This window comes from Pseudomonas sp. NUPR-001, from assembly GCF_052147955.1.
GTDB lineage: Bacteria > Pseudomonadota > Gammaproteobacteria > Pseudomonadales > Pseudomonadaceae > Aquipseudomonas.
On record NZ_CP197353.1, the window covers coordinates 1,868,383 to 1,980,005 of the forward strand.

Here is a 111,623-nt window from a genome sequence, read left to right on the forward strand (position 1 = left end):
TGCAAGAGGTGACGCCGCTGCAGTTCCCGGTGCCTGCCGGTTTTGACTGGCCCAAAGCCGGCAATCGCCGCGAGTACCTGCGAGCACGTCTGGAGCAGGGCAGTGCGCTGATCTACAAGAACCAGAGTTCGGGTGTGTTGCGCAGTGCTGCCTGGGCCGAGGGCTTGGTGGAGGTGCGCGAAGGCACGACACCCGCCAGGGGTGACACGGTCCAGTTCATTCCCTTGAGTGAATTACTCGGCTGAGCGGCCGAGCAAGTTGTTGTCGTTGAATTGGCCCAGCAGGGGCGCGCGTTGGCTCAGGCGCGCATGCACGCTTTCCAGCTGGGCGGTGGCAATGCTCCAGTCGTGGCGGTCGTTGACGAACTGGCGTGCATTCTCCGATAACTGGCACATGCGCCAAGGCTGGTTGAGTAACTGAGTGATCATCAGCGCCAGTTGATCAGCGTCATCGCTGCCCAGGTAGTGTTCGCCATGGGTTAGTTGCAGCCCGGACGCGCCTTTGAGCGTGGTCACCACCGGCAGCCCGGCAGCCATTGCCTCGAGGATTTTGATTTTCGAGCCGCCACCATAGCGCAGCGGCGCGAAAAAAATTGCCGAATGGCGCTGCAGCTCGCGCAAGTCCGGCAGGTAGCCGACCCATTCGATACGCGGGTCGCTCCAGCGTGATTTCCAGCTTTGTGGCAAGGCATGCCCGACCACCGCCAGGCGCACCGCCGGGTTGCTCTGCCAGACTTGCGGAAGAATGTCTTCCAGGGCCCATTCAATGGCTTCGAGGCTGGCGCTGTACTCGAAATTGCCGACGAACAACAGGCGCTGGCTGCGCGGTGACGGGTGGATATCCTGGTAGTGCGCGCAGTCCACGCCATTGACCACCAGTGAGGCGGGGTAGCCAGTCAGGCGGCTGATGTGCTCGACATCTCTGGGGCTGACCGCCACTACCTCCTCGGCCTGGCTCAGCACGCGGTTTTCCCAGCGCCGGTAGCGCCAGCGGTCAAACGCATTGAACGGCCGCAGCCACAGCGGCAGGCGATCATGGCAGGCGGCGCCAGACACCGATTCGATGGTGTGTTCACTGAGTAGAAACGGCAGGCGCCGGGCCTGCAAGGCCTTCTCGAACGGCTGAAAGCTATAGCTGTGCTCGATCTGGATGACATCCCAGTGTTCTTCCAGCAGTTGCTCGAAGCAATGGCGCAAATGCGGTGCCAGGCCGTTCACGCTGGCGCGCATCGGGTAGCCGGCGTATACCGCGGCGAGCAGGTTCAAGGGGCTGTGCAGGGGGCGCCTGGGCAGCACGATCAGGCGTTCGAGCAGGGGCTCGAGCGCCTGACGTGCCGCCTCGCTGGGCGGAACTTTCGATTGCACCAGCAAGGTGATGCGATGACCCCGCTGCGCCAGATTGCGCAGCAGGTGGTATTGCCGGGTTTTGCCGCCGCTGGTGGTTGGCCAGGGCAGGTAAGGCAGTGTCCAGAGTACGCGCATGACCCCTTTCCTCTATATACCAGGCGGGTAACGGCATGCCGATATGAATGGACGCGCCAGGATGTCAGTTGCTCGCTGGCTCCGGGGCGCGTCCATAGATATCAGTAAAGCGCACGATGTCGTCCTCGCCCATATATTCGCCACTTTGTACTTCGATCATGACCAGGTCGATCACCCCGGGGTTGGTCAGGCGGTGTACTCGCCCCGGTTTGATAAAGGTCGATTCGTTGGTGTCGAGCAAAAACTCGTCTTCGCCGTTGGTCACACAGGCCATGCCGCTGACCACGATCCAGTGTTCGCTGCGGTGATGATGCATCTGCAATGACAACGAGGCCTGCGGGCGTACCACGATGCGCTTGATTTTGAAGCGCGGGCCTTCCTCCAGCACGGTGTACATGCCCCACGGGCGATTCACGGTACGGTGCAGGCGATAGGCGTCGTGGCCCTGGTGCTTGAGTTGTTGGGCAATCACCTTGACCTCCTGGCTGCGCGCGGCATCGGCGATCAGCAAGGCATCAGGGGTGTCGATGATGATCAGGTTGTCCAGGCCCACGGCACCGACCAGGCGGCGTGGCGAGTCGATGTAGCAGTTGGACACGTCGTGCAACACCGTCTCACCATTGCAGTGGTTGCCGTTGTGGTCGGCTTCTTTCAAGCCGCGGACCGCTTCCCAGCAACCGATGTCGCTCCAGCCCAGGTCGGCGGGCAGCACGGCGACCTGGCTGGAGGTTTCCATGACGGCGTAATCGATGGAAATGTCGGGCACCCGGTCGAAGGTCTGTGGGTCGAGTTCCAGTTGCAATTCGCATTCGCCCTGTTTGCGCGCGCTTTGTTGCAGACAATGCTGGACGCTGGCGAGCAAATCAGGAACGTGGCGGTCCAGTTCAGCCAGAATGGCGTCCACGCGCATGCAGAACATGCCGGCATTCCACAGGTGTTGGCCGCCGTCCAGGTAGCGTTGGGCGGTGATGGCGTCGGGCTTTTCGACGAAACACTGCACTTTGTAGCCCTGGGCGTTCAGTGCGTCGCCCTTTTCGATGTAGCCAAAACCGGTTTCGGCGTGGCTGGGTACGAGGCCGAAGGTGGTCAGCCAGCCTTCATCTGCCAGGTTGCGGGCTTGCTCGACTGCACGCTCAAAGGCTGGCAAATCGCTGATCAGGTGGTCGGCAGGCAACACCAGCAACTGAGCATTGTCACCGTACAGGCTGGCACAGTGCAGGGCCGCAGCGGCAATCGCCGGAGCGGTGTTGCGCCCGAAGGGCTCGAGGATGAAGTCCAGCGCCAGATTGGCACTGTTCACCTGGCGATATTCATCTTGCGTGCGGAAGTACACTTCACGGTTGGTCACCGTGACCACGCGCTCGACCCCGGGCAGTGTGCTAGCGCGTGAGAAGGTCTTCTGCAGCAGGCTCTGGCCATCGGGCAGGCGCATGAAGGGTTTAGGCATGGTTTCGCGAGAAACCGGCCAAAGGCGAGTGCCGGCACCGCCGGCGATGATGCAGGGGATCAGAACGCTCATTTCACAGCCTTGAGTCAGGGCACTGAGACTACAGTGCAGTAAAGGGAAATCGAAACCTGGCAGGCGTTTGCGTAATGAGTCAATAAAATGACTTTTACCATCGGCATCCTCCTTGAAGGCCAAATATTTGTCGAATGATGCACCCGGGCGGGCGCTCTTTCAATGATATTTGTGTGAATAGTCGGCATTTTTCTTTTTCAGCCAGCCATCGGGCAGGGAGCAAACACCCGCCTGCAGTGGTCCAGATGCTCGTTGATCAGTGTGTGGGGGAGACGACATGACGCAGCAGAAAGCCCTGGTGATCCTGCATGGCAAGCAGGCCATGAACGAACAAGTGCGCGCGGCCGTCGGTGCTCAACGCGAGCGTGGCTGGCAACTGGACGTACGCCTGACCTGGGAGGCTGGCGATGCGGCGCGCCTGGTAACCGAGGCGTTGGCGGCTGGGTACACGCATGTGGTGGCCGGTGGCGGCGATGGCACGCTGCGTGATGTTGCAGAAGCCATGGCGCAGGCGGGTACTGAGGCAAGTCTGGTGCTCCTGCCGTTAGGTACGGCCAATGATTTTGCCCGCGCCGCTGGCGTGCCGCTGGAGCCTGAGCAAGCGCTGGCGCTGCTGCAGAGTCCGGCCCGGGCCATTGATCTGGGACGGGTAGGGGATCAGGTGTTTCTCAATATGGCCACCGGCGGGTTTGGCAGCCAAGTGACTGCCAATACCTCCGAAGACCTGAAAAAAGTGCTGGGCGCGGCGGCCTACCTGTTCACGGGGCTGTCGCGCTTCAGCGAACTGAGCGCCGCCTCTGTTGACCTGCACGGTCCGGATTTTCATTGGCAAGGCGACTTGCTGGCGCTGGGGATCGGCAACGGTCGGCAGGCGGGAGGTGGGCATGTGTTGTGTCCGCAGGCGCAGGTTGATGACGGGTTGCTGGAAGTCAGCATCCTGCCAGCGCCGCAGGAAGTTGTAGGCACTTTACGTAGCCTGCTCAGCGATGGTCTGGGTCTAGAAAACCTGTTCGTACGGGCGCGCCTGCCCTGGGTCGAAATCAAGAGTTCGCAAGGACTGGACATCAACCTCGATGGTGAGCCGCTGCAAGGCGACAGCTTGCGTTTTGAAGTGTTGCCTTCAGCTTTGAACGTGCATTTGCCGTCGGATTCACCGCTGCTCAGTCGTCAAGGCTGATGATTTGCTCGCGCACGGCAAACAGCACAAGGCCGGCAACGTCGAAGATCTGCAGGCGCTTCATGATCTGCGAGCGATGGGTTTCGACGGTCTTAATACTTAAGCCGAGCCCGTGGGCAATCTCGCGGGTGGATTTGCCACGTACGATCAAGCGCAGGATTTCCAGCTGGCGGGCCGTCAAGTTGTGGGTTTGCGCTGGCGCTGGTTTGACGCTTTGAGTCCGCACCAGGGCCTGGTTGATCACCGTGTGGGCAATGGCCGGGCTCAGGTAGCGCTCATCGCCACACAACGCTGCCAGCGCCTGTTCCAGTTCGGTGGCGGTGGTGTCCTTGAGCAGGTAGCCGTGGGCGCCGCTTTCCAGAGCCTGCATGATCAGCTCGGGGTCGGTGTGCATCGACAAGATCAGCACTTTGCTGCGGCAGCCACTGGCGCGCAGCCCGGTCAGTGCCTCAAGTCCGCTGGTCGAGCGCATCGAAATATCCAGCAGGACAATGTCTGGGTCCAACTGCTGCACCAGTTCAGCTAACTGGCTGCCGTCATTGCCTTCGCCCACCACGGTATAACCGGGAATATCTGAAACCAGGGCGCGAACGCCGGCGCGAATCAGTGAGTGGTCATCTACCAGCAGCAATTTACAGGTCATGGGCGTTACTTGTGTGAGCGCGTTCAAGGGTGCGTGGTGGCCAAGGGAACAGCGCACTGATTCGCGTGCCCTTGCCGGGTTGGCTGCTGACTGACAGCGTGCCATCAAGCAGTGTGACGCGTTCAAGCATGCCGGCCATGCCGCGTTGTCCTTGATCCGCCGGGTTGCTGGCCGGCAGGAAGCCTTTGCCGTCATCACTGATGGACAGGGCCAGGCCTGCCGGTTGGCGCTCTATCGCCACGACCAGATTGTGGGCGTCGGCATGGCGAAGCATGTTGGTGACCGCCTCTTGGGTGATACGGAACGCGGCGATGGCCATTTCTTCTGAAATCCCGCCCAAGCGCTGGCGGCACTCGAGGCTCCAGTGCACGTTGGTGTTTTCCAAGGTACGCAGCAGGTGGGCGCGCAAACTGGCTTCCAGGCCCAGGCTCGCCAGTTGGCGCGGGTTGAGAATGGCGGAGACATCGCGAACGCTGGTCAGGGTATCGTCCAGGGTGCTGCGCAGGGTGCTGCAGTGTTCCTGCAGCTCTTGCGGCACGCGGCGTTGCAGCCAGTCGGCCTGGAGCTTGGCTGCCGTCAGCAATTGACCAATATCGTCGTGCAACTCGCGGCTCAAACGTTGGCGCTCATTTTCCTGAACCTTGAGCAGGCGATCGGCAAGTTCTGCCGGGCGCATGGCAATCGAGCGCGCCCAGCGGCACAAGTGCCAGGCGATGCTCAGCATCGCCACGACATGCAGTATCAGTACCGCGCCTGGCATTGGTAGCGCGTAGAGGTAAAGCACCAGGTTGGCGATGATCGAGGCCAGGCACAGGATTGCGGTCAGCCCGCGTAATAGAGCGGCTCCGGGGCGCCAAAGCTTGAATCTGATAAGGCCTGAGAGCATAAGAAATGAAGCCACTGAAATATCGCTGAAGAAAGCCTTGAAAAGGTCAAACTAGAGGCGTTGCTGTATTACCTTCACTCTTATTTAAATGTGAGGGTAGACGGCTGACGAATACTTGCATCAAGAGAAAAAGTCCTTGGCGGTATGACCGGTCGAGGTTCGATTCCCCGTTAATTGCGCGCATGGTATCACTTCAGATCGCGGGCGGGGCGAACTCTTATAACTGTCTGAAATGCCGGGTTTTACAGGCCAATACCGAAAGCGTTGTGCGTAAAAATGTAGCACTTTGCCATCGCTGTATTAACGGTAAAGCTTCCACAAATTGAATTAAATCTGCAGTTGTGCAAACGACTGCAGACATGATTGGCGAGTGAGGGAAGTTGGCTGTTAGTGCAGAGCGTAGAGTGCTCTGATTGCCGTGGGCTGGCTCTTTGTCTATTACCCTTTAGTTGCCTGCGTCAAAGCGTCCAGTTGCTTTGTGCGGCGTGTGCTGTGGGTGTTCGCAGAGCATCATGCTCGTGCTGCAAGAGGCGCAGGGTGACGCCGGGTTCAGGGCTGCTGCCAGCTTATCCAGCAGTGCGGCCTGTTCATCTGTATCCAGCCCCAGGCGACCGGTGCTGGGATCCACCAGTTCCAACTGCCAGGCCAATAGCGTCAGGCACTCTTCGAGTGCAGGCAGCGCGCTGCCAGGCAAGTGTGACGGCTGCTGGGCGGTGTCCAGCAAGCGTTGCAATTGGTTGCTGTAATTGGCTACCTCAACGAGCCCCAAAGTCTCGGCGCGAGTCACCAGGGTTGCCAGGGTGTCATTGAGGCAATGGCAGGCATCTGGATCATTGTCGATCAGTTCCAGGTGCTGCAGGCACTCTTCGGCCTGGGTCAGCAAGACCTGGGCATCCACCAGAAAGTCCTGGACCAGGCTGCTGTTCAGTGATTCGTTAGCCATCATTTGGCTCCAGCGCAAAGGGCTGGAGCAGGTGCTGGCCATAATGAGGCGATGACTGACAAAAGCCTGACTCCGTTCATGCAATGAGAATGGCGTCACATTAATGGCTAATGGATATCGCGAACATCAGGTCTCGCCCGATTGCTGCTAAGGGTTTCCCTGATGGGATGGGCGGTTTGCGACGCTTTGCGGGCAAAAGCGACAGAAGGGGACTAGGTGCAGTTAACCATGATGTTAAAATGACATCAATGACTGCTTGAGCATTTTCTTCAGGGGTCAAGCTGCGCCTGATCTGGCCGATACAAGGCCATTGGATTCATTTCTTGGAACAAGCCTGGGGGTTCTTTAGATGGCTGGCATTCTCGACACGGTAGACCAAAGAACGCAGCTGGTGGGTGAGAACCGCCTGGAAATCCTGATGTTCCGCCTGGCTGGCCGGCAGTTGTTCGCGATCAACGTGTTCAAGGTTCAAGAAGTGCTGCAGATGCCCAAGCTGACCCTGATGCCGCAGCGTCATGCTTTTGTCTGTGGGGTGGTCAATTTGCGCGGGCAGACCTTGCCAGTGATCGACCTGTCCCAGGCGATCGGTATGCGGCCACTGACGCCTGGTCCTGGTAGCACCATTATTGTTACCGAATATAACAGGTCGGTGCAGGCGTTTCTTGTCGGCGGGGTCGATCGCATTGTCAATATGAACTGGGAGGCCATTATGCCGCCGCCCAGCAGTGCTGGGCGCCAGCATTACCTGACGGCCATCAGCAAGGTCGATGAGCAGTTGGTGGAAATCATCGACGTTGAGAAGGTGCTGGCTGAGATCGTGCCGTACAGCGCCAAAGTCTCGCGTGACAAGCTTGACGACCCGGTGCTGGCGCGTGCCCGTGGCCGTGAGGTGCTGTTGGTGGACGACTCCACCGTGGCCTTGGCGCAACTGCGCGATACCTTGTCGCAGTTGGGGGTAAAAATGCATGTCGCCAGCGATGGTCTCAAGGCGTTGCGCATGCTCAAAGCCTGGGCCGACGCCGGGGAAGACATGTGTGAGAAGTTGCTGATGATTTTCACCGACGCTGAAATGCCAGAGATGGACGGTTATCGCCTGACCACGGAAATTCGTAACGATGCGCGCTTGCGAGCGTTGCACGTTGTGCTGCACACCTCGCTGTCCGGCAGTTTCAACGAGTCGATGGTGAAAAAGGTGGGCTGTGACAACTTCCTGTCCAAGTTCCAGCCCGACAAGTTGGTCGATGTCGTGCGTCAGCGCTTGATGCTGGATGAAGCGACAGTCTGAGTCGGTATAAGCTAGGGCTTTGAACCGACGTAGGGAAGGTCACCCATGCAACTGAGTGCGTTGTACCGATATCCGCTCAAATCTGCGCGCGGCCAGGCGTTGCAGGCTTCTTCGTTGGGTCTGTTGGGGTTGGAAGGCGATCGCCGCTGGATGCTGGTAGAGCGCGACAACGGTCGTTTCCTGACCCAGCGCGCCTATCCGCAGATGAGCCAGTTGACCGCATTGCATGGACCTGATGGCGAGCTGACCTTGCAGGCGCCCGGGCGCCCTGCGTTGCGTGTTGCCGTACCGCCGCCAGACCAAGACCTGCGTGGCGTGACCATCTGGCGCGATACCTTCCGTGTGCCTGATGCGGGTGAGGCTGCGGCGCAGTGGCTCAGCGAATTTATCGGCAAGGAGGTGCGCCTGGTGCATGTGCCGGAGCAGCGTACGCGATTCTTGCCTGGTGGCTATGGTCAGAACAGTGACCGCGTGGCGTTCGCCGACGGCTTTCCTTTGCTGCTGATCGGCCAGGCATCGCTGGATGACCTGGTGCAACGTGTCGGGCGTCCGCTGGAGATGCTGCGGTTCCGGCCCAATCTGGTAATCGAAGGTGCGGCGCCGTTTGCCGAGGATGGCTGGAAGCGAATCCGCATCGGTGACATGGAGTTTCGTGTGCTCAAGCCGTGTGAGCGCTGCATTCTCACCACCATCGACCCGCAGACCGGTGAGCGCAGTGCCGACCGAGAGCCGCTGACCACCCTCAAGACCTATCGGCAGAAGGAAGGGGATGTGCTGTTCGGGCAGAACCTGGTGGCCGATGGCGGTGGCGTGCTTGAGGTGGGGATGCCGGTGACGGTGTTGGAATAATCGCTAATTGCGGGTGGGAGCTGGCTTGCCCTGCGATTGCGGTGTGCCAGTCACATCGCTTCGCGGGGCAAGCCCGCTCCCACAGGCCCGCGATCAGGTACGGTCAATCATTGATCATCAAAGTAGCGCTCGTGCCAGTCGACCAGCGGCTGTGGCGAGTTGAGCTTTTGCCCGTAGATCACCGAGTAAGACAGCACGTTCTGCACGTACTGACGGGTTTCATCAAACGGAATCGACTCCACCCAGACATCGAAGCTCAAGTGATCGGCGCCACGTAGCCATTGCCGTACACGGCCGGGGCCTGCGTTGTAGGCTGCCGATGCCAGCACGCGGTTGCCGTTGAACTGGCTGTGCACCTGGCTCAGGTACGCCGCACCGAGCTGGATGTTCTTGTCCGGATTGAACACCTGGGCCGGGGAGGCCAGCGGGATGCTGAACTTGCGCGCGGTTTCCTTGGCGGTGGCTGGCATCAGTTGCATCAGGCCACTGGCGCCCACGCTGGAGCGGGCATCTTCCATGAAGGCACTTTCCTGACGGGTAATGGCGAACACCCAGCTTGAGTGCAGGCCACGCACCTTGGCTTCGCGCACCAGGGTGTCGCGGTGAGCCATCGGGAAGCGGATATCCAGGTCGTCCCAGTACTGGGCCTGACTGATGGTGCGGATAGCCGGGAAGTACCAGCGCATGTCGTAGGCCAGGCGCGCCTGGGCCACCATTTCGTCACGGCTGAAGTGACGGCTGACGTGGTACCACTCGCGGCGGCCATCGACGATCTGGCCGCGGGCGTGGAATTCCAGGGCGCGGCGGATGCCTGGGGTGTTGCGCACCTTGTTCATCATCGCCTGGCTCAATACCAGTGGCTTGTTGTTCAACTGGTAGGGGGTTTTCGCCCGGTCGGCCGCAAGGAAGCCATAGAAGTCACGCTCGCGGGCAACGGTTTTATACAGCAGTGGAATCTGTGGGTTCTTTGGCTGGGCCAGCTCGAGGCTGCGGGCTTGCCAGTAGCGCCAGCGGTTGCTGCTGGCCAGATCCTGCGGCAGGCGTTTGGTCAGCTCGTAGGCATCTTCCCAGCGCCCCAGGCGCAGGAGTAGGCGCAGGCGCCATTCGGTTACGGTGTTGTCGCGAAGCTCAGGGTCGTAACGGGTCATCAGGTCAAGCGCGCGTGGGTCATAGCGGCGCGCGAGGGTCAGGCCGATCTCCCGGGCGATCGCGACCTTTTCGTCACGCGAAAAATGCATGCGGTTGGCATAGTCGTCGAGCAGGCTCATGGCCCGCTCCGGGTCCTGGCGTGCCAGGCGGCGCAGGCCCAGGCTGACAACGTCGGACATCGCCTCATTGACTGGCACGAAGCGCCCTGGCTGATTGAGCAACTGCGGCTTTTGCGCCACTTCAACCAGCAGCCGCCCTTGTGGTGCCAGGGTGGTCAGGGATTTGCTCAGGCTGGTGGCCAGTCCATAGTTGCGCGCCTGGGCAGCGAGCTTGGTGCGCTCCCAGCGTTTTTGCTCGGTGAGCTGGCCTTCGGCTGCCCAGCGATCGAACAAGGCATCACAGGCTGCTGGCTGCGACTTGCCCACCAGCCACAGTTTTTCCGCCGAGGCATAGCCTTCGGCGCGTTGGCCCTGGATCAACTGACGCTGGCCATTGAGGCAGTCCAGCTCGGTGAAGTTCAGTTTCGGATCGTAGTAGCGGCTGAAGGTTTCCCACTCGCCGCGTTCGGCCAGCCAGCGCAACCAGCGCAGCTTCATCCAGTTGGCCTGGGGCAAGTCGCCGTGCGCGGCGAGAAACTTCTCGATTTCGGCGTTACTGGCGGTTTTCAGGCGTGCGGTCAGCTCGTCGTAGGCCAGGTAGGGTGTCAGCGGGTAGTCGCTCAGTGCCTGGGCGTAGCGCAGGTACGGACCTTTGTCGCCTTTCGCGAGGGCGCGCTTGGCCTCGTCGTAGTACTGGCGCTGCACAGTGATGTCGGTGGCCTGCGCAACGTTGGCCGCAGAGGCCGAGAGAAGCAGGCAGGAAATAATATTGAACAGGCGGCTGCGCATGAGACTTCCGGGCAGTTTGACCATGAAAAGTGACGGCGAAGCCAGCACTGTTGAGGTTACGAGGCTTAAGCTTAGCCGTTTGCCGTAGGCGGATGAAAGCATTGTGCTTGTATCGAGTTGTAATCGGACGGCCTGTCGTCGGATCTAACCATAAGCGTGCCAGCTTAATGTGAAGAAGGCCCAAGTCGGGTAGAATGCGCGCCCGGTTTTTGGAGAAGATCATGACCCTGCTCAAATTAAGCGATGTGTCCCTTGCGTTCGGCGCCATGCCGTTGTTGGACAAGGTGTCCTGGCAGATCGCCCGTGGCGAGCGGGTATGCATTATCGGCCGTAACGGTACGGGCAAATCGAGCATGCTGCGCCTGGTCAAAGGTGACCAGAAGCCCGACGACGGCGATGTCTGGCGTGCACCCGGGCTGAAAATCGGCGAGCTGCCGCAAGAGCTGCCGGTGGCCGATGGGCGCACGGTGTTCGACGTGGTTGCCGAAGGCCTCGATGGTGTCGGTGCCTTGCTGGCCGAATACCACCACCTGAGCCAGAACATCCACAGCGATGCCGACCTGGAAAAGCTGATGCACGTCCAGCACGACCTGGAAGCGCGCGATGGCTGGCGTTTGCAGCAACTGGTCGACAGCACCCTCAGCCGTCTGCAACTGCCGGCCGACAAGACCCTGGCCGAACTTTCCGGTGGCTGGCGCCGTCGTGTGCTGCTGGCCCAGGCCCTGGTGTCCGAGCCAGACCTGCTGCTGCTCGACGAGCCAACCAACCACCTGGACATCGGTGCCATTGCCTGGCTCGAAGAGGCTCTCAGCGGCTTTGGCGGCGCTGTGCTGTTCATTACCCACGACCGGTCGTTCCTGCAAAACCTGGCCACGCGCATCCTGGAGCTGGACCGTGGCGGCCTGATCGACTGGAACGGCGACTACGCCAGCTTTCTGGTACACAAGGAAGCCATGCTGGCGGCCGAAGAAACCGCTAACGCGCTGTTCGACAAGAAGCTGGCGCAGGAAGAAGTGTGGATTCGTCAGGGCATCAAGGCCCGCCGCACCCGTAACGAAGGCCGTGTTCGTGCACTCAAGGCCTTGCGCGTAGAGCGTAGTGAGCGCCGTGAACGTCAGGGCAAGGCGAACATTCAGCTTGATGTTGCTGAAAAATCCGGCAAGCAGGTCATGGTGCTGGAGAATGTCAGCTTCAACCACCCCGGTGGCCCGCAGCTGGTCAAAGATTTTTCCATGGTCCTGCAGCGTGAAGACCGCATCGGTCTGCTCGGCGCCAACGGTACTGGCAAGACCACCCTGCTCAAACTGATGCTTGGCGATCTGGAGCCTACCAGCGGTAAGGTCGAGTCCGGCACGCGTCTGGAAGTGGCCTATTTCGACCAGTTGCGCCATCAGCTGGACCTGGAAAAGACCGTTATCGATAACCTTTCCGAAGGTCGCGACTTCATCGAAATCGACGGGCAGAACCGTCACGTCCTCAGCTACCTGGGCGACTTCCTGTTCAGCCCGCAGCGGGCCCGGACACCAGTCAAGGCGCTGTCGGGAGGGGAGCGTGCGCGCTTGCTGCTGGCCAAACTGTTCAGCAAGCCGGCAAACCTGCTGGTACTCGACGAACCTACCAACGACCTCGACGTCGAGACCCTGGAACTGCTCGAAGAGGTGCTGTCGGCGTTCAAGGGCACCGTGCTGATGGTCAGCCACGACCGGGCCTTCCTCGACAACGTGGTAACCAGCACCCTGGTCTTTGAAGGCGAGGGCAAGGTCCGCGAATACGTCGGTGGTTATCAGGACTGGATTCGTCAGGGCGGTTCGCCGAAGTTGCTCGGTGTCACCGAAAGCAAATCGGGCAAGTCGGAACTCAATACCGCAGTGGTTGAAGCCGTTGCCCCTGCGCCGGTCGCAGCCCCTGCTGCGGTCGCCGAGGCACCGAAGAAAAAGCTCAGCTACAAACTGCAGCGTGAGCTGGAAGCGTTGCCGGGCCAGATCGATGCGCTGGAACAGCAGATGGCCGCGGTGCAGGAAGAGATTTCCGATCCGGCGTTCTACCAGCGTCCAATCGACCAGACCTCCGCCGTGCTGGCGCGCCTGGAGCAGATGCAGGCTGAGCTGGATGTGCTGGTGGAGCGCTGGGCTGAACTCGACAGCTAAGGTGGGACCTGTGGGAGCGGGCTTGCCCCGCGATTGCGGTGTGCCAGCCACATCGCTTCGCGGGGCAAGCCCGCTCCCACAGTCGTTCGGCTTACGGGGTTTTCAGCAGGCGTACGGCCAGCACATCGCACGGTGCGCCGTGCAGTACGTCGTTAGCGGTGGAGCCCAGTAGCAGTGCCAGACCGTGGCGGCCATGGCTGCCGACCACGATCAGGTCGCAGTTCTGATCCTTGGCCAGTTGATGGATCTCCTGGCGTGGCTGGCCGTAGGTCAGGTGTGAATCGCCACGGTGGATCTCAGGGTACTTGTTGAACAGGCGGTCCATGCGCTCTTTGGCCTGGTCGAACTGTTGCTGTTGCAGCTGTGACAGATCCATCGGTACGTCACCACCAAAGGCCATGGCCATGGGTTCAACGATGTGTACCAGCGACACCTTGGTCTGTGTCGGCGCGGCCAGTGTCATGGCGCGTTTGATGACCGGGTCGCATTCTTCGGTCAGGTCGACGGCAACCAGAATGTGTTCGTAGGGCATGAGAGGCTCTCCTGACAGTCGCGATAGTTCAAGTATGGTCGGTTTCGGGCTGATCGCTGGGAACCTCGGCTAACCAGCTCATTTAAAACGCTTTATGGGAATAACAGATATGACGGTCTGGGTGGTGGTGTCAATCCTTGCGCTGATTCTCAGTCCCCTGGCCTGGTTGCGACCTTCGCGCAATCAGAGTGGTCGGATGGCGCTGCGTATGGAAGCCCGGCGCATGGGTTTGACCATGCAACTGGCGCCACAGCAGTGGCCACACTGGTTGCCGAAGGAGCCGCCAAGCCCCTGTGCCCAGTACGTGCGGCCGCGCCGTCAGGGCAGGGCAGACACCTGGAGTTACTGGCAAACCACGCCGGGTACCTGGCTTAACCAATGGCGCGAACCTTGCGCCGATCCTGTGCACGCTGAGCAACTCGCACGTTTGCCAGAAAGTGTTTACAAGGTCGAAGCGGGCCCACAGATGGTCGCGCTGTATTGGGGGGAGCGTGGCGAGCCGGCTGTATTGCAGGATATTGCCGCAGTATTGAAAACCCTGGCCTGATCTCGGGCAATCCGCCTCAAACATTTTGTGTAGGAGCGGGCTTGCCCCGCGATTGAGGGCTGTCAGCCACACAGCATCGCGAGGCAGCAATAAAAAGCCCGATATACGCATCGGGCAGGCGGGCCAGGCAGGCCGGTTCAAGTCTTGATCTCCTCCCAGTGTAGCGGGCTCACCGCTGCTTGCGATTTTTCGTGTCTTTTTATTTACACCTGCCTGGCGTTGATCGGGCGTTTGAGCGTGTAAGTCTTTAACCACTATCGTTGCTATGAATACGGCTCAATCACCGATGCCCGTGTTTGCCCGTGCTCGACAGAAAGTGACCGCAAAGTCGCGTTTTCAGGCCGCTTTCGGGTATTTGACAACGGCGACCTTTTCGTTGAATGTGTGCATACCCAAATCAAACGGGCGTATGAATTGAGCGTTTGTATTGTCAGAATGCTCTTACAGAATCCCGACTATCGCGCTGACGGGTGTGCCTGGCGCAAGGTTCGGCAACACATGGCTAACGGCCAGCCGGGTCTTTCACCAGCGATTGGCGTGTACAGTTCAGCTTCCATATCGTGGAGATCAGTTGATGATTTACGAAGGTAAAGCCATCACGGTTAAGGCTCTTGAAAGCGGCATCGTCGAACTGAAGTTCGACCTCAAGGGTGAGTCCGTTAACAAGTTCAACCGTCTTACCCTGAACGAATTGCGTCAGGCTGTAGACACCATCAAGGCCGACGCATCGATCAAAGGCGTGATTGTCAGCAGTGGCAAGGACGTCTTCATCGTCGGCGCGGATATCACCGAGTTTGTCGACAACTTCAAGCTGCCCGAGGCCGAACTGGTCGCCGGCAACCTGGAAGCCAACCGGATTTTCAGTGACTTCGAAGACCTGGCCGTTCCGACTGTCGCCGCGATCAATGGCATCGCCTTGGGCGGTGGTCTGGAGATGTGCCTGGCTGCCGACTACCGGGTGATGTCCAGCAACGCCAAGATCGGTCTGCCGGAAGTCAAGCTGGGTATCTACCCGGGCTTCGGCGGTACTGTGCGTCTGCCGCGTATCATCGGTGCCGACAACGCCATCGAGTGGATTGCCGCCGGTAAGGAAAACCGCGCTGAAGATGCCCTGAAAGTCGGTGCAGTCGACGCTGTGGTCGCCCCAGAACTGCTGCAGGCCGCTGCCCTGGACCTGATCAAGCGCGCCATCAGTGGCGAGTTCGATCACAAGGCCAAGCGTCAGCCCAAGCTTGAGAAACTCAAGCTCAATGCCATCGAGCAGATGATGTCGTTCGAAACCGCCAAAGGTTTCGTTGCCGGTCAAGCGGGCCCGAACTACCCGGCGCCGGTTGAAGCGATCAAGAGCATCCAGAAAGCGGCCAACTTCGGCCGTGACAAGGCGCTGGAAGTCGAAGCTGCTGGCTTCGTCAAGCTGGCCAAGACTTCGGTTGCCGAGAGCCTGATCGGTCTGTTCCTCAACGACCAGGAGCTCAAGCGCAAGGCCAAAGCCCACGACGAAATCGCGCATGACGTGAAGCAGGCGGCGGTGCTCGGTGCGGGCATCATGGGTGGCGGTATCGCCTACCAGTCGGCGGTCAAAGGTACCCCGATCCTGATGAAGGACATCAACGAAGGCGCCATCCAGCTGGGCTTGAACGAAGCCTCCAAGCTGCTCGGCAAACGCGTTGAAAAAGGCCGTCTGACCCCGGCGAAAATGGCTGAAGCGCTCAACGCGATTCGCCCGACCTTGTCCTATGGCGACTTCGCCAATGTCGACATCGTCGTTGAAGCAGTGGTCGAGAACCCGAAGGTCAAACAAGCCGTGCTGGCTGAAGTGGAAGGCCAGGTGAAGGAAGACGCCATTCTGGCTTCCAACACCTCGACCATCTCCATCAACCTGCTGGCCAAGGCGCTCAAACGCCCGGAAAACTTTGTCGGCATGCACTTCTTCAACCCGGTGCACATGATGCCGCTGGTAGAAGTTATCCGTGGCGAGAAGTCCAGCGATGTGGCGGTTGCCACCACCGTTGCCTACGCCAAGAAAATGGGCAAGAACCCGATCGTGGTCAACGACTGCCCGGGCTTTTTGGTCAACCGCGTGCTGTTCCCGTACTTTGGCGGTTTCGCCAAGCTGGTCAGTGCCGGTGTCGACTTCGTGCGCATCGACAAGGTCATGGAAAAATTCGGTTGGCCGATGGGCCCGGCCTACCTGATGGACGTGGTCGGTATCGACACCGGTCACCACGGTCGTGACGTCATGGCTGAAGGCTTCCCGGATCGCATGAAAGACGACCGCCGTTCGGCTGTCGATGCGCTGTATGAAGCCAATCGCCTGGGTCAGAAGAATGGCAAAGGCTTCTACGCCTACGAAACCGACAAGCGCGGCAAGCCGAAGAAAGTCGCTGACGCTGCAGTGCTTGAAGTGCTCAAGCCAGTTGTCTACGAACAGCGTGAAGTCACTGACGAAGACATCATCAACTGGATGATGGTGCCGCTGTGCCTGGAAACCGTTCGTTGCCTGGAAGACGGCATCGTTGAAACCGCCGCAGAAGCCGATATGGGCCTGGTCTACGGCATTGGTTTCCCTCCGTTCCGTGGCGGCGCACTGCGCTACATCGATTCGATCGGCGTAGCCGAATTCGTTGCCCTGGCAGACAAATACGCCGATCTGGGTCCGCTGTATCACCCCACCGCGAAGCTGCGTGAAATGGCCAAAAACGGTCAGAGCTTCTTCGGTTAAGCGCCCAACGATAAAGAGCGAGAGAATATATGAGCCTGAATCCAAGAGACGTGGTGATTGTCGACTTCGGTCGCACGCCAATGGGCCGCTCCAAGGGTGGCATGCACCGCAACACCCGTGCCGAAGACATGTCCGCGCACCTGATCAGCAAGGTGCTGGAGCGCAACACCAAGGTCGATCCAAACGAAGTTGAAGACGTCATCTGGGGCTGCGTAAACCAGACCCTGGAGCAGGGCTGGAACATCGCCCGTATGGCATCGCTGATGACTCAGATCCCGCACACGGCGGCCGGCCAGACCGTCAGCCGTCTGTGTGGCTCGTCCATGAGCGCCCTGCACACTGCGGCACAAGCCATCATGACCGGTAACGGTGATGTCTTCGTCGTTGGCGGTGTAGAGCACATGGGCCACGTCAGCATGATGCACGGCGTCGATCCGAACCCGCACATGTCGCTGTACGCCGCCAAGGCGTCGGGCATGATGGGCCTGACCGCCGAAATGCTCGGCAAGATGCATGGCATCAGCCGTGAGCAGCAAGACCTGTTCGGCTTGCGTTCGCATCAGCTCGCCCACAAGGCGACTGTCGAAGGCAAGTTCAAGGATGAGATCATCCCGATGCAGGGTTACGACGAGAACGGCTTCCTCAAGGTCTTCGACTACGATGAAACCATTCGCCCGGACACCACCCTGGAAAGCCTGGCGGCGTTGAAGCCAGCGTTCAACCCGAAAGGGGGTACGGTAACAGCCGGTACGTCTTCACAGATCACTGACGGTGCTTCGTGCATGATCGTGATGTCGGCCCAGCGCGCCCAGGACCTGGGTATCCAGCCGCTGGCCGTGATCCGTTCCATGGCTGTGGCGGGTGTCGACCCGGCAATCATGGGTTATGGTCCGGTGCCTGCGACCCAGAAAGCGCTCAAGCGTGCAGGCCTGACCATCGCCGATATCGACTTCTTCGAGCTCAACGAAGCCTTCGCTGCACAGGCCCTGCCAGTGCTCAAGGATCTGAAAGTGCTCGACAAGATGGATGAGAAGGTTAACCTGCACGGCGGCGCCATCGCTTTGGGTCACCCATTCGGTTGCTCGGGCGCACGGATTTCCGGCACCCTGCTCAACGTCATGAAGCAGAATGGCGGGACCTTCGGCGTTTCGACCATGTGCGTCGGCCTGGGCCAAGGTATTACCACCGTCTTCGAACGCGTTTAAGCGTTTTGCGGATGGAAACCGGGGCCTGGTGCCCCGGTTTTTGTTTTTGTAGAAATTTTTTTCAAGAGGGTGAGCAACATGCAGATACAGCCAGGCATATACCGGCATTACAAGGGGCCTGAGTATCGTGTGTTCGGTACGGCGCGCCATTCTGAAACCGAGGAATGGATGGTGGTTTACCAGACGCTTTATGGCGATTTCAGCTGCTGGTTGCGTCCGTTGACGATGTTTACCGAGACGGTTGAGGTTGACGGGAAGTGCGTACCGCGCTTTGCTTTGATCACGCCTGAGGCCGAGCAGTTTCCTCCTCCGGCGCCTGAGCAGCTATTGCGTCAAGCTTGACCTCACTCTGTTGCCACTATATATAGCGGTGCCGCGTCAGGTACCTGCCGTGTTTTTATTTTCAGTATTCAGGAATTTTCCGATCCATGGGCAAATCGCTGGTCATTGTGGAATCCCCGGCTAAGGCCAAGACCATCAACAAGTACCTGGGCAGCCAGTACGTGGTGAAGTCGAGTATCGGCCATATCCGCGACCTGCCCACCAGCGGTTCGGCCAGCGCCAATAAGGAGCCTGCTGCCAAGCGTGGCAAGGCCGCTGCGGGCGAGGCGCCAGCTTTGTCGCCAAAAGAAAAGGCCCGCAAGCAACTGGTTGCGCGCATGGGGGTTGATCCGGACCACGGCTGGAAAGCCAAGTACGAGATCCTTCCAGGCAAGGAAAAGGTCATCGAAGAACTGCGTCGTCTGGCCAAAGACGCCGACACCATCTATCTCGCAACCGACTTGGATCGCGAGGGGGAAGCCATTGCCTGGCACCTGCGCGAAGCCATTGGTGGTGACGACAGCCGCTACAAGCGTGTGGTGTTCAACGAAATTACCAAGAAGGCCATTCAGGAAGCCTTCTCGCAGCCGGGCGAGCTGGACATCGACCGGGTCAATGCCCAGCAGGCCCGTCGCTTCCTCGACCGTGTCGTGGGCTACATGGTTTCGCCACTGTTGTGGGCCAAGATCGCCCGTGGCCTGTCTGCCGGTCGCGTACAGTCGGTCGCGGTGAAGCTGGTGGTCGAGCGTGAGCGTGAAATTCGCGCGTTCATCCCGGAAGAGTACTGGGAAGTGCATGCTGACCTGGGCACCGCCAAGGACGCCAAAGTGCGCTTCGAAGTGGCCCGTGAGAAGGGTGAGGCGTTCAAGCCGCTCAACGAAGCCCAGGCCATGGCGGCGCTGGAGAAGCTCAAGTCTTCCAGCTACACCGTTGCCAAGCGTGAAGACCGCCCGACCAGCAGCAAGCCGTCGGCGCCGTTCATTACCTCGACCTTGCAGCAGGCCGCGAGCAACCGCCTGGGCTTCGGGGTAAAGAAAACCATGATGATGGCTCAGCGCTTGTACGAAGCGGGCTACATCACCTATATGCGTACCGACTCGACCAACCTCTCGACCGATGCAGTGGAAATGGCCCGCAGCTACATCGAGAGCGAGTTCGGCAAGAAATACCTGCCTGAAGCGCCGATTGTCTACGGCAGCAAAGAGGGGGCTCAGGAAGCGCACGAAGCCATTCGTCCATCTGACGTCAACACGCACCCGACCAAGCTCAGTGGTATGGAGCGCGATGCCGAGCGTCTGTACGAGCTGATCTGGCGCCAGTTCCTCGCCTGCCAGATGCCACCGGCGCAGTACTTGTCGACCACCGTCAGTGTCACTGCCGGCGACTTCGAGCTGCGTGCCAAGGGCCGTATCCTCAAGTTCGACGGTTACACCCGCGTGCTGCCACAGCAGAGCAAGCCAGGTGATGACGACGTATTGCCGGAAATGAACCAGGGCGAAGTGCTCAAGCTGATTCAGCTTGATCCGAGCCAGCATTTCACCAAGCCGCCTGCACGTTACTCCGAGGCCAGCCTGGTCAAGGAAATGGAAAAGCGCGGTATCGGCCGTCCTTCCACTTATGCAGCGATCATTTCGACGATCCAGGATCGCGGCTATGTGACCCTGCACAACCGTCGTTTCTATTCGGAAAAGATGGGCGATATCGTCACCGAGCGCCTGTCTGAGAGCTTCTCCAATCTGATGGACTACGGCTTCACCGCCGGCATGGAAGAGAATCTCGATGACGTTGCCCAGGGCGAGCGCGACTGGAAAAACGTTCTGGATGAGTTCTATGGTGACTTCAGCACCAAGCTCAAGCTGGCTGAAGATGGCGAGAAAGGCATGCGTGCCAACCAGCCGACCCTGACCAACATCGCGTGCAAGGATTGCGGGCGGCCAATGATGATCCGTACCGCGTCCACCGGTGTGTTCCTCGGTTGTTCGGGTTACAGCCTGCCGCCCAAAGAGCGTTGCAAGGCCACGGTCAACCTGGTGCCGGGTGATGAAATTGCCGCTGATGACGAGGGTGAATCGGAATCGCGTGTGCTGCTCAACAAGCACCGTTGCCCGATCTGCTCCACGGCAATGGACGCGTACCTGCTCGATGAAAAGCACAAGTTGCACATCTGCGGTAACAACCCGGATTGCACCGGCTATGAAATCGAAGAGGGTAGCTACCGCATCAAGGGGTACGAAGGGCCGAGCCTGGAGTGCGACAAGTGCGGCAGTGAAATGCAGCTCAAAACCGGTCGCTTCGGCAAGTTCTTCGGTTGCACCAATGCCGAATGCAAGAACACCCGCAAGCTGCTCAAGAGCGGCGAAGCGGCACCGCCGAAGATGGATGCGGTGAAGATGCCGGAACTCAAGTGCGAAAAGGTCAACGACACCTATGTGCTGCGTGACGGTGCTTCGGGGTTGTTCCTGGCGGCCAGCCAGTTCCCGAAAAACCGTGAGACCCGTGCGCCGTTGGTGATCGAGATCATTCCGCACAAGGACGAAATCGATCCGAAGTACCACTTCCTCTGCGAAGCGCCGAAAAAAGACCCGGACGGTCGCCCGGCGGTGATTCGCTACAGCCGTAAAACCAAGGAGCAGTACGTGCAGACCGAGGTTGACGGCAAGCCGACTGGCTGGCGCGCCTTCTACGACGGTAATGCCTGGAAGGTTGAAGACAAGCGCTGACCGAGTTGCGGGGCAAGCCCGCTCCTACAGGGCACCAATAACCTGTAGGAGCGGGCTTGCCCCGCGATGAAGTAGTGTAGATTGATAGACCGCCTTGCAGCCTTTCGGAGGGCATCCAGATGGCCCAGGAACTCTATACCCGCACCAACCAGAAGATTTACTTCGCAGGCCTGGCGCTCGACGCCATGGGCAAGGCGCAAGAGAGCCGGGCGATGAATGCCCAGGCGCTGATTCAGGCCGAGCGTGAGTCGGCGCTGTTCCACCTCTACGGTGCCTTACTGGGGCTTTGTCACGAGATTGCCGGTTTTTACCGCTTGCCACAGGCGGTAGCGCCGCGTGCAGAACTGCTGTTGACCCGTGATGTGCTCGACGCAGTGGCCATTCCAGAAATGGCCGAGTTGGTTGAGTTGGCCGAACAACGTGAGACCTGGCTGGCGCAGCTGCTGGTGGCTTATGCCGATTTGTTCCGACCGCCGGTCGCGAAAAAAGCACCGAAAAGCGATGTTACCCAGCCGCTGATTCAGGCGGTGAGCCTTGATGAGCCTGAAGCGCAGCCGCTTTCACGGGAAGAATTGGAAAGCTGGCGGCAAAACCTCAAGGGCCTGACTGTTCGTTTTCGCGAAGGCCTGAGTGAGTGCTGATTGAGGCACTCGCTGGTACAATAACCGCCTTTCGTGGAGAACAGCCCCTTATGCCAACGTCCTTTTTAGAAATTGTCGAGTTACCTGATGGCCGGATCGAGCTGCGCCGTGCCGAGGACGAAGGCTCCCTGGTAACCCTGGATTTCTCCGAGGACGCCAAGGCCTTCCTGCAGGGGCAGCACGTCGAAGTGGCCAAGGCCATGCTCAGTGTTGGCGTGCAGATGGCCGGCAAGCTGGTGGAAGGCGAAATCGAGCGAGACGACGGACCACGCGTCCTGCATTGATCGCGCTGCATGGCTTCCTCGTCCTGAGGAAGCCTGGCTAAACCAATCAATAGTGCTCCTGAATATCAGCCCAGGCGGATGTTCAGGCTTTGCGCATCTCCTGCGCGTGCGGCGTTGCTCAATTGCTGGCGGGTGCTGCTGTTGACGGTGTTCAACCAGCTGACCACGGTATGGCTGCGGCCCAGGCGCAAGGCTTCGCAGGCCAGTTGCAAAGCGCTCTGGTTGCCGCGTGGCTGCAGCAGCAGGATGCGTTCGCGGTTAAGGCCCGCCTCACGTAACCATGCCTGGGTCAGGCTGGCGGGTGGGGCGATCAGGGTGAGCCAGCGCTCGTCCTGTTCTTCGCTCAATTCACTCAGTTCACGCAGCATGGGAGCCAGCAGGCTCTGGCAGCTGCCCAGCGCGCCACGCAAGGACAGTTCGCTGAAAACCTGAGCGGCGCCAGGGTGGGGCGCAGGCTTGGCGGTTTTCAGTCCGGGCAGCACTGGCTGGGCCAGGAACGCTTCGAACAGGGGCAATTGTGCTTGCTGTGGTGCGTGGGGGAACTGCATGACGCCTCCTTTTATCGGCGAATAACGCCGACACTCAAGCCCTCGATCACCAGCTCCTGCTCTTTCAGGTTGACTTCGATGGGGGCGAACTCGGGGTTTTCAGCAATCAGCCAGACCTTGCTGCCTTCTCGCTTGAAGCGCTTGACCGTTACCTCGTCGCCCAGGCGGGCGACCACGATTTGGCCATTACGGGCTTCGCGGCAGGTGTGCACGGCAAGCAAGTCGCCATCGACAATACCGACGTCTTTCATGCTCATGCCGTTTACGCGCAACAGATAGTCGGCCCTGGGGTGGAAGAAGGCCGGGTTGATGTTGCAGGACTCTTCGATGTGCTGCTGGGCGAGGATGGGGGCGCCGGCTGCAACCCGGCCGATAATCGGCAGGCCGCTATCTTCGGTTTTGGCCTCGACGCCAGGGATGCGAATGCCGCGCGAGGCGCCTGGGGTCATCTCGATTGCGCCCTTGCGTGCCAGGGCCTTGAGGTGCTCTTCGGCGGCGTTAGGCGACTTGAAACCCAGCTCTTGGGCGATTTCCGCACGGGTAGGCGGGAAGCCGTTGTCTTCCAGGCAGCGCTTGATGAAAGCCAGAATCTCAGCTTGGCGTGGCGTCAGTTTTAGCATATTGATCGCTCTGTCTTTTTATACAGTGACTGTAATTATATACAGTAAGCGTTGAGCTGCAAGCGCCATGCTTGAAGAAAAACCGGGGTGGGGCGTCAAGCGCTTGCAGCACGCGGCCTGCAGCTGTGATTTAATAGCTGACCGTATAGCCGCAAAACGCCTGCACAGACTTGACAAATCACCGCTTTGAAACGTATGTTTCAAACAAGTGTTTGTCAGGCGGAGTAGTCATGGCCCAGTCGGAAACCGTTGAACGCATTCTCGATGCTGCCGAGCAGTTGTTCGCGGAAAAAGGTTTTGCCGAAACCTCATTACGGCTGATCACCAGCAAGGCCGGCGTCAACCTGGCAGCGGTGAATTACCATTTCGGTTCGAAGAAGGCGCTGATCCAGGCGGTCTTCTCGCGCTTTCTCGGCCCTTTCTGCACCAGTCTCGAGCGCGAGCTGGAACGCCGTCAGGCGCGCCCCGAACACAAACCCAGTCTTGAAGAGCTGCTGGAGATCCTGGTTGAGCAGGCGCTGGTCGTGCAGCCGCGCAGCGGTAACGATCTGTCGATCTTCATGCGCCTGCTGGGCCTGGCGTTCAGTCAGAGCCAGGGGCATTTGCGCCGTTACCTCGAAGACATGTACGGCAAGGTGTTCCGTCGCTACATGTTGCTGGTCAATGAGGCCGCGCCGCGTATCCCACCGATCGAGCTGTTCTGGCGTGTGCACTTCATGCTCGGCGCGGCGGCATTCAGCATGTCCGGGATTAAAGCCTTGCGCGCCATTGCCGAGACCGATTTTGGCGTCAACACCTCGATCGAGCAGGTCATGCGCCTGATGGTGCCGTTCCTGGCTGCTGGCATGCGTGCCGACAGCGGTGTCACCGATGAAGCCATGGCCGCTGCGCAACTGCGCCCGCGCAGTAAATCGTCGAGCACGACAGCCACCGCCAAGGCCTAGCATGGCTGGGCGCGGCGGGCCGCATCGGCTAAGCTAGCGCTCATGCCCAGTCTGGATTTACTGCACATATCCCTTGCCGATCAATGCCTCTATGGGTTTTCCCAGGGGCAGTTGTGCCTGCGCTTGCCGGTGTCCACTGCCGTGAAGGGGGCGGGTGAGCGCAACGGTTCCGGGTGTACGCCACGCGGCCTGCACCAGGTGCGGGCGAAGATCGGTGCCGGCTTACCGCAAGGTGCAGTGCTGCGCGGGCGGCGCTGGACCGGCGAGATATGGACACCTTCTCTGCACATGCAACATCCCGGTCGCGACTGGATCCTCAGCCGTATCCTCTGGCTCAGTGGTTGCGAGCCAGGGTTGAATCGCATGGGCGAAGTCGACACGTTCCGTCGTTACATTTATCTGCATGGCACGCCCGACTGCGAACCTTTGGGTGTGCCGTTGTCCCATGGCTGCGTACGCCTGCGCAATGCTGACCTGTTGCACCTGTTTGAGCGGGTGCCGGTGCATTGCCGGGTGCTGATCGCACAAGCCGCATGCCCTCAATGGGCCAATATGCCCCTGAACTGAAGGATCAAATATGAGTGCCAGCCTGCAAGGCTCCCTGATGGTAGATATCGCCGGTACCTGGCTGACTGCAGAAGATCGTCAGTTGCTGCGCCAACCCGAAGTGGCCGGCCTGATCATCTTCGCACGCAACATCGAAAGCCCACGTCAGGTGCGTGAACTGACCGCCTCGATTCGCGCCATTCGCCCGGACCTGATCCTGGCGGTGGATCAAGAGGGCGGTCGGGTGCAGCGTCTGCGTCAGGGCTTTGTGCGTTTGCCGGCGATGCGCGCGATTGCCGATAACGACAACGCCGAGTACCTGGCCGAGCAGTGCGGTTGGTTGATGGCCACTGAAGTGTTGGCCGTGGGTCTGGACCTGAGTTTCGCCCCGGTTCTGGACCTGGATCACCAGCGCAGCGCGGTGGTCGGTAGCCGTGCGTTCGAGGGTGATCCGCAGCGCGCTACTGCGCTGGCAGGTGCGTTCATTCGCGGCATGAGCGCTGCTGGCATGGCGGCATGCGGCAAGCACTTCCCCGGGCACGGTTGGGCTGAAGCTGATTCCCACGTTGCCATCCCGACCGACGAGCGCAGCCTGGAGCAGATCCGCGCCGTTGATCTGGTGCCCTTTGCGCGCCTGAGCGGTCAGTTGGCAGCGGTGATGCCAGCCCATGTGATCTATCCGCAGGTCGACAATCAACCTGCAGGCTTCTCGCGGCGTTGGCTGCAAGACATTCTGCGCGGTGAGTTGGGCTTTGACGGGGTTATCTTCAGTGATGACCTGTCGATGGCCGGTGCCCATGTAGTAGGTGATGCCGCCAGCCGCATTGAGGCGGCGTTGAGCGCCGGTTGTGACATGGGGTTGGTGTGCAATGACCGGGCCGCAGCGGAGCTGGCGTTGAGCGCGGCGCAGCGCCTGAAGGTCAAGCCTTCGCCGCGTATTGCGCACATGCGCGGGCAGGGTTTTGCACGTACCGATTACCGCCAGCAGCCGCGTTGGCTGGAGGCGCTGGGGGCGTTGAAAGAGGCTCAGTTGGTTGATTGAAATCGCGGGGCAAGCCCGCTCCTGCCGCGGTCGGTGGGAGCGGGCTTGCCCCGCGATACAATCACCCTGTTTTCGACGCTTTACGCTTGCCCGGCAGCGGCGCAAACAACGCATCAATATCTTCTGCCGCCAAACGCCAATCCCCAGCCTGCCTACCATCCAGCACCCCGGCCGCCAGCGCTGACTTCTCCTGCTGCAACTGCTGGATTTTCTCTTCCACCGTGCCGCGGGTAATCAGCTTGTACACGAACACCGGTTTTTCCTGGCCGATGCGATAGGCGCGGTCGGTGGCCTGGTTTTCAGCCGCCGGATTCCACCAGGGATCAAAGTGGATCACCGTGTCGGCGGCCGTCAGGTTCAGACCGACACCTCCAGCCTTGAGGCTGATCAGGAAGATCTGCAAGCGCCCGCTCTGGAAGTCGTGCACCGGCGCCCGGCGATCACGGGTTTCGCCCGTCAACAGGGCATAAGCGATGGCGCGTTGCTGCAGCTCAGCCTCGATCAAGCGCAACATGCTGGTGAATTGCGAGAACAGCAACACGCGCCGCCCTTCGGCAAGCAGCTCTTCAAGCATTTCCATCAGGCTCGCCAGCTTGCCTGAGTGAGCGCTGCGGGCGGTTGATGCCTGGCTGTTGACCAGGCGCAAGTCACAGCACACCTGACGCAGCTTGAGCAGCGCCTCAAGGATGATGATCTGGCTGCGGGCGACGCCTTTGCGGGTGATTTCCGCGCGGACTTTCTGGTCCATGGCCAGGCGCATGGTTTCGTAAACATCGCGCTGGGCATCGCTGAGTTCGACCCAGTGAACCATCTCGGTTTTCGCTGGCAGTTCAGTGGCGACTTGTTCCTTGGTGCGCCTGAGCAGGAAGGGTTTGATCCGTGCGTTGAGGTGCTGCAGGCGTTCATCATTGCCCTGACGCTCAATCGGCACCCGGTAGTCGCGGTTGAAGGCTTTGGCGTCGCCCAGCCAGCCGGGCAGCAAGAAGTGAAACAGCGACCACAGTTCGCCCAGATGATTTTCCAGCGGTGTGCCGCTCAGGCACAGGCGTTGGCGCGCTTCGAGCTGGCGCGCGGCCTGGGCGGCCTTGCTGCCTGGGCTTTTGATGTACTGCGCTTCGTCAAGAATCAGCACATGAAACACCAGGCCCTTGAAGTGTTCCAGGTCCTTGGGCAACAGGGCGTAGGTGGTCAGCAGCAGGTCGTAATCCTGCAGCTGGTCAAAGTGCTTGCGTCGGCCGACGCCTTGCAGGGCCAGCACCTTCAGGCCTGGGGCAAAACGCGCGGCTTCATCCTGCCAATTGGGGATCAGGCTGGTGGGCATAACCACCATGGCCGGGCGGGTCAGGCGTCCGGCGTTTTTTTCGGTAAGCAGGTGGGCGAGGGTTTGCAGGGTTTTGCCCAGGCCCATGTCGTCAGCGAGGATGCCACCGACGTCCAGCTCGCGCAGGGCCTGCATCCAGCTCAGGCCTTCGAGCTGATAACTGCGCAGGGTGGCGTTGAGGCCGTCCGGGGTCTGCGCAGGCTGCAAGCGTATGTCGCGCAGGCGTTCAGCCAGGTTGCGCACCCGGTCGCCACCTTGCCAGCTCAGCGGCAATTCCTCGAGGGCATTCAGGCGTGTGGCGTCAGGGGTGGCCAGGCGCAGGCTGATTTCGCCCGGCTCGCGCTGGTAGAAATCACCGAGGGTAGCCAGCACCGGTTTCAGTCGCCCGTAGGGCAGGGCAACTTGCAGTGGGCGGCGCCCTCCCGCGTGCCCGGGGATGGTCACCAGCAGTTGTTCATCTTCGCGGCGTTTGGCCAGTTGTGCGGTGTTGAGCAACTCCGGGTGAGTGCGTAGCAGGTTGAGCAGAATCGGCAGCAGGCTCAGGCGTTCACCGTCGACCACAATGCCCAACTCCAGGTCGAACCAGTCGCGTTCCGGTGCTTCCTGGATATGTGCATACCAGTCGTCTACCGGGGTCAGGTCAAAGGCGAAGTCATCGGCAAACTCAATCTGCCAGCCTTGCTCACGCAGGGCTGGCAGTTCGCTCAGGACAAAGCGCAGCCAGGCGCTGTCGTTAGGCAGTTCGAACGGATCACCCGCGCTTTCCGGCAGCGCCTTGCTCTGGCGTGTGGCAATTTTGAAGCCCAGGCGCAGCAGCGTTTCACGCAGGCTGCGCTCGGCGGCAGGTTGGCGCTGGATGCGCAGGGTCTGCTCGGCTTCATGCTTGACGATGGCGATGTTCTTGGTGCCGCACACGTATTCGCCGGCGTAACCAAAGGCCAACGCTGCGCGGTGCTGGATGTGGCGCTGCATGCGCCCGTTACGCGGTTCGAAGGCGCTGAATTCGATGCTGCCCAGCCACAACCGTGGTTGTGGCTGGAGGGTGTCAATCAGTTGCTCGGGCATTTTCAGGGCTTGCTGACCTTGAGCAGCAGGGCCAGGTGGCCGCCGTCAAGGAAGGTCAGTTCTCCATTTTTTACCGTGCTGTTGCTTTGCTTGAGTTGTTCGCTCTGGGTGACGGCGCCGTTGCCATCGAACTGGTTGACCCAGAAGCTGGCCTCGACACTGATAAAGCGCTCTTCTTTAAGGTTCAGGTTGCCCTCGATGGGGAAGTGCCCGAACTGTTCTTTGCCGTCACTGATGGCAACGCTGCCGGCATCCTGTTTCCAGGCTTTGTGCAGCAGCACGGTGTATTGGCTGTCAGCGCTCAATTTGGCGGCTTCTTCGGTCAATGCCGGCTGGCGCAGATCGCCTGCGGCAATGGCCTGGGCGCCGTTGCTCCAGTCTTCCGGGGCGAACTGGCTGGTGATCGCCGGAACGGCGTTCTGCCGTACCAGCAGCATTTCAACCTGATAAACGCCTTCAGCAAACGCCGCTGGAGTGAACAACGCCAGCAGCAGGGTCAGGCAGCGAATGGCACGCATGGGTCTTCCTTCACGCAGATTGTGGGGTCAGGCGCTCGAACAGCGCCTCGAGGTTATTGAAGCGTTCTTCCGGGCGTTCCATTGGCACCATGAACTTGAACTGGGTGGCGCCTTCGAACTTGTAGCGTTTGGGCTGGCCCTGGATCAGTTTGATCAGCACCAGCGGATCGACCGGGGTCTCGGCTTCGAACTCGATCTTGCCGCCGTTGGGGCCGGCATCGACTTTCTTGATGCCGAGCTTTTCCGCCTGCAGCTTGAGCAAGGTCAGGCGCACCAGGTTTTTGGTCGGTTCCGGCAGCAGACCGAAGCGGTCGATCATTTCCACTTGCAGGTCTTTGAGGCCGTCTTCGTCCACCGCCGAGGCGATGCGCTTGTACAAGATCAAACGTGCGTGCACGTCTGGCAGGTAGTCTTCGGGAATCAGCGCAGGCAGGCGCAGGTTGATTTCCGGGCCACCGCCCAGCGGCTGGTCGAGGTTTGGCTGCGTGCCTTTGCGGATGGCCTTGACCGCACGCTCGAGCATTTCCATGTACAGGGTAAAGCCGACGGCCTGGATTTGGCCGCTCTGGCCTTCGCCGAGTAGTTCACCGGCGCCACGGATTTCCAGGTCGTTGGTGGCCAGCACGAAACCGGCGCCCAGGTCCTGGGTATTGGCAATCGCTTCCAGGCGCTTTTCGGCGTCCGGAGTGATCTGCTGGCGCGGCGGCGTCAGCAGGTAAGCGTAGGCCTGGTGGTGACTACGGCCGACCCGGCCGCGCAGCTGGTGCAGCTGGGCCAGGCCGAACTTGTCGGCACGCTCGATGATGATGGTGTTGGCGCTCGGCACGTCGATACCGGTCTCGATAATGGTCGAGGCAATCAGGACGTTGAAGCGCTTGTGGTAGAAGTCGCTCATCACCTGTTCGAGTTCGCGCTCGCGCATCTGCCCATGGCCAATGCCGATGCGCGCTTCAGGCACCAGTTCGGCCAGGTCGGCAGCACATTTCTCGATGCTCTTCACATCGTTGTGCAGGTAGTAGACCTGACCACCGCGCAGCAATTCACGCAACAGCGCTTCTTTGACTGTGCTCTTGTTCTGCTCCATGACGAAGGTGCGCACCGACAGGCGGCGGGCGGGCGGGGTGGCAATGATCGACAGATCACGCATGCCGGCCACGGCCATGTTCAAGGTGCGAGGAATCGGCGTGGCGGTCAGGGTGAGGATATCCACCTCGCTGCGCAGGGCCTTGAGCTGTTCTTTCTGGCGCACACCAAAGCGGTGCTCTTCATCGATGATCACCAGGCCCAGGTCTTTGATCTTGACGTCGTCCTGCAGCAGCTTGTGGGTGCCGATAACGATGTCGATCTTGCCTTCGGCCAGGTCGGCGACAGCAGTCGCAACTTCCTTAGGCGACTTGAAGCGGCTCATGACTTCCACGGTCACCGGCCAATCGGCAAAGCGGTCGCGGAAGCTGTTGTAGTGCTGCTGGGCGAGCAGGGTGGTCGGTACCAGAATGGCCACCTGACGGCCGCCGTGCACGGCAATGAAGGCGGCGCGCATGGCCACTTCGGTTTTGCCGAAACCAACATCGCCACACACCAGGCGATCCATGGGCTTGGCTGCCAGCATGTCTTCGCGCACCGCTTCGATCGCGCTTTGCTGGTCGGGCGTTTCTTCGAACGGGAAGCCGGCACTGAAGGTGGCGTAGTCCACCGACGGGTCAGCGAAGGCGTAGCCTTTGCGGGCGGCACGGCGTGCATAGATGTCGAGCAGCTCGGCGGCCACGTCGCGTACCTGTTCGGCGGCCTTGCGCTTGGCCTTTTGCCAGGCCTCGGAGCCGAGCCTGTGCAGCGGTGCCAAGGCGTCGTCACTGCCGGTGTAGCGGGCGATCAGGTGCAGGTTGGCGACCGGTACGTAGAGTTTGGCGCCTTCGGCATATTCCAGGGTGAGGAACTCGGCGGTCTGGTTATCGATTTCCAGTGTCGCCAGGCCCAGGTAGCGGCCCACGCCGTGGTCGATATGCACCACCGGTGCGCCTTCGCGCAGCTCGGTAAGGTTCTTGATCACCGCGTCGTTGTTGGCGTCGCTGCGCTTGTCGCGACGGCGGCGCTGCATGACCCGTTGTCCGAACAGCGGGCTCTCGGCGACCAGGGCAATTGCCGGGTCGTCCAGCAGCAGGCCTTCATCGAGCGGTGCGATAGTGATCGCCAGGCGTTCTTTGCCAGCAACAAAGGCGCTCCAGCTGTCGACCGTTTGCGGACGCAGCTTCAAGCGTTCGAGCAACTCCAGCAGCACTTCGCGGCGGCCTGCCGACTCGGCGGTGAACAGCACCCGGCCTGGGAACTGATCGAGAAAGCCCGACAATGCCGCCAATGGCTGATTGGCTTTGGCTTCAATGGCCAGGCTCGGCAAGGGCTGGGCCGGGAAACGTTCACGGCCAACACCGCTGTCGACATCGTCTTGGCTTACGACCACGCGCGGCCAGTTTTTCAGGCGGGCAAAGCAGTCTTCCACCGGCAGGAACAGTTCGGCCGGTGGCAACAGCGGGCGCGAAATGTCGATGCGGCGCTCTTCATAGCGATTGCGCACATCGTTCCAGAAGTGTTCGGCCGCCTGTTCAACACCTGGCAGGGAAAACACCTGGGTGTCCTGGGGCAGGTAGTCGAACAGGGTCGAGGTGTCTTCAAAGAACAGCGGCAGGTAATACTCGATGCCGGCCGGGGTAATGCCGCTGGACAGGTCCTGGAAGATCGGACAGCGACGGAAGTCGACATCGAAGCGTTCGCGAAAACGTGCCTTGAATTGCGTGACCGCTTCTTTTTGCAGCGGGAACTCGCGGGCCGGCAGCAGGCGTACCGACTCGACCTTGTCGATCGAGCGCTGGGTCTCCGGGTCGAAGGTGCGCAGGGTTTCGATCTCGTCGTCGAACAGATCGATCCGGTACGGCAGTTTGCTGCCCATGGGGAACAGGTCGATCAGTGCGCCACGCACGGCGAACTCGCCGTGTTCGTAGACCGTGTCGACGCAGCGGTAGCCGCTGGCCTCCAGGCGCAGGCGCATCTGCTCGACGTCGAGTTTCTGGCCGATGTCCAGCACCAGGCTGCTGCCCAGCAGAAAGCGCGTTGGCGCCAGGCGATGCAGGGCGGTGGTGATCGGCACCACCAGAATGCCGTGATCAAGCTCCGGCAGCCGGTACAGGCTGGAGATCCGCTGGGAAATGATGTCCTGGTGCGGCGAGAACAGGTCGTAGGGCAGGGTTTCCCAGTCGGGGAAGGGCAGTACCGGCAGCTCAGGCGCGAAGAAGCGCAACTCCTGCTCCAGTCGGTCAGCGCTCTGGCTGTCGGCGGTCAGTAGCAGGGTGAAGCGCTTGGCGGCGCTGGCGGCTTCGGCAATGGCCAGGCTCAGGGCAGCGCCCGGCAGGTTGCCCCAGGTTTGTTTGCCGGCAGTGGCCGGCAGGTGCGGTAGACGCAGAACAGGCACGGGAGGTCGAGCTCCAAGCGTTGCGACAAAGACGCCAATTGTACCGTTCAGAGGCCCGTGCTGTCAGGTTTGCACCAGCTAATTACATGTAGTGACAGAGCGGCGACAGGCGCTCATTGCTCGATGGGCTGCGGGGCGTCATAATGTAGCCCCTTTTTTCTGTCCCTACATGTGGAAGGTTCCCGTGACTCAGAAGCCCGACCAGTGTCTTGGTGAGTGGATTGATCGTGAAGCACTTGCAGAAGCGATGATCCCGCTTATCGGTCAGCTCTACCGCAATAACAATGTGGTGAGCTCGATCTATGGCCGCAGCCTGATCAACCGCTCGGTGATCTCGATCCTCAAAGCGCATCGCTTTGCTCGTCATCGCCAAACCGACGAAACCGAACTCTCTGTCCACGAGACATTCCCGCTGCTCAAAGCGATGAGCGAGCTGAAACTGGGCGCCGCTTCGGTTGACCTGGGCAAGCTGGCCAACAAATTCAAGCTGGAAGGCAACGGTCGCAGCGCCGAGCAGTTCGTGCGTGAAGAAATGGCTGAAGTGGTTGGTCAGCAGAACGCTTCGGCGCGTAAAGGCACCGACGTTGTGCTTTACGGCTTCGGTCGTATCGGCCGCCTGCTGGCGCGCATCCTGATCGAAAAAACCGGTGGCGGCGACGGCCTGCGTCTGCGTGCCATCGTTGTGCGCAAAGGCGCCGAGAACGATCTGGTCAAGCGTGCCAGCCTGCTGCGTCGTGACTCGGTTCACGGCCCGTTCGATGGCACCATCACCATCGACGAAGCGAACAACACCATCACCGCCAACGGTAACCTGATCCAGGTTATCTACGCCAAGAACCCGAGCGAAGTCGACTACACCCAGTACGGCATCGAAAACGCCTTGGTCGTGGACAACACCGGTGTATGGCGTGATGCCGACGGTCTGGGTCAGCACCTGGCTTGCCCGGGCGCCGCTCGCGTGATCCTCACCGCGCCTGGCAAAGGCGCGCTGAAGAACATCGTTCACGGTATCAACCACGGCGACATCAGCGCTGACGACAAGATCATCTCCGCCGCTTCCTGCACCACCAACGCCATCGTGCCGGTGCTCAAGGCTGTGAATGACAAGTTCGGCATCGTCAACGGTCACGTTGAAACCGTTCACTCGTTCACCAACGACCAGAACCTGATCGACAACTTCCACAAGGGCAGCCGTCGTGGCCGCGCCGCGCCGCTGAACATGGTTATCACCGAGACCGGTGCAGCCACTGCAGCCGCCAAGGCACTGCCAGTGCTCAAGGGCAAGCTGACCGGCAACGCGATCCGTGTACCAACGCCGAACGTGTCGATGGCCATCCTGAACCTGAACCTGGAAAAGGCCACCAACCGCGAAGAGATCAACGAGTACCTGCGCCAGATGGCCATGCACTCGGATCTGCACAAGCAGATCGACTACGTGAGCTCGCAGGAAGTGGTATCCACCGACTTCGTTGGCTCGCGCCACGCCGGTGTGGTCGATGCCGAAGCCACCATCTGCAACGACAACCGTGTTGTTCTGTACGTTTGGTACGACAACGAATTCGGTTACAGCTGCCAGGTAGTGCGCGTGATGGAAGACATGGCCGGTGTAAACCCGCCAGCTTTCCCACGCTAAGCTTGTCTTGGTTGTGAAAAACGGGAACCTCAGGGTTCCCGTTTTTTTTGCCTGAATATTCCAGGAGGACGGATGCGCAAGGCAGTCTTGGGGGTTGTGCTGGCGAGTCTGCTGGGCTGTGGGCAGGAGCACGCGCTGGAGCGGATCAGCGGCCCGACCATGGGCAGCAGCTACACCGTGCAGTATGTCCGCACGCCACAAGGACCGGCGCCGGAGCGGGTCAGGCGCGAGGTGGAGGAGGTTCTTGAAGGTATCGACAAGCACTTTTCCACCTACCGCGGCGACTCATCCATCGAAACCTTCAATCGCTTGCCCGTCAATAGCTGTCAGCGTATGCCCGCTGAGGTGCTGGAACTGGTGCGTATGGGCGAGCAACTCGCGCAGCAGAGTGACGGTGCGTTTGACCTGACCGTGGAGCCCTTGCTTGATCTGTGGGGCTTCGGTCCGCAGTCGCGAATGGAAAAAGTACCCGATGCACAGGCGTTGGCCAGCGCGCGTGCGCGTGTCGGGCATGGGCATTTGCGCATAGTCGGTGAGCAGTTGTGCAAGGATGCGCCGGTGGCCGTGGACTTCAACAGCATTGCTGCAGGGTATGCGGTGGACGTGCTGATTGAGCGGCTAAAAGCCCTGGGCGTCGCGGATTTGCTGGTCGACGTCACGGGTGAGCTGAAGGCGGTCGGGCGCAAACCTGATGGTCAAGGCTGGAAAGTGGCCCTGGAGTTGCCGCGCGAAGATCGCCAGATTGTCCAGCAAATGCTGGTGGTCGATGGTTTTGGTGTTTCCACCTCCGGTGACTATCGCAATTATTTCGAGGAGAATGGCCAACGCTATTCGCACACCTTCGATGCGCGCCTGGGGCGACCGGTACAACACGATCTGGCGGCGGTCACGGTAGTGGATCGTTCGGCGTTGATGGCTGACGGCTATTCCACCTTGCTGTTGATCCTTGGGCCGCAGCAGGGCTGGGACTTTGCTCTCAGGCACGGGATCGCCGCGGTATTCGTGACCCGGGTTGGTGACGGTTTCGTTTCGCGCAGCACGCCAGCGTTTGCTCAGGTGGTGGAGTGAAAGTGCTTCGCGGGGCAAGCCCGCTCCCACCGTGGGAGCGGGCTTGCCCCGCGATAAAACACATGTAGTGCAGAGAAAATTAGCCTACGACGCGACCAAGGGTTAATGTGCGCGGCGTTCAAGCTTGATTAGACTGCACCCGAATTTTTTTCATGGCGCCGCTGGCGACATGATCTAGCCTCGCTCGCCAATGTGGCGACCGGGCCTGTTCTGAAGGAGTACGCATGGCTGTCTACAACTACGACGTAGTGGTGCTGGGTTCCGGCCCCGCAGGAGAAGGGGCGGCAATGAATGCTGCCAAAGCAGGACGCAAGGTGGCGATGGTCGATTCCCGTCGCCAGGTCGGCGGTAACTGCACCCACCTGGGCACCATCCCGTCCAAGGCCCTGCGTCACTCGGTTCGCCAGATCATGCAGTTCAACACCAACCCGATGTTCCGGGCCATTGGTGAACCGCGCTGGTTCTCGTTCCCGGACGTGCTCAAGAGCGCCGAGAAGGTGATCGCCAAGCAGGTTGCTTCGCGCACCGGCTACTACGCCCGCAACCGCGTCGACGTATTCTTCGGCACCGGCAGCTTTGCCGATGAGCAGACCATTGAAGTGGTCTGTGCTAACGGCGTGGTCGAAAAGCTGGTGGCCAAGCACATCATCATCGCCACCGGTTCGCGTCCGTATCGCCCGGCCGATATCGATTTCCACCACCCGCGTATCTACGATAGCGACACCATCCTCAGCCTCGGCCACACCCCGCGCAAACTGATCGTTTACGGTGCCGGTGTGATCGGCTGCGAATACGCTTCGATCTTCAGCGGCCTGGGTGTACTGGTCGAGCTGGTGGACAACCGTGGCCAGTTGCTGAGCTTCCTCGACTCGGAAATTTCCCAGGCGTTGAGCTACCACTTCAGCAACAACAACATCACCGTTCGCCACAACGAAGAGTACGAGCGGGTTGAAGGCCTGGATAACGGTGTGATTCTGCACCTGAAATCGGGCAAGAAGATCAAGGCCGACGCCTTGCTCTGGTGTAACGGCCGTACCGGCAACACCGACAAGCTGGGCCTGGAAAACATCGGCATCAAGGTCAACAGCCGTGGCCAGATCGAAGTCGACGAAAACTACCGTACCCACGTGCCGAACATCTACGGTGCCGGTGACGTGATCGGCTGGCCGAGCCTGGCCAGCGCTGCGCACGACCAGGGCCGTTCGGCTGCTGGCAGCATCGTCGATAACGGCAGCTGGCGCTTCGTCAACGACGTACCCACCGGTATCTACACCATTCCGGAGATCAGCTCGATCGGCAAGAACGAGCAGGAGCTGACCCAGGCCAAGGTGCCTTACGAAGTCGGCAAAGCGTTCTTCAAGGGCATGGCGCGGGCGCAGATCGCCGGTGAGCCGCAAGGCATGCTGAAGATCCTGTTCCACCGTGAAACCCTGGAAATCCTCGGCGTGCACTGCTTCGGCTACCAGGCTTCGGAGATTGTTCACATCGGTCAGGCGATCATGGATCAGCCGGGTGAGCGCAATACCCTGAAGTACTTCGTCAACACCACCTTCAACTACCCGACCATGGCCGAAGCCTATCGGGTAGCGGCCTACGACGGCCTCAACCGGCTTTTTTGAGCGGCTCCGGCCGGTGGCCTGAGCCGGCCGGGGAGACCGATTTCAGCGATTCTCGAGGGTGGCGCTGGCCAAACCGGGAAAGTCTGTAATCAGGCTGTCTACGCCGAAGTCAGCGAGTCTGCGCATCAGCGCCGGCTCGTTGACTGTCCACACCGACACGTGCAAACCCTGGCGCTGGGCCTTGATCAGGCGTTCAGGGGTGCACAGTGTCCAGTTCAGCGCGAGCAAACTGCAGCCATAGTTCTGGGCGACCTTCAGTGGGTCGAGCCAGGCATATTCGGCAACCAGCCCTCGGGCAATATCCGGTGTCAGTTCAAGAGCCGCGCCCAGCACTTCCCGTGAACTGGAGGTGATGGTGATCTTGTCGAGCAGGCCGAATTGCTGGGCCATTTCGCGAATGGCCAGCACCGTGGTCACGGCGCGGGTGCGCGAAGCGCTCTTGACCTCAAGCTGCCAATGCTCGAAGTCGCATTTCTCGAACAATTCTTCCAGCCGTGGAATCGGGCTGTGCGAAACCCAGCCCGGGCCACCCTTGCGCGCATCGTAGGTGACCAGGTCGGCGGCCAGGTGCTCGGCGACTTTGCCGCGCCGGCCGGTGGTGCGTTTGAGCGTTGGGTCGTGGATCACCATCAGTTCGTTGTCGGCTGACAAGTGCAGGTCCAACTCGCAGCGGCGCACGCCGTGCTTGAGACAGTGTTGGAAGCTGGTCAGGGTATTTTCGGGGGCTTCGCCCTTGGCGCCGCGGTGGCCGTAAATCTGGGTCACGTTTGTTCCTTCAAGAAGAGGTGAGACTCAAGACGCGCTCGGGGCGTTCTGTTCCAGCGCCTGGCGCCGTTGTTGCGCCTGGCGTTGCAAGATGTAGCGCGCCAGCAACTGGCGCTGGGCGTCAGTCATGTCGACGAATTCGGTGCCGATCTCGTATTGGCCATCCGCCTGGCGGTCGCAGTGGGTGACCCTGGCGCGCAGCAGCAGGCCTAGTGCTTGCGGCATCAAGACCATCTTCACGGCAACACGGGCGTCGGCGGCAATCGGTTGGGCCTGGTTGAATTCAATACCGCCTTCGGACAACACCACCGCCTGTGGCGCGCTGAGTTGCCCCAGCAGGGTTTGCGCGACTACAGCGCTGAGCAGGTCGATACGTTTGTTCTGGGCTTTGAGGAAGGCGGCCAGGGTGCGATCCTTGTCGCTGAGCTGGCGCAGCAGGTGCTGGGACTCGAATTCGCTCAGGTGCAACTCGCTGAGCAGATTGAAAAGTGGTGAATCATCTTGCAACAAGTCTGGGCCAAGGGCTTCAGCAGAACTCAGCGGGCTAATTTCCAGTGCGATCCGATCCTCGATACGGTAGTATTCGCGGCGATCTTCTTCATCTAATGTCGACATGGCGAACCCATGGTAGCGGCGGTGGTCTGAGTGTAAAGCTGCTATTCAAGCCCCGCCACAAGGACGTTCCTCTTTCATCCGAACAAGCCCCGACATGTTCAGACCTCTCTTCGTATTCATCGGTACGCGTTACACCCGTGCCAAACGCCGCAACCACTTCGTCTCGTTCATTTCCCTGACCTCGATGATCGGCCTCGCCCTGGGCGTGGTGGTGATGATCGTGGTGTTGTCGGTCATGAACGGTTTCGATCACGAGATGCGCACCCGGGTATTGGGCATGGTGCCCCATGCCACACTGGAAACCGGCCAGCCGATCAACGACTGGCCGACCCTTGCCAATCAAGTAAAGCAGAACCCGCGGGTTGTGGCGGTGGCGCCCTTCACCCAGATGCAGGGCCTGCTGACCCATGAAGGCAAGGTGCAGAAAGTGCTGCTCAACGGCATCGACCCGGCCCAGGAACGGCAAGTCTCGATCATCGACAACTTCATCCAGCAAGGGCGTCTCGACGCGCTGGCACCGGGGGAGTTCGGCATCATGATCGGCGACAAGGCCGCGGCTAAATTGGGTGTGGGCATCGGTGACAAGCTCACCTTCGTGGCCCCGGAGGTCACCGTGACCCCGGCGGGGATGTTCCCGCGCATGAAGCGTTTTACCGTGGTCGGCATCTTTCATGTCGGTGCCGGTGAGATCGACGGCTACCTGGGCCTGACCAATCTGTCCGACCTGTCGCGCCTGCACCGCTGGAAGGCTGATCAGGTCCAGGGCCTGCGCCTGAAGTTCGACGACCTGTTCCAGGCGCCGCGTGCTGCCTGGGATATCGCGCAGAAACTCGGGGAACACGAGTTCTACGCCCGCGACTGGACCCGCACCCATGGCAACCTGTACCAGGCGATCCGCATGGAGAAGGCCATGATCGGCCTGCTGTTGCTGCTGATTGTTGCGGTGGCGGCGTTCAACATCATTTCCACCCTGGTGATGGTGGTCAACGACAAGAAAGGCGACATCGCCATCTTGCGTACCCTGGGGGCTACCCCCGGGCAGATCATGGCGATTTTCATGGTCCAGGGCACCGTTATCGGTGTGGTCGGTACCTTGATCGGCGGCATTGTCGGTATTGCTGCGGCGCTGAATGTCAGTGCCGCGATTGCCGGGCTCGAGACCCTGATCGGCCACAAGTTCCTCAATGCCGACGTGTACTTCATCGACTACCTGCCGTCCCAGGTCATGGCCGAAGACGTGTGGATGGTCTGCGGCGCGGCATTGGTTCTGAGTTTCCTCGCCACCCTGTATCCGGCCTGGCGTGCGGCACGCACCCAGCCTGCGGAGGCGCTACGTTATGAGTGAGTTGGGCATGAGTAATCAAGCAGTGCTGAGTTGCCGCAACCTGGGCAAGTCCTACGAGGAAGGCCCGGAGTCGGTACAAGTGTTGTCCGGTTTGCAGCTGGAGCTGCACCGCGGTGAGCGCGTGGCGATTGTCGGTAGTTCGGGCTCGGGTAAAAGTACCTTGCTCAACCTGCTCGGCGGCCTCGACACCCCAACCGAGGGCAGTGTCTGGTTGGCGGGTGAAGAACTGTCGGCCCTTGGTGAGCGCGCCCGTGGCCTGCTGCGCAACCGCGCATTGGGTTTCGTTTATCAGTTCCACCACCTGCTGCCGGAGTTCACCGCGCTGGAAAACGTGTGCATGCCGCTGCTGATCGGCCGCACCGCCATTCCCGAGGCGCGTGAGCGTGCCGAAGCATTGCTCAAGCGCGTAGGCTTGGGCCATCGCCTGAGCCACAAGCCGGCTGAGCTGTCCGGCGGTGAGCGCCAGCGTGTGGCGATTGCCCGTGCCTTGGTCAACCGTCCCGGGCTGGTGATGCTCGATGAGCCTACCGGTAACCTCGATCATCACACCGCACAAGGTATCCAGGACCTGATGCAGGAGCTGAGCAATTCCTCGCAAACAGCGTTCCTGGTGGTCACCCACGACCTCAACCTGGCGCGTCAGATGGACCGTGTGCTGCGTCTGGAAGACGGGCATCTGGTGCCGATCTGAGCTGACCGAGTAGCGTGCCCGTCATTGTGGCGGGCCCCGTGTTCCTTTTCTTTACCTGGGTGCTTTCGTTCATGTTCAGACCCTTGGCAATTTTCATCGGCGCGCGCTACACCCGCGCCAAGCGCCGCAACCATTTCATTTCGTTCATCTCCATGACCTCGATGATCGGCCTGTCCCTGGGCGTGCTGGCGATGATCGTGGTGTTGTCGGTGATGAATGGATTCCAGCGTGAAATGAGCGCGCGGATTCTCGGCATGGTGCCGCACGCCAGCATTCTCGGCGTGCAGCCACTGGCTGACTGGCGCCCGGCGGCTGACGCGGCGCTGAAAAACCCGCAAGTGCTCGCCGTGGCGCCATTGACCGAGATGGAAGGCATGCTGTCCTACAAAGGGGCGATGCAGCCGATTCAGGTCAGTGGCATCGATCCGGCCGAAGAGGGCAAGGTTTCGATCGTTGCCCAGCACATTGTCCAGGGCAGCTTGCAGGCGCTGCAGCCGGGGGAGTACGGGGTGGTGATCGGTGAGATCAGTGCCCGGCGTTTCCGTTTGAATGTCGGTGACAAGCTGACCCTGATCGTGCCGGAAGTGAGCAGCGCTCCGGGTGGTATCACCCCGCGCATGCAGCGTCTGAATGTGGTCGGCGTGTTCAAGGTGGGCGCTGAGCTGGATGGCTCGATGGCTTACATTCACATGGCCGATGCCGCGCAGATGCAGCGCTGGCAGCCGGGGCAAGTGCAGGGCGTGCGCCTGAAACTCAAGGATCTGTACAGCGCACCGCAAGTGTCGAAAGCCATCGCAGCGGACTTGGGTGCACAGTACCGCGCAGATGACTGGTCGCACACTCAAGGCAGCCTGTTCAGTGCCATGAAAATGGAAAAGACCATGATTGGTCTGTTGTTGCTGATGATCATCGCTGTGGCTGCGTTCAACATCATTGCCACGCTGATCATGGTGGTCAATGACAAGGGCGCGGACATCGCCATCTTGCGCACCATCGGCGCGACCCCGGCGCAGATCATGGGCACCTTCATGGTGCAGGGTACCTTGATCGGTATTGTCGGCACCTTGATCGGTGGTGTGCTCGGGGTGATTGCCGCGCTCAATGTCAGCCAGATTGTCGGCTGGCTGGAGCGGGTCAGCGGCCAGCACATCTTCACCTCGGATGTGTATTTCATCAGCAGCTTGCCGTCGGAACTGCAATGGGGCGATGTGGCGCTGATCTGCAGTGCCGGGCTGGTGATGAGCTTTCTCGCGACCCTGTATCCGGCGTATCGGGCTTCGCAGGTGGAACCGGCGTACGCGTTGCGTTACGAGTAAGAGCGATCGCGGGGCAAGCCCGCTCCCACAGAGCATGCAATTTCAGGTGGGAGCGGGCTTGCCCCGCGATGATGTTCACGCCACTGGCAATTCAATCAAAAACCGCGTCCATCCCGCCGCCGACTCGGCACGAATGCTTCCGCCATGGGCCTGGATTATCGATCGGGTAATCGCCAGCCCCAACCCCGCATGTTCACTGCTGCCTTCACGGCGCGCCGGATCGGCCCGGTAAAAACGATCGAACAATCGCGGGAGCAGGGCAGGGTCAATCGGTCCGCCGGTGTTGGCAACCTGTAAGCGCACCTGCGCGCCGTGCAGCTCGATGCTGACCCGTATCTCGCCCTGCGCCGGGGTGAAGCGCAAGGCATTGTCCAGCAGGTTGGACAGGGCGCGCCGCAGCATGTGGCGGTCGCCTGCCAGGTTGGCCTGGCCTTCTCGCTGCAGGGTCACACCGGCATCCTCAGCCAGTGGCGCGTAATACTCAAGCAAGGCATCAGCCTCTTCTTCGAGCTTCAGTTGCTGGCGGCTGGGCATCAATAAACCGTGGTCGGCTTTGGCCAGATAAAGCATGTCGTTGACCAGTTGCGCCATCCACTGCAGCTCTTCAAGGTTGCTGTGCAGCGCTTCACGGTACTCGTCCAGTTCGCGTGGGCGGGTGAGGGTGACCTGCGTGTGAGTGAGCAGGTTCGACAGTGGCGTGCGCAGTTCGTGGGCAATATCTGCGGAAAAGGCCGACAGGCGCTGGAAGGCATCATCCAGGCGTTCGAGCATGGCGTTCACCGTTTGCGCCAGCTCAGCCAGCTCCACCGGCATTTGCCCTTCTGGCAGGCGTGTGGTCAACGAGCGTGCCGAGACCTTCGAGGCAATTTCACCCATCTGCCGCAACGGGCGCAGTCCGCTGCGCGCGGCCCAAGCGCCAAGCAGCGCAGTGGCCAGGGCCGAGAGGCCGACGGTCAGCCAGATCAGTTGCTGCATACGCTGGAGAAAGTGCTGGTGGTGGGTGATGTCCAGAAACAATGTCAGCTGTGCCGAGTGCGGGTCGTCATTGTCGAGCATGACGCACAGGCTGCGGTAGTCGCTGTTGGGGCTGTGCACGGTGCTCAGCCCCGGCACCTGCGGCGAGTCAGGCAAGTTGGCCTGGCTGTCGAACCACACCCGGCCATCACTGCCGCGCACACGCACGGCAAGATCGGTCTGATGGCTCAATTCGCTTTGCAGCTCAGGCAAGCGCTGGGAGAGGCTGGCCGGGTCATGCACGCCCTCGAGCATCTGCCTCAATAGCGACAGGCGGCTTTCGAGCAGTTGCTGATCCAGTTCGATGAAATGCCGTTCACTGGCACTGCTGAACAGCACCCCGGCGGTCAGCGACACTGCGGCGGTACAGGCGGCAAACAGCAGTGCCAGGCGGCTACCAAGGGACAATCGACGCATCAGGCCGCCCGCTCTTCAAGTACATAGCCCATACCGCGCACGGTGTGGATCAGTTTGTGGTCGTGGCCGTCGTCGATCTTCAGGCGTAAACGGCGGATCGCCACCTCGATGACGTTGGTGTCACTGTCGAAGTTCATGTCCCACACCTGCGAGGCAATCAGCGACTTGGGCAGCACTTCGCCCTGGCGGCGCAGCAGCAGTTCGAGCAAGGCAAACTCCTTGGCGGTCAGGTCGATGCGTTGGCCGTTACGCTCGACCCGGCGGCGGATCAAGTCCAGACGCAGATCGGCAAGCCCCAGGCTGGTTTCTTGCGTTGGGCTGCTGCCGCGGCGCAGCAGGCTGCGAACCCGTGCCAGTAACTCGGAGAAGGCGAAGGGCTTGATCAGGTAGTCATCGGCACCTAATTCCAGGCCGTGCACGCGGTCTTCGACAGCATCGCGGGCGGTCAGGAACAGCACCGGCACTTCACTGCCTGAGGCGCGAACGGCCTGGAGGATCTGCCAGCCATCGCGGCCAGGCAGCATGACATCGAGGATCAACAGGTCGTAATCGCCAGTCAGCGCCAGGTGTTGACCGGTGTTGCCGTCGGTGGCCAGTTCGGTGGCAAAACCTGCTTCACTCAAGCCTTGGCACAGGTAGTGGCCGGTTTTGCTCTGGTCTTCGACGATTAGCAGTTTCATCGTGGTGGCTCTTGGACATGGATTGCCGGGGGGTTATACCGCGTCGGACAGGGTGGGTGGTTAAGCTGACAAAGTTGTAATGTTTTTGTCAGGTTGCTGCCAGCGCTGGTTTTCTACAGTGAAGGCTGATTTGTCGCAATCCTGGAGTAGGCCTGACATGAAACACTTTTTTTTCGCCGCCACCCTGGCGCTGTCCAGCCTTCCTGCAGTGGCGTCCCCGGCGCCTACGTTTGCCTTTGGTGCGCCCGCAACTGCGGCCAAGGCTGATCGCACCGTCGAGATCGTGATGGGCGATATGTATTACGAACCGCGCAGCTTGCAGGTCAAGGCGGGCGAAACCGTCCGCTTCGTGCTGATCAACAAAGGCGCGGTCGCGCATGAGTTCAGCCTGGGCGATGCACTCATGCATGCCAAACATCAAAAGGAAATGATCGCCATGATGGGGCAGATGGACCACGCGGCGATGGGCCATGGCGGCATGCAACATGGCGCCGGCATGCAGCATGACGATCCCAACACCGTGATGGTTGAGCCCGGCAAGCAGGGTGAATTGACCTGGACGTTCAGCCAGGCCACGCCGATCGAGTTTGCCTGTAACGTGCCTGGGCACTATCAGGCTGGCATGGTTGGCAAGCTGACTATCGGCCAATAACAGGCGATTACCCAATGCATGGCACAAACCCGATAAACTAGGCACATTTCGTCCTTCAGGTTTGAGCCATGCACCCCGCCGCCGAACATTCCCCGCTGGGCAAGTCCAGCGAATACATCACCACTTACACCCCCTCGCTGCTGTTCCCGATCCCGCGTACCGCCAAATGGGCCGAGTTGGGCGTCAGCGCCGAGACCTTGCCCTGGCAGGGCGTCGACTTCTGGAACTGCTTTGAATTGTCCTGGTTGTTGCCGTCAGGCAAGCCGGTGGTGGCCATTGGCGAATTCGCGATTCCTGCCGATTCGCCGAACATCATTGAATCCAAATCGTTCAAGCTCTACCTGAACTCGCTGAACCAGACGGTGTTCGAAACCCCGGCTGCATTGCAGGCCTGCCTGAGCAAAGACCTCTCGGCAGCCGCTGGCAAGCCGGTGGCGGTGCAGATTCGCAGTCTGGCTGAAGTTGAAGGGCAGGGTGTAGTTGCCTTGCCGGGTGTGTGCATTGACGATCTGGATGTCAGCATCAGCAACTATGAACAACCGCAGCCTGAACTACTGCGCTGTGACAGAAGCCGTATCGTTGAAGAACAGCTGCATAGCCATCTGCTCAAATCCAACTGCCCGGTGACGGGTCAGCCGGACTGGGGAAGTGTCACCGTGCATTACCGTGGAGCGGCGCTGGATCACAGCAGCCTGCTGACCTACTTGATCAGCTTCCGTCAGCATGCGGATTTCCATGAGCAGTGCGTAGAACGTATCTACCTGGACCTCAAGCGCCTGCTCAACCCTGAGTTCCTGACGGTGTATGCCCGTTACGTGCGCCGTGGCGGTCTGGACATCAACCCGTATCGCAGCACCGAAGTGGTGACCTTGCCGAACCTGCGTCTGGTTCGCCAGTAACACTGGATCATCGCGGGGCGTGTGCCCCGCGAGGGTTGTTCAGATGCCCATGCTTTGCAGGCTTTGGACAATATTGCGCAGGGTAGCGGTCAGGCCTGGGTGATCGACCTCGAAGCGCTCCACTGCCAGGTTGACGCCATCGACCAGGTTGTTGTCCGGGGTTACCGCTTCAAGTTTCATCTCGGCTTCAATCTGCTGCATCAGCTGCTGCAGTTGGTCGCGCTCTTCCAGCGAGAGCGGCGGATTTTGCTCCAGTTGCTCGCGCAGGGCGTTGAGTTGCTCTTGCAGTTCGCGGGCAGGCATGGGTATCTCCCTCTATCAATAGGCATAGTCATGGACCCTGGCAACGGCTGAAAGGTCCATACCTGCCTACTAGAGTAATCCACTGTCTGATGCTTTGCATGACCCGGATCAACGGCCCTGTGTCAGGGTTTTTCGCCCTTCAGGCGACGTTGACCAATGTCGGCCAGGCAGTCGTCCAGCGCGCCGAGATGGTCAATCACCGAGTGTACGCCCAAGGCGAACAGTTGCAGGGTTGCCCTGGCGCGCTTGCACTCTTGTTCCTGCGGTGAGTCGCTGGCGCGGCTCACGCCGTCAGTTGCCAGGCCGATGGTCCACAGGCCGGCGTTAAGGCCCGATTGCAGCAGGCGGGGTTCACTGCTGATCAATACACAGCCTTCCAGGGTGTGGGTCTGCAGGGCCATTAGTGCTTGCCAGCAGGCATCGGGCGCAGGCCAGGGGGCTTGGGCGCGATATTGAGCTTTTATCCAGTTCGGCAGCGGGCTGGCCAGGTGCTCGGCGTCGCTGCTGCTCAGCTCGTCAATCCAGGCACAGGGGATTTGTAGCTGATTCAACCAGTCGAGGGTGTGTAACGCACCGGGCGCAGCGTGTGGACGCTGATGGCTGGCGGCTTCGATCAGGCAACCGCGCAGGCCGAACAGCAAAGCGGTGAAGGCGGGAGAGTCAGGCATGGCAACGTCCCTGAAAATAGCCTGCAGGCTACACTCGGGCTATTACAGATTGGTGACGGTGACAAACACAGTTGTTCACAAAATCGTGACCTCTTTTGTGTCAGGCTGTTTATCAGTGTCAGACCCTTTATACTTGTTTCCTTTTTTGAGCGCCGGGCGTTTAGGGCCTGGCGCAGTGACTGTCGAGGAGTAACTCTATGCGTCGGATCGGTACAGGCGTGATCAATCGGATGACCCAGGCCTGTGTCTGTGCCAGCCTGCTGTTGGCACCGTTGGCTGTAGCTCAGGCGGCAACCGAAGATGACCCATGGGAGAGCGTTAACCGGCCGATCTTTACCTTCAACGACACCGTTGATACCTACGCACTCAAGCCACTGGCCAAGGGTTACCAGGCCGTGACCCCGCAGTTTCTGGAAGATGGCATTCACAACATGTTCCTCAACCTGGGGGACGTTACCAACCTGGCCAACAACATCCTGCAGCTCAAGCCGCATGCTGCCGGTGTCGACACCGCACGGCTGATCATCAACACCACCTTCGGCCTGGGCGGCTTCTTCGATGTCGGCACCAAGATGGGCCTGCAGCGTAACGATGAAGACTTCGGCCAGACCCTGGGCTACTGGGGCGTGAGCAGTGGTCCGTACGTGATGCTGCCGTTGCTCGGCCCAAGCACGGTGCGTGACGCCCTCGGCAAGTACCCTGATACCTACACCGAACCCTACCGCTACATCGATCACGTGCCGACCCGCAACAGCGCCTTGGCCGTGGATGTTGTCGATACCCGCGCCAGCCTGTTGTCGGCGGAAAAGCTGATCAGTGGCGACAAGTACGTGTTCATTCGCAATGCCTACCTGCAGAACCGCGAGTTCAAGGTCAAGGACGGCGAAGTCAAAGACGACTTCTAATTGTTGCGGTAATGATTGGGCGGCCCTTGGGCCGCCTTTTTCATGTCCGTTGTTCAGTTGAGGTGTAACTACTAATCAATCGCATTTGTTTTGCGGTAAACAATATGCCCTTTGGTAACTGAAAAATGCCCCTCTAATAACTCCTGGTGATTTACCGTACTAAAGAGCAACCGCGAGCATCGGCGTACCCTTGAAACCCCCTGCGGATGGGAGTACCGTCTGCGCCTTAGAGGGCACCTCTGCTAGTTGTCGGACAGCCTGTCTTGTCCTACAACTCTTATAAGAGTGGCTAGAAGAAAATCCAGTACGTGTGCTCATGCCTTGTCGAGCCACCTACGCCAACCTAATTCTGGCGCCGTTTGCCCACATGCAGAAAACCAGTGCAACGCTGCTGATAATCGATGACGACGACGTCGTACGTGCGAGTCTAGCCGCCTACCTTGAAGACAGTGGTTTCAGTGTCCTGCAAGCGAGTAATGGCCAGCAGGGCCTGCAGGTCTTCGAACAGGAACAGCCCGATCTAGTCATCTGCGATCTGCGCATGCCGCAAATGGGCGGTCTTGAGCTGATTCGCCAGGTAACCGAGCGCGCGCCTGAGTTGCCGGTGATCGTGGTATCCGGTGCCGGGGTGATGAACGATGCGGTAGAAGCGCTGCGCCTGGGCGCAGCGGACTACCTGATCAAGCCCCTGGAAGACCTCGCAGTGCTGGAGCATTCGGTCCGCCGCGCGCTGGACCGTGCACGCCTGGTGCTGGAAAACCAGCGCTACCGGGAAAAGCTTGAAACCGCCAACCGCGAGCTGGAAGCCAGCCTGCACCTGCTGCAGGAAGACCAGACCGCTGGGCGCCAAGTACAGATGAACATGCTGCCAGAAAGCCCCTGGGTGGCAGACGAACTGTCGTTCGAGCACCAGATCATCCCTTCGTTGTACTTGTCGGGCGACTTTGCCGATTATTTCCGGGTCGATGAGCGACGTATCGCGTTCTACCTGGCAGACGTTTCCGGTCACGGCGCCTCTTCGGCGTTCGTCACCGTATTGCTGAAGTTCATGACCACCCGGCTGCTGTTTGAATTCAAGCGCAACTCCAGGTTGCGTGATTTCAAACCGTCGGAAGTGCTCGGTCACATCAACCGCGGCCTGATCAACTGCAAGCTGGGCAAGCATGTGACCATGGTGGGTGGTGTCATTGACGAGGACACCGGGCTGATGACTTACAGCATTGGTGGCCATTTACCGTTGCCGGTGCTGTATACCCCAGGCCAGAGCCGCTACCTGGAAGGCCGCGGATTGCCGGTGGGGCTGTTCGAAGAGGCCACCTATCAGGACCACGTCCTGGAGTTGCCACCACAGTTCAGCCTGACCTTGCTCTCTGATGGCATCCTGGACCTTTTGCCAGGTGGAACACTCAAAGATAAAGAGGCGGCCTTGCCTGAAATCGTCAAGGCTGCGGGTGGTAGCCTGGATGGGCTGCGCCAACGATTCGGATTAGCTACGCTTGGGGAGATGCCGGATGATATCGCCCTATTGGTGTTGAGCAGGAACCTTCAATGAGTACGGGAAGAATCCAGTTCGCTGAGCAGAGCGGCACGTTCGTTCTGAAGTTTGTCGGCGAAGTGCGCCTGACCTTGTGTTCGGCGTTGGATGCGACTATTGAAAAGATCTTCACGGCGCTGAATTTCTCGGCGATCGTCATCGATCTGACTGAAACCGAAAGCATCGACAGCACCACCCTGGGCTTGCTGGCCAAGCTCTCGATCCTGTCGCGCCAGAAGGTCGGCCTGCTGCCGACCGTGGTCACCACCAACCCGGATATCTCCCGGTTGCTGCAGTCGATGGGCTTCGATCAGGTGTTCAACATCGTCGACCGGCCGGTTCCGTGCCCCGAGTGCCTGACCGACCTGCCGTCGCAAGACCAGAACGAAGATGTAGTGCGCTCCAAAGTGCTGGAGGCGCACAAAATCCTCATGGGCCTGAACGACTCCAACCGTGAAGCCTTCCACGACCTGGTCAACGCCCTCGAGCGCACCTGACCCGTCAGCCAGGCGCTTTTCAGCGCCTGCTTACTGATCCGATACCCGGGCTGGAAATTCGGTCGGCGCCGCACCATCGGCGTTGAGCTGGAAAATCCGCTGCGGCTGCCCTTGCTCATTGAAAAACACCTGGCCCAGGCCGGCGCTGTTCCACAGGCGTTCGCCGGCTTTGCTGTGGCTGGGGGTACGTGGAATCACTTCCATCCGCCGGCGCTTGGTGAACCAGTTGAGCGGTGAGCGTGGCGCATACAGCCAGCGGTTGAGGCGATCGAAGGTGTCCAGCAGGCGTCGTGGAAACTCGTTCTTGATACCGCTGCTGGTGATCTGCCACAGGTGTGGGCTGCGCTGGCGGTGTCGTATGCGCACTTCATAAACGAACGAGTAGTGCACGTCTCCGGAGAGAATCACGTAGTGCCCCGGCGTGCGCGAGTGGCGGAAGATGTTCAGGATCACCTGCGCAGCGCCCTGGTGGGCCATCCAGTTCTCAGCGTCAACCAGCAAGGGGTAGCCCAGCCAGCTGAACACCCGCTGCACCGTCTCGATCAGTTTGACCCCGAATATCGGCGCAGGCGAGACGATGATTGCCGAAGGGTGGTCAAGCAAGGCCTGCTGCAGCTCGCTCAGCGCCTCCCAGTCGAGCAGGCCGGAAGGCTTGGCGAAGTTGCTTTCGCTGCGCCAGCGGCGCGTGCGGGTGTCGAGCACCAGCAAGGGAGGATTGCTCGGCAGTACGAACTGCCAGCCTTGAAAGCGCAGCACTTCATCGATCAGTGCATCTTGCAGCGGGGCATCCAGGTGGTGGTCGGTTGCAGCGCTGCGGCTCAGTTCCTGGCATTTGAGCACCAGCTCCCGGCAGGTGTCGGGGTCATTGCCCCAGCCTTGGCACAGCAGGTAGGCCAGCAGGGCATTGCCAATGATGCGCTTTGAGAAAGGATGGCCATAGGCGGTCTCTTCCCACTGCGCCGACAGATTCCAGTCGTCGGTGATGTCGTGGTCGTCGAAGATCATCAGGCTGGGAAGGTGCGCCAGCACCCGGGCGACACCGCCCAGACCGCTGACAAACGCCTGGATCAGCTGTTGTTCCTGGCGGTAGCGCTGCTGCTGTTGTGGCGTCAGCCCGGCGGGCATGTCGGTTTCGATCAATGTCCAGGGAACCGGCGACCAGACCAGCAGGTACATGGCCATGACCTCGGCAAAGGTCACCAGATGGTTGTCGGCATTGCTGCTGGTGAAGATTGGCTTGCGCGCGCCGCCGAAGAAGCGTTCACGCAAGGTTTCATTGCTTTCCAATGCCGGCAACAGGTCGGCGCGGTGGTAATAGCTTGCCGGGTGGCGATACAGCGCGGCGCTGTCGTCAACCAGCGCGCCTTGTAGCGTCTCGTCAAACAAGCCCAAGCGTTCAATCAGCGCATGAATCGCCCGCAGCATTGGCCCGGCGACATCGTCTGCGTAAACCTGATCACCGCTCATCAGCAGCAGGGCAGGGCGTGAGCGGGGTTCTGTGCAGGTCATCAACAAGCGGTCGGCACACAGCAGGCCGTCTGCGGCGTGATGGTGGGGTTTGCGGCACGAGCCGTGCAGCAGTTGTTCAATTCGTGAATGCACGACGAAGCTGGGCTGCTCGCTGCCGTCGTAAAGCAGGTGTGGCGCCCAATGCGCAATACCTTGCGGCCCCTCGCTAGTGGGCAGGATCAGGTCATAGTCGATTTGCACATCGCAGGGCAATGGACTGTCGAGGTGAATGTCGATCAGGTGTACGAAGGCCTGCTGGCCGATGGCGATGACCTGGCAATCGAGCGTCGGGGTGATGCCTGTGCAACTGAGTGACAGGGTCGGTTGCAACGCTTGTGAAGCCACCAGCCAGAACACCATGCGGGTGGGTTCAAGGCGGCGCAGAACAGGGCCGGCCAATACGGTTGGCAATGCGGAAGAGTCAGGCATCTACATCTCTGAGAGCACAATTGAAAGCATCGCGGGGCAAGCCCGCTCCTACAGTAGGAGCGGGCTTGCCCCGCGATGAGGCCTCAAGGCCGCAAAAAAAGGCAAGAATACTCAGCGTTCCCCACTGGCGTGGCAAACCCCGTTTTGTATCAAGCTTTTGCCGCCAGCAACGCCTCAAGCTTCTCCTGATCGCGAGCGAACAGGCGAATGCCTTCTGCCAGCTTCTCAGTCGCCATGGCATCTTCATTGGACGCCCAGCGGAATTGCGCTTCGCTCAGTTGTTGGCGGGCCTCACCCGGGTTACCCGGCTTGAGGATGCGCGGCAGCTCGCCCTGATCATCGCTCAGTTGCTGGAGCAGTTCTGGGCTGATGGTCAAACGGTCGCAGCCTGCCAGTTGTTCGATCTGACCGATATTGCGGAAGCTCGCGCCCATGACCACAGTGTTGTAGCCGTTGCTCTTGTAGTAGTTGTAGATCCGCGTCACCGACTGCACGCCCGGATCCTCGGCGCCGACATAGTCGGTACCGGTGGATTTCTTGTACCAGTCGTAGATACGGCCCACGAACGGCGAAATCAGGAACACCCCGGCATCGGCACAAGCCTGGGCCTGAGCAAAGGAAAACAGCAGGGTCAGGTTGGTCTGGATACCTTCCTTTTCCAGCACTTCGGCAGCGCGAATGCCTTCCCAGGTCGACGCCAGCTTGATCAGCACCCGATCACGACCGATACCGGACTGTTCATACAGCGCGATCAATTGCCGGGCCTTGGCCAACAGCGCAGGCTGATCGAACGACAGACGTGCATCGACTTCGGTGGAAATACGACCCGGAATCACCTTGAGAATCCCCGCGCCCACCGCCACGGCAAAGGTGTCGCACGCCAGGCCGACATCGCCTTTGCTGCGCTCGATCGATTGCTTGAGCAGCTCGGTATAACCGGGCATGGCTGCAGCCTTGAGCAACAACGACGGGTTGGTGGTGGCATCGACCGGTTTCAGGCGGCTGATGGCATCGATATCACCCGTGTCGGCAACGACAGTGGTGAACTGCTTGAGTTGTTCCAGCTTGGAGGTCATGGGCGTGCTCTGTCCTGTGCGATGGCTTGACATTACCCGAGCGCTGCCAGCCGCTCAAGGGCTGGCTGGCATGCGGGTGAAGGGATAACCCTTCGAGTGTCCAATCGTGCACAGGTTCCGACGCTAGCGACCTTGCAGCAGCTCGCCGGCCTGATCGAGCAGGGCCAGCGGGTCGTTGCTCTTGTGGATATCCACCGACAGTAACTGACGGAACTTGCGCGCCCCCGGGAAGCCCTGGGCGAGGCCGAGAATATGCCGGGTCACATGGTGCATGGCGCCGCCGCTGGCCAGATGCTGGGCAATGTAGGGACGCAGTTTGGCCAGTGCTTCGCTGCGGCTGATCACCGCTGCCTGGCTACCGAACAACTGCTGATCGACCTCGGCCAGCAAGTAAGGATTGTGGTACGCCTCGCGCCCCAGCATCACCCCGTCGAAGGTCTGCAGGTGCGCCTGACATTCGGCCAGGGTCTTGATGCCGCCGTTGAGGACGATCTCCAGGTCTGGGAAGTCCGCTTTCAACTGCGCGGCGACCTCGTAACGCAGCGGCGGAATCTCGCGGTTTTCCTTCGGCGACAGGCCTTCAAGAATGGCAATGCGCGCATGCACAGTGAAACTGCGGCACCCGGCATCACGCACCTGCCCGACGAAGTCGCACAACTCGGCATAGCTGTCACGGCCATTGATACCGATGCGATGCTTGACCGTCACCGGAATCTGCACCGCATCCTGCATCGCCTTGACGCAATCGCCCACCAGCGCCGGATGCGCCATCAGACAGGCGCCAATCATATTGTTCTGCACCCGGTCGCTCGGGCAGCCGACGTTGAGGTTCACCTCATCGTAGCCAGCGTCCTGCGCCAGCTTGGCGCAGGCGGCGAGATCGGCCGGAACACTGCCACCCAGTTGCAAGGCCAGGGGATGCTCGGCTTCGTGGTGGCGCAGAAAACGTTCGGCATCGCCATGCAGCAGGGCGCCGGTGGTGACCATTTCGGTGTAGAGCAGGGCGTTGCTCGACAGCAGGCGCAGGAAGAAGCGGCAATGGCGGTCTGTCCAGTCCATCATCGGCGCAACGGAGAAGCGGCGAGACGGCTCAGGCCTTGGGTTTACTGGGGTTGCAGCGGATTCTAAGGACATTTTTACGTACGCGTATTAGTGCCATTTTCGGGTGTTTTCGGGCGTTTTTGTGCCTCGGCGGTACGATCTACCACCGCTAACCTCATGTGTACCACCGCAATCCATGGCAATGATCAGAGCACGAAAAAGGCCGACGGAACGGTCAGTTACACCGTCCAGGTCCGTCTTAAAAACAAAGGTGCCATAGTCTACCAAGAGTGCCAGACATTCGCCTGCAAGCAGGCTGTCCAAGCCCGGGCGAAAGGACGGGAAGCCGAGTTGTCCGAGCTTGGCACGATCGAGATGAGCCAAGCCAGGCTTAACGCCGACTCAGAGCCAGTCGAACGCCGAGCGCAATAAATGTGCTGCCAACCACCCGATCCATCAAATTCTGCAATGATCTATTTTGCGACACTTTGCCAGCTGCGCTCCCTGCTAACAACGCGAACATTGAGTCAGTCAGGAAAGCTACCAATGCATAGGTAAGGCCCAGAATCAGAAATGATTCTGTTTGATGTGCTCCATTGGGCGTCACAAATTGAGGGAAGAACGAGACAAAAAACAACAGAACTTTTGGGTTGGTAAGCGTGGTAATAAAGCCTTTCGAAAGCAGATCTTTTAAGTGTGCATTGTTTTTGATTTTTGGTTGGTCGGGAGTCGCAGCACTTGTTTTGCTAAAAGTGCCAAGAATCATCTTCAAACCTAAGTACATAAGGTACAACGCCCCGGCATACTTCACCACTGAAAACATAAGGGGTGACGCAGCAATCAATGCGGTCAGTCCCACCACGCTGGCCACCGCATGTGTACAGCTTCCCAACGCTACGCCAGCGGCCGAAATTACACCGGCGCGGCGGCCGTTGGCTACGCTTTGGCCAACGACATAGGCCATGTCTGGGCCGGGAGTAATAGACAGAAGAAAAACAGACAAAATAAAAAGCCACAGGTTGGTAATGTCTAACATCGCTACCTCAAATTTCTGAAATACCTAGGTCCGCAGCGCTTTGGCATGAGCGATCTACCATAATACACAGGGAGAGGGACTCATGGGCATGCTTGAGGGACGGGTGGGTGGCCCAGGTTTTGCGAAGGGGGGTGTGCTTTAACGACGAAGGGCGTTTTGCGGGCCAATTCAGCTGTTGTCGGAGGGTTAGCCTTCGAAGTCCTTGTTCAATTGACAATCTTCAGCGCCTTTTCAGCAGCTGTGAATTGATGATCTGCATCAATTTTTGTCTTTTGTTTGAGTCTTATATTGATCTAAAGGGAATGAATAACTTTCCACCTTTGCGATTATGTTTTGGTGTGAACGTTAATAAAAAATAAGGATTCGTCCGTATTTCGAGTGCACATCGATCAAGGGTGGTGGGTGCTCGATGGTTCCCAGGTGTTACCCATGAAGTCAACCGTGGTTTCCGTTGCCCGCAAGCTCAAACTCTATCAATTGGTGGTTTTCGACCGGTCCCTGTGCAGTGGTTCGCTGGTGGGCGCTGCCCAAGCGCTGAACCTGACCCAACCGGCCGTGACCAAGATCATTCGCGAAATGGAAGGGCTAATCACAGCTGATCTGATCAAAGTACAAACGGATACCCGATTATGAGAACCAATCTGCCGGTCACCCAGCAGGAAGTCATCTTCCAGAATGAGCAGCGGCTGATATCAGCCACCGACTTGCAGGGCAATCTGACCTACTGCAATGACGAATTTGTGGCAGTCAGTGGCTACAGCCGTGAAGCGTTGCTGGGCAGTGCGCACAACATCGTGCGCCACCCTGATATGCCTGAAGCGGTCTTCGCCCATATGTGGTCGTACTTGAAGGCGGGCAAAAGCTGGATGGGGATCGTCAAGAACCGTTGCCGCAATGGCGATCACTACTGGGTCAGTGCCTATGTCACGCCGGTGCTGGAAGGCAACGTGGTGGTGGGGTACGAGTCGGTTCGGGTCAAGCCGCAGCGCGCCGATATCGAGCGTGCCTCGGCCTTGTATGAACGCATGCGCACCGGCAAGCGCAGCTGGGATTTCAGACGGCGGCTCAACGCTGTGATCGAGCACGGGCTGGCGCCGCTTGCCCTGGGTATTCCTGCGGTGGCCGCAGTGATCTTCCTGGACAGCTGGGCGGCCAGTGCGGTGGTGGCGTGCGGTTTTATCGGTATGCAGGTGGCGGCGCAGTGGCGTCTGCAACAGCGCTTTGCCCAGGCCAGGCGAGTAACGCCAGACAGCTTCGACAGCGAGTTGATTGCCCGTACTTACACCGACGAGCAGGGCCCGCTTGCACAGTTGATGATGACGCTGATCAGCGAGCAGGCCAAGTTGCGCACGGCACTGAGCCGCTCCGGTGACTATGCCAGCCAGACCGAGAGCATGGCCGGCGAAAGTGGCAAGCTGGCGCAAGCGTCGGAAGTGTCGCTGCAGCGTCAGCGTGACGAAACGGATATGGCCGCCACCGCCATGACGCAGATGGCGGCGTCGATTGCCGAGGTGTCTACCCATATTCACGATACCGCCCGCGAGGCCGACGACGTCAACCAGCTGACCCAGGTGGGCTCCGAGGAAGCGGGCAAGACCCGCCTGGTGATCGAGACGCTGCAGCGCACGGTCAATCAGATCAGCCAGTCGGTGGAGCATTTCGCGGACGAAACCCAATCGATTCAGATTGCCTCGAACATGATTCGGCAGATCGCCGACCAGACCAACCTGCTGGCGCTCAACGCCGCGATCGAAGCCGCGCGAGCCGGGGAGCAGGGGCGTGGTTTTGCCGTGGTTGCCGATGAGGTGCGGGCACTGGCATTCAAGACTCAGGAATCGACTGAAACCATTCAAGGCATCATTCAGTCGCTGCACGGCGCGGCCAATCAGGCTGTGGAGATTGCCCGCCAAGGCAGTGATGAAGCCCACACCGGGGTGGAGCAGGTGATCGCTACGCAAACTGCGCTCGACGGTATTGGCGTCGCGGTGGAGCGAATCCACCAGATGACCGAGCAAATGGCCGCAGCCTCCGAGCAGCAGGCCCATGTGGCCGAAGACATCAGCCGACAAATCACCACCATCGCTCAGGTGTCGGAGCAGAATGTCGACATTGCTGCCAGTTCGGCCACGCTGGGGTTGGAGCTGGAACATACCGCGCACGAGATGTATGCGCTGGTGGACCGGTTCAATCGCTAGGCTGCGTGGATAACGCGAAATGGCTGTCGATCAGCCTGGCCAACCGATGTGCGATTGCTGCGCGCGATGGGCGAGTTGCCGGGTTGCCGGGCGCCAGAATTCGGTATTACCGGAGGCGCCTGGGAGGAAGATCAGTTGGGAGGGCAGGGACGTCAACAGAGCCTCTGAGTCAGAATGCCAGCTTGTAACCGATCATCAACAACATCCCTGCCAGGCACGGGCGCAGGACGCTGTCGGAAATACGCCCGGTCAAGTGACTGCCCAGGTAGATGCCCGGCAGTGAGCCTAGCAGCAAGTAGCCCAGCAGCGACCAGTCCATGTTACCCATGCTGGCGTGGCCCAGGCCCGCGACCAGGGTGAGTGGCACGGCGTGAGCGATCTCGGTGCCGATCAGGCGGCGGGTAATCAGGAACGGGTAGAGCAGGAACAGCGCCACAGTACCCAGCGCGCCAGCACCAATGGAGGTCAGCGAGACCATGACGCCGAGGATGATGCCGGTGACCACCGTCAGTGCGTTGAGGCTGGTGCCGCTCAGGTGATAGCGATCACCTGCGTGTTTGCTGGCGAAGGCCTGCAGTTTGCTTTTGAACAAAATGGCCAGGGCGGTGAGCACCAGCACCACGGCCAGGCCTTGTTTGATCACGGCGTTGGCGGCCTGGGTGTCGGCATCCAGAGTGCTGAGGAACCACAGGGTCGCGCCGGCGGCCGGGACGCTGCCCAGGGTCAGCCAACCAGTGATTTTCCAGTCGATGTTCTTCTGCTTGCTGTGCACCCAGACGCCGCTGGCTTTGGTAATGGCGGCGTACAACAGGTCAGTACCCACGGCAGTGGCCGGGCTGATGCCGAACCACAGCAGGATCGGTGTCATCAGAGAACCGCCGCCGACGCCGGTCATCCCGACGATGAAACCTACGATAAGGCCCGCAATGGTAAAGCCGAAAGAACCTACATCCATAATCTACCTAACGCCCAACGTGCCCGTGATCGGATGGCAGCCAGCATAAAGGTTTTTTTATAGCGAAATAGACTAGTTCGTTATTAGGTTATAACTGTAGGAGCGGGCTTGCCCCGCGATAGCGCTCTATCAGACACACCGTCTCGCGGGGCAAGCCCGCTCCTACCGGTCGGTCATCACCACCATCACCTGAGCATCGCTGCCGTCTTCACTCTCCGACAGGTAGATATGCCCGACGTTGCTGTTGAAGTACGCGGTTTCCTGCTCGCCGATACTCACTGATTCACCCGTCTCGAACACGATACGTACACGACCGCTGAGCACCAGGGCAAATTCCTGCCCGGGGTGGCGGATGAATTCATCGAACTGCTGACGCTCACGGGCAATGATGCGGGCGTACATCGGCGTCATCAGACGCTCGGGAAACTCCCCGGCAATCAACTGGTATTCGTAGGTGCCGGTGCTGTATCCGGGGCCCTTGGGCAATGGATGCACCACCACGGTGGTCGACGCTGGTGCCTCACTCATCTCCGAAGTTCGAAACAACTGGGCGATGTCTACATTCAGCGCCCGCGCCGCCGCCGCCAGCTTTTCGTAGCTCACCGAAACCTGCGCCAGTTCCATTTTCGACAAGGTCGACACCGGCACCCCGGAGCGTTCCGACAATTGCTTGAGGGTCAGTTGCTGACTTTTGCGCACCGTGCGCAAACGCGCGCCGACTTCACTGCGGTCGATCGGGGCATGCGTACCAGGGCGGTCGGCAGCAGGGGAGCGGTCACTCATCAAGGGTCTCGGTCAGGCATTACGGAGGCGCATCTTACCGTGGGCGCTTGCGTATTTCTAAATTCTCATATATTAGAATTCTCATAAGTGATAATTTTAATTCCCCTTCAGGCATTGGCAAGGTTATGACGCAGATTTTCGACAGCGTGATCATTGGCGCCGGCATCGCAGGTGCGTCCCTGGGCTACCGGCTGGCTGACCAGCAACGGGTGCTGCTGCTTGAGCGCGAAGCGCAACCCGGTTACCACTCCACCGGGCGTTCGGCGGCGATGTTCATGGAGGCCTATGGCACCGAGCAGATTCAGGCGTTGACCCGCGCCAGCCGCGAATTCTATGAATCGCCGCCGACCGGCTTCTGCGAGCATCGCCTGCTTGAGCCACGCGGCTGCCTGTATGTCGCCAACCTTGAGCAACAGGAACTGCTGGCCAGCAGTTACGCGCAGAACCTGGCCAATGGCACCGAAGTCCACTTGCTCGACCCTGAGGCCGCCGTGGCGATGGTGCCGAGCCTGCGCGGCGAGGCGATTGCCGGTGCCTACCATGAGCCGGGCGCGATGGACCTGGATGTGCATGCGTTGCATCAAGGTTTTTTACGCGGCTTTCGTCAGGCTGGCGGTGAGTTGCGCTGCAATGCCGAGCTGGTGGAAGGCTGCTTTGCCGACGGCCTCTGGCACCTGCACCTGGCCGATGGCAGCGTGCTGCAGGCACGGCAATTGATTAACGCTGCCGGTGCCTGGGCCGATCAGGTCGCCAGGCTCTGCGGCGTGCAGCCGGTTGGCCTGCAGCCGTGCCGGCGCAGTGCGTTTACCTTCGAAGGGCCGCAAGAACAGGCGTTTGCCCAGTGGCCTGCGGTTATCGGCGTGGATGAAAGTTTCTATTTCAAACCCGACGCGGGCCAGCTGCTTGGCTCGCCGGCCAACGCCGATCCAGTTGAACCGCAGGATGTAATGCCGGAAGAGCTCGACGTAGCCATCGGTATCTACAACATCGAAGCGCTGACCACGCTGACGATCCGCCGCCCCAGCCATACCTGGGCCGGGCTGCGTTCCTTTGTCGCCGACGGCGATCTGGTGATTGGCCGCGACCCGCAAAACCCGGCGTTTTTCTGGCTGGCCGCGCAGGGCGGTTACGGCATCCAGTCGGCGGCCGGGGTGTCGCAACTGGCTTGTGCGCTCCTGCTCGATCAGGCGCTTCCCGCTTCCTTGCACCGCCAGGGTGTCGAGCCGCAGCGCTTGTCACCGGCGCGTTTTCGTTGATAACCCAAGAGGACCTTTCCATGAGCTCGACCCTCCAGCGTGTTCCCAGCCATCTGCCGTTTCCGTTCTCCAAGGCGATCAAGGTCGGCGGCTTTGTGTTCCTTTCCGGCCAGGTGCCGATGACTGCCAGCGGCGAAGTGGTGCGTGGCGACATCCAGACCCAGACCCAGGCCACCCTGGAGCGCATTGGCGAAACCCTGGCCGAATGCGGCGTCGGCTTCGGCCAGGTGGTCAAGGCCACCGTGTGGCTGTCGGACATGGCGCATTTCGCCGGTTTCAACGAGGTCTACAAAACCTTCTTTGCCGAAGGCTATCCGGTGCGTTCAACGGTGAGCGCCGGGCTTGCCCTGGGCGTGGATGTGGAGATCGAAGTACAGGCCTGGATCGGTCACGACTGAGTCCGCCTGCTTGCGTGGTGCTGGGTAAAAACAACAAGGTCCGACCAGGGCCATAGATGCCAGAGGGTTCGAGATGAAAGAACAGCTGAAAATTGCAGGCGCCTTTATTGGCGTGATCGTCGGTGCAGGTTTTGCCTCAGGGCGGGAGCTGCTGCTGTTTTTCGTCAACTTCGGCCTCTGGGGGCTACTCGGCACACTGGTCAGCGCAGCGCTGTTCACTTTTCTCGGCATGGCCCTGGCCGGACTCGGCAATCGCTTGCAGGCGGCGTCGCACAAAGATGTGGTGTACGCCATATGTGGGCGCTACCTGGGGGTGTTCGTCGACCTGTTGATCACCTTCTTCATGTTCGGTGTCACGGTGGTGATGCTCGCGGGCGGCGGTGCCTTGCTCGAACAGCAGTTCGGCATCCCAGCGCTGACCGGTAGCGTTCTGGTTACCGTGCTGGTGGTGGCAGTGGTGTGCCTGGATGTGCAGAAGGTCATCATGCTGATCGGCGCGGTTACGCCGTTCCTGATCCTCGCTGCGGTTGCCATTGCGATGTACGCGGTGTTCACCCGTGATTTGAGCTTTAGCGCTTTGGACCAAATCGCCAGTCAGCAGGAGGCGGGTGCCAGTCACTGGCTGCTGGGGGCCTTGTTGTATGTGTCGTACAACGTGGTGGCCGGCGCGCCGATGTTGGCGATCCTGGGTGGTTCCGCACGCCTGGAGAAAACCGCGATCTGGGGCGGCATTCTGGGTGGTGCAGGCTTGGGTGGCTTGATGCTGGTGATGAGCGCCGGGTTGCTTTCGCGTCTGGATTCGGTGGCCGATTTGCCGATGCCGATGCTGTCGATTGCCAGTGAAATTTCCCCCGCGCTGGGCGTGATCATGTGCGTGATTATCTTCGGCATGATCGTTAACACGGCCGTGGGCATGCTCTATTCGTTTCTGGCGCGGCTGTTACCGGCGGGCACCCGTAGTTTCCGTGTCGGCTCTGTTGTGGCAGGCGTGGCGGCGTTTGTCTGTAGCCTGATTGGCTTTATCAGCCTGGTCGGCCAGGTTTATCCGCTGTTCGGTTACTTGGGTTTTGTGGTCATGCTGGCGGTGCTGGTCGGCTGGCTGCGCATGGGCAGAATCAAGCGCGCGGTGGTGGCCTGAGGCAAAACGCCGGGCGCGGGCAGAGGGCCCGCACCCGGCGTTGACTCAGATTTTGAAGCTGTCGACCAACTGCTTCAAACGCCCGGCCTGCTGGGCCAACGCGTCGCAATGACGCAGGGTGTCATTGAGGTTGGCCACCCCTTGCTGGTTCAACACGTTGATCTGGGTGATGTCCAGATTGAGGCTCTCGACCACGGCGGTCTGCTCTTCAGTGGCCGCAGCCACCGACTGGTTCATGCCGTCGATCTCACCGATACGCTGGGTCACGCTGCTCAGGCGCTCACCGGCCTGGTTGGCGACCATCACGCTCTCTTCGCTCGATACCTGGCTGGCGTTCATGTTGTGCACCGCTTCACGTGAACCGACCTGCAGGGTGGTGATCATCTTGTGGATCTCTTCGGCCGACTCCTGGGTACGGTGTGCCAGGTTGCGCACTTCGTCGGCCACCACGGCAAAACCGCGTCCGGCTTCACCGGCACGAGCGGCTTCGATGGCGGCGTTGAGGGCCAGCAGGTTGGTTTGCTGGGAGATGCCTTTGATCACATCGAGAATCTGCCCGATGTCGTCGGTGCTGGCATTGAGCGTTTCGATCTGCTCGCACGACTCACTGATTTTCTGCGACAGCGAGGTCATCGCCGAGATGGTTTCTTCCACCACCTGACGGCCATCGTTGGCCTGTTCGCTGGCGCCGCTGGCGTGCTGCGAAGCATCGGCGGCGTTGCGGGCGATTTCCTGGGTGGCGGCGCCCAGCTCGTTGATCGCGGCGGCCACGCTATTGGTGCGCATGCTTTGCTCTTCGGAGCCGATGATCGAGGCGTTGGAGGCGCTCATCACCCGTTCCGACAAGTCATGCACCTGGCGGGTGGCGGAGGAAACTTCGGCAATCGAGGCGTGAATACGCTCGACAAACTGGTTGAAGGCCGCGGCCAATTCGCCGAACTCGTCCTTGTTCTCGACTGTCAGGCGGCGGGTCAGGTCGCCTTCGCCTTGAGCGATGTCTTGCATGGCACGGCCCATGGTGGTCAGCGGGCGCATCAGCACAGGGATCAGCAGGCTCAGCAGGCCGGCGATGGCGGCCACGGCAATGAGCATGGCGATAATGGCCGAAGTGCGGAACTTGCTGATAGGCGCGTAGGCTTTGTCTTTGTCGATGGACAGGCCGATGTACCAGTCCGCCGAAGGCAGGCCACTGACCGGGGCGAACGAGATGATTCGCTCTTTGCCGCCCAGGGTCACGTCATGAATGCCCGGTGCCACTTGCACGGTGCTGCCTGGGTAGATGTCCTTGAGGTTTTTCATGACATGGTCTTTGTCCGGGCTGACGATCACCTGGCCGTTGCCGTCTACCAGGAAGGCATGGCCGATACCGCCGAAGTCCACCGCGTTGATGATCTCGACCAGGGTCGCCAGGCTCAGGTCACCACCGACAACGCCGAGCAGCTCGCCGTTGGCGTTGCTCTTCACCGGCATGGCAATGGTCACCACCAGGCCACCGACTGCCGCCATGTAGGGCGGGGTCAGCATGGTCTTATTGGCGGAGACGGCGGCGCTGTACCACGGGCGTTGGCGCGGGTCGTAGCCATCAGGCATTTTCGCGTCCGGGCGCTGGGTGAACACACCGTTGGCCTGTCCGACGTAGGTGAACTGGAAGTTGCGGGTGAAGGCCGGCTGGTCGACCAACCCGGCAAAATCGGCGTTGGCGCCCTGATGGGCGACGTTCTGGGCCAGGTTCTCCAACACCAGAATGCGTCCGCTCATCCAGTTCTGCACACTGCTGGCGGTTTGCGCGCCGGCCTGTCTGACCGACGACTCGATGTTCTGTCGGATGCTGTTGCGTTGCAGGTAATCGTTGTAGAGGGTGAACAAAGCAAATGCCAGAACCACGACGCCGCAGGCGGACAGCAGGATCTTGTGGCGAAATTTCAGGTTCATGTTCCGAGACCTTGGCCAGTAAGGAGGAGTGCCGAGCGGTGCTTTTGGCGAGTGCTCGTACCTATCCACACCGCTATCGGCCTGGGCTGGGAAAAATTGAAAGGCAAATTGCCGCAGGCCGTGACAGGTTTTTTTGCACCGGTAGGAGCGGGCTTGCCCCGCGATCGCGTTCTGTTAGACACACCGCATCGCGGGGCAAGCCCGCTCCAACTGCCGGACCAATTCCTGAGCCGCCTTCTGTAACGGTTGATTGTGTCGCCAGAACGCATGCACCGGCAATTGCAGCTCGTTACGGGTGTTGTTGAAATCCAGGCGCAGTAAACGTCCGGCCTCCAGCAGCGGTGCAACCTGTGACAACGGAAAATCGCCCCAGCCCAGGCCCGCTTCAACCATGTCCACGGCCATGCTCAGGCTGTCGGTGCGCCAATGCGCTTTGCCGATCAGCGCGCGGGTGTCGGTGATCGGCAGGTCACGATTGGCCACCAGAATTTGCCGGACATTGACCAGGTCTTCGAGGCTGGCGATCTGCCGCGGTTGGCGCTGCAGGGCAGGGTGCTGCGGCGAAATGGTCGCCACCAGCGACTCCATGCCGATGTTCTGGAAGCGTTGCTGCGGGTTGACGGTTAACCCGGCGAAGGCCAGGCACAGATTGACCCGGCCACTGTGCAGCAGGTGCAGGGCTTCTTCCTGAGGGGCGCTCAGGACCTCGACCTCCAGCAACGGATAACGCTCGCTGAGGGCCTTGATTGCCGCCAGCAGCGGCTGGTGATCGATGTCCGGTACCACACTGATGGCCAAGGTGCTTTCCAGCCCTTGCGATAACTCCAGGGCATGTACCTGCAACTGCCCCAGTTGCGCGGCAATCATGCGTGCATGCGGCGCCAGGGCCAGGGCCTGCGCGCTGGGCCGGGTTTCGCGGTGGGTACGTTCGAACAGGCTGTAACCCAACTCGGCCTCAAGGTGCCCGACGGCCATGCTCACCGCCGAGGGTACGCGCCCCAGGGCGCGGGCGGCGGCCGAGAACGAACCGTGATCAAGCACGGCGAGAAACAGTTGGATGTTATCGCTGGAAAAATTCAAATCGGCTATCTCCTTTCAGTTAAGTTGATAGCTGCTGACTTTTTCTGTCAATAACACTGATGCAATCATGCGCACCGCTGCCGCCTGAATGGGTGGCGTTTGTAGATGCAATTGAGGTACTACGGTGCAAGGTGTAAAACGCAAACTGGTCTATGTGACCGCCTACGAAGCTATTGGCCTGTGTCTGTCGACCCTGGGGTTGGCCTACCTGTCAGACACGGCGCCCAGCCATACAGGGCCGCTGGCGGTGATGATCACCACCATCGCGATGGCCTGGAACTTTATCTACAACATCTTGTTCGAGCGCTGGGAAAGCCGCCAGGCCACGCGCGGGCGCAGTGTCACCCGGCGTGTGGTGCATGCCATTGGCTTCCAGCTGACCCTGGTGGTGTACCTGATTCCGTTGATTGCCTGGTGGCTGGACATGAGCCTGGTCGAAGCCTTCCTGGTGGACCTGGCCTTTATCATCCTGATCCCTTGCTACACCTTCTTCTACAACTGGCTGTTCGATCGCCTGTTTGGCCTGCCGACTTCGGCACAGGTGCTGGAGGACAAACCCGTGGCAGCCTGAAGCGGGCTACTGGGCCGGCAGCACGATGCGTAACGAGCCGCGCTCGGGCTCCTGTTGCAGTTGCCGGGCGCCGAGCAGGTTCTCTTCGATTTCGCCGGACAGGTAGTACACCCCGGCCATGGCGCCGGTCTTGCGGTTTTCCATCAGCTCACGCCATTCCTCATTGAGGGCCACATTGAGGATCACCCGCAACTGCTCGACCATTTGCGGTTGTTCCTGGTTGTGCGTGATGACGCCGTAACCGGTCGCCGCCACCGAGATCAACGCCCCGGCGACACGGCCCACTGCGCTGGCCACGGCACTGGCGATACCGCGCGGTGCCAGGGTTGCCCCGAGTTTTTCACTGGCCTGTTGCGCCACCGATGACAGGCCGACGTCTGAGCGCTGGGTGCCGGCGCGCACGGCACTGTGCATTTGCGCGAGTAGCGCCGCATAGCCTGACTGCTGGTTCAGGGGCTTACTGAACAGCAGTTGATACAGCGAGGCATTGCGTGCTGCAGGCGGCCCGAGGTTGATGGCCTGGATGCGCGTCAGGCGCAGATTGAGCTGCTCGGGTGGGGCCCGGTAGCGCTGGGCGATCTGTTGCACTTGCTGGCCCAGTAACTGCAGGTACAGCTCCATGGCGCGCACACGAATGCCTTCGGGGTCGATCTCCTTGGCCACCTGATCGAGCACGCGTTGGTGATACTGTTCCTGCAGGTACAAGGCCAGACGCTTTTCCGGAGGATCTTTGCCCTCACCGCTGTTCATCTTGTACCAGGCCACTTTCATGGTCAGCCATTGCTGGGTCCAGTAACCGGTGAACCAGGGGATGAAATCGCTTTCGGTAAATTGCTGTACGCGGTCTTTCCAAACACGCATGGAGCGCCGCGCGTAGTCATTGACCGAGCTGGTGTTGGCCAGCGAAGCATCGATGATTTCCCGGTCGATCTGCTCCCAGGTGGCGGGGCTCAGTTGCACCGGCGGTGGCTCGACTGCTGGCTGGCGCGAGGCGCAACCGCCCACGGCAAGCAGCACAATGAACACCAGCAGCAGAGGGGAACAAGGGGTCACCAGCGCTACCCCCTTGCGATGGGATGTTTGCCAGGATGGGTACCTCGATGATTTCAGTATAGTTGCGAGGGGGCGGCAGGATGCATCAGAAGGTAATAAGACCGAGGCTCGATGGCGCCGGCTTCGACCTTGCCTGATAAAGGGATATCGACGTCCGATGTTTTCATGCCTGACCGTTTGATCAGCTTAAAATCAATGAAAAACAATTGGTTATGTGAATCAATAGCCATTTGGTAGAAGAAAAACCGTCACCGCTGGTTACAAAAATGTGATGTAATTTGTAGGGTTATTTGACTGTTTTATTACACCGCGTCGCGCAGGGTCTGACACCTTGCCGCTCATTCCTCAGGCCGCGGTAAAGGGAGTGTTAACGTGTGTCTGTACCTGCCGGTTGCCTCAGCCGAACCACGGTTCGCCGAAGGCCAATCGCGTATTCCTGCAATTTTGCGCCGCTACCCGTGTAGCGATACGAGAACACTTTCTAGTGGGCTGTGTGCCCTGGTCGAGCGTTTCACGCGCTGACTTTCCAGGGACGAGGCTTTCATGGACGACAACTACCGCGCAGCCGTTGATGCGGCGGCGATCTTTTCTGAAACCGACCTCAGTGGTCGGATCACTTACGTCAACGAACAGTTCTGCAGCATTTCCGGCTACAGCCGCGATGAGCTGCTGGGCGCCAACCACCGTATTCTCAATTCCGGCCTGCACGAGCCGGCGTTTTTCCAGGGCATGTGGCGGGCCCTGATGGCTGGCAAGGTCTGGAAAGGCGAGATCTGCAACCGTGCCAAGGACGGTTCGCTGTATTGGGTCGACAGCACCATGGTGCCGCTGATCGATCCGGCCAGTGGCCGGGTGCGCAAGTACGTGTCGATTCGCTTCGATGTAACGGAGAAGCGCCAGCTCCTGCATACCTTGCAGTGGCGGGTAGGGCATGACGTACTTACCGGCCTGCCTAATCGCGCCTACCTGTCCGACCTGCTCAATCAGGCGTTGGAGTTCTCGCGGCGAGAAGGCAAAGCCTTGGCCGTGTGCATGCTTGATCTGGATGGCTTCAAGGCGGTCAACGACGGCTACGGCCATGCCTGCGGCGACTTGCTGCTGGTGGAAGTGGCCACTCGGCTCAAGGGTATTTTGCGCGGCGGTGACGCCGTGGCCCGTCTCTCTGGCGACGAGTTCGTGCTGATTTTGCGCGATGTGCCAGACCCTGCCCAGTTGCAACTGGCGCTGGACCGGGTGCTGCGGGCGATCGCTGCGCCGTACCTGATTCGCGAGCGTGAGGTCAGTGTCAGCGCCAGTATCGGGGTGACCTTATTCCCCCTCGACAATGAAGACGCCGACACCCTGGTCCGCCATGCCGATCAGGCCTTGTACGTGGCCAAACAGCGTGGGCGCAATCGCTATCACTTGTTCGATGTGTCGCTGGACCGTGAGGTCAAGGCCACCCACCAGACCGTGGCGCGGGTGCGTCAGGCCCTGAACAAGGGTGAGCTGTGCCTGCATTACCAGCCCAAGGTCAACATGCGCAGCGGCAAGATCCTCGGTTTTGAAGCCCTGCTGCGTTGGCGGCACCCACTCAAAGGCCTGGTGACGCCGGGCGAATTTTTGCCGCTGGTGGAACAGACCGACTTGATTGTCGACATCGGCGAATGGGTGATCGATCAGGCGCTGGCGCAGATGCAGCGCTGGCAGGAGGCCGGGCATGTCTGGCCGGTGAGCGTGAACATTGCTGCCCGGCATTTCCACCGTGGCGATTTTGTCGAGCGTCTAGAGCGTTTGCTGGCACGCCATGCGGCCGTACCTGCACAGATGCTCGACCTGGAAATTGTCGAGTCGGTGGCGATCGAAAATATCCAGCGGGTCAGCCAGTGCCTGGAAGCGTGTCAGCAACTGGGCGTGCAATTCTCGCTGGATGATTTCGGTACGGGCTACTCGTCCTTGAGTTATCTCAAGCGCTTGCGCACACGCACGATCAAAATCGACAAGTCGTTCGTGCGCGACATCCTCCATGACCTGGATGACCTGGCCCTGACCCAGGCGGTGATCAGCCTGGCCACCGCCTTCGGCCGCCAGGTGATTGCCGAGGGTGTGGAAACGGTCGAGCACGGTCTGGTACTGATGGGCCTGGGCTGCGATGTGGCCCAAGGCTACGGCATCGCCCGGCCGATGCCGCCGCAGGCGGTGATCGGCTGGGTTGCCGAGTACATTCAACCGCCGCAATGGGCAGCACTTAAAGGAGGCTGAGCGGCATTTTTACGTAATCTTTATGGCCGGGCTGGCCTCCTGATCTCGCACCTTTACAGGTGCTCTACCGACAATGACCGTCAGCGGCAAGTGCCGTAAGGACGGAGAGTTTCGATGAGCATTGTGGACGGGGTGTCACTGCTGTTGGCAGTGGCGTTGATGATCTACCTGATGGTCGCGCTGCTGCGCGCAGACCGGGGTTAGGAGCAGCCATGCACAGTTACGATTACGCGTTGTTGCTGGCGTTCTTCGCGCTGGTATTGCTCCCGGCACCCTGGCTGGGGCGTTTTTATTACAAGGTCATGGAAGGCCAGCGCACCTGGCTGTCACCCGTTTTGGGGCCAGTGGAGCGTGGCTGCTACAAGCTCTCCGGGGTCAATGCTGAAACCGAGCACAGCTGGAAGCAATATGCCCTGGCCTTGTTGGCTTTCAACCTCGCGGGCTTCGTGCTGGTGTTCTCGGTTCTGCTGTTGCAGGGCTACCTGCCACTCAACCCGCAGAAGCTGCCGGGGCAGGAGTGGTCGTTGGCATTCAACACGGCGGTGAGTTTCGTCACCAACACCAACTGGCAGGCCTACAGCGGTGAAGCATCGGTCAGCTACCTGAGCCAGATGATCGGCCTGACTGTGCAGAACTTCGTCAGTGCCGCCACCGGCCTGGCGGTGTTGGTTGCGCTGTGTCGCGGCATTGCCCGGCGTTCGGCCAGTACCCTGGGGAATTTCTGGGTCGACATGACCCGTGCCACCCTCTATGGCTTGTTGCCGCTGTGCCTGCTGCTGGCCTTGTTTCTGGTCTGGCAGGGCGTGCCGCAAACCTTCAGTCATTACGTCCAGGCCTTGACCTTGCAGGGCACTGAGCAAACCATCCCGCTCGGCCCGGCGGCCAGCCAGATTGCCATCAAACAATTGGGCACCAATGGCGGTGGCTTCTTTGGTGTCAACTCGGCGCACCCGTTCGAGAACCCAACGGCCTGGAGCAATCTGTTCGAAATGGCCTCGATCATTCTGATCTCGGCGGCGCTGGTGTTCACCTTCGGTCACTACGTCAAGGACCTGCGCCAGAGCCGGGCGATCATCGCCTGCATGTTGGCACTGTTCCTGATCGGTGGCGGTACTGCACTGTATTCGGAGTACCAGGCCAACCCGAGCTTGAACAACCCTCAGGTGGAGCAGAGCGCACCGCTGGAAGGCAAGGAAAACCGCCTCGGCACCACTGCCAGTGTGCTCTGGACGGTGACCACCACCGCAGCCTCGAACGGCTCGGTCAACAACATGCATGACAGCCTCAACCCCATCAGCAGCATGGTCGCGCTGGTCAACATGATGGTCGGCGAGGTGATCTTCGGCGGCGTTGGCGCCGGGCTTTACGGCATGTTGCTCAACGTGCTGATTGCCGTGTTCCTGGCGGGTTTGATGATTGGCCGCACCCCGGAATACCTGGGCAAAAAGCTTCAGGCGCGGGAAGTACAACTGCTGGTGGCAACCTTGCTGGTGATGCCGGTGGGTGTGCTGGTGCTTGGCGCCCTGGCGGCGAGCCTGCCCGGCCCGGCAGCGTCAGTGACCAACCCGGGTGCCCACGGCTTCAGCCAGGTGCTGTACGCCTACACCTCGGCCAGTGCCAACAATGGTTCGGCGTTTGCCGGCTTCGGCGCCAACACCACCTTCCACAACCTGATGTTGGGCCTGGGCATGTTGATCGGCCGCTTCGGTTACATCCTGCCGGTGCTGGCCCTGGCGGGCAGCCTGGCGCTGAAGAAGACCGCGCCCATCGGTGCGAACAGCTTTCCGACTCACGGCCCGCTGTTCGCCACCTTGCTGGTGGTAACCATCCTGTTGATCGGTGGCCTGACGTTCTTGCCGGCCCTGGCCCTTGGCCCGATCACTGAACACTTGAGCCTGGGTTTCTGAGGAGCGAATCATGAACATGCCGATTCCTGAAGTGAAAGCGGCCCCGGCTGCAGTGGCTCGCACTAGCTTTGCCGCCCTGTGGCGCCCAGCGTTGCTGCAGGCGTTTATCAAGCTTGACCCGCGTCAGTTGAAACGCTCGCCGGTGATGCTGGTGGTGGAACTGACGGCGATCTTCACCACCGTGCTGTGCCTGATACCTGACAGTGCTGTGCCGGTGACCGTGGCGGTGCAGATCGCTCTGTGGTTGTGGTTCACCGTGCTGTTCGCCAACTTTGCCGAAGCCCTGGCCGAAGGCCGCGGCAAGGCCCGTGCCGACAGCCTCAAGGCCGGTAGCCAGGGGCTGAACGCGCGGCGTCGTAACGCCTCGGGCAGTTTCGAGACGGTGCCTGCCACCAGCCTGCGCAAGGACGATGTGGTCAAAGTGGTTGCCGGCGAGATGATCCCCGGTGACGGTGAAGTGCTCGAAGGGATTGCGGCAGTCAACGAGTCTGCAATCACCGGCGAATCGGCACCGGTGATCCGCGAGTCTGGCGGTGACCGTTCAGCGGTGACCGGCAATACACGCCTGGTGTCCGACTGGTTGCTGATCCGTATTACCAGCAACCCGGGCGAGTCGACCCTGGACCGCATGATCGCCCTGGTCGAGGGCGCCAAGCGCCAGAAGACGCCCAATGAGATCGCCCTGGACATCCTGCTGATCGGCCTGACCATGATCTTCCTGGTGGTTGTGGTGACCTTGCAGCCGTTCGCCCACTTTGCTGGCGGCAGTATCCCGCTGGTGTTCCTGGTGGCGCTGTTGGTGACCTTGATCCCCACCACCATCGGCGGTCTGCTCTCGGCCATCGGCATCGCCGGTATGGATCGCCTGGTACGGCTGAATGTCATCGCCCGCTCTGGTCGCGCCGTGGAAGCCGCCGGTGATGTGCATGTGCTGATGCTCGACAAGACCGGCACCATCACCTTCGGCAACCGCCGCTGCAGTGCTTTGCATGCCGCACCAGGGGTGACCAGCAAGGAACTGGGGGAGGGCGCGTTGCTGGCCTCGCTGGCCGATGACACCGCCGAGGGCAAGTCGATTGTCGAGTACCTGCGCCAGTTGCACGACTTCGCCGAGCCGCGTGCCGAGCAACTGACGCCGGTGCCGTTCAGCGCCGAGACGCGCTTGTCTGGCGTTGACTACCAGCAGCGTCAACTGCGCAAGGGCGCGGTGGATTCGGTACTGGCGTTTGTCGGCATGCAGCGTCTGGAAATGCCAGCCTCGCTGGCCCGCGAAGTGGACAAGATTGCCCAGAGTGGCGGCACGCCGTTGTTGGTGTGTGCGGATAAACGCCTGCTGGGCGTGATTCACCTCAAGGACGTGGTCAAGCCCGGTATTCGCGAGCGCTTTGCCGAGCTGCGCAAGCTGGGTATTCGCACGGTGATGGTGACCGGTGACAACCCGTTGACCGCCGCCGCCATCGCTGCCGAAGCCGGTGTTGACGATGTGCTGGCCGAAGCCACGCCAGAGAAGAAACTCGCACGCATTCGTCAGGAGCAGAACGATGGCCGCCTGGTGGCCATGTGCGGTGACGGCGCTAACGACGCGCCAGCGCTGGCCCAGGCCGATGTCGGCATGGCCATGAACGACGGTACCCAGGCCGCGCGTGAGGCCGCCAACATGGTGGACCTGGACAGCGACCCGACCAAACTGCTGGATGTGGTTCAGGTCGGCAAGGAACTGTTGGTGACCCGCGGCGCCTTGACCACGTTCTCGATTGCCAACGACGTGGCCAAGTACTTCGCCATCCTGCCGGCGCTGTTCGCCGCCATTTACCCGCAGTTGGGCGTGCTCAATCTCATGCAATTGAATAGCCCGCAGAGCGCGATTCTGTCGGCCATCGTCTTCAACGCGCTGATCATCGTCGTGTTGATACCGCTGGCCTTGCGTGGGGTACGGGTACAGGCCGCGAGTGCCGCGCATCTGTTGCGGCGCAACCTGCTGATCTATGGCCTGGGTGGGCTGATCGTACCGTTTGCCGGGATCAAATTGATCGACATGCTGCTTAGCGCTTTGCACCTGGTTTGATGCCAAGGAGATGAACATGACAATGTACCTTCGTCCGGCCGTGAGCCTGATCATGCTGATGACCCTGATCACCGGCGTGGCTTACCCGCTGGTGGTCACCGGAGTGGCGCAAGTGGCGTTCCCGGAGCAAGCCAACGGCAGTCTGCTGCGCGATGATCAAGGCCAGGTGCGCGGATCGCTGCTGATCGCCCAGGCGTTCAGCGGCGATGCCTGGTTCCACTCACGGCCATCAGCAGCCGACTACGCCACCGTGGCCAGCGGTGCCAGCAACCTGGCACCGAGCAATCCGGCCCTGGCCCAGCGCATCAATGACAGCGCCGCGCAGCAGTACAGCCCGGCGCAGGGCCCGATCCCACTGGACCTGCTGACCACCTCGGGCAGTGGCCTGGACCCGCACCTGTCACCTGCTGCCATCGCCTATCAGTTACCGCGTGTTGCCGCGGCGCGGCAACTCGATACGCAGGCCTTGCAAGCCCTGGTCGAGCAGTCCACCCTGCAGCCATTGATTGGCCCGCCGGTGGTCAATGTACTGACCTTGAACGCCGCCCTTGAACGGCTGGCCCCGGCCTTGAAGTAAGGACATGCAGTGAGCGAAAGCAATTCCGAACGCGCCGACGCGCTGTTGGCCGGGCTGCCGCGCGCAGGGCGCGGCAGGCTCAAGGTGTTCCTCGGTGCTGCACCGGGCGTAGGCAAGACCTACGCCATGCTCCAGGCTGCCCATGCGCAGTTGCGTCAGGGCGTGCAGGTGCTGGCGGCGGTGGTCGAAACCCATGGCCGGGCTGAAACCGAGTCGTTGCTCGCCGGCCTGCCACAACACCCGCTGGTGCGTACCCAGTACCGCGGTGTGCAACTTGAGGAAATGGACCTCGATGGCCTGCTCAAGGCCTCGCCACAGCTGGCGCTGGTCGATGAACTGGCGCACAGCAACGCGCCAGGCAGTCGCCATACCAAGCGCTGGCAGGATGTTCAGGAGCTATTGGCGGCGGGAATCGACGTCTACACCACGGTCAACGTCCAGCACCTGGAAAGCCTCAATGATCAGGTGCGCGGCATCACCGGTGTGCAAGTGCGTGAAACCTTGCCCGACTGGGTACTGCAAGAAGCCTTCGAGCTGGTACTGATCGACTTGCCGCCACGCGAGCTGCTCGAGCGTTTGCGCGAAGGTAAGGTCTACGTACCCGAACAGGCGAGGGCAGCCATCGATGCCTTCTTCAGCCAGACCAACCTCACTGCCCTGCGTGAGCTGGCCATGCAGACGGCAGCGGCGCAGGTCGATGCCGACCTTGCCCATGGTTACCGTCAGTTAGGCCAGGATGCGCCGTCATTGCGTGGCCGCCTGCTGGTGGGGGTTGATGGCGATGCCCAGGCCGAGCGCCTGGTGCGCCATGCCAGCCGGGTGGCGCAGCGTCGTCACCTGCCCTGGAGCCTGGTGCATGTCGACAACGGCAAGCTGCGCGACGAAACCGCCCGCCAGCGTTTGCAGGCGGCCCAGCAACTGGCCGAGCGCCTGGGCGGGGAAGTGGTGTTGCTGCGGGCCGGTGAAGTGGCGAAAACACTCATCCAGCATGCCCTGGAGCGCCGCGCCAACCTGGTGCTGGTCGGCCAGTCGCGTGATCGCCTGCGCCGCCGCTTGTTCGGCGCCGGGGTGGCCACGCGTTTGTTGCGTGAGGCCCATGGCCTGGAAGTCAACGTGCTGGACCGGGACGAGCGCCCCGAGCCGCCGAGTGCGGCGGTGAAGAAAGTCTGGGTCTGGCGCCACTACCTGCTGGCACTGGTCGCAACCGTGCTGGCGACGGGCATTGCCTGGGGCGTTTCGGCGGTGCTGCCACTGCCCAACATCTCGCTGGTGTTTCTTGCGGCGGTGTTGCTGGTTGCCGTGCGCAGCAGCCTGGGCCCGGCCCTGGCCTGTGCGGCGATGTCGTTTCTGGCTTACGACTTTCTGTTCATTCCGCCGAACTTCTCGTTCAGTATCCAGCGTGAAGAGGACGTGCTGACTTCACTGTTCTTTCTGCTGATGGCCGGGCTCACCGGCAACCTGGCCGCCCGCCAGCGCCGGCAGTTGCAGGCCCTGCGCGAAACCCAGGGGCAAACCAATCAACTGCTGGAACTGACGCGCAAGCTGACCGCCGCTACAGACCGTCAGGCGGTGTTCACCGCCGCCGGCCAGCACCTCGATGGCTGGAACGATTTGCAGGTGTGCTTGCTGGAGCGGGATGTGGAAGGCCGTCTGCAAGTTGCCAGTGCCGCCACCGTGCAGTTCAACGACAACGAACGCGCGGCCGCTGACTGGGCCTGGCAGCACGGTCAGGCGGCAGGTCTGGGCAGTGACACCTTGCCCAATGGCCGCTGGTGGTGGTGGCCGTTATCGGTGGAAGAACAGCCGCTGGCGCTGCTCGGCGTGCGTCCACGCCAGGGCCAGAGCCTCACCGCGCAACGGCGGCGCCTGCTCAAGGCGCTGAGCCAACCCTTGGCCCAGGCATTGGCGCGGGCGCGTCTGGCCGAGCAACTGGAAGCCGCGCGCCTGCACGGTGAAACCGAACAGTTGCGCAGTGCCTTGCTGGCGTCGGTGTCCCACGACTTGCGCACCCCTTTGACCGCCATGCGCGGCAGTATCGACAGCCTGCTGGCGTTGGGTGAGGCGATCCCTCAGGCCGATCGCCAGGAGTTGCTCGAAGGCACACGCAACGAGGCCGAGCGCCTGGATCGCTATATTCAGAACCTGCTCGACATGACCCGTCTGGGGCATGGCGGCTTGAAGCTGGCACGTGACTGGGTAGCGCCCACCGACATCGTCGGCAGCGCGCTCAACCGCCTGCGGGTGCTTCTGGCCCCGCTGCAGGTCACCACCCAGGTGCCGGACGACTTGCCGTTGCTGTTTGTGCATGCCGCCTTGATCGAACAGGCGCTGGTCAATGTGTTGGAGAACGCTGCGCGTTTTTCACCGGCCAACGGGCGCTTGCAGTTGCAGGTCACGGCAGACGCTGAATACTTGCGCTTCGCCGTCAGTGATGAAGGCCCGGGTATTCCCCCGGCCGACCGCGAGAAGATCTTCGACATGTTCTACACCGCCGCGCGCGGTGATCGCGGCGGGCAGGGCACAGGCCTTGGCCTGGCGATCTGCCAGGGCATGATCGGTGCCCACGGCGGGCATATTCAGGTGGGCGAGGGTATCGATGGTCACGGCACCTGCATCACACTATGCTTGCCGCTCCCGACCCAACCCGAGCCCGAAAGCGAAGCCCCATGAGCCAGATCGCAACCCTGCTGGTTATCGATGATGAACCACAGATCCGCAAGTTCCTGCGCATCAGCCTGAGCTCCCAGGGTTACAAGGTGCTGGAGGCGGCCACCGGTGGCGAAGGCCTGACTCAGGCGGCACTGGCCAAACCTGACCTGGTGGTGCTCGATCTGGGTTTACCCGACATGGACGGGCAGCAGGTGCTGCGCGAACTGCGCGAGTGGAGCACGGTGCCGGTGCTGGTGTTGTCGGTGCGTGCCAGCGAAATCCAGAAAGTCGAAGCGCTGGATAACGGTGCCAATGACTACGTGACCAAACCCTTCGGAATTCAGGAATTCCTCGCCCGGGTGCGGGCGTTGTTGCGTCAGGCGCCGCAGGCCACGGCAGAGGAAGTTGCGCCGAGCTTCGGGCCGTTGACGGTTGACCTGGCGTTTCGCAAAGTCACGCTAGACGGTGTCGAAGTGGCGCTGACCCGTAAGGAGTACGCACTGTTGGCCCAGTTGGCCAGTCATCCTGGGCGGGTGATTACCCAGCAGCAACTGCTCAAGGACATCTGGGGGCCGACCCATGTCGATGACACCCACTACTTGCGCATTGTTGTCGCCCATGTCCGACAGAAGTTGGGTGATGACCCGACGGCGCCGCGTTTTATCGTGACCGAACCAGGGGTGGGGTATCGCCTGGTAGGCCCATGATCACGGGACGGTGGGAACGGCCTCGGTGGGAGCGGGCTTGAACTGGTCAAGTAATCCTGGACACCCGTTAAGGTTTACGCCGCCAGCTTCTCTGCCTCGACCGGCGACCGGTATCCGTTGTAGCTGTGAGGCCTAGTGGTGTTGTAGCGGGTGATAAAGCGCTGCACATCCATTCGGGCCTCATGCTCCGAGTCGTAGCCATCTTCGGGTACCCACTCAGATTTCAGGCTTCCAAAAAACCGCTCCATCGGGGCGTTGTCCCAGCACTCGCCTTTACGGCTCATGCTCTGCCGGTGCCCATGCTCGCGCAGCTCATTTCTGAACTTGTGGCTGGTGTACTGACAGCCTTGGTCAGAGTGAAATAGCACACCCTTGGGGCGTCCGCGCAGCTCGGTTGCCATGCGTAAGGCCGCGCAGGTCAGTTCAGCATCCGAGATCATCGAGAACGACCAGCCGACAATCCGCCGTGCAAACAAGTCCAAGACAGCCGCGAAGTACAGCCAGCGCTTACCAGCCTTGATGTACGTTACATCTCCGCACCAGACCTCATTTGTCGCCCGCACATCGAATTGCCGTTTGAGCTCGTGCGGTGCGGTCAGGGCTTCAACGCCTGAAGATTTGTATTTGTGGCGTCTGCGTTGACGGCTGCTGATCCCAGCTTCTTGCATCAGGCGGCGCGCCTTGAAGCGGCCGACTGGGTGTCCACTGGCTTGCAGCATCTTGGCCAAGGTGCGCGAACCTGCCGCCCCTCTCGACTCACGATGATGTCTGATCAACTGGGCCTTGAGTTTTTCCCGTCCGGGGTAACGCCGGTCCTTACGCTGGCGCCAGCAGTAGAAACTGCTGCGGCTGACCCCAAGCACCCGACAACACTCATTAACGCCGTATTGCTCACCCAGCTCATCGATCAACGCGAGTGATCTTTGGCGTCCAAAAGCAGGAGAGCGCTGGCCTTTTTTAGGATTTCGATATCCCGGTCTTTCTGCTTGAGCAGGGCTTTGAGCCGTTGGATTTCCTGCTGGTCTGCCGTTATTGCCTTGGCACCCACAGGGGTTAAGCCTTGACGCTCCTGGCGCAGTTGATCGACCCAACGACGCAACGCTGTAGGGCCAATGCCTAAACTGGCACAGACCTGTGGAACTGATTGGCCTTCGTCCAGCACCATGCTGGCCGCCTGTAGCTTGAAGTCACTCGAGTAAGAATTACGCATATCCAAACACCTCAGGTTTGGGCGCCATCATAGCGCCCGATTGAGGTGTCCAGGATCATTAGGCCAGTTCAGCTTGCCCCGCGATGCGATATGGCTGGCAAACCGCAATCGCGGGGCAAGCCCGCTCCTACCGGTGCGTTTACCGCCGCTCCGCCTCATAGTTCTCCAGGGTATCGCGCGCAATCTCCCGCCCCAGGGCGATCAGTTCCGGCGCTTTGTAGAACTCGAAAAACCGGCACACCCGCTTGGGTACGTTGATCAGAATATCCGGCGGGTAACCGGCAATCTTGTACTGCGCCAGCGAGGTCTGCATGACCTCGAAACTCTGGTTGATCAAGTCCAGCAGTGATGCCGGCCCGACGTTGTCGATAATGAACGAGCCCGCCGCCGACTTGGGCGCACCATCGGTTTCCGGGGCGGCTGCCGGTTGCTGGGCCTCGGGGTCGGCGGCATCGCTGAGCCAGGGGTTGGGAATGTGCGCGGCCTGAGGTTGCAGGTCCTGCTCGATGCGCAACAGCTGTTCAGCCTGTTTACGCCGGAACGGCAAGTGCGATCCCAAGGAACTGATCAGGTTGTCAAAGCGCAGCTTGAAGGCGGCCGGACGTTCGATCACCGGCAGTTGGTACTGCTTCTGGTTGGTCGAGTTGAGGTTCACGGCAATGATCAGGTCGCAATGGCTGGAAACCACCGGAATGATCGGCAACGGATTGAGAATGCCGCCATCGACTAGCATGCGGTTGCCTTGCACTACCGGGGTGAACAGGCTGGGAATGGCGGCCGAGGCGCGCATGGCCTGGTGCAGGCAACCCTCCTGAAACCAGATCTCCTGTTGGTTGGTCAGGTCGGCCGCCACGGCCGTGTAGGGGATGCGCAGTTCTTCGATGTTCACGTCACCAACGATCTTGCGGATCTGCCCGAAGACTTTTTCGCCGCGGATCGCGCCCAATCGGAAACTCACATCCACCAGGCGCAACACATCCAGGTAGTCGAGGCTCTCGATCCAGTTGCGGTACTCCTCAAGCTTGCCCGCGGCATAGATGCCGCCAATGACTGCGCCCATGGAGCACCCGGCAATGCAGGAAATCTCATAGCCACGTCGCTCCAGTTCTTCGATCACACCAATGTGCGCATACCCACGGGCTCCGCCCGAGCCCAGTACCAATGCCACGCGTTTACTCATAATGGCTCCCGCTTGCCGTGCGTCGATGGTCTAACAATGCGCCTATTCGTGTCTGTGCTTCAATCGTCATACGCGCTGCGCTACGCTTTGCAGGGCACTTTTCTTCTTTGTAGTCGTCGAACACGCCACGTTGAATATTTCTTTTGAGGGAACACCGATGAAAGCCTGGATTTGCCTGCCTCTGATTGCTCTGGTACTGACCGGTTGTGCTGGCAAGACAGCCTATCGCGACAGCTGCGCCAACCAGCTAGACGCGGCCTGGAAGGAGCTTGATCTGGCCAAGGCCGAAGGCTTTGCCGGTACAGTCAGTTACTCTAAGGCGCTGTCGTTGTTGACCGGGGCCAAGACCCAGCAACAATTCGAAGCCTTTGAAGGATGCAGCAGCAAAGCTGAGAAAGCGCGTTTCTACATTCGTGAGTCGCGCGCTGGCCGCTGACACAGGAGAACACCATGGCGGTAATGCTTGATCATGTGATTGCCCAGGTGCTGGCTGTGCAGGTGCGCCTGCTTGCCTGCCAGGCGCGGCTGGCAGCCGATACCGACAGCGAGGCGTTGCATGATCTGCGAATTGCCACGCGGCGCCTGCGCAGTTTGCTGCGGCCGCTGCATGAGCTGCCCGGGGTCGACCAGCTTGACGGTGCGGCGCAAGCCTTGGGCAACCTGACCACACCGCTGCGCGACCGCGAGGTACTCGCCGCGCAGTTGCTTGAGCGTGAGCAATTTGCCGCCGCGCAGGTGCGCCTGGCGCATCGTGCGCAGACCTTTGCCAGTGTCGCCCAGAGTGCTGAACTGGGGCGCCTGTTGGCGATTGCCGATGCATTCCCGATGTTTTTACGCGCGGCCCAGCGCGAAGGCTTGATCCAGGGTTTGCACCAGCGCCTCGACAAGCGCCTGGAAAAACAATGGAAAAAGCTGCGCCAGGCCCTACAGGATCCCGCCCATGACCGTCATCGCCTACGCCTGCTGATCAAGCGTGTGCGCTACGCCGCCGAAGCCTATCCGCAGCTGGAGCATGCCGGGCGGCGAATGCAGCGGGTGCTCAAACGCGCCCAGGGCGATCTGGGCGACTGGCATGACCGCCTACAGTGGCTGCTGGCGGCCGAGCAGCAGCCTGATTTGCAGCCGTGTGTAGCGGTTTGGCAAACCCAACTGCAGGCAGCTGAACAGCACGCCGACGCAACCCTGGAGCGCTTGCAGGCGCTGTTGGCGCAGCGATAGGCCGCAGATATGGCCGAAATGCGGGCTGTGGCTGCAGCCTGTGCTGGTTAAGATCGGTTTTTTCCCATGGATGAGACCGGCATGAATTTCTCGCAATTGCTCAAGACCGCGCGCCTGCATCCCCAGGCGGTGTCGATTCCTGCCACTTGGGTGCAGGGGCGGGCCTGTTTCGGTGGCCTGATGGCGGCCTTGCTGTATGAAGCGATGCTCGCCAAAACCTCGCCCGGTCGCCCGGTGCGTTCCCTGTCGATCACCTTCGTCGGCCCGGCCGAGCCAGAGGTGCCGATCAGCTTCGAAGTGGAACTGTTGCGCGAAGGTAAAGCGGTCACCTCGCTGTTGGGCCGCGCAGTACAAAATGGCCAGGTCGTCACCCTGATGCAGGGCAGCTTTGGGGGTGGGCGCAGCTCGATGGTCGAGGTGCCAGCCTTGCCCACCGTGGAAATGAAAGATCTGCAGGCATCTGCCCCTGAGCTGCCTCACATCAAAGGGATGACCCCGGAGTTCATGCAGCACTTCGCCTTGCGTTGGGCGATCGGTGGCTTGCCGTTCAGCAACAACCAGTCGCGCAGCATGGGCGGCTGGGTTCGCCTGCGCGACGAGGGGGGTGACGAAACCTTGAGTGAAGCGCACCTGCTGGCCTTGGTTGATGCCTGGCCGCCGTCGCTGATGCCGTTCCTCAACAAGCCCGCTGCAGGCAGCACCCTGACCTGGACCATCGAGTTCCCGCAGCCGGTGCCTAGCCTGACCACGCTGGACTGGTGCAAATACTGTGTGCACACCGAGCATGCCCGCGATGGTTACGGCCATGCGTCAGCGGCGTTGTGGACTGCTCAGGGTGAGTTGCTGGCCATCAGTCGTCAGACGGTGACCGTTTTCGCTTAGGCTCTGTTTGGAAAGCCTTGATACTCGGTGATGCTGCGTTGAAAACAGCCTCGGAATGCTCATTTACAACCCGTAAAGTCGAGCGCGACTCCGACCGTTCCTCGGCTGTTTTCGCCTTGCCTGACCTTCGTCTCAAAGCTTTTCATACAGACCCTAATGACGATGGCGGTCGCGCCAGGCACGCCACCAGGCACCGCTCAACACAAAGCGCGGAAAGGTAACGAACTGCTCGACCAGCAAGCGCCCGACGGCATCTTTGCGGTCGCTGAAGGGCTCGGGCTGTTCAGTCTCAAGACGGTGGCCCTGGCGTTGCAGGCCAAGGCCGGCAATCAGGGCGATGACGCCCACAGCCAGTTGGCCAAGGTCCAGTGAGAACAGCCCGGACAGCACCAGCAGCACGCCGAGGATGAACAGCGGTACGGCAATCAGGTGCAACACCAGGTTGGTCGGGTTGCGGTGATTGTGGTGGTAGCTACGCCATTGCCAGGCGTGCAAGTTGGGCAGGCGTTTGTTCATGGGCTATTCCTCAGGGCTCTGTCTGAAGAATAGTGCGGCCCCCGTTCGGGGGCCAATCAGCGCCGCCTATCGGGCTTATAGCTTGAGTTGGCCGATGGCCTTGCTCAATTCACCGGCCAGGGTGGCCAGCTCGTTGCTGGTGGTGGCCGAGTCAACGGTCTGCTGCACCGTCTCTTCGGTAACGTCGCGAATACTTACCACCGCGCGGTTCATTTCTTCCGCCACCTGGCTCTGCTGCTCGGCAGCAACAGCAATCTGTGTGTTGCTCTCACGCATCTGCGCCACCGCACTGGTGATCTCGGCCAGCGCCGCGCCGGCTTCCTGCGCCTGCTGGACGCAGTCGTCCGCCTTGAACGAGCTTTCCTGCATAAAGTCCACAGCATCGCGGGTGCCAGCCTGCAGCGCTGAAACCATGGTGGTGATTTCATCGGTGGAGGCTTGTACGCGCTTGGCCAGGTTGCGTACTTCATCGGCAACCACGGCAAATCCGCGCCCCAGGTCACCGGCACGCGCCGCTTCGATTGCAGCATTGAGCGCCAGCAGGTTGGTTTGTTCGGCGATGCTGTGGATCACGCCGACCACACCGTTGATTTTCTGGCTGTCTTCGGCCAGTTGGCGAATCATCTCGGCAGTCTGTTGCACGCCGCTGGACAGCCCGGAGATCGAGGTTTGCACACGGCTGACCACTTCCTGCCCGCTGCCTGCCAGGGTATCGGCGGTTTGCGACAGGTCACGCGTGGCACCGGCATGCTGGGCAATGTGATAGACGGTGGCCGACATCTCGTTGATGGCGGTGGCGGCCTGGTCGGTTTCGCTTTGCTGACCGAGCATGCCGTGGCGCACGTCGTTCATGCTGGCGGCCAGGCGTGCGGCCCCGGAGTCGAGCTGGGCCGCGGTGCGCGCCACGGTGTTGACCACGCGGTGATAGGTGGTTTGCATGGCGTTGAAGGCGCTGGCCATCTGCCCGACTTCATCGCCGCACGACAACGGTACCCGCGCTGACAGATCGCCGGTCTTTTCCACATGCAGCATCACATCCTTGAGGGTGTTGAGCTGGCTGAGCAGGAAGCGGATCAGCAGCTGTGAGGCGCAGAGCATCGCCAGCATCAGAATCAGCACGCAGACAGCGTAGTTGGTGAAGCGATCGGTGAACACCTGCAGCAGGCTGGGGGAGGGGGCGAGCACGGCAATCTGTTGACCATCGCGGCTGATCACCTGGGCGCCACTGATCGGCTGGCTACCGGTCAGGGCCAGGCCATGCAATTCGACCCAGCCCTGGGCATTGGCCAGGGCCTGGAACTCTTCATCGGCATAGGCGGGCACTTGCCCAGGGGCGTAGTGCAGCCACAACGGGTTTTCCGGCACGACCTGGCCGCTGGGCCAGGCTTGCAGGAGCTGCGCTTCAGCCTGGGCCTTGACCTGGGCTTGCTCAGCCCGGGCCTGTTGCTCCAGGTGCACGGCATACAGCACCAGAAACAGCGTTGTGACAAAGGCCACCGCGTTGACGGCCCAGAATTTGTACTTCAGGGAGATATTGCTAAGCCAGGCACCCATGGAAGGTCTTCTCTGATTGAGCGGAAACATTGTTGGCAAGGTGCCATCATTGTGCCGGGCTGAGCATAGAGGTGCGTTGATATGCGTCAAATAATCGCGGGCAGGTCGAAGAACGCCCGCGCGCAGGCGGTGGTGTGCGCCGCCAACTGCTCGGGGCTTTCGCCACGGTGCAGGGCGACTTCACGCAGCACTTCGGTAAGGAACGCCGGTTCGTTGCGGCCACTCTTGGGTTTAGGCCGCAGGCTGCGCGGCAGCAGGTAGGGGGCATCGCTTTCCAGCATCAGACGGCCTTGGGGGATACTGCTCACCAGCGGGTGCAGGTGGGTGCCTCGACGCTCGTCGCAGATCCAGCCGGTGATGCCGATGTGCAGGTCCAGGTCCAGGTAACTGAACAGTGCCGCGCGCTCGCCGGTAAAACAGTGCACCACGGCGGCGGGCAGGCGGTCACGGAAGTCCTTGAGGATCGCCAGCAGCCGCTCGCTGGCATCACGTTCATGGAGAAACACCGGCATCTGCAGTTCCACGGCCAGCGCCAGTTGTTCCTCCAGGGCTTTTTCCTGTTGCGGGCGCGGCGAGAAGTCGCGGTTGAAGTCCAGTCCGCATTCGCCCACCGCACGCACCCGCGGCTGCTCCAGCAAGGCCCGTAGTTGGCGGGTGCTGGCGCTGCTCCAGTGGCTGGCGTCGTGGGGGTGAACACCGGCTGTGCTGAACAGTTTCTGGCCGCTTTCATCCAGTGCCAGGCACAGTTCCAGCGCCTGTTCGCTGCCCTCGAGGCTGGTGCCAGTGACCATCATTTGCCGTACGCCAGCCGCCTCGGCGCGCTCCAGAATCGCGTGGTGTTTATCGGCAAAACTTGGATTGGTCAGATTGACGCCGATGTCGATGAGTTGCATGGTGCTACCTCAGGCCGGTGGCCGGCCAGCATAGCAAAGCTCGCGGAATTTCGATAAATCGAAGAACTTCAATGAGTTGTCGTGGTCTTTTGCGGTCAATTGTCACGGAACGACCGCACACTATGGCGCCACCCACACACGCACGGACCTTTGAACGGATGACCCGAGCGCTGTTTTTGTTGATTGTGCTGAGCCTGGGGCTGCTTCACGCAGGCGCGGCCAGCGCGCGCCTGCCCGGGCCACAGCAAACGGTGTCGAAGACCCAGGTTCGCGACCTGGCGCAGATCCGTAGCAGTCGGGTGCTCAAGGTGCTGGTCAATCAGAGCCGCAACAGCTCCGGCGAGGTCAAGGGTGTGCCGGTGGGGGTCGAATACCATCGTTTGCGGGCGTTCGAACACTACCTCAATGGCCGCGCCCGAGACGGCCAGGAGATAAAGCTGAAAATAATTCCACGGGCCAAGGAGCAACTACTGGCCGCGTTGCAGCGCGGTGAAGCCGATCTGGTGGCACCGGGCGAATTGCTGGATCCCACCTCCACCCGTGGCCTGGTGGCCAGCGATCCGGTGGTCGATAACGTGCCGATGGTGCTGGTGGGGCGCAAAGGCGAACGTAGCTTGCAGCGCGTCGAGCAACTGGCCGGACGCACGCTGACCCTGACCAGCGCCAGTGCCGCGGGTGATTCGATCCATGAAATCAATCAGAAACTGGCGTTGCGCAAACTACCGCCAATTAAGGTCGAGTGGGTTGATCCGACCCTCGCCGTAGAGGATGTGCTGGAAATGGTTCAGGCCGGCATTTTTCACCTGACCGTTGTCGAGCAGCCCATTGCCCAGCGCTGGGCGCGGGTGATGCCCAAGCTGCGTATCGATAAAAACGTCCAGGTCGCCGCCCCCGACGCCATGCGTTGGTATGTGCGCCGCGATGCGGTGATGTTGCACGCCAGTGTTGACCGTTTCTTGCAGGGCTACCGGCCCCCGGAGAACCAGGACGCGGCCTTCGAGCGTATCTACCGGCGCTTGTACCGGGTGCACAATCCGTTGGCGCGTACTGATCGCAAGCGCCTGGAAGCCTTGCGCCCGGTGTTGCAGCGCCATGGCAGTGAACAGAATATCGATTGGCTGAACCTGGCGGCGGTAGCCTTCAAAGAGTCATCGCTCAATCCTGCGGCCCGAGGTGCCGGGGGAACCCATGGGTTGATGCAGATCACCCCCAGCGCCGCCCAGCGGGTAGGGGTGAGCAATATCAGCAATGTTGATGGCAATGTCCGCGCCAGTGCGCGTTACATGGCGATGATCCGTCGCAAGTTCTTCTCCAGCAACCAGCTCAATGAGCGTGAGCGCATGGCCTTTACCCTGGCCGCCTACAACCTCGGCCCGGAGCGGGTCCAAGCCATGCGCGCCGAAGCCCGACGACGAGGCCTGAACGGCAACCAGTGGTTCTTCCAGACCGAACGCATCGCCATGGAGCAGGTCGGCATGGGACCGGTCAGTTACGTCAACAGCGTCAACAAGTACTTCCTCGCCTTCGACCGCGCCCGCGCATCGCTTGAACCCCGCGATCAAAAACGATAAACCCCGTTGCCCCTACACATTCCTACAGTTGACAGCCCGCCCGCCGCTTCTCTAGGATGCTGACTTGCGCCGATTTAAACAGCTACTTGCGGGGCGCAGGAGAACCCGATGGGGTTCACCGAATACCGCTAAAACGCTGGTTCGGTGACGCCTCCCACCGCAGCCCAGCGGGATCTGCGAGGCGGAGAAATACTCCATGAGTTGTCCACGTACCAGTGTCTGCTTGACCCCTCTGCCTGCCAGCCAGGCCACTCGCGTGCCGCGTATTCTGCTGGGCGGCAGCCACCAGCCAACCCTCCTGCGTTACCTCGACGGCTGGCCGCGGCGCAAAGGCAGTGCGACTGCCTTTCTGATTCAGTTCGCCGACACCTGCGCCTCCCTCGACCAGTTCGCCAGCGACCGTTTTGACCTCGCCGTGATCCAGGCGCCCAGCGCCGCCGACGCCGCCGAAGTGATCGGGCACCTGACCCGCGTTGCGCGCCAGGGCTTGATCACCCGCGGTTGATCAGGGTTGGGCTCAATGTTCCTTGGCTTTTCTGATTCGTAGCAAAATCACCAACAGGATGAGCATCGCTACCGGCGCCATTGCCAGTAGCGCATCGCGCGCTGAAATCGGTGCGCCCAAGGTATGCAAACCGGCGTAGATCAGCTTGAACAGGCTCAGCAGGTAATAGGTGATGGCGATGATCGACAGGCCTTCCACCGCCCGCTGGATCTTGATCTGCGACTCGGCGCGGGCATTGAGGCTGCGCATGATCTCGGCGTTTTGCTCTTCCATCTCCACCTGCACCCGCGCTTGCAACAGGTCGCCGAGGTTGGCGACGCTTTCGGCCACTTGCTCAAGACGCTGCTCGGTGGCGGCGCAGAAGCGCACGGTGGGCTTGAAGCGGCGCTCAATGAAAATGCCCAGGCGCTGGTAATCGTCGACATGACTTTCGCGCAATTCGCCCAAGCGCTCGAACACCAGTTGTGCATAGGCCTGGGTTGCGCTGAAGCGATGACGACTCTTCACCGTGCTGCCTACCACTTGCCGTGACAGCTGGGCGATGTCTGCCAGCAAGGCCTTGGCATTGCCACCGTCACTGGCCACGTTGCGTTCCGACAGGCTGACCAGGCTGTGCTCGTAGTCATCCAGTTGACTGCTCAAGGCTTTGGCGGTGTCCAGACTCAACGAGGCCATCATCCGATAGGTCTCGATTTCCAAAAGGCGGCGGATCATGCGGCCCTGGCGATAGGCGTTGAGCCGGCGGTTAACGAACAGAAATCGGTTGGTACCGTCTTCGGTCAGACGAAAGTCGCTCCAGACCACCGCGTCGCCACCGCCAACGCAGGAACCGCTGGGGTCTTTGAAGGCGTAGCGGCTGAGGTCGAGCCCGGCTTCGTCACGCACGATCACCTGCACGGCATTGATGATCAGCGCCTGATAGGGCTCGATCGCCTGTGCCAGTGCCGGGGGCAGTGTGCCCCAGTTCAGGTCGCTGTGTTCGGCAGGCACCACCAGGGTCACGGTGAAGAATTCGGCGTGGCGCTCCCACTTGAACGGGTGGCCCTGTAGTTGAGTGACGCCCTGCGCCGCTTCGGATTCGACCGAGTCGGGGCTGCAGCGCTGCAGCAGGGCATTGCACTGCGCGGCAGTGCCGAGAAATGCCAGGTGATACACATGGGCGGGCTCGTCGAAGTACAGGGACGGGCGAGCATGCAGTTCGTTGTGCAGTGCTTTTCGTTGGGCATGCATGTAGGGTCAGGCCGTATTGTTGTGTTTGTCTGCTGTTCCAAGTGCCGGAGCACATAGTTGGGACGGGGCAGCGGCCAGGGCGAGTCACGCCTGCGGCGATTCGCCGCTGGGTGAGCGTACTGGCTGCAGCAAGCACATCAGCCGTTCAGGGGCTGTCAGGTGAACCGGGTGGGGTATAGCGGACACTGTTGATGTACCAGGTGGCCTCGCCGTTGGGCGTCTGCACCACCACCTCGTCATCTTTGCCTTTTTTCAGCAGGGCGCGGGCCATCGGCGAGTCGATGGAAATGTAGTCATTGCGCCCGTAGATCTCGTCGTAGCCGACAATCCTGAAGGTCTTCACTTCACCGTCGTCGTTCTCGACTTCAACCCAGGCGCCAAAGAACACCTTGCCTTCCTGTTCCGGCGAGTAGTCGACGACTTTTGCGTCTTCCAGGCGTTTACGCAGATAGCGCACGCGCCTGTCGATTTCGCGCAGCAGCTTTTTGTTGTACTGGTAATCGGCGTTTTCACTGCGATCACCCAGCGATGCCGCCCAGGCGACCTTGGCGGTGATTTCCGGGCGGTAGGTGCGCCAGAGATGATCCAGCTCGCTTTTCAGCGCGTCGTAACCTTCTCGGGTGATGATGTTTGTAGCCAAGCGTCGTCCTTCATCGGTCAGGTAGGGCGAGTGGTGTTCAGGCGCCTAACGATACCTCATATCCACCACACGCTTGTCATCAACCTTCACGCAGCACTTTCAGCGGGCTGGCATTCAGCGCCCGACGCGTGCCGTAGACGCCAGCGCCACCCACCAGCAAAGCGCCTATTACCGGCAGCAACAGCAACGAGGGATGCGGGCTCCAGCTCAGGTCGAAGGCGTAGCGGTACAACAGCAGGGTGATCAGTTCGCAGCCGATCGCTGCCAGCAAGCCGCTGGCGGCCCCGAGCAAGCCAAACTCGATGCGTCGGGCCTTGACCAGCAAGCCGCGTCCGGCACCCAGAGCCCTGAGCAGGGCGCCCTGGCGAATGCGTTCGTCGAGCGTGGCCTGCAGACCGGCAAACAGCACCGCCAGGCCCGCAGCCAGCACGAACAACAGCACATACTCCACCGCCAGCGTCACCTGGGCGAGAATGCTGCGCAGCTGCTCCAGTAGGGCATCGACCTGCAGGATGGTCACTGCCGGGAAAGCTCGCGACAGCGCCACCACTTGCTGGTCGTGGCCGGGGGCGAGGAAAAAACTGGTCAGGTAGGTGGTGGGCAGGTCTTGCAGGGTACCCGGCTGGAAAATCATGTAGAAGTTGGGTTGGAAGCTGTCCCAGTTGACCGTGCGCAGGCTGGTAACCACAGCCTGGCGTTGCTGGCCGCCGATATTGAACGTGAGCTGGTCGCCGAGCTTAAGCTTGAGGCTCTGCGCCAGTTCGGTCTCTACTGACACGCCGGGCAGGGTGTTGCCGGTCTCAGGGCTGGCTTGCCACCAGCGGCCTTCACTCAGGGCGTTACCCTGAGGCAGGTCGGCGGCCCAGGTCAGGCTCAGGTCGCGCTGCACGGCGCGGTCGCCAGTGGACTCCTTGCTGACGATTTGTTGCACGGGCTGATCGTTGATGGCCGTCAGGCGCCCTGGAATAACCGGGTAAAGCGGCGCTGCCTCGGCGGAGAACTCGCTCAGGCGCTCGGCGAAGGTGTTCTTGTCGTCGGGCAGGATGTTCAGGGCGAAGTAGTTCGGCGCATCCTTGGGCAACTGGTTCTGCCAGGTGTCGAGCAGTTCGGCGCGTAGCAGGGCAATCAGGGCCATCGCCAGCAGGATCAGGCCAAAGGCCAGGGATTGCCCGGCAGCCGCCAACGGATGACGCAACAGTTGGCCCAGGCCCAGGCGCCAGGCCAGGGGCGAGCCGGCCAGCAACTGCCGCAGGCTGCGCAGGCCGAGCAATAGCAGGCCGCCGAGCAGCACGGCTGCGACCAGGCCACCGCCGAGCAATGCGAAGGTCAGAAGCAGGTCCAGGCTCAAGCGCCACATGATCAGGCCGAGGGCGAGCAATGCTGCGCCGTACACCAGCCAACTGCTGGGCGGCACGGGCAGCAGGTCACGGCGCAGCACCCGCAGCGGCGGCACGCGACCCAGGGCTGCCAGGGGCGGCAGGGCAAAACCGGCCAGGGCCACCAGTCCGGTGGCGACGCCAGCCAATGCAGGGGCCAGGCCACCCGGGGGAATCTGTGCAGGCATCAGGCCTTGCAGTAGTTTGAACAGGCCCAGTTGCGCCAACCAGCCGAGCAGGGCGCCACTGACAGCGGCCAGGCTGCCGAGTATTGCCAGTTGCAGGCAGAACAGGCTCAGCGCCTGACGGCGCGACAGGCCCAGGCAACGTAACAGGGCGCTGGCATCGAAACGGCGGGTGGCAAAGCGGCTGGCCGACAACGCCACCGCGACGCCGGCCAGCAGTACCGCCACCAGGCTGGCCATGTTCAGGTAGCGCTCAGCCTTGCCCAAGGCGCCGCCAATCTGCCGGTTGCCATCGCGTGAGTCTTGCAGGCGCTGGTTGGGGGCCAGGCTTTTGCTGACGCTATCGCGGTAGCTGGCCAGCGCCTCGGGCTCGCCTCGCCACAGCTCGCGGTAGGTGACCCGGCTGCCGGGTTGCACTACGCCGGTGGCGTCGAGGTCGGCCAGGTTGATCAGTACCCGTGGTGTCAGGCTGTAGAAATTGCCCGCACGGTCGGGCTCATAGGTCAGTACCCGGCTCATGCGCAGGGTTTTCATACCGACATCGATGCTGTCGCCAATCTTCAGATTCAGCGCCGCCAGCAGGCGCGGTTCGACCCAGGCTTCACCCGCTGCCGGTCCGCCGCCAGGCGTCTCACTGGCATAGGGCTCGGCGGCGCTGCGCAGCTCGCCGCGCAACGGGTAAGCACTGTCGGCAGCCTTGATGCTGGAGAGCTGGATACCGTTGTCGGTGGCGATCACGCTGGAGAACTCGACCACCTGCGCGTGTAGCAGCCCGGCGGATTTGCCCCTGGCAATCTGTTCCGGTTGGGCAGGGGAGCTGCCTTGCAGCACCAGGTCGGCGCCGAGGAACTCGGTCGCGCGCAACAGCATGGCACCATTGAGGCGGGCGCCGAAATAACCGATGGCAGTGCTGGCGGCCACCGCTACCAACAGGGCGAAGAACAATACGCGCAGTTCACCGGCACGGGCGTCACGCAGTAACTGGCGCAGGGCCAGGGCGAACAGGCGGAAAAACGGCAGGCGGGCCATCAGGGCTCCAGTGGCGCGACCAGATGGCCGGCGTCCAGGCGGATCAGACGGCGGCAGCGCTGGGCCAGGCGTTCGTCATGGGTGACCAGCACCAGGGTGGTACCGCGTTCCTGGTTCAGTTCGAACAGCAGGTCGCTGATGCGTTCGCCGGTATGGCTGTCGAGGTTGCCGGTCGGTTCGTCGGCAAACAGCACTGCCGGTTCGGCGGCAAACGCCCGGGCAATGGCGACACGCTGCTGTTCACCACCGGACAATTGCCGGGGTGAATGGCTCAAGCGCTGGCCCAGGCCCACCCGCTCCAGCAAGCTGCGGGCGTGTTCGCGGGCGTCGCGGCGACCGTCTAGCTCCAGTGGCAGCATGACGTTTTCCAGGGCATTGAGGCTGTCGAGCAACTGGAACGACTGGAACACGAACCCAACGTGCTCGGCGCGCACCCGGGCGCGTTGGTCTTCGTCCAGCGGCCCCAGGTCGTGCCCGGCCAAAGTCACACTGCCGGCACTGGGCAAGTCGAGGCCGGCCAGCAGGCCGAGCAGTGTCGATTTTCCTGAGCCTGAAGCACCGACAATCGCCAGGCTGTCACCCTGTTTCAGTTCCAGTGAGAGTTCGTGCAGGATGGTCAGGTCGCCTTCCGCGCTGGGAACCACTTTGCTAAGGTTGCACGCAGTGAGAATGCTGGGGCCCATGGAGAATCCGATGCGAGTAGGGTTATTGAGTGTTGGCCTGGCCTTGATGGCGCTGGCCCAGAGTGCGGCAGCGGGTACCGTGTTGGTTGTCGGCGATAGTATCAGTGCCGGTTTCGGCATGGATAGCCAGGTGGGCTGGGTTGCCTTGCTCGAACAACGCCTTGAAACCGAGGGCATAGACGCCAAAGTGGTCAACGCCTCGATCAACGGCGACACCAGCGCAGGAGGCCAGGCGCGGCTGCCAGCGCTGCTTGCAGCGCACAAGCCAGCCCTGGTGGTGCTCGAATTGGGTGGCAATGATGGCCTGCGCGGGCAGGAACCCAAGCAATTGCAACAAAATCTTGCTTCGATGATCGACGACGCTCAGGCTGCCGGCGCCAAGGTGCTGTTGCTGGGCATGCGTTTGCCACCTAACTATGGCAAGCGCTACACCGATGCCTTTGCCCAGGTCTATGCCAATCTGCACAGTGAAAAGCAGGTACCACTGGTGCCGTTTTTCCTTGAAGGCGTGGGCGGGGTGCCCGAGCTGATGCAGGCCGATGGCATCCATCCAAGGCCGAGCGCCCAGCCGCGCTTGCTGGAAAATGCCTGGCCGCAGCTAAAACCGCTGCTTTGACGCTTTTATACTGACCGGCTTTCGGCTAATGTGGCGCCCCCGATTTGGAGCCCCCGATGCCGCGTCCCGCCTGGTCCCTGTTTGCCTATCAATTGATCGAGCCTGACGAACAGCTTGACCTGTTCGCCTGCCAGGAGATCCGCGTCCATCTTGTGGCCCGCCAGCTTGAGCTGGGAGGCTCGGCCGACCGCACCTTGTGTGGCACGCTGCTGCCTGCGCAGCCGCGCTGGTCGGCCGTCGAACGCGGCATTTACCGTGACCGGCGGCTGTGCTCGCTGTGCCGGGCGATTCTCGATGCTCAGCGCCGTGGCACCCGGCCGGTCTGGCCTGAGCTGTAACAGCTGGTAATAGCCTTTCATCCCTTAACCCGCCTTCAAACGCCCGGTTCACTCCCGATTGTGCTGGGGGCGGTGTACAATCGTCGTCTTGACCTCACTGAATTAGCGAAGGATTTCCCGGATGTTGCCGCGCTTTCCCGCCGTCACCCGTTGCCTGTCCCTGGCCGCCCTGCTGGCGGCAGGCCCTGCTGCTGCGCTGGAGTTTCCCCTGCCACCGCCTGGCGAAGACGTCATTGGCCAGGTCCAGGTGATCAAGGCCAAGTACGAAGATACCTTCGCCGATATCGGCACGGCCAACGACCTGGGCTACCTGGAAATGATCGCCGCCAACCCGGGTGTCGATCCCTGGTTGCCGGGAGCGGGTACCGAGATCATCCTTCCGACCCGTTTCATCCTGCCGCCGGGCCCGCGTGAAGGTATCGTCATCAACCTGGCCGAGTACCGCATGTACTACTACCCGAAAGGGCAGAACGTGGTGCACACCTACCCGCTGGGTATCGGCCGTGAAGGCTGGGGCTCGCCGATTGCCAACACCAAGGTAACGGCCAAGACGCCAAACCCGACCTGGACGCCACCGGCCTCGATCCGTAAGGAGCACGCCGCAGACGGTGACATCCTGCCTACCGTGGTGCCGGCAGGGCCGGATAACCCGCTTGGGCCGTTCAAGTTCACCCTGGGTGTGCCGGGTTACCTGATCCATGGTTCGAACAAGAAGTTCGGTATCGGTATGCGTACCAGCCACGGTTGCTTCCGCATGTTCAACAACAACGTACTGGAGCTGGCGAAAATGGCACCGGTCGGTGTTTCGGTGCGGATCATCAACGAGCCTTACAAGTTCGGCCTGAGTGCTGGCAAAGTCTACCTCGAGGCGCATACGCCGCTGGATGACAAAGGCGATCCGTCGGTGGTCGACAAGCACACGGCAGTGATCAACGCCTTGCTCAAGCGCGAAGACCTGGCGAACAACCTGCGCATGAACTGGGACATGGTGCGTGACGTGGTGGCCGCTGAAGACGGTATGCCGGTGGAAATCGCCGTGCCGACCAGCGGGCAGCAGCAACCGATGGTTTCAAGCGTACCGCTGGACCTGTAATAGCTCGTTGCTGGATTGCTGTAGTCGAGGCCTGCCATTGTGCAGGCCTTGTCGTTTCTGGCGATCACTTTCTTGCGGGCAATAAAAAAGATTCTTCGCGGGTTGTCGGCATGTATGGGCATATCCCGGTAGGAGCGGGCTTGCCCCGCGATTGCGGTTTATCAGGCACATCGCATCGCGGGGCAAGCCCGCTCCTACCCGTCAAACGCGCATAAAAAAGCCGACCCACAAGTGGGTCGGCTCCAAATAAAAATCCCGAGGGATAATTACTTACGGCTGGCTTTGTCCAGCATACGCAGAGCGCGCTCGTTAGCTTCGTCAGCGGTCTGTTGTGCTTTTTGAGCAGCAGCCAGAGCGTCGTCAGCTTTGCGGTAGGCTTCGTCAGCGCGAGCTTGTGCACGAGCAGCTGCGTCTTCAGTAGCGGTCAGACGAGCTTCGGTTTCTTTGGATACGCTGCTGCAACCGGTAGCCAGAACTGCGGCCAGAGCCAGAGCAGAAAATTTCAGAACGTTGTTCATCGTGTTCCCCTTCAAGGACTTTCTATTAAATAGCCATCTCTCAGCAAAGAGAAACTAGCCGGTGTACATAGTACCCATTACTTGTAGTAAGTAAACTGACAGAGCGCAAGAACTGCAAAAAAATACGCCTGTCCCGGGACCTACACAGCCTTTGTAAAAAAACTGTGAAGGCGCCGCCGCGGCGGCTGTATTCAAGTGTAGCAAGTGTGTTTTTTTGTTGAACTAACGGTGACTTAAAGTGTCATCGAACGTCATAGCACTACAACATCCGGCAACTGTTCTGGCCGCTGCGCGCGACCTGGATCGCTGACTGCAAGTGCACAAAAATTGCGACCAGACACCTTGAGCATCCGGGCGCTGGGCGCCTACTATTTGTACGTGCTGTTTAGCCATAGAACGACCAGGCTGTTCTTGCTGTCCAAACGGGCACGGGGTGGCGTAGAGGTTCCTTCGCCGGACAAACATCGGTAAGGTAAGGGTCTGATCAAAAGACCCGCGAGGAGTAGTGATGAGCGAGGCGTTGTCCATCCACCATGACCAGGCTGGTCATCAATTCGAGACCAGTGTGGACGGTCATCGTGCTTACCTGACCTACATGGACCTGGGTAAGCAAACCCTGGATATTTACCGCACTTTTGTTCCCAATGCATTGCGCGGGCGGGGTATTGCCGCAGCATTGACCGAGAAGGCGTTGCAGTACGCAGAAGACATGGGTTACACCGTGATTCCGTCATGCTCGTACGTGGAGCGCTACATGGAGCGCCAGCAGCGCCACTCCACCAAGGCCTGAGCATCACGATTTCTGGTAGGAGCGGGCTTGCCCCGCGAGATGATGTAACTGAAGTAGATCAGATCGCGGGGCAAGCCCGCTCCTACATCAAGCAAGCCTGCCCCGTGAATCTGCCCGTTAGCCGCGGTTGCGCTTGGGCAGTACGTCCTTGAGCTTGGCATGCATGCTGCGCAAGGTTTTTTCGGTGGCGTCCCAGTCGATGCAGGCGTCGGTGATCGAAACACCGTACTGCAGGTCGTTGAGGTCTTTCGGAATCGCCTGGCAGCCCCAGTTCAAGTGGCTTTCAACCATCAAGCCGATGATCGACTGGTTGCCTTCGAGGATCTGGTTGGCAACGTTCTCCATGACCAGTGGCTGCAGGGCCGGGTCCTTGTTGGAGTTGGCGTGGCTGCAGTCGACCATGATGTTCGGCTTGATCTTGGCCTTGGTCAGTGCCTGCTCGCACAGGGCGACGCTGACGGAGTCGTAGTTCGGTTTGCCGTTGCCACCGCGCAGCACAACGTGGCCGTAGGCGTTGCCTTTGGTGGTAACGATGGACACGCCGCCTTCCTGGTTGATACCGAGGAAGCGATGCGGGCTGGAAACCGACTGCAAGGCATTGATCGCAACCGTCAGGCCACCATCGGTACCGTTCTTGAAGCCGACCGCCGAAGACAGGCCCGACGCCATTTCACGGTGGGTCTGCGATTCAGTGGTACGTGCGCCAATGGCCGACCAGCTGATCAGATCTTGCAGGTACTGCGGAGAAATCGGGTCGAGCGCTTCGGTGGCCGTAGGCAGGCCCATTTCTGCCAGATCCAGCAGCAGTTGGCGGCCGATGTGCAGGCCGTCCTGAATCTTGAACGAGTCGTCCAGGTATGGGTCGTTGATCAGGCCTTTCCAGCCGACCGTGGTGCGTGGCTTCTCGAAGTACACGCGCATGACCAGGTACAGGGTGTCGGACACTTCGGCGGCGAGGGCTTTGAGGCGCTCGGCGTATTCATGGGCGGCTTTGATGTCATGGATCGAGCACGGACCAATCACCACGAACAGGCGGTGATCCTTGCCATCGAGGATATTGCGCACCACTTCGCGGCCCGCAGTCACGGTCTTGAGCGCAGTGGCGCTCAGGGGAATTTCCTTCTTGAGCTGATCGGGGGTGATCAAGGTCTCGTTGGAGGCAACGTTTAGGTCATCGATCGGTAAATCAGCCATCGTGTTACTCGTCAGGTCACGGGTGCCGGCCGCCAGCGATCCCCGTGCGGCGGAGCAGCAAGATTGAACGCAGCGGGGAGCGGAACCTTAGCGCGTTACACCGTTGTTCGACAATGGGTAGCACCTGCTTTCCTGCGGCTCAAAGCCCGTTGGCGCAGGGTTTTTGCCCCTAAATGAGAATCTGTCGGGTATGGCTGGCTTCAAGGTTGGCTTCGGAGAACTCTCCGGCGTGCAGGCTGACCCATTGCCGGGCGAGGGCATCGAGGTCGGGTGGGGAGGCTTCAGCCAGGGCTAGTTGCTGGTAAAGGTGCTGGATCTGGCAGATCTGCTCGCTCATTCTGGCGCCAAACAGCGCCTGTTCATCGATGAAGGCAATGCCGACCCGATAACCGTCTCGCTGTTTTTGGCACCAGGCGACATAGCCCGGGTAACGCGCCGATTCGCCAAGGGAGGGGATGATCATTTCGATGGCCATGCCGCGACGGTAGGCGCGAGGGTGGTTGCAGGCGATTCCGCCCAGGCTGATAGTGTGCAAACGCTGGCGGAACAAGCTGGGCGACGGACGAAGGGTCAGTTCGACCGGGATGTCGTCCGGGTGAGGCAGGTATCCGCGCATGATCGACTCCGTGTCGATTTTTTGACCTTGTTCGCCTCAGTATAGTGAGGCTGCGCAAAACGATTGTTTTATGTGTAAAAAAATTGAAGAAAAAACGTTAAGGGTTGAGGAAAGCAGATGAACACCAGCAGTCCGCGTATTGGCATCATCGGAACCGGCGCCATTGGCGGCTTCTACGGTCTGATGCTGGCCAGGGCAGGGTTCGACGTGCATTTCCTCTTGCGCAGCGAGTTCGAGGCAGTGAGCCGTCACGGTGTGCGGGTCGAGAGTGCGCTGCACGGCACGCTGCAGATGGCAGTCAATGCCTATGCTGATGTCGCCGATATGCCGCGCTGTGACTGGCTGCTGGTAGGCGCCAAGACCACCAGCAATGCGGAGCTGGCGCCGATTATCAATCAGGCGGCCGCCAGTCATTGCAAAGTGGTGTTGCTGCAAAATGGTCTGGGCGTCGAACAGCAATTGCGCCCGCAACTGGCCGACCATCTGCACCTGCTGGGCGGTTTATGCTTTATCTGCGTCAACCGCCAGGCGCCCGGTGTGATCCGGCATCAGGCGCTGGGCACCGTGAACCTGGGGTATGACAGTGGCCCGGCGCTGAACGCCGCCGAGCGTCAGCGCATCACAGAGGAGGGTGCGGCGTTGTTTCACGCCGCAGGTATCGACTCTCAGGCCATGGACAACCTTGAGCAAGCGCGCTGGCAAAAGCTGGTGTGGAATGTGCCGTATAACGGCTTGTCGGTGCTGCTCAAGGCCAGCACCACGCCATTGATGGCCGATCCGCACAGTCGGGCGTTGATTCAGGCGTTGATGGCGGAAGTGGTTGAGGGCGCGCGCAGCTGTGGCCATCAGTTGCCCCAGGGCTATGCTGAGCATCTGTTCGCAGTGACGGAAAAGATGCCGGACTACTGGCCGAGCATGTACCACGATTTTGCCTTGAAGCGGCCGCTTGAATTGGCGGCGATCTATGCCGAGCCGCTGGAGCAAGCGCGGCGGGCGGGGTGCAGCTTGCCGCGGATGGAGGCGCTGTATCAGGCGTTGGCGTTTGTTGATCGGCATAATGACAGGAACCGGTGATGAGCAAGAGTCTTGGCGATAAGTTGGTGGTTGCGATTTCTTCGCGAGCGCTGTTCGATCTGAGTGAAAGCCATCGTCTGTATCTGGCGCAGGGGGTCGAGGCTTACCGGCAGTGTCAGATCGAGCATGAGGATGAGGTGCTGGAGCCCGGCGATGCCTTTCCGTTGGTGGAGAAACTGTTGGGGCTCAATGCGCGTCTTGGCCAGCCTCGGGTCGAGGTGGTGCTGGTGTCGCGCAACAGTGCCGATACCGGCCTGCGGGTGTTCAACTCGATTGAGCATCACGGCCTGGGCATTTATCGCGCAGCCTTTGTCGGTGGGCGTAGCCCGTACCCTTATCTGGCAGCCTTTGGCTGTCATCTGTTCCTGTCTACCGATGCCGATGATGTGCGCAGTGCGCTTGATGCGGGCTTCGCGGCGGCAACCATCCTTTCCGGTGGGGCGCAACGCGCCGCCAGTGATGAACTGCGAATCGCCTTCGACGGTGATGCGGTGCTGTTCTCTGACGAGTCGGAGCGGGTTTATCAATTGGGTGGGCTGGAGGCGTTTCAGGCCAATGAGCGGCAGTCGGCCCGCGAGCCGTTGCGCGGCGGGCCGTTCAAGCCCTTCCTGGCCGCCCTGAACCAGTTGCAGAAGGAATTTCCGGAAGGCGCCTGCCCGATTCGCACGGCGCTGGTCACCGCACGTTCGGCACCCGCGCATGAGCGGGTGATTCGTACCCTGCGTGAATGGGACGTCCGCCTGGATGAGTCGCTGTTTCTGGGTGGCCTGGATAAGTCGGCCTTTCTTGAAGCCTTCGCGGCCGATGTGTTTTTCGATGACCAGGCCGGCCACTGTGAGCGGGCGCGCAGTGTGGTGGCAACCGGTCATGTGCCGCACGGCATCAGCAACGAACCGACCCTGGGCTAGGCCGCAGCTGCAGGGCGCCAGACGGAACTGCAGCTCATTGGCGCGCTGCTAAGCTGAAACTTGCTCTGCCCACGCGGCAGTCAAGGAGGTCGAATGATCCGTTCCATGCTGTATGCCACTGACCTCGGTGTATACGCGCCTTTTGTCATGCAACACGCGCTGGCATTGGCGCGAACCTTCAATGCAGAGCTGTATGTGATTCACGCCGTCGAACCCATGGGGCAATTCGCGGAGTCGCTGCTGCAAAGCTATCTGGACGAACGCACGCTGGACCAACTGCACAGTCAGGGGGTCAACAACGTCATGGCCAACATCGAGCAGCGGGTGCTCGACAACTTTCGTGATGAGTTGGGTGAGGAGGCGGACCTGGCGTTGATCAAAGCGGTACGAGTGCGTCAGGGCGATCCGGCGCAAGTGATTCTCGACCAGGCGCAGCGCCTGAGCGTCGATTTGTTGATCTTCGGTAGCCACAGCCAGGGGGCGGGCGTTGATATTCCTATCGGGCGCACGGCGGTGCGTCTGCTGCAGTTGTCGCCGGTGCCGGTGTACATGGTGCCGCTGGCTCAGCACCTGGGGCGGCGCAAGGCCTGACAAGGCGTTCTCGGTAGATTGCCACTAGACTGCTAAAATAGTTCTAGATTTATTCTTCAAACCACTAATATAGTTATAAATCGTCGCTGCTGCCGGTGACGCCCAGCTGATTTGAGGGATACCTATGAAGCTTCAACAATTGCGCTACATCTGGGAAGTGGCGCACCACGACCTCAACGTCTCCGCGACAGCGCAGAGTCTGTATACGTCCCAGCCGGGTATCAGTAAGCAGATCCGCTTGCTTGAGGACGAACTGGGCGTTGAAGTGTTCGCCCGCAGCGGCAAGCACCTGACCCGCGTGACGCCCGCCGGTGAGCGCATCATTACCACGGCCGGCGAAATTCTGCGCAAGGTCGAAAGCATCAAGCAGATTGCCCAGGAATTCTCCAACGAGAAAAAAGGCACGCTGTCGATTGCCACCACGCACACCCAGGCGCGCTATGCGCTGCCGCCAGTGATCAGCAACTTCATCAAGCAATACCCGGAAGTCGCGCTGCACATGCATCAGGGCTCGCCGATGCAAATCGCCGAAATGGCCGCCGACGGCACCGTGGATTTCGCCATTGCCACTGAGGCGCTGGAGCTGTTCGGTGACCTGGTGATGATGCCGTGCTATCGCTGGAACCGTTGTGTGGTGGTGCCGCAGGGTCACCCGCTGACCAAGCTGCCAAAGCTCACCCTGGAGGCCCTGGCTGAATACCCGATCGTAACCTACGTGTTTGGTTTCACCGGCCGCTCCAAGCTCGACGAGGCCTTCAATCATCGCGGCCTGACGCCGAAAGTGGTGTTCACCGCCGCCGACGCCGACGTGATCAAGACCTATGTGCGCCTTGGCCTGGGCGTCGGCATCGTCGCCAAGATGGCGGTTGATACCAAGCTCGACAATGACCTGGTGGTGCTCGATGCCAGCGAACTGTTCGAATCCAGCGTGACCAAGATCGGCTTCCGTCGTGGCACGTTCCTGCGTGGCTTCATGTGCGACTTCATCGAGAAGTTTGCACCGCACCTGACCCGTGAAGTGATGGCCAAGGCCATCCAGTGCCATAACAAGCAAGAGCTCGAAGAGCTGTTCGAAGGTGTCGAGTTACCGGTGCATTGATAGCGCTGACAGGCACAAAAAACCGGCCATCGAGCCGGTTTTTTTGTGCCTGGGCAATCAGCCCTTGGTGATCAGGTTGCCGGCGTGCAGGCCGCACTCCTTCTGGGTGGACTCTTCCCACCACCAGCGCCCCTCGCGCTCGTGCTGGTTCGGCAGCACAGGGCGGGTGCAGGGCTCGCAGCCGATGCTGATGAAGCCGCGTTCGTGCAGGCTGTTGTACGGCAGCTCGAGCATGCGGATATAGCCCCAGACTTCCTCGCTGCTCATCTGTGCCAGCGGGTTGAACTTGTACAGGGTGCGTTCCGGGGTCGAGAAGGCGCTGTCAATTTCCAGCGCGGCCACCTGGCTGCGGGTGCCCGGGCTCTGGTCGCGGCGCTGGCCGGTGGCCCAGGCGCTGACAGTGCTCAGCTTGCGGCGCAGGGGTTCGATCTTGCGGATGCCACAGCATTCGCCGTGGCCATCCTTGTAGAAGCTGAACAGGCCTTTCTCTTTGACGAAGGGGTCGAGTTTGCTGCGATCTGGGGAGAGGATTTCGATGGGCAGGTTGTACTGCTCGCGCACCTGATCGATGAAGCGATAGGTTTCCGGGTGCAGGCGACCGGTGTCGAGGCTGAACACCTTGACGTTCTTGTTCAGCTTCCAGGCCATGTCCACCAGCACCACGTCTTCGGCGCCGCTGAAGGAGATCCACAGGTCGTCGCCGAAGTGTTCGAAGGCGAGCTTGAGAATGTCTTGCGGGGACTTGTTGGCGTAGGTCGCAGCCAGGGCGGCGACGTCGAAGGGTTGGCTCATCAGGCGGCTTCCGGTCATTGAATGGCGCTTGGCGCTCGTAATACCGCGATCTTAACAAAAATTGCCGGCCTGGATGCCGCGCATGTAGAGTGCGGCTTCCCATTTTTTGTTGTTCGAGGAGTGTGCTGTGGAAATTGCCTGTCTCGACCTGGAAGGCGTACTGGTTCCGGAAATCTGGATCGCCTTTGCGGAAAAAACCGGAATCGAATCGCTGCGGGCCACCACGCGCGATATTCCTGATTACGATGTGCTGATGAAACAGCGCCTGCGCATTCTCGATGAGCATGGGCTGAAGCTTTCCGATATCCAGGCGGTGATCGCCACACTCAAGCCGCTGGACGGCGCCATTGAGTTCGTTGACTGGCTGCGTGAGCGTTTTCAGGTGGTGATTCTGTCTGACACCTTCTACGAATTCTCGCAGCCGCTGATGCGCCAGCTGGGCTTCCCGACCCTGCTGTGCCACCGCTTGATTACTGACGACACAGACCGGGTGACGGGCTACCAGTTGCGTCAGAAAGACCCCAAGCGTCAGTCGGTGCTGGCGTTCAAGAGCCTGTACTACCGGGTGATTGCCGCAGGTGACTCGTACAACGACACCACCATGCTTGGTGAAGCCGATGCCGGCATTTTGTTCCATGCGCCGGAGAACGTGATCCGCGAGTTTCCGCAGTTCCCGGCGGTGCATGACTTCGAGGCGTTGAAGAAAGAATTCATCAAGGCTTCGAATCGTTCGCTGAGCCTGTAAGGGCCTTGTCGCGGGGCAAGCCCGCTCCTACCTGGCGGTGGGAGCGGGCTTGCCCCGCGATGCAGTTCAAAGCCCTTGCAGCGTATCGAGCAGCACCTTGACCTTGGTAATCGATTCCTCGTACTCCGCCTGCCAGTCCGAGTCGGCCACCACCGCGCCGCCACCCCAGCAGCACACCTGACCGTCCTTCACCAGCAAACTGCGGATGGCGATGGAGCTGTCCATCTCACCGCGCACATCGATATACAACAATGAACCGCAATACAGCGCCCGGCGGCTGGGCTCCAGCTCGTCGATGATCTGCATGGCGCGAATCTTCGGTGCGCCGGTGATCGAGCCGCCGGGGAAGCTACCGGCGATCAGGTCGAGGGCGTCTTTATCGGCAGCCAGCTGCCCGGTGACGCTGCTCACCAAGTGGTGCACGTTGGGGTAGCTTTCCAGGCTGAACAGTTCAGGCACCTTGACCGAACCTATCTCGCAAGTGCGGCCCAGATCGTTGCGCAGCAAATCGACGATCATCAGGTTTTCCGCGCGATCCTTGCGGCTGGCCAGCAGTTCGGCACCGTTGCGCGCGTCTTGTTCGGCGTCGGCACTGCGAGGGCGTGTGCCCTTGATCGGGCGGGTTTCAACCCGGCCGTTGCTGACCTGAATAAAACGTTCCGGCGAAAAGCTCAGCAAGCAACTGCCGTCGGCCAGCGCCTGAAAGCCGGAGAAGGGTGTAGGGCAAGCCTGGCGCACCGCCTGGTAGGCATGCCACGGGTCACCCTCGCACGGGGCACGGAAGCGTTGGGTGAGGTTGATCTGATAGCAATCGCCAGCGTGAATATAGGCCTGCACTTTGTCGAAGGCCTGCCGGTATTCCTCGCGGCTGATATCACCCTGCATCGGCGCCAACAGCGAGAAGTGCGTGTTGCTGGCTGTCGCAGGGCTGTCGAATAGGTTGATCAGGCGCTGGCGCTCAGCATCGGCCAGGCTTGGGTGAAACAGCAGCTGACTGCGCTTTAGCTGGTGATCGCTGATCAGTGCCCAGGCATACAGCCCCAGGCTGGCGTCGGCCAGGCCCAGATCGTTAGCGGCCAGCGTCGGCAGTTGCTCAAGGCGGCGCCCGAAGTCGTAGCTCAGGTAGCCGATCAGGCCGCCGGCAAAGGGCAGTTCGATGCCGTCTGGCAGTTGCGCCGGCCCTAACTGCGCCAGGCTGCTGCGCAAGCGCTGAAGAAAGGCCGTGCCCGCTTCGCTGGCCTGTGGTGTCAGGGTGTGCAGCGGCCAGGCGCTGAGCAGGTCGAAACGTCCGCGCTCGGCGCTGGGGCGCGCACTGTCGAGCAACACGGCGCCGGGCGCCTGGCGAATGCGTTCAAAGTAGGCCGCAGGGTCGGCCAGGTAGGGCAGGGCGTGAAGCGTACAGGTCGGCATGCAAGTAACAGCTATGAATGCGGGGGAGGCGATTGTAGTCCCGTGTAGGACGTGCGCCTAGCGCTGACTGCGACCTGGGTGACCTTGCCGCCATCAGCCCGTGCAGGCTGAAGGCGGCAAGGCTGCAGTCAGGCGTTGGAAGGGACGTGCCCGAACAGTTCCTGAGCGAAGCGAACACGTTGTTCGGCAGTTTCCTGAATGCCGTCTTTGGCCAGCTGTTCCAGGTGCGCTTCGACGGCGTGGGTGCGTTTGGTCAGGCCGCAGTCGTTGGCGATCTGGATGTTCAGGCCGGGGCGGGCGTTGAGTTCGAGGATCAACGGGCCCTTGTCCTGGTCCAGGACCATGTCGACACCGATGTAGCCCAGGCCGCACAGCTCATAGCAGCCGGCCGCAAGCTTCATGAAACCATCCCAGTTCGGCAGTTGCACGCCGTCTACCGCGTTGGTGGTGTCGGGGTGTTTGCTGATGATGTTGTTCAGCCAGGTGCCGCGCAGGGTCACCCCGGTGGCCAGGTCGACACCGACACCGATGGCGCCTTGGTGCAGGTTGGCCTTGCCGCCGGACTGGCGGGTCGGCAGACGCAGCATGGCCATCACCGGGTAGCCCATCAGCACGATGATGCGGATGTCCGGCACGCCTTCATAGCTGATGCTTTTGAAGATCTGGTCGGGGGTTACCCGGTACTCGATCAGGGCGCGGTCGCGGTGACCGCCCAGGGAGTACAGGCCAGTAAGGATGCTGGAGATCTGGTGCTCGATTTCCTCGTGGCTGATGATCTTGCCCGAGACCGTGCGATAACGGTCTTCGAAGCGATCGGCAACCACCAGGATGCCGTCGCCGCCGGCACCCTGAGCGGGCTTGACGACGAAGTCGTTGCGCCCGCCGATGATCTCGGAAAGTTTGTCGATCTCTTTCTCGGTGGAGATGATCCCGTACATTTCCGGCACATGGATGCCGGCCTGGATCGCACGCTCCTTGGTGATGATCTTGTCATCGACAATCGGGTACAGGTGGCGCTTGTTGTACTTGAGGACGTAGTCCGCATTGCGCCGGTTGATACCCATGATGCCCCGGGCCTCCAGGGCTTTCCAGGTTTTCCAGAGACCAAACATCAAGCGTCAGCCTTCACGAAAGCTTTGAAACGCACCAGCTCCGTCAGGCGGTAGCCGCGGTAGCGACCCATCGCCAGCATGAAGCCCACCAGAATCAGCAGCACCGCCGGGAAGGTGAAGACGAAGTACACCAACTCCGGCACGCTCATCAGCAGGTGTGCCAGGGAGGCGGCGAACAGGGTGCCGATGGCGACTTTCATCGCATGGCCACCGCCGCGTTCTTCCCAGGTGATCGACAGGCGCTCGATGGTCATGGTCAGAATCACCATCGGGAACAGTGCCACCGACAGGCCGCGTTCCAGGCCCAGTTTATGGCTGAACAGGCTGATGGCGGCGATCAATACCACCACGAAGGTCAGGACCACCGACAGGCGCGGCAGCATCTGCAGCTTCAGGTGCTCAAGGTAGGAGCGTAGCGACAGCCCCAGCGCAGTGATCACCGTGAACAGGATGATGCCGAAGCCCAGTTGGGTTTCGCGGAAGGCCAGGGCGATCAGTACCGGGGTGAAGGTACCCAGGGTCTGCAGGCCGATCAGGTTGCGCAGCACCAGGATCACCAGTACGCCGATCGGGATCATTACCATGATCATGAAGGTCTGCTGGGTTTGCAGCGGCAGGCCGTACAGCGAATACTCGAGGAAGTCGGCATCGGTGTTTTCGTCGGTCAGCTTGGCCAGGCGGATGGCGTTCATCTCGCTGTTGTTCAGGCTGAAGCTGACGTTGGCTTTTTTGCCGCCATCGACGGTGATCAGGTTGTCATCACCGGTCCACCACAGCAGGCGGTCGGTCGGCAGGCCTTGTTCGCCGGTATCCGGGTTGAAGTACAGCCAGTCGGTGCCGTTGAAGCTGCGCAGCCACAGTTCAGGGGTTTGTGGCTGGTCGGCCACCAGGCGGATGGTGTGGACCTTTTCCACCGGCACGTGGGCGATCGACAGCAGCAGGTCGATGACCTTGGCCTTGTTCAGCGACGAGGTGTCACCGGCCAGCAATAGCTTGACGTTGTCGTCGTTGAGGTTGTTGACCCGCTTGATGGTTTCGCTGACGAACGTCTCGACGTCAGCCGAGTGTTGGCGGATCGGCGCCATCAGGGCTTCGGCGGCGATTTTCTCCGGGCCTTCCACAGCCAGGCTGTCACGGAAGGTCGGGCCCTTGATCTTGGCTTTTTCAGTGCTGTAGCGCTTGGTCAGGACCAGGCGGTAGTACAGGGTCTGGTTGCCGCTGGCGCGACGAGCCGACCAGGTCACCTTGCGGTTGCCGTCGACGCGGTTGACGCTGACCCCGTAGTTGTTGGAGATGAAGCTCTCATTGAGGCTGACATAGTCGCGGCTCAATGGCGGGACGAACATCTGGACCTTGACCGGGTCTTTGGGGTTGGCGACGAACTCGACCTTGGCGTCAATGTTCCACAGGTCGTCGGTCTCGTCTTCGGTCACCGGGATGCCGAGAAAGAAAATCTGGTACGCCGTGACAATGATGCCCAGAAGCACCAGTACGGTGATCAAGACTTTCAGGTGAAGGGTAAGAGAGCGCATCGGGATTACTCTGCGGTGGGAGCGTCAGGGGCGCAGGCAGGTTTGCCGGCCGCGTATTTAAGGCTTGGGTCGACCAGCGCATCAAAATGCTTGAGCGCTTCGGAGCCGATCAGCAGTGGGAACTGGAAGGCGCTACGGTCGGTCAGGTTTACTTCGATCACGCGGCGGGCCGTCCCCATGCAGATGTTCAGTTCAATCACCGGGCGGGCGGTATAGGCTTTGCCTTCGTCCGGGTTGTAATCGCCGGCGCGTCGTTTGATCTTGCTGACGCGGGCCAGAGGTCGTTCTATCGGATGCGCATGGGCGGCGTCAATTGCCAGGTAGAAGCGCACCCAGGATTCGCCATTGCGCTTGAAGCGCTTGATATCGCGAGCACTGAGCGAGGCGGTTTTAGCCCCGGTATCGAGCTTGGCGGCAACCTCCAGGTCGATATCGGCAAGGCGGGCGTATTCGTTAAGGCCGTACACGGTCTTTTCCGAAGCCTGGCCCAGGCCAGGTAACAGAAACAGGCTGAGCAACAATAGAAGGGGCGTAAGTCTCATAAATCCTGGCGCGGTGCTGTGCGATGTTCGGGTCAAGGCCACTGGCAATGCTGCGCAAGCTTCCTCGTTTATCTGTCGTCAGCACAAAGTGATGACAATCACACTGTTCATGCCCTGTGTGAGGCGCGGCATTCTATCACGCTGGTGTGATGGCGCCAGCGGCTGCACTCAGACAACAGCAACAGTGGTGAAGTTCGTTCTTAGACGATTGTCGACAATATTCATTTTGTCTTTGACTCTGCTTGTCAATTTGGCTAGTTTTGGCTTCATTGATTTGTGAGGTGTCGACAATATGCTGGACACAGCCCAAGCGCCTGGCGCAATTGCCGAAGATTCCGAAACCCTTTCGGAAAACGTCTTCCGGCGCATCCAGGCGGCCATCGTCAAAGGTGAAATCGCACCGGGCAGCAAGATCTCCGAGCCTGAGCTGGCGCGCACCTATGGCATCAGCCGCGGGCCGCTGCGCGAGGCTATCCACCGCCTGGAAGGCCAGCGCCTGCTGGTACGCGTGCCACATGTCGGCGCACGCGTGGTGTCGCTGAGCCATGCCGAGCTGATTGAACTGTACGAAATTCGTGAGTCCCTGGAAGGCATGGCCTGCCGCCTGGCTGCCGAGCGTATGAGCGTAGCCGAGATCGATGAGCTGCGCCGGGTGCTCGACACCCATGAGCGCGACGCCACGTTCCAGGCGGGGCTGGGCTACTACCAGCAGGAAGGCGACTACGATTTCCATTACCGCATTATTCAGGGCAGCGGCAACCGCACCCTGGTGCAAATGCTGTGCGGCGAGCTGTATCAACTGGTGCGCATGTACCGCATTCAGTTTTCCGCCACGCCCAACCGGCCGCACCAGGCGTTCGCTGAACACCACCGGATTCTCGATGCCATCGCCGACCGTGACGGTGAACTGGCCGAGCTCTTGATGCGTCGTCACATCGGCGCTTCCAAACGCAACATCGAGCGTCACTACCTGGACGCTAACAGCCCACGAGGTGAGTCATGAGTCAGAAAAGCAGTCCCGGCCAGCGTTTTCGTGATGCCGTCGCCGCCGAACACCCGCTGCAGGTCGTCGGTGCGATCAACGCCAACCATGCGTTGCTGGCCAAGCGTGCCGGTTTCAAGGCCATCTACCTGTCCGGTGGCGGTGTAGCGGCCGGCTCCCTCGGTCTGCCAGACCTGGGCATCAGCGGCCTGGATGACGTGCTCACCGATGTACGGCGCATCACCGACGTTTGCGACCTGCCACTGCTGGTAGACGTAGACACCGGTTTTGGCTCCTCGGCCTTCAACGTTGCGCGTACCGTCAAGTCGATGATCAAGTTCGGCGCGGCCGCGATTCACATCGAAGACCAGGTCGGTGCCAAGCGTTGCGGCCATCGTCCGAACAAGGAAATCGTGTCGCAGCAGGAGATGGTTGACCGTATCAAGGCCGCCGTCGATGCCCGTACCGACGACAGCTTCGTGATCATGGCGCGTACCGATGCGCTGGCGGTTGAAGGCCTGAACGCCGCGCTGGACCGCGCTGCAGCGTGCATCGAAGCCGGTGCCGACATGATCTTCCCGGAAGCGATCACCGAACTGTCGATGTACAAAACCTTCGCCGATCGCGTCAAAGCGCCGATCCTGGCCAACATCACTGAATTCGGTGCTACCCCGCTGTACACCACCGAAGAGCTGGCCTCGGTTGATGTGTCGCTGGTGCTGTACCCGCTGTCGGCATTCCGCGCCATGAACAAGGCCGCCGAAAACGTCTACACCGCGCTGCGCCGCGATGGCACGCAAAAGAATGTTGTCGACACCATGCAAACCCGCATGGAGCTGTACGACGCCATCAACTACCACGCCTTCGAGCAAAGCCTCGACGCGTTGTTCGCCCAGAAAAAAGGCTGAACACCTGCTTAATCCTGTAGCGGCGGGCTTGTCCCGCGATTAGCCAAAGCATCCATAACAAATTCAAGAGTGGAGATAGACATGGCCGAAGCAAAAGTACTCAGTGGTGCCGGCCTGCGTGGTCAAGTGGCCGGGCAAACTGCACTGTCGACTGTGGGCCAGGAAGGTGCCGGTCTGACCTACCGTGGTTACGACGTTCGTGATCTGGCCGCTGGCGCCGAGTTCGAAGAAGTTGCCTACCTGCTGCTGTACGGCGAGCTGCCGAGCGAAGCCCAGCTGGCTGAATACAAAGGCAAGCTCAAGACCCTGCGCGATCTGCCGCAGGCGCTCAAAGAAGTGCTTGAGCGCATTCCAGCCGACGCCCACCCGATGGATGTGATGCGTACCGGTTGCTCGGTGCTCGGTACCCTGGAGCCAGAGCTGACCTTCGAACAGCAGCGCGACAAGACTGATCGCCTGCTGGCACTGTTCCCGGCGGTGATGTGCTACTGGTACCGCTTCACCCATCAGGGTGTACGTATCGATTGCACCAGCGACGAAGACACCATCGGCGGCCACTTCCTGCACCTGCTGCACGGCAAAAAGCCGAGCGAGCTGCATGTCAAAGTGATGAACGTCTCGCTGATTCTCTACGCCGAGCACGAATTCAACGCCTCGACCTTCACCGCCCGTGTCTGCGCTTCGACCCTGTCGGACCTGTATTCCTGCATCACCGCCGCCATCGGCTCGCTGCGCGGCCCACTGCACGGCGGCGCCAACGAAGCGGCCATGGAACTGATCGAACGCTTCCAGAGCCCGCAAGATGCGGTGACCGAGCTGCTGCAGATGCTGCAGCGCAAGGACAAGATCATGGGCTTCGGTCACGCGATCTACAAAGAGTCCGACCCACGTAACGAAGTGATCAAGGGCTGGTCCAAGCAGTTGGCCGAGGAAGTCGGTGACACCGTGCTGTACCCGGTGTCCGAAGCAATCGACAAGACCATGTGGGAGCAGAAGAAACTGTTCCCGAACGCCGACTTCTACCATGCCTCGGCGTACCACTTCATGGGCATTCCAACCAAGCTGTTCACCCCGATCTTCGTCTGCTCGCGCCTGACCGGCTGGGCAGCTCACGTGTTCGAGCAGCGTGCCAACAACCGCATCATCCGTCCAAGTGCCGAATACACCGGCGTTGAGCAGCGTAAGTTCGTGCCAATCGAACAGCGCTGAGGCCTGCCTTCTGCTCCTGTGTAGGAGCGGGCTTGCCCCGCGATAGCGATTTACCTGCTACATCGCAATCGCGGGGCAAGCCCGCTCCTACCGGGAGGAGGGGTTACCAGCCACCGACCTTACCGTGATTGAGTCCTGTGCCATGAATACTGAATTTCGCAAGAACCTGCCGGGCACTGGCCTGGATTATTTCGACGCCCGCGCGGCCGTTGATGCGATCAAGCCCGGCGCTTATGACCAGCTTCCCTACACCTCGCGCGTACTGGCCGAAAACCTGGTGCGTCGCTGCGATCCGGCCAGCCTGAATGCCTCGCTGAGCCAGTTGATCGAGCGCAAGCGCGACCTCGATTTCCCCTGGTTCCCTGCCCGTGTGGTGTGCCACGACATCCTCGGCCAGACCGCGCTGGTCGACCTTGCCGGTCTGCGTGACGCCATCGCTGAAGGCGGCGGTGACCCGGCCCAGGTCAACCCGGTGGTACCGGTGCAATTGATCGTCGACCACTCGCTGGCAGTGGAGTGCGGTGGTTTCGATCCGCAGGCGTTCGAGAAGAACCGCGCCATCGAAGACCGTCGTAACGAAGACCGTTTCCATTTCATCAACTGGACCAAAAAGGCGTTCAAGAACGTCGATGTGATCCAGCCCGGCAACGGCATCATGCACCAGATCAACCTGGAGAAGATGTCGCCGGTCATCCATGCCGAACGTGGCGTGGCGTACCCTGATACCTGTGTTGGCACCGACAGCCACACGCCGCACGTCGATGCCCTGGGCGTCATCGCCATTGGCGTGGGCGGCCTGGAAGCCGAGAACGTCATGCTCGGCCGTGCATCGTGGATGCGCCTGCCGGAAATCGTCGGTGTCGAGCTGTCTGGCAAGCCGCAACCCGGTATTACCGCCACCGACGTGGTGCTGGCCCTGACCGAGTTCCTGCGCAAGGAAAAAGTCGTCGGTGCCTACCTTGAGTTCTACGGCGAAGGTGCCCGCGCGCTGACACTTGGCGACCGCGCCACCATCTCCAACATGGCCCCGGAATACGGCGCTACGGCGGCGATGTTCTCCATCGATCAGCAGACCATCGATTACCTGCGCCTCACCGGCCGTGATGATGAGCAAGTCAAACTGGTAGAAACCTACGCCAAGGTTGCCGGCCTGTGGTCCGACAGCCTGGCCAACGCACAGTACGAGCGGGTGCTGCGATTCGACCTGTCCAGCGTCGTGCGCAACATGGCCGGCCCGTCCAACCCGCACGCCCGTGTGGCCACCAGCGACTTGTCGAGCAAGGGCATTGCCGGTCAGTGGGAAGAAGTGCCGGGGCAAATGCCGGATGGCGCGGTGATCATTGCCGCCATCACCAGTTGCACCAACACCAGTAACCCACGCAACGTAATCGCTGCAGGTCTGTTGGCGCGCAATGCCAACAAGCTCGGCCTGACTCGCAAGTCTTGGGTCAAATCGTCGCTGGCACCAGGCTCCAAGACCGTGGCGTTGTACCTCAAGGAGGCTGGCCTTGATGATGAGCTGGAAAAGCTCGGCTTCGGCATCGTCGCCTTCGCCTGCACCACGTGCAACGGCATGTCCGGCGCGCTGGACCCGGTGATCCAGCAGGAAATCATCGACCGCGACCTGTACGCCACTGCTGTGCTGTCGGGTAACCGTAACTTCGACGGGCGTATTCACCCGTATGCCAAGCAGGCGTTCTTGGCTTCGCCACCGTTGGTAGTGGCTTATGCGATTGCCGGTACCATCCGTTTCGACATCGAGAAAGATGTACTGGCGGTGGTCGACGGCAAGGAAATCCGCCTCAAGGACATCTGGCCGAGCGACGAAGAGATCGACGCAGTGGTCAAGTCGTCGGTCAAGCCAGAGCAGTTCCGTCAGGTCTACATCCCGATGTTCGCCATCGAAGAAGACACCGGTCCCAAGGTCGACCCGCTGTACGACTGGCGCCCGATGAGCACCTACATCCGCCGTCCGCCGTACTGGGAAGGCGCGCTGGCCGGGGAGCGTACCCTCAAGGGCATGCGCCCGCTGGCGGTGCTGCCCGACAACATCACCACTGACCACCTGTCGCCGTCGAACGCCATCATGCTCGACAGCGCTGCTGGCGAATACCTGGCGAAAATGGGCCTGCCGGAGGAAGACTTCAACTCCTACGCCACCCACCGTGGTGATCACCTGACCGCCCAGCGCGCCACCTTCGCCAACCCGAAACTGTTCAACGAAATGGTTCAGGAAGGCGGCAAGGTCAAACAGGGTTCGTTGGCGCGGATCGAGCCGGAAGGCAAGGTCACACGGATGTGGGAAGCGATCGAGACCTACATGGATCGCAAGCAGCCGCTGATCATCGTTGCCGGTGCCGACTACGGTCAGGGCTCGTCGCGTGACTGGGCGGCCAAGGGTGTGCGTCTGGCTGGCGTCGAAGCCATCGTGGCTGAAGGTTTCGAGCGTATTCACCGCACCAACCTGGTGGGTATGGGCGTACTGCCGCTGGAGTTCAAGCCGGGCGTGAACCGCAAGACGCTGGACATCGACGGCACCGAAACCTTCGACGTGCTCGGCGAGCGTACCCCGCGGGCCACCCTGACCCTGGTGATCACCCGTCACAACGGTGAGCGCGTCGAGGTGCCGGTGACCTGCCGTCTGGATACCGCTGAAGAAGTGTCGATCTACGAAGCGGGTGGGGTGCTGCAACGCTTTGCCCAGGACTTCCTGGAGTCGGCGGCGGTTTGAGGTAGGGCTCATCGCGGGGCAAGCCCGCTCCCACCGACCTGGTAGGAGCGGGCTTGCCCCGCGATTCCCTAAAAAGAACGATCAGGAACCCAACCATGGCACATGTACCGCAAGTAAAGATTCCCGCCACCTACATTCGTGGTGGCACCAGCAAGGGTGTGTTCTTTCGCCTGCAAGACCTGCCCGAACGCGCCCAGGTGCCCGGCCCGGCCCGTGATGCCCTGTTGCTGCGAGTGATCGGTAGCCCCGACCCGTATGGCAAGCAGATCGACGGCATGGGTGGTGCTACCTCCAGCACCAGCAAAACCGTGATCCTCTCGCGCAGCACCAAAGCCGAACACGACGTCGATTACCTGTTTGGTCAGGTGTCGATCGACAAGGCATTCGTCGACTGGAGCGGCAACTGCGGCAACCTTTCGGCGGCGGTCGGCTCGTTTGCCATCAGCGCAGGCCTGGTAGACGCCAGCCGAGTACCGCATAACGGCATCTGCACCGTGCGCATCTGGCAGGCCAATATCAGCAAGACCATCATTGCCCATGTACCGATCACCAACGGTGAAGTGCAGGAAACCGGCGATTTCGAACTGGATGGCGTGACCTTCCCGGCTGCCGAAGTGCAGCTCGAATTCATGGACCCGGCGGCCGATGAAGACGGCGACGGCGGTTCGATGTTCCCTACCGGCAACCTGATTGACGACCTTGAAGTGCCCGGTGTCGGCACCCTCAAGGCAACCCTGATCAACGCGGGTATTCCAACCATCTTCATTCAAGCCGAAGCCATCGGCTACACCGGCACCGAGCTGCAGGACGCCATCAACGGCGACCCTGAGGCTCTGGCCCGGTTCGAGACCATCCGTGCCTACGGGGCCGTGCGCATGGGGCTGATCGGGCATATCGATGAAGCCGCCAAGCGTCAACACACCCCGAAAG

General features: G+C 60.7%; 102 protein-coding genes and 3 pseudogenes (2 of these 105 only partly in view). 59 read left to right on the top strand and 46 right to left on the bottom strand.

The genetic code is table 11. The features are described 5' to 3' along the window. A protein-coding gene (locus ACP6KB_RS08650) for a molybdopterin molybdotransferase MoeA (protein ID WP_442113326.1) crosses the window boundary here: on the top strand, positions 1-245 show its 3' end. The gene continues 943 nt to the left of window position 1, outside the view; the window shows 245 of its 1,188 coding nt (coding positions 944-1,188); its start codon lies off the left edge, out of view; its stop codon occupies positions 243-245. On the opposite strand, the gene ACP6KB_RS08655 is transcribed toward ACP6KB_RS08650, so the two are convergent. Both ACP6KB_RS08655 and ACP6KB_RS08660 read right to left on the bottom strand, forming a co-directional pair. After that, entirely contained in the window at positions 234-1,481 is a 1,248-nt protein-coding gene (locus ACP6KB_RS08655) for a glycosyltransferase family 4 protein (RefSeq protein WP_442113327.1), read from the bottom strand. The genes ACP6KB_RS08650 and ACP6KB_RS08655 overlap by 12 nt on opposite strands. 64 nt (positions 1,482-1,545) lie before the next feature. Then, entirely contained in the window at positions 1,546-3,000 is a 1,455-nt protein-coding gene (locus tag ACP6KB_RS08660) for a mannose-1-phosphate guanylyltransferase/mannose-6-phosphate isomerase (RefSeq protein ID WP_442113328.1), read from the bottom strand. 277 nt (positions 3,001-3,277) lie between these two features. Here ACP6KB_RS08660 and yegS point away from each other — a divergent pair, with 277 nt between their 5' ends. Further along, the gene (yegS, locus tag ACP6KB_RS08665) at positions 3,278-4,177 is read left to right on the top strand and encodes a lipid kinase YegS (RefSeq protein WP_442113329.1); all 900 of its coding nucleotides are present in this window, start codon (positions 3,278-3,280) and stop codon (positions 4,175-4,177) included. Here yegS and ACP6KB_RS08670 read toward each other — a convergent pair. The 3 genes from ACP6KB_RS08670 to ACP6KB_RS08680 form a co-directional block, all read right to left on the bottom strand. Further along, entirely contained in the window at positions 4,161-4,820 is a 660-nt protein-coding gene (locus ACP6KB_RS08670) for a response regulator (RefSeq protein ID WP_442113330.1), read from the bottom strand. The two genes, yegS and ACP6KB_RS08670, sit on opposite strands and share 17 nt — an antisense overlap. Next, positions 4,810-5,706: a sensor histidine kinase gene (locus ACP6KB_RS08675; protein ID WP_442113331.1), complete on the bottom strand. Its 897-nt coding sequence runs from the start codon at positions 5,704-5,706 to the stop codon at positions 4,810-4,812. Before ACP6KB_RS08675 ends, ACP6KB_RS08670 begins: the two co-directional genes overlap by 11 nt. A 445-nt stretch (positions 5,707-6,151) precedes the next feature. Further along, on the bottom strand, positions 6,152-6,649 hold the full coding sequence (locus ACP6KB_RS08680; protein ID WP_442113332.1) for a histidine kinase: 498 nt from the start codon (positions 6,647-6,649) through the stop codon (positions 6,152-6,154). 349 nt (positions 6,650-6,998) lie between these two features. Here ACP6KB_RS08680 and ACP6KB_RS08685 point away from each other — a divergent pair, with 349 nt between their 5' ends. Continuing rightward, positions 6,999-7,934, top strand: coding sequence for a chemotaxis protein CheV (locus ACP6KB_RS08685; protein WP_442113333.1), 936 nt, complete (start codon positions 6,999-7,001; stop codon positions 7,932-7,934). A 45-nt stretch (positions 7,935-7,979) separates the two neighbouring features. Next, positions 7,980-8,783, top strand: a complete 804-nt coding sequence (locus ACP6KB_RS08690) for an MOSC domain-containing protein (protein ID WP_442113334.1) — start codon at positions 7,980-7,982, stop codon at positions 8,781-8,783. Between the two features lie 107 nt (positions 8,784-8,890). Here the strand turns inward: ACP6KB_RS08690 and ACP6KB_RS08695 are convergent, their stop codons facing one another. Beyond that, complete coding sequence (locus ACP6KB_RS08695) at positions 8,891-10,819, bottom strand: transglycosylase SLT domain-containing protein (protein ID WP_442113335.1); 1,929 nt, start codon at positions 10,817-10,819, stop codon at positions 8,891-8,893. A gap of 221 nt (positions 10,820-11,040) precedes the next feature. Here ACP6KB_RS08695 and ACP6KB_RS08700 point away from each other — a divergent pair, with 221 nt between their 5' ends. After that, positions 11,041-12,966: an ATP-binding cassette domain-containing protein gene (locus ACP6KB_RS08700; RefSeq protein ID WP_442113336.1), complete on the top strand. Its 1,926-nt coding sequence runs from the start codon at positions 11,041-11,043 to the stop codon at positions 12,964-12,966. Positions 12,967-13,057: 91 nt separating this feature from the next. Here ACP6KB_RS08700 and ACP6KB_RS08705 read toward each other — a convergent pair whose 3' ends face one another. After that, on the bottom strand, positions 13,058-13,498 hold the full coding sequence (locus ACP6KB_RS08705; RefSeq protein ID WP_442113337.1) for a universal stress protein: 441 nt from the start codon (positions 13,496-13,498) through the stop codon (positions 13,058-13,060). Positions 13,499-13,607: 109 nt separating this feature from the next. On the opposite strand from ACP6KB_RS08705, the gene ACP6KB_RS08710 reads away from it, so the two are divergent. From ACP6KB_RS08710 to ACP6KB_RS08740, 7 genes are all read left to right on the top strand, one after another. Next, positions 13,608-14,045 carry a hypothetical protein gene (locus ACP6KB_RS08710; RefSeq protein WP_442113338.1) on the top strand — a complete coding sequence of 146 codons (438 nt, stop codon included), beginning with the start codon at positions 13,608-13,610 and terminating at the stop codon, positions 14,043-14,045. Between the two features lie 574 nt (positions 14,046-14,619). After that, positions 14,620-16,767 carry a fatty acid oxidation complex subunit alpha FadB gene (fadB, locus tag ACP6KB_RS08715; RefSeq protein ID WP_442113339.1) on the top strand — a complete coding sequence of 716 codons (2,148 nt, stop codon included), beginning with the start codon at positions 14,620-14,622 and terminating at the stop codon, positions 16,765-16,767. A 29-nt stretch (positions 16,768-16,796) separates the two neighbouring features. Continuing rightward, entirely contained in the window at positions 16,797-17,972 is a 1,176-nt protein-coding gene (gene fadA / locus ACP6KB_RS08720; protein WP_442113340.1) for an acetyl-CoA C-acyltransferase FadA, read from the top strand. Positions 17,973-18,050: 78 nt separating this feature from the next. Next, on the top strand, positions 18,051-18,314 hold the full coding sequence (locus tag ACP6KB_RS08725; protein ID WP_442113341.1) for a DUF1653 domain-containing protein: 264 nt from the start codon (positions 18,051-18,053) through the stop codon (positions 18,312-18,314). A gap of 86 nt (positions 18,315-18,400) precedes the next feature. Next, positions 18,401-21,013: a type I DNA topoisomerase gene (gene topA, locus ACP6KB_RS08730; protein WP_442113342.1), complete on the top strand. Its 2,613-nt coding sequence runs from the start codon at positions 18,401-18,403 to the stop codon at positions 21,011-21,013. Positions 21,014-21,132: 119 nt separating this feature from the next. After that, positions 21,133-21,654, top strand: a complete 522-nt coding sequence (locus ACP6KB_RS08735) for a DUF6586 family protein (protein ID WP_442113343.1) — start codon at positions 21,133-21,135, stop codon at positions 21,652-21,654. 50 nt (positions 21,655-21,704) lie between these two features. Next, the gene (locus ACP6KB_RS08740; protein ID WP_045194907.1) at positions 21,705-21,938 is read left to right on the top strand and encodes a hypothetical protein; all 234 of its coding nucleotides are present in this window, start codon (positions 21,705-21,707) and stop codon (positions 21,936-21,938) included. Between the two features lie 65 nt (positions 21,939-22,003). Here the strand turns inward: ACP6KB_RS08740 and sulA are convergent, their stop codons facing one another. Further along, positions 22,004-22,486 (bottom strand): SOS-induced cell division inhibitor SulA, encoded by a 483-nt coding sequence (gene sulA / locus ACP6KB_RS08745; protein ID WP_442113344.1) that lies wholly within the window; start codon positions 22,484-22,486, stop codon positions 22,004-22,006. Positions 22,487-22,497: 11 nt separating this feature from the next. Then, complete coding sequence (gene lexA / locus ACP6KB_RS08750; RefSeq protein WP_442113345.1) at positions 22,498-23,106, bottom strand: transcriptional repressor LexA; 609 nt, start codon at positions 23,104-23,106, stop codon at positions 22,498-22,500. 230 nt (positions 23,107-23,336) lie between these two features. On the opposite strand from lexA, the gene psrA reads away from it, so the two are divergent. The 3 genes from psrA to nagZ are packed head-to-tail and all read left to right on the top strand — an operon-like array spanning position 23,337 to position 25,638. Further along, entirely contained in the window at positions 23,337-24,050 is a 714-nt protein-coding gene (psrA, locus tag ACP6KB_RS08755; protein WP_442113346.1) for a transcriptional regulator PsrA, read from the top strand. A 42-nt stretch (positions 24,051-24,092) separates the two neighbouring features. Further along, positions 24,093-24,617 carry a L,D-transpeptidase family protein gene (locus tag ACP6KB_RS08760; protein WP_442113347.1) on the top strand — a complete coding sequence of 175 codons (525 nt, stop codon included), beginning with the start codon at positions 24,093-24,095 and terminating at the stop codon, positions 24,615-24,617. A gap of 22 nt (positions 24,618-24,639) precedes the next feature. Further along, positions 24,640-25,638 carry a beta-N-acetylhexosaminidase gene (gene nagZ, locus ACP6KB_RS08765; protein ID WP_442114279.1) on the top strand — a complete coding sequence of 333 codons (999 nt, stop codon included), beginning with the start codon at positions 24,640-24,642 and terminating at the stop codon, positions 25,636-25,638. Positions 25,639-25,699: 61 nt separating this feature from the next. Here the strand turns inward: nagZ and ACP6KB_RS08770 are convergent, their stop codons facing one another. From ACP6KB_RS08770 to mfd, 3 genes are read right to left on the bottom strand one after another with little or no spacing between them, the layout of a single operon-like run. Further along, the gene (locus ACP6KB_RS08770) at positions 25,700-28,024 is read right to left on the bottom strand and encodes a DEAD/DEAH box helicase (RefSeq protein ID WP_442113348.1); all 2,325 of its coding nucleotides are present in this window, start codon (positions 28,022-28,024) and stop codon (positions 25,700-25,702) included. A gap of 2 nt (positions 28,025-28,026) precedes the next feature. Next, positions 28,027-28,542 (bottom strand): CsiV family protein, encoded by a 516-nt coding sequence (locus ACP6KB_RS08775; protein ID WP_442113349.1) that lies wholly within the window; start codon positions 28,540-28,542, stop codon positions 28,027-28,029. Positions 28,543-28,552: 10 nt separating this feature from the next. After that, a complete protein-coding gene (mfd, locus tag ACP6KB_RS08780; RefSeq protein WP_442113350.1) occupies positions 28,553-32,002 on the bottom strand; it encodes a transcription-repair coupling factor in 3,450 nt (1,149 codons plus the stop codon). Positions 32,003-32,171: 169 nt separating this feature from the next. Here mfd and ACP6KB_RS08785 point away from each other — a divergent pair, with 169 nt between their 5' ends. From ACP6KB_RS08785 to sthA, 3 genes are all read left to right on the top strand, one after another. Further along, entirely contained in the window at positions 32,172-33,635 is a 1,464-nt protein-coding gene (locus ACP6KB_RS08785) for a glyceraldehyde-3-phosphate dehydrogenase (RefSeq protein WP_442113351.1), read from the top strand. A gap of 72 nt (positions 33,636-33,707) precedes the next feature. Next, the gene (locus ACP6KB_RS08790) at positions 33,708-34,703 is read left to right on the top strand and encodes an FAD:protein FMN transferase (RefSeq protein ID WP_442113352.1); all 996 of its coding nucleotides are present in this window, start codon (positions 33,708-33,710) and stop codon (positions 34,701-34,703) included. 224 nt (positions 34,704-34,927) lie between these two features. Further along, on the top strand, positions 34,928-36,322 hold the full coding sequence (gene sthA, locus ACP6KB_RS08795; RefSeq protein ID WP_038608908.1) for a Si-specific NAD(P)(+) transhydrogenase: 1,395 nt from the start codon (positions 34,928-34,930) through the stop codon (positions 36,320-36,322). A 42-nt stretch (positions 36,323-36,364) separates the two neighbouring features. On the opposite strand, the gene ACP6KB_RS08800 is transcribed toward sthA, so the two are convergent. Together ACP6KB_RS08800 and ACP6KB_RS08805 are read right to left on the bottom strand one after the other, a co-directional pair. Continuing rightward, complete coding sequence (locus ACP6KB_RS08800) at positions 36,365-37,087, bottom strand: glycerophosphodiester phosphodiesterase (protein WP_442113353.1); 723 nt, start codon at positions 37,085-37,087, stop codon at positions 36,365-36,367. A gap of 27 nt (positions 37,088-37,114) precedes the next feature. Beyond that, on the bottom strand, positions 37,115-37,702 hold the full coding sequence (locus ACP6KB_RS08805; RefSeq protein WP_442113354.1) for a PilZ domain-containing protein: 588 nt from the start codon (positions 37,700-37,702) through the stop codon (positions 37,115-37,117). Positions 37,703-37,796: 94 nt separating this feature from the next. Between ACP6KB_RS08805 and ACP6KB_RS08810 the strand changes: the two genes are divergently transcribed. The 3 genes from ACP6KB_RS08810 (at position 37,797) to ACP6KB_RS08820 (ending at position 41,054) form a co-directional block, all read left to right on the top strand. After that, positions 37,797-39,047 carry a lipoprotein-releasing ABC transporter permease subunit gene (locus ACP6KB_RS08810; protein WP_442113355.1) on the top strand — a complete coding sequence of 417 codons (1,251 nt, stop codon included), beginning with the start codon at positions 37,797-37,799 and terminating at the stop codon, positions 39,045-39,047. A 7-nt stretch (positions 39,048-39,054) separates the two neighbouring features. Next, positions 39,055-39,738 carry a lipoprotein-releasing ABC transporter ATP-binding protein LolD gene (lolD, locus tag ACP6KB_RS08815; protein WP_442113356.1) on the top strand — a complete coding sequence of 228 codons (684 nt, stop codon included), beginning with the start codon at positions 39,055-39,057 and terminating at the stop codon, positions 39,736-39,738. Between the two features lie 71 nt (positions 39,739-39,809). Then, positions 39,810-41,054 (top strand): lipoprotein-releasing ABC transporter permease subunit, encoded by a 1,245-nt coding sequence (locus ACP6KB_RS08820; protein ID WP_442113357.1) that lies wholly within the window; start codon positions 39,810-39,812, stop codon positions 41,052-41,054. Between the two features lie 75 nt (positions 41,055-41,129). On the opposite strand, the gene ACP6KB_RS08825 is transcribed toward ACP6KB_RS08820, so the two are convergent. Further along, a complete protein-coding gene (locus ACP6KB_RS08825) occupies positions 41,130-42,488 on the bottom strand; it encodes a heavy metal sensor histidine kinase (protein ID WP_442114280.1) in 1,359 nt (452 codons plus the stop codon). After that, entirely contained in the window at positions 42,485-43,165 is a 681-nt protein-coding gene (locus tag ACP6KB_RS08830) for a heavy metal response regulator transcription factor (RefSeq protein WP_442113358.1), read from the bottom strand. Before ACP6KB_RS08830 ends, ACP6KB_RS08825 begins: the two co-directional genes overlap by 4 nt. Before the next feature lie 157 nt (positions 43,166-43,322). Here ACP6KB_RS08830 and ACP6KB_RS08835 point away from each other — a divergent pair, with 157 nt between their 5' ends. Continuing rightward, positions 43,323-43,817: a cupredoxin domain-containing protein gene (locus tag ACP6KB_RS08835; RefSeq protein ID WP_442113359.1), complete on the top strand. Its 495-nt coding sequence runs from the start codon at positions 43,323-43,325 to the stop codon at positions 43,815-43,817. Between the two features lie 68 nt (positions 43,818-43,885). Beyond that, positions 43,886-44,716, top strand: coding sequence for an NADPH-dependent 7-cyano-7-deazaguanine reductase QueF (queF, locus tag ACP6KB_RS08840; RefSeq protein WP_442113360.1), 831 nt, complete (start codon positions 43,886-43,888; stop codon positions 44,714-44,716). Between the two features lie 39 nt (positions 44,717-44,755). On the opposite strand, the gene ACP6KB_RS08845 is transcribed toward queF, so the two are convergent. Both ACP6KB_RS08845 and ACP6KB_RS08850 read right to left on the bottom strand, forming a co-directional pair. After that, positions 44,756-45,019 carry a DUF4404 family protein gene (locus tag ACP6KB_RS08845; RefSeq protein WP_442113361.1) on the bottom strand — a complete coding sequence of 88 codons (264 nt, stop codon included), beginning with the start codon at positions 45,017-45,019 and terminating at the stop codon, positions 44,756-44,758. 122 nt (positions 45,020-45,141) lie between these two features. Beyond that, positions 45,142-45,687, bottom strand: a complete 546-nt coding sequence (locus tag ACP6KB_RS08850) for a phosphonoacetaldehyde phosphonohydrolase-related protein (RefSeq protein WP_442113362.1) — start codon at positions 45,685-45,687, stop codon at positions 45,142-45,144. Positions 45,688-45,884: 197 nt separating this feature from the next. Between ACP6KB_RS08850 and ACP6KB_RS08855 the strand changes: the two genes are divergently transcribed. The 3 genes from ACP6KB_RS08855 to rssC all read left to right on the top strand — a co-directional run bounded on the left by ACP6KB_RS08855 (position 45,885) and on the right by rssC (position 48,623). Next, on the top strand, positions 45,885-46,592 hold the full coding sequence (locus ACP6KB_RS08855; RefSeq protein ID WP_442113363.1) for an MlaA family lipoprotein: 708 nt from the start codon (positions 45,885-45,887) through the stop codon (positions 46,590-46,592). A 367-nt stretch (positions 46,593-46,959) separates the two neighbouring features. After that, positions 46,960-48,144: a two-component system response regulator RssB gene (gene rssB / locus ACP6KB_RS08860; protein WP_442114281.1), complete on the top strand. Its 1,185-nt coding sequence runs from the start codon at positions 46,960-46,962 to the stop codon at positions 48,142-48,144. Beyond that, positions 48,141-48,623, top strand: coding sequence for an anti-sigma factor antagonist RssC (gene rssC / locus ACP6KB_RS08865; protein WP_016394629.1), 483 nt, complete (start codon positions 48,141-48,143; stop codon positions 48,621-48,623). Before rssB ends, rssC begins: the two co-directional genes overlap by 4 nt. Positions 48,624-48,653: 30 nt before the next feature. Here rssC and ACP6KB_RS08870 read toward each other — a convergent pair whose 3' ends face one another. From ACP6KB_RS08870 to ACP6KB_RS08885, 4 genes are all read right to left on the bottom strand, one after another. Next, a complete protein-coding gene (locus ACP6KB_RS08870) occupies positions 48,654-50,561 on the bottom strand; it encodes an alkaline phosphatase D family protein (protein ID WP_442113364.1) in 1,908 nt (635 codons plus the stop codon). 149 nt (positions 50,562-50,710) lie between these two features. Next, entirely contained in the window at positions 50,711-51,637 is a 927-nt protein-coding gene (gene tal / locus ACP6KB_RS08875; protein WP_442113365.1) for a transaldolase, read from the bottom strand. A 123-nt stretch (positions 51,638-51,760) separates the two neighbouring features. Continuing rightward, a complete protein-coding gene (gene dusA / locus ACP6KB_RS08880; RefSeq protein ID WP_442113366.1) occupies positions 51,761-52,771 on the bottom strand; it encodes a tRNA dihydrouridine(20/20a) synthase DusA in 1,011 nt (336 codons plus the stop codon). Positions 52,772-53,069: 298 nt separating this feature from the next. Beyond that, complete coding sequence (locus tag ACP6KB_RS08885; RefSeq protein WP_442113367.1) at positions 53,070-53,714, bottom strand: LysE family translocator; 645 nt, start codon at positions 53,712-53,714, stop codon at positions 53,070-53,072. A 429-nt stretch (positions 53,715-54,143) separates the two neighbouring features. On the opposite strand from ACP6KB_RS08885, the gene ACP6KB_RS08890 reads away from it, so the two are divergent. The 3 genes and pseudogenes from ACP6KB_RS08890 to ACP6KB_RS08900 all read left to right on the top strand — a co-directional run. Next, entirely contained in the window at positions 54,144-54,347 is a 204-nt protein-coding gene (locus ACP6KB_RS08890; RefSeq protein ID WP_442113368.1) for a LysR family transcriptional regulator, read from the top strand. Beyond that, positions 54,344-54,610: pseudogene (locus ACP6KB_RS08895) on the top strand (PAS domain-containing protein); the annotation flags it as partial. The gene ACP6KB_RS08890 and the pseudogene ACP6KB_RS08895, both read left to right, overlap by 4 nt. 348 nt (positions 54,611-54,958) lie before the next feature. Then, a pseudogene (locus ACP6KB_RS08900) lies at positions 54,959-55,909 on the top strand (methyl-accepting chemotaxis protein); the annotation flags it as partial. A gap of 169 nt (positions 55,910-56,078) precedes the next feature. Here ACP6KB_RS08900 and ACP6KB_RS08905 read toward each other — a convergent pair. Both ACP6KB_RS08905 and ACP6KB_RS08910 read right to left on the bottom strand, forming a co-directional pair. Continuing rightward, a complete protein-coding gene (locus tag ACP6KB_RS08905; RefSeq protein ID WP_442113369.1) occupies positions 56,079-56,864 on the bottom strand; it encodes a sulfite exporter TauE/SafE family protein in 786 nt (261 codons plus the stop codon). 162 nt (positions 56,865-57,026) lie between these two features. Then, positions 57,027-57,647 (bottom strand): helix-turn-helix domain-containing protein, encoded by a 621-nt coding sequence (locus tag ACP6KB_RS08910; protein WP_442113370.1) that lies wholly within the window; start codon positions 57,645-57,647, stop codon positions 57,027-57,029. A gap of 125 nt (positions 57,648-57,772) precedes the next feature. Between ACP6KB_RS08910 and ACP6KB_RS08915 the strand changes: the two genes are divergently transcribed. The 3 genes from ACP6KB_RS08915 (at position 57,773) to ACP6KB_RS08925 (ending at position 60,439) form a co-directional block, all read left to right on the top strand. Beyond that, on the top strand, positions 57,773-58,903 hold the full coding sequence (locus ACP6KB_RS08915) for an NAD(P)/FAD-dependent oxidoreductase (RefSeq protein WP_442113371.1): 1,131 nt from the start codon (positions 57,773-57,775) through the stop codon (positions 58,901-58,903). Between the two features lie 20 nt (positions 58,904-58,923). Further along, on the top strand, positions 58,924-59,301 hold the full coding sequence (locus ACP6KB_RS08920; RefSeq protein ID WP_442113372.1) for a RidA family protein: 378 nt from the start codon (positions 58,924-58,926) through the stop codon (positions 59,299-59,301). Between the two features lie 73 nt (positions 59,302-59,374). Continuing rightward, positions 59,375-60,439 carry a YkvI family membrane protein gene (locus tag ACP6KB_RS08925; RefSeq protein WP_442113373.1) on the top strand — a complete coding sequence of 355 codons (1,065 nt, stop codon included), beginning with the start codon at positions 59,375-59,377 and terminating at the stop codon, positions 60,437-60,439. Between the two features lie 45 nt (positions 60,440-60,484). On the opposite strand, the gene ACP6KB_RS08930 is transcribed toward ACP6KB_RS08925, so the two are convergent. From ACP6KB_RS08930 to ACP6KB_RS08940, 3 genes and pseudogenes are all read right to left on the bottom strand, one after another. Beyond that, on the bottom strand, positions 60,485-61,270 hold the full coding sequence (locus ACP6KB_RS08930) for a methyl-accepting chemotaxis protein (protein WP_400172974.1): 786 nt from the start codon (positions 61,268-61,270) through the stop codon (positions 60,485-60,487). 69 nt (positions 61,271-61,339) lie between these two features. Then, positions 61,340-62,371 (bottom strand): annotated as a pseudogene (locus ACP6KB_RS08935) (HAMP domain-containing protein); the annotation flags it as partial. Between the two features lie 174 nt (positions 62,372-62,545). Further along, the gene (locus tag ACP6KB_RS08940) at positions 62,546-63,451 is read right to left on the bottom strand and encodes a LysR family transcriptional regulator (RefSeq protein ID WP_442113374.1); all 906 of its coding nucleotides are present in this window, start codon (positions 63,449-63,451) and stop codon (positions 62,546-62,548) included. A 124-nt stretch (positions 63,452-63,575) separates the two neighbouring features. Here ACP6KB_RS08940 and ACP6KB_RS08945 point away from each other — a divergent pair, with 124 nt between their 5' ends. Beyond that, complete coding sequence (locus tag ACP6KB_RS08945) at positions 63,576-64,022, top strand: PACE efflux transporter (protein ID WP_442113375.1); 447 nt, start codon at positions 63,576-63,578, stop codon at positions 64,020-64,022. Between the two features lie 6 nt (positions 64,023-64,028). On the opposite strand, the gene ACP6KB_RS08950 is transcribed toward ACP6KB_RS08945, so the two are convergent. Continuing rightward, positions 64,029-65,075, bottom strand: coding sequence for a hypothetical protein (locus ACP6KB_RS08950; protein ID WP_442113376.1), 1,047 nt, complete (start codon positions 65,073-65,075; stop codon positions 64,029-64,031). A 543-nt stretch (positions 65,076-65,618) separates the two neighbouring features. Here ACP6KB_RS08950 and ACP6KB_RS08955 point away from each other — a divergent pair. From ACP6KB_RS08955 to ACP6KB_RS08985, 7 genes are all read left to right on the top strand, one after another. Then, the gene (locus tag ACP6KB_RS08955; RefSeq protein WP_442113377.1) at positions 65,619-67,316 is read left to right on the top strand and encodes a putative bifunctional diguanylate cyclase/phosphodiesterase; all 1,698 of its coding nucleotides are present in this window, start codon (positions 65,619-65,621) and stop codon (positions 67,314-67,316) included. Between the two features lie 114 nt (positions 67,317-67,430). After that, the gene (gene kdpF / locus ACP6KB_RS08960; protein ID WP_442113378.1) at positions 67,431-67,520 is read left to right on the top strand and encodes a K(+)-transporting ATPase subunit F; all 90 of its coding nucleotides are present in this window, start codon (positions 67,431-67,433) and stop codon (positions 67,518-67,520) included. A gap of 8 nt (positions 67,521-67,528) precedes the next feature. Continuing rightward, on the top strand, positions 67,529-69,223 hold the full coding sequence (kdpA, locus tag ACP6KB_RS08965) for a potassium-transporting ATPase subunit KdpA (RefSeq protein ID WP_442113379.1): 1,695 nt from the start codon (positions 67,529-67,531) through the stop codon (positions 69,221-69,223). Positions 69,224-69,233: 10 nt separating this feature from the next. Beyond that, entirely contained in the window at positions 69,234-71,288 is a 2,055-nt protein-coding gene (gene kdpB / locus ACP6KB_RS08970; RefSeq protein ID WP_442113380.1) for a potassium-transporting ATPase subunit KdpB, read from the top strand. 16 nt (positions 71,289-71,304) lie between these two features. Further along, positions 71,305-71,865, top strand: coding sequence for a potassium-transporting ATPase subunit KdpC (gene kdpC, locus ACP6KB_RS08975; protein ID WP_442113381.1), 561 nt, complete (start codon positions 71,305-71,307; stop codon positions 71,863-71,865). Positions 71,866-71,874: 9 nt separating this feature from the next. After that, on the top strand, positions 71,875-74,535 hold the full coding sequence (locus tag ACP6KB_RS08980; RefSeq protein ID WP_442113382.1) for a DUF4118 domain-containing protein: 2,661 nt from the start codon (positions 71,875-71,877) through the stop codon (positions 74,533-74,535). Further along, on the top strand, positions 74,532-75,221 hold the full coding sequence (locus ACP6KB_RS08985; RefSeq protein ID WP_442113383.1) for a response regulator: 690 nt from the start codon (positions 74,532-74,534) through the stop codon (positions 75,219-75,221). Before ACP6KB_RS08980 ends, ACP6KB_RS08985 begins: the two co-directional genes overlap by 4 nt. Before the next feature lie 74 nt (positions 75,222-75,295). On the opposite strand, the gene ACP6KB_RS08990 is transcribed toward ACP6KB_RS08985, so the two are convergent. The 3 genes from ACP6KB_RS08990 to ACP6KB_RS09000 form a co-directional block, all read right to left on the bottom strand. Beyond that, positions 75,296-76,132, bottom strand: a complete 837-nt coding sequence (locus ACP6KB_RS08990; RefSeq protein WP_442107850.1) for an IS3 family transposase — start codon at positions 76,130-76,132, stop codon at positions 75,296-75,298. Further along, positions 76,129-76,431 (bottom strand): transposase, encoded by a 303-nt coding sequence (locus tag ACP6KB_RS08995; RefSeq protein WP_442107852.1) that lies wholly within the window; start codon positions 76,429-76,431, stop codon positions 76,129-76,131. The genes ACP6KB_RS08990 and ACP6KB_RS08995 overlap by 4 nt, the downstream gene beginning before the upstream one ends. Positions 76,432-76,570: 139 nt before the next feature. Then, positions 76,571-77,611, bottom strand: coding sequence for a patatin-like phospholipase family protein (locus ACP6KB_RS09000; protein WP_442113384.1), 1,041 nt, complete (start codon positions 77,609-77,611; stop codon positions 76,571-76,573). Between the two features lie 157 nt (positions 77,612-77,768). On the opposite strand from ACP6KB_RS09000, the gene ACP6KB_RS09005 reads away from it, so the two are divergent. From ACP6KB_RS09005 to ACP6KB_RS09015, 3 genes are all read left to right on the top strand, one after another. After that, a complete protein-coding gene (locus tag ACP6KB_RS09005; RefSeq protein ID WP_442113385.1) occupies positions 77,769-78,047 on the top strand; it encodes a hypothetical protein in 279 nt (92 codons plus the stop codon). Between the two features lie 14 nt (positions 78,048-78,061). Continuing rightward, positions 78,062-78,829, top strand: coding sequence for a CHAD domain-containing protein (locus tag ACP6KB_RS09010; protein WP_442113386.1), 768 nt, complete (start codon positions 78,062-78,064; stop codon positions 78,827-78,829). Between the two features lie 81 nt (positions 78,830-78,910). Beyond that, positions 78,911-79,711, top strand: a complete 801-nt coding sequence (locus tag ACP6KB_RS09015; RefSeq protein WP_442113387.1) for an acyl-CoA thioesterase — start codon at positions 78,911-78,913, stop codon at positions 79,709-79,711. 153 nt (positions 79,712-79,864) lie between these two features. Here the strand turns inward: ACP6KB_RS09015 and ACP6KB_RS09020 are convergent, their stop codons facing one another. The 3 genes from ACP6KB_RS09020 to ACP6KB_RS09030 all read right to left on the bottom strand — a co-directional run bounded on the left by ACP6KB_RS09020 (position 79,865) and on the right by ACP6KB_RS09030 (position 82,674). Next, positions 79,865-80,227 (bottom strand): Mpo1-like protein, encoded by a 363-nt coding sequence (locus ACP6KB_RS09020; RefSeq protein WP_442113388.1) that lies wholly within the window; start codon positions 80,225-80,227, stop codon positions 79,865-79,867. 75 nt (positions 80,228-80,302) lie between these two features. After that, complete coding sequence (locus ACP6KB_RS09025) at positions 80,303-81,781, bottom strand: methyl-accepting chemotaxis protein (protein WP_442113389.1); 1,479 nt, start codon at positions 81,779-81,781, stop codon at positions 80,303-80,305. A gap of 86 nt (positions 81,782-81,867) precedes the next feature. Next, positions 81,868-82,674 (bottom strand): TatD family hydrolase, encoded by an 807-nt coding sequence (locus tag ACP6KB_RS09030; protein WP_442113390.1) that lies wholly within the window; start codon positions 82,672-82,674, stop codon positions 81,868-81,870. A 158-nt stretch (positions 82,675-82,832) separates the two neighbouring features. Here ACP6KB_RS09030 and ACP6KB_RS09035 point away from each other — a divergent pair, with 158 nt between their 5' ends. Both ACP6KB_RS09035 and ACP6KB_RS09040 read left to right on the top strand, forming a co-directional pair. Continuing rightward, positions 82,833-84,245: a transglycosylase SLT domain-containing protein gene (locus ACP6KB_RS09035; protein ID WP_442114282.1), complete on the top strand. Its 1,413-nt coding sequence runs from the start codon at positions 82,833-82,835 to the stop codon at positions 84,243-84,245. Positions 84,246-84,441: 196 nt separating this feature from the next. Continuing rightward, entirely contained in the window at positions 84,442-84,750 is a 309-nt protein-coding gene (locus ACP6KB_RS09040) for a hypothetical protein (protein WP_442113391.1), read from the top strand. A 12-nt stretch (positions 84,751-84,762) separates the two neighbouring features. Here the strand turns inward: ACP6KB_RS09040 and ACP6KB_RS09045 are convergent, their stop codons facing one another. The 4 genes from ACP6KB_RS09045 to ACP6KB_RS09060 form a co-directional block, all read right to left on the bottom strand. Continuing rightward, positions 84,763-85,980 (bottom strand): DUF3422 domain-containing protein, encoded by a 1,218-nt coding sequence (locus ACP6KB_RS09045; protein ID WP_442113392.1) that lies wholly within the window; start codon positions 85,978-85,980, stop codon positions 84,763-84,765. A gap of 145 nt (positions 85,981-86,125) precedes the next feature. After that, on the bottom strand, positions 86,126-86,620 hold the full coding sequence (gene greB, locus ACP6KB_RS09050; protein WP_442113393.1) for a transcription elongation factor GreB: 495 nt from the start codon (positions 86,618-86,620) through the stop codon (positions 86,126-86,128). Positions 86,621-86,699: 79 nt separating this feature from the next. Continuing rightward, on the bottom strand, positions 86,700-89,210 hold the full coding sequence (locus ACP6KB_RS09055; protein ID WP_442113394.1) for an ABC transporter permease: 2,511 nt from the start codon (positions 89,208-89,210) through the stop codon (positions 86,700-86,702). Beyond that, complete coding sequence (locus tag ACP6KB_RS09060; protein ID WP_442113395.1) at positions 89,210-89,893, bottom strand: ABC transporter ATP-binding protein; 684 nt, start codon at positions 89,891-89,893, stop codon at positions 89,210-89,212. Before ACP6KB_RS09060 ends, ACP6KB_RS09055 begins: the two co-directional genes overlap by 1 nt. A 10-nt stretch (positions 89,894-89,903) precedes the next feature. Between ACP6KB_RS09060 and ACP6KB_RS09065 the strand changes: the two genes are divergently transcribed. The 3 genes from ACP6KB_RS09065 (at position 89,904) to ACP6KB_RS09075 (ending at position 91,940) form a co-directional block, all read left to right on the top strand. Next, positions 89,904-90,509 (top strand): arylesterase, encoded by a 606-nt coding sequence (locus ACP6KB_RS09065; RefSeq protein ID WP_442113396.1) that lies wholly within the window; start codon positions 89,904-89,906, stop codon positions 90,507-90,509. Between the two features lie 56 nt (positions 90,510-90,565). Then, complete coding sequence (locus ACP6KB_RS09070; RefSeq protein ID WP_442113397.1) at positions 90,566-90,847, top strand: hypothetical protein; 282 nt, start codon at positions 90,566-90,568, stop codon at positions 90,845-90,847. Positions 90,848-90,968: 121 nt separating this feature from the next. Continuing rightward, on the top strand, positions 90,969-91,940 hold the full coding sequence (locus ACP6KB_RS09075; RefSeq protein ID WP_442113398.1) for a L,D-transpeptidase family protein: 972 nt from the start codon (positions 90,969-90,971) through the stop codon (positions 91,938-91,940). A 266-nt stretch (positions 91,941-92,206) separates the two neighbouring features. On the opposite strand, the gene oprI is transcribed toward ACP6KB_RS09075, so the two are convergent. Further along, positions 92,207-92,458, bottom strand: a complete 252-nt coding sequence (gene oprI, locus ACP6KB_RS09080; RefSeq protein WP_003259780.1) for an outer membrane lipoprotei OprI — start codon at positions 92,456-92,458, stop codon at positions 92,207-92,209. Positions 92,459-92,966: 508 nt separating this feature from the next. Here oprI and ACP6KB_RS09085 point away from each other — a divergent pair. Then, the gene (locus ACP6KB_RS09085) at positions 92,967-93,248 is read left to right on the top strand and encodes a GNAT family N-acetyltransferase (RefSeq protein ID WP_028941432.1); all 282 of its coding nucleotides are present in this window, start codon (positions 92,967-92,969) and stop codon (positions 93,246-93,248) included. 117 nt (positions 93,249-93,365) lie between these two features. Here the strand turns inward: ACP6KB_RS09085 and ACP6KB_RS09090 are convergent, their stop codons facing one another. Next, positions 93,366-94,442 (bottom strand): 3-deoxy-7-phosphoheptulonate synthase, encoded by a 1,077-nt coding sequence (locus ACP6KB_RS09090; RefSeq protein ID WP_442113399.1) that lies wholly within the window; start codon positions 94,440-94,442, stop codon positions 93,366-93,368. Positions 94,443-94,611: 169 nt separating this feature from the next. Then, on the bottom strand, positions 94,612-95,058 hold the full coding sequence (locus ACP6KB_RS09095; RefSeq protein WP_442113400.1) for a PilZ domain-containing protein: 447 nt from the start codon (positions 95,056-95,058) through the stop codon (positions 94,612-94,614). Between the two features lie 117 nt (positions 95,059-95,175). On the opposite strand from ACP6KB_RS09095, the gene ACP6KB_RS09100 reads away from it, so the two are divergent. The 4 genes from ACP6KB_RS09100 (at position 95,176) to cysB (ending at position 98,730) form a co-directional block, all read left to right on the top strand. Beyond that, positions 95,176-96,132 carry a putative 2-dehydropantoate 2-reductase gene (locus tag ACP6KB_RS09100; RefSeq protein ID WP_442113401.1) on the top strand — a complete coding sequence of 319 codons (957 nt, stop codon included), beginning with the start codon at positions 95,176-95,178 and terminating at the stop codon, positions 96,130-96,132. After that, positions 96,132-97,040, top strand: coding sequence for a 5'-nucleotidase (locus ACP6KB_RS09105; protein WP_442113402.1), 909 nt, complete (start codon positions 96,132-96,134; stop codon positions 97,038-97,040). Before ACP6KB_RS09100 ends, ACP6KB_RS09105 begins: the two co-directional genes overlap by 1 nt. A 93-nt stretch (positions 97,041-97,133) precedes the next feature. Next, on the top strand, positions 97,134-97,631 hold the full coding sequence (locus ACP6KB_RS09110; RefSeq protein WP_442113403.1) for a universal stress protein: 498 nt from the start codon (positions 97,134-97,136) through the stop codon (positions 97,629-97,631). Between the two features lie 124 nt (positions 97,632-97,755). Continuing rightward, on the top strand, positions 97,756-98,730 hold the full coding sequence (gene cysB, locus ACP6KB_RS09115; protein ID WP_442113404.1) for an HTH-type transcriptional regulator CysB: 975 nt from the start codon (positions 97,756-97,758) through the stop codon (positions 98,728-98,730). Positions 98,731-98,787: 57 nt separating this feature from the next. Here cysB and ACP6KB_RS09120 read toward each other — a convergent pair whose 3' ends face one another. Beyond that, positions 98,788-99,522, bottom strand: coding sequence for a phosphoadenylyl-sulfate reductase (locus ACP6KB_RS09120; RefSeq protein WP_128324564.1), 735 nt, complete (start codon positions 99,520-99,522; stop codon positions 98,788-98,790). Positions 99,523-99,649: 127 nt separating this feature from the next. Here ACP6KB_RS09120 and thrH point away from each other — a divergent pair, with 127 nt between their 5' ends. Further along, positions 99,650-100,267, top strand: a complete 618-nt coding sequence (thrH, locus tag ACP6KB_RS09125) for a bifunctional phosphoserine phosphatase/homoserine phosphotransferase ThrH (protein ID WP_274113395.1) — start codon at positions 99,650-99,652, stop codon at positions 100,265-100,267. A gap of 66 nt (positions 100,268-100,333) precedes the next feature. Here the strand turns inward: thrH and pabB are convergent, their stop codons facing one another. The 4 genes from pabB to rloA all read right to left on the bottom strand — a co-directional run bounded on the left by pabB (position 100,334) and on the right by rloA (position 104,863). Further along, entirely contained in the window at positions 100,334-101,677 is a 1,344-nt protein-coding gene (gene pabB, locus ACP6KB_RS09130) for an aminodeoxychorismate synthase component I (RefSeq protein WP_442113405.1), read from the bottom strand. A gap of 128 nt (positions 101,678-101,805) precedes the next feature. After that, positions 101,806-102,789 carry an alpha-L-glutamate ligase-like protein gene (locus ACP6KB_RS09135; RefSeq protein WP_442113406.1) on the bottom strand — a complete coding sequence of 328 codons (984 nt, stop codon included), beginning with the start codon at positions 102,787-102,789 and terminating at the stop codon, positions 101,806-101,808. After that, a complete protein-coding gene (gene rloB, locus ACP6KB_RS09140; protein WP_442113407.1) occupies positions 102,789-104,321 on the bottom strand; it encodes an osmotic stress tolerance membrane protein RloB in 1,533 nt (510 codons plus the stop codon). The genes ACP6KB_RS09135 and rloB overlap by 1 nt, the downstream gene beginning before the upstream one ends. Positions 104,322-104,326: 5 nt before the next feature. Beyond that, entirely contained in the window at positions 104,327-104,863 is a 537-nt protein-coding gene (rloA, locus tag ACP6KB_RS09145) for a retropepsin-like aspartic peptidase RloA (protein WP_442113408.1), read from the bottom strand. 292 nt (positions 104,864-105,155) lie between these two features. Here rloA and ACP6KB_RS09150 point away from each other — a divergent pair, with 292 nt between their 5' ends. From ACP6KB_RS09150 to prpF, 5 genes are all read left to right on the top strand, one after another. After that, positions 105,156-105,866, top strand: coding sequence for a GntR family transcriptional regulator (locus ACP6KB_RS09150; protein WP_133211770.1), 711 nt, complete (start codon positions 105,156-105,158; stop codon positions 105,864-105,866). Then, a complete protein-coding gene (gene prpB / locus ACP6KB_RS09155; protein WP_442113409.1) occupies positions 105,863-106,753 on the top strand; it encodes a methylisocitrate lyase in 891 nt (296 codons plus the stop codon). Before ACP6KB_RS09150 ends, prpB begins: the two co-directional genes overlap by 4 nt. A gap of 81 nt (positions 106,754-106,834) precedes the next feature. Then, complete coding sequence (gene prpC / locus ACP6KB_RS09160; RefSeq protein ID WP_442113410.1) at positions 106,835-107,962, top strand: bifunctional 2-methylcitrate synthase/citrate synthase; 1,128 nt, start codon at positions 106,835-106,837, stop codon at positions 107,960-107,962. Between the two features lie 142 nt (positions 107,963-108,104). Then, a complete protein-coding gene (gene acnD, locus ACP6KB_RS09165) occupies positions 108,105-110,693 on the top strand; it encodes a Fe/S-dependent 2-methylisocitrate dehydratase AcnD (protein WP_442113411.1) in 2,589 nt (862 codons plus the stop codon). Between the two features lie 95 nt (positions 110,694-110,788). Further along, on the top strand, positions 110,789-111,623 hold the 5' portion of the coding sequence (gene prpF, locus ACP6KB_RS09170) for a 2-methylaconitate cis-trans isomerase PrpF (RefSeq protein ID WP_442113412.1). Its footprint extends 356 nt past the window's final position; only the first 835 of its 1,191 coding nucleotides appear in the window; it begins with the start codon at positions 110,789-110,791; its stop codon lies beyond the right edge, outside the window.

What these genes read in the sequence shown, in the direction of transcription:
- ACP6KB_RS08655 (WP_442113327.1), bottom strand. Translation starts at nt 1,481, where the DNA reads ATGCGCGTACTCTGGACACTGCCTTACCTGCCCTGGCCAACCACCAGC.
- ACP6KB_RS08660 (WP_442113328.1), bottom strand. Translation starts at nt 3,000, where the DNA reads ATGAGCGTTCTGATCCCCTGCATCATCGCCGGCGGTGCCGGCACTCGC.
- yegS (WP_442113329.1), top strand. Translation starts at nt 3,278, where the DNA reads ATGACGCAGCAGAAAGCCCTGGTGATCCTGCATGGCAAGCAGGCCATG.
- ACP6KB_RS08670 (WP_442113330.1), bottom strand. Translation starts at nt 4,820, where the DNA reads ATGACCTGTAAATTGCTGCTGGTAGATGACCACTCACTGATTCGCGCC.
- ACP6KB_RS08675 (WP_442113331.1), bottom strand. Translation starts at nt 5,706, where the DNA reads ATGCTCTCAGGCCTTATCAGATTCAAGCTTTGGCGCCCCGGAGCCGCT.
- ACP6KB_RS08680 (WP_442113332.1), bottom strand. Translation starts at nt 6,649, where the DNA reads ATGGCTAACGAATCACTGAACAGCAGCCTGGTCCAGGACTTTCTGGTG.
- ACP6KB_RS08685 (WP_442113333.1), top strand. Translation starts at nt 6,999, where the DNA reads ATGGCTGGCATTCTCGACACGGTAGACCAAAGAACGCAGCTGGTGGGT.
- ACP6KB_RS08690 (WP_442113334.1), top strand. Translation starts at nt 7,980, where the DNA reads ATGCAACTGAGTGCGTTGTACCGATATCCGCTCAAATCTGCGCGCGGC.
- ACP6KB_RS08695 (WP_442113335.1), bottom strand. Translation starts at nt 10,819, where the DNA reads ATGCGCAGCCGCCTGTTCAATATTATTTCCTGCCTGCTTCTCTCGGCC.
- ACP6KB_RS08700 (WP_442113336.1), top strand. Translation starts at nt 11,041, where the DNA reads ATGACCCTGCTCAAATTAAGCGATGTGTCCCTTGCGTTCGGCGCCATG.
- ACP6KB_RS08705 (WP_442113337.1), bottom strand. Translation starts at nt 13,498, where the DNA reads ATGCCCTACGAACACATTCTGGTTGCCGTCGACCTGACCGAAGAATGC.
- ACP6KB_RS08710 (WP_442113338.1), top strand. Translation starts at nt 13,608, where the DNA reads ATGACGGTCTGGGTGGTGGTGTCAATCCTTGCGCTGATTCTCAGTCCC.
- fadB (WP_442113339.1), top strand. Translation starts at nt 14,620, where the DNA reads ATGATTTACGAAGGTAAAGCCATCACGGTTAAGGCTCTTGAAAGCGGC.
- fadA (WP_442113340.1), top strand. Translation starts at nt 16,797, where the DNA reads ATGAGCCTGAATCCAAGAGACGTGGTGATTGTCGACTTCGGTCGCACG.
- ACP6KB_RS08725 (WP_442113341.1), top strand. Translation starts at nt 18,051, where the DNA reads ATGCAGATACAGCCAGGCATATACCGGCATTACAAGGGGCCTGAGTAT.
- topA (WP_442113342.1), top strand. Translation starts at nt 18,401, where the DNA reads ATGGGCAAATCGCTGGTCATTGTGGAATCCCCGGCTAAGGCCAAGACC.
- ACP6KB_RS08735 (WP_442113343.1), top strand. Translation starts at nt 21,133, where the DNA reads ATGGCCCAGGAACTCTATACCCGCACCAACCAGAAGATTTACTTCGCA.
- ACP6KB_RS08740 (WP_045194907.1), top strand. Translation starts at nt 21,705, where the DNA reads ATGCCAACGTCCTTTTTAGAAATTGTCGAGTTACCTGATGGCCGGATC.
- sulA (WP_442113344.1), bottom strand. Translation starts at nt 22,486, where the DNA reads ATGCAGTTCCCCCACGCACCACAGCAAGCACAATTGCCCCTGTTCGAA.
- lexA (WP_442113345.1), bottom strand. Translation starts at nt 23,106, where the DNA reads ATGCTAAAACTGACGCCACGCCAAGCTGAGATTCTGGCTTTCATCAAG.
- psrA (WP_442113346.1), top strand. Translation starts at nt 23,337, where the DNA reads ATGGCCCAGTCGGAAACCGTTGAACGCATTCTCGATGCTGCCGAGCAG.
- ACP6KB_RS08760 (WP_442113347.1), top strand. Translation starts at nt 24,093, where the DNA reads ATGCCCAGTCTGGATTTACTGCACATATCCCTTGCCGATCAATGCCTC.
- ACP6KB_RS08770 (WP_442113348.1), bottom strand. Translation starts at nt 28,024, where the DNA reads ATGCCCGAGCAACTGATTGACACCCTCCAGCCACAACCACGGTTGTGG.
- ACP6KB_RS08775 (WP_442113349.1), bottom strand. Translation starts at nt 28,542, where the DNA reads ATGCGTGCCATTCGCTGCCTGACCCTGCTGCTGGCGTTGTTCACTCCA.
- ACP6KB_RS08785 (WP_442113351.1), top strand. Translation starts at nt 32,172, where the DNA reads ATGTGGAAGGTTCCCGTGACTCAGAAGCCCGACCAGTGTCTTGGTGAG.
- ACP6KB_RS08790 (WP_442113352.1), top strand. Translation starts at nt 33,708, where the DNA reads ATGCGCAAGGCAGTCTTGGGGGTTGTGCTGGCGAGTCTGCTGGGCTGT.
- sthA (WP_038608908.1), top strand. Translation starts at nt 34,928, where the DNA reads ATGGCTGTCTACAACTACGACGTAGTGGTGCTGGGTTCCGGCCCCGCA.
- ACP6KB_RS08805 (WP_442113354.1), bottom strand. Translation starts at nt 37,702, where the DNA reads ATGTCGACATTAGATGAAGAAGATCGCCGCGAATACTACCGTATCGAG.
- ACP6KB_RS08810 (WP_442113355.1), top strand. Translation starts at nt 37,797, where the DNA reads ATGTTCAGACCTCTCTTCGTATTCATCGGTACGCGTTACACCCGTGCC.
- lolD (WP_442113356.1), top strand. Translation starts at nt 39,055, where the DNA reads ATGAGTAATCAAGCAGTGCTGAGTTGCCGCAACCTGGGCAAGTCCTAC.
- ACP6KB_RS08820 (WP_442113357.1), top strand. Translation starts at nt 39,810, where the DNA reads ATGTTCAGACCCTTGGCAATTTTCATCGGCGCGCGCTACACCCGCGCC.
- ACP6KB_RS08830 (WP_442113358.1), bottom strand. Translation starts at nt 43,165, where the DNA reads ATGAAACTGCTAATCGTCGAAGACCAGAGCAAAACCGGCCACTACCTG.
- ACP6KB_RS08835 (WP_442113359.1), top strand. Translation starts at nt 43,323, where the DNA reads ATGAAACACTTTTTTTTCGCCGCCACCCTGGCGCTGTCCAGCCTTCCT.
- queF (WP_442113360.1), top strand. Translation starts at nt 43,886, where the DNA reads ATGCACCCCGCCGCCGAACATTCCCCGCTGGGCAAGTCCAGCGAATAC.
- ACP6KB_RS08845 (WP_442113361.1), bottom strand. Translation starts at nt 45,019, where the DNA reads ATGCCTGCCCGCGAACTGCAAGAGCAACTCAACGCCCTGCGCGAGCAA.
- ACP6KB_RS08850 (WP_442113362.1), bottom strand. Translation starts at nt 45,687, where the DNA reads ATGCCTGACTCTCCCGCCTTCACCGCTTTGCTGTTCGGCCTGCGCGGT.
- ACP6KB_RS08855 (WP_442113363.1), top strand. Translation starts at nt 45,885, where the DNA reads ATGCGTCGGATCGGTACAGGCGTGATCAATCGGATGACCCAGGCCTGT.
- rssB (WP_442114281.1), top strand. Translation starts at nt 46,960, where the DNA reads ATGCAGAAAACCAGTGCAACGCTGCTGATAATCGATGACGACGACGTC.
- rssC (WP_016394629.1), top strand. Translation starts at nt 48,141, where the DNA reads ATGAGTACGGGAAGAATCCAGTTCGCTGAGCAGAGCGGCACGTTCGTT.
- ACP6KB_RS08870 (WP_442113364.1), bottom strand. Translation starts at nt 50,561, where the DNA reads ATGCCTGACTCTTCCGCATTGCCAACCGTATTGGCCGGCCCTGTTCTG.
- tal (WP_442113365.1), bottom strand. Translation starts at nt 51,637, where the DNA reads ATGACCTCCAAGCTGGAACAACTCAAGCAGTTCACCACTGTCGTTGCC.
- dusA (WP_442113366.1), bottom strand. Translation starts at nt 52,771, where the DNA reads ATGTCCTTAGAATCCGCTGCAACCCCAGTAAACCCAAGGCCTGAGCCG.
- ACP6KB_RS08885 (WP_442113367.1), bottom strand. Translation starts at nt 53,714, where the DNA reads ATGTTAGACATTACCAACCTGTGGCTTTTTATTTTGTCTGTTTTTCTT.
- ACP6KB_RS08890 (WP_442113368.1), top strand. Translation starts at nt 54,144, where the DNA reads ATGAAGTCAACCGTGGTTTCCGTTGCCCGCAAGCTCAAACTCTATCAA.
- ACP6KB_RS08905 (WP_442113369.1), bottom strand. Translation starts at nt 56,864, where the DNA reads ATGGATGTAGGTTCTTTCGGCTTTACCATTGCGGGCCTTATCGTAGGT.
- ACP6KB_RS08910 (WP_442113370.1), bottom strand. Translation starts at nt 57,647, where the DNA reads ATGAGTGACCGCTCCCCTGCTGCCGACCGCCCTGGTACGCATGCCCCG.
- ACP6KB_RS08915 (WP_442113371.1), top strand. Translation starts at nt 57,773, where the DNA reads ATGACGCAGATTTTCGACAGCGTGATCATTGGCGCCGGCATCGCAGGT.
- ACP6KB_RS08920 (WP_442113372.1), top strand. Translation starts at nt 58,924, where the DNA reads ATGAGCTCGACCCTCCAGCGTGTTCCCAGCCATCTGCCGTTTCCGTTC.
- ACP6KB_RS08925 (WP_442113373.1), top strand. Translation starts at nt 59,375, where the DNA reads ATGAAAGAACAGCTGAAAATTGCAGGCGCCTTTATTGGCGTGATCGTC.
- ACP6KB_RS08930 (WP_400172974.1), bottom strand. Translation starts at nt 61,270, where the DNA reads ATGAGCGCCTCCAACGCCTCGATCATCGGCTCCGAAGAGCAAAGCATG.
- ACP6KB_RS08955 (WP_442113377.1), top strand. Translation starts at nt 65,619, where the DNA reads ATGGACGACAACTACCGCGCAGCCGTTGATGCGGCGGCGATCTTTTCT.
- kdpF (WP_442113378.1), top strand. Translation starts at nt 67,431, where the DNA reads ATGAGCATTGTGGACGGGGTGTCACTGCTGTTGGCAGTGGCGTTGATG.
- kdpA (WP_442113379.1), top strand. Translation starts at nt 67,529, where the DNA reads ATGCACAGTTACGATTACGCGTTGTTGCTGGCGTTCTTCGCGCTGGTA.
- kdpB (WP_442113380.1), top strand. Translation starts at nt 69,234, where the DNA reads ATGAACATGCCGATTCCTGAAGTGAAAGCGGCCCCGGCTGCAGTGGCT.
- kdpC (WP_442113381.1), top strand. Translation starts at nt 71,305, where the DNA reads ATGACAATGTACCTTCGTCCGGCCGTGAGCCTGATCATGCTGATGACC.
- ACP6KB_RS08985 (WP_442113383.1), top strand. Translation starts at nt 74,532, where the DNA reads ATGAGCCAGATCGCAACCCTGCTGGTTATCGATGATGAACCACAGATC.
- ACP6KB_RS08995 (WP_442107852.1), bottom strand. Translation starts at nt 76,431, where the DNA reads ATGCGTAATTCTTACTCGAGTGACTTCAAGCTACAGGCGGCCAGCATG.
- ACP6KB_RS09000 (WP_442113384.1), bottom strand. Translation starts at nt 77,611, where the DNA reads ATGAGTAAACGCGTGGCATTGGTACTGGGCTCGGGCGGAGCCCGTGGG.
- ACP6KB_RS09005 (WP_442113385.1), top strand. Translation starts at nt 77,769, where the DNA reads ATGAAAGCCTGGATTTGCCTGCCTCTGATTGCTCTGGTACTGACCGGT.
- ACP6KB_RS09010 (WP_442113386.1), top strand. Translation starts at nt 78,062, where the DNA reads ATGGCGGTAATGCTTGATCATGTGATTGCCCAGGTGCTGGCTGTGCAG.
- ACP6KB_RS09015 (WP_442113387.1), top strand. Translation starts at nt 78,911, where the DNA reads ATGAATTTCTCGCAATTGCTCAAGACCGCGCGCCTGCATCCCCAGGCG.
- ACP6KB_RS09020 (WP_442113388.1), bottom strand. Translation starts at nt 80,227, where the DNA reads ATGAACAAACGCCTGCCCAACTTGCACGCCTGGCAATGGCGTAGCTAC.
- ACP6KB_RS09025 (WP_442113389.1), bottom strand. Translation starts at nt 81,781, where the DNA reads ATGGGTGCCTGGCTTAGCAATATCTCCCTGAAGTACAAATTCTGGGCC.
- ACP6KB_RS09030 (WP_442113390.1), bottom strand. Translation starts at nt 82,674, where the DNA reads ATGCAACTCATCGACATCGGCGTCAATCTGACCAATCCAAGTTTTGCC.
- ACP6KB_RS09035 (WP_442114282.1), top strand. Translation starts at nt 82,833, where the DNA reads ATGACCCGAGCGCTGTTTTTGTTGATTGTGCTGAGCCTGGGGCTGCTT.
- ACP6KB_RS09040 (WP_442113391.1), top strand. Translation starts at nt 84,442, where the DNA reads ATGAGTTGTCCACGTACCAGTGTCTGCTTGACCCCTCTGCCTGCCAGC.
- ACP6KB_RS09045 (WP_442113392.1), bottom strand. Translation starts at nt 85,980, where the DNA reads ATGCATGCCCAACGAAAAGCACTGCACAACGAACTGCATGCTCGCCCG.
- ACP6KB_RS09055 (WP_442113394.1), bottom strand. Translation starts at nt 89,210, where the DNA reads ATGGCCCGCCTGCCGTTTTTCCGCCTGTTCGCCCTGGCCCTGCGCCAG.
- ACP6KB_RS09060 (WP_442113395.1), bottom strand. Translation starts at nt 89,893, where the DNA reads ATGGGCCCCAGCATTCTCACTGCGTGCAACCTTAGCAAAGTGGTTCCC.
- ACP6KB_RS09065 (WP_442113396.1), top strand. Translation starts at nt 89,904, where the DNA reads ATGCGAGTAGGGTTATTGAGTGTTGGCCTGGCCTTGATGGCGCTGGCC.
- ACP6KB_RS09070 (WP_442113397.1), top strand. Translation starts at nt 90,566, where the DNA reads ATGCCGCGTCCCGCCTGGTCCCTGTTTGCCTATCAATTGATCGAGCCT.
- ACP6KB_RS09075 (WP_442113398.1), top strand. Translation starts at nt 90,969, where the DNA reads ATGTTGCCGCGCTTTCCCGCCGTCACCCGTTGCCTGTCCCTGGCCGCC.
- oprI (WP_003259780.1), bottom strand. Translation starts at nt 92,458, where the DNA reads ATGAACAACGTTCTGAAATTTTCTGCTCTGGCTCTGGCCGCAGTTCTG.
- ACP6KB_RS09085 (WP_028941432.1), top strand. Translation starts at nt 92,967, where the DNA reads ATGAGCGAGGCGTTGTCCATCCACCATGACCAGGCTGGTCATCAATTC.
- ACP6KB_RS09090 (WP_442113399.1), bottom strand. Translation starts at nt 94,442, where the DNA reads ATGGCTGATTTACCGATCGATGACCTAAACGTTGCCTCCAACGAGACC.
- ACP6KB_RS09095 (WP_442113400.1), bottom strand. Translation starts at nt 95,058, where the DNA reads ATGCGCGGATACCTGCCTCACCCGGACGACATCCCGGTCGAACTGACC.
- ACP6KB_RS09100 (WP_442113401.1), top strand. Translation starts at nt 95,176, where the DNA reads ATGAACACCAGCAGTCCGCGTATTGGCATCATCGGAACCGGCGCCATT.
- ACP6KB_RS09105 (WP_442113402.1), top strand. Translation starts at nt 96,132, where the DNA reads ATGAGCAAGAGTCTTGGCGATAAGTTGGTGGTTGCGATTTCTTCGCGA.
- ACP6KB_RS09110 (WP_442113403.1), top strand. Translation starts at nt 97,134, where the DNA reads ATGATCCGTTCCATGCTGTATGCCACTGACCTCGGTGTATACGCGCCT.
- cysB (WP_442113404.1), top strand. Translation starts at nt 97,756, where the DNA reads ATGAAGCTTCAACAATTGCGCTACATCTGGGAAGTGGCGCACCACGAC.
- ACP6KB_RS09120 (WP_128324564.1), bottom strand. Translation starts at nt 99,522, where the DNA reads ATGAGCCAACCCTTCGACGTCGCCGCCCTGGCTGCGACCTACGCCAAC.
- pabB (WP_442113405.1), bottom strand. Translation starts at nt 101,677, where the DNA reads ATGCCGACCTGTACGCTTCACGCCCTGCCCTACCTGGCCGACCCTGCG.
- ACP6KB_RS09135 (WP_442113406.1), bottom strand. Translation starts at nt 102,789, where the DNA reads ATGTTTGGTCTCTGGAAAACCTGGAAAGCCCTGGAGGCCCGGGGCATC.
- rloB (WP_442113407.1), bottom strand. Translation starts at nt 104,321, where the DNA reads ATGCGCTCTCTTACCCTTCACCTGAAAGTCTTGATCACCGTACTGGTG.
- rloA (WP_442113408.1), bottom strand. Translation starts at nt 104,863, where the DNA reads ATGAGACTTACGCCCCTTCTATTGTTGCTCAGCCTGTTTCTGTTACCT.
- ACP6KB_RS09150 (WP_133211770.1), top strand. Translation starts at nt 105,156, where the DNA reads ATGCTGGACACAGCCCAAGCGCCTGGCGCAATTGCCGAAGATTCCGAA.
- prpB (WP_442113409.1), top strand. Translation starts at nt 105,863, where the DNA reads ATGAGTCAGAAAAGCAGTCCCGGCCAGCGTTTTCGTGATGCCGTCGCC.
- prpC (WP_442113410.1), top strand. Translation starts at nt 106,835, where the DNA reads ATGGCCGAAGCAAAAGTACTCAGTGGTGCCGGCCTGCGTGGTCAAGTG.
- acnD (WP_442113411.1), top strand. Translation starts at nt 108,105, where the DNA reads ATGAATACTGAATTTCGCAAGAACCTGCCGGGCACTGGCCTGGATTAT.